Origin of the sequence: Pseudomonas sp. NPDC089401 (genome assembly GCF_044749485.1) — a bacterium.
GTDB lineage: Bacteria > Pseudomonadota > Gammaproteobacteria > Pseudomonadales > Pseudomonadaceae > Aquipseudomonas.
This window is the reverse complement of sequence record NZ_JBIVIA010000008.1, coordinates 1-115,343: the sequence shown is the minus strand read 5'-3', so window position 1 is coordinate 115,343 and position 115,343 is coordinate 1. Positions and strand designations below refer to the sequence as shown.

The 115,343-nt window shown below is 64.4% G+C and carries 96 protein-coding genes, 2 tRNA genes and 1 other RNA gene (1 of these 99 running past the window's edge); 64 read left to right on the top strand and 35 right to left on the bottom strand.

From position 1 onward, the window contains the following. The 5 genes from ACIP21_RS18675 to ACIP21_RS18655 form a co-directional block, all read left to right on the top strand. Positions 1-1,021, top strand: the end of a protein-coding gene (locus tag ACIP21_RS18675) for a TonB-dependent receptor (protein WP_400690454.1). Its footprint begins 1,313 nt before the window's first position; the window shows 1,021 of its 2,334 coding nt (coding positions 1,314-2,334); its start codon lies off the left edge, out of view; it ends in the stop codon at positions 1,019-1,021. Further along, positions 1,021-1,701 (top strand): Fe2+-dependent dioxygenase, encoded by a 681-nt coding sequence (locus ACIP21_RS18670; protein ID WP_400690452.1) that lies wholly within the window; start codon positions 1,021-1,023, stop codon positions 1,699-1,701. Before ACIP21_RS18675 ends, ACIP21_RS18670 begins: the two co-directional genes overlap by 1 nt. 16 nt (positions 1,702-1,717) lie before the next feature. Further along, a complete protein-coding gene (locus ACIP21_RS18665) occupies positions 1,718-2,827 on the top strand; it encodes an ABC transporter substrate-binding protein (protein WP_400690449.1) in 1,110 nt (369 codons plus the stop codon). A gap of 68 nt (positions 2,828-2,895) precedes the next feature. Further along, positions 2,896-3,885 (top strand): FecCD family ABC transporter permease, encoded by a 990-nt coding sequence (locus ACIP21_RS18660; RefSeq protein WP_400690915.1) that lies wholly within the window; start codon positions 2,896-2,898, stop codon positions 3,883-3,885. Beyond that, a complete protein-coding gene (locus ACIP21_RS18655; RefSeq protein WP_400690446.1) occupies positions 3,882-4,640 on the top strand; it encodes an ABC transporter ATP-binding protein in 759 nt (252 codons plus the stop codon). Before ACIP21_RS18660 ends, ACIP21_RS18655 begins: the two co-directional genes overlap by 4 nt. 166 nt (positions 4,641-4,806) lie before the next feature. Here ACIP21_RS18655 and ACIP21_RS18650 read toward each other — a convergent pair whose 3' ends face one another. After that, positions 4,807-5,505, bottom strand: coding sequence for a FadR/GntR family transcriptional regulator (locus tag ACIP21_RS18650; RefSeq protein ID WP_400690443.1), 699 nt, complete (start codon positions 5,503-5,505; stop codon positions 4,807-4,809). Between the two features lie 259 nt (positions 5,506-5,764). On the opposite strand from ACIP21_RS18650, the gene ACIP21_RS18645 reads away from it, so the two are divergent. After that, positions 5,765-7,117, top strand: a complete 1,353-nt coding sequence (locus ACIP21_RS18645; protein WP_400690440.1) for an MFS transporter — start codon at positions 5,765-5,767, stop codon at positions 7,115-7,117. Positions 7,118-7,136: 19 nt separating this feature from the next. Beyond that, positions 7,137-8,492 (top strand): glucarate dehydratase, encoded by a 1,356-nt coding sequence (gene gudD / locus ACIP21_RS18640; protein ID WP_400690437.1) that lies wholly within the window; start codon positions 7,137-7,139, stop codon positions 8,490-8,492. A 109-nt stretch (positions 8,493-8,601) separates the two neighbouring features. On the opposite strand, the gene ACIP21_RS18635 is transcribed toward gudD, so the two are convergent. Then, the gene (locus ACIP21_RS18635; protein WP_400690434.1) at positions 8,602-9,489 is read right to left on the bottom strand and encodes a LysR substrate-binding domain-containing protein; all 888 of its coding nucleotides are present in this window, start codon (positions 9,487-9,489) and stop codon (positions 8,602-8,604) included. Positions 9,490-9,588: 99 nt separating this feature from the next. Between ACIP21_RS18635 and ACIP21_RS18630 the strand changes: the two genes are divergently transcribed. From ACIP21_RS18630 to ACIP21_RS18620, 3 genes are all read left to right on the top strand, one after another. Next, on the top strand, positions 9,589-10,539 hold the full coding sequence (locus ACIP21_RS18630; RefSeq protein WP_400690431.1) for a 2-hydroxyacid dehydrogenase: 951 nt from the start codon (positions 9,589-9,591) through the stop codon (positions 10,537-10,539). A gap of 175 nt (positions 10,540-10,714) precedes the next feature. Next, positions 10,715-12,058: an MFS transporter gene (locus tag ACIP21_RS18625; RefSeq protein WP_400690430.1), complete on the top strand. Its 1,344-nt coding sequence runs from the start codon at positions 10,715-10,717 to the stop codon at positions 12,056-12,058. 170 nt (positions 12,059-12,228) lie between these two features. After that, complete coding sequence (locus ACIP21_RS18620; protein ID WP_400690427.1) at positions 12,229-13,131, top strand: LysR family transcriptional regulator; 903 nt, start codon at positions 12,229-12,231, stop codon at positions 13,129-13,131. Positions 13,132-13,253: 122 nt separating this feature from the next. Here ACIP21_RS18620 and ACIP21_RS18615 read toward each other — a convergent pair whose 3' ends face one another. Together ACIP21_RS18615 and ACIP21_RS18610 are read right to left on the bottom strand one after the other, a co-directional pair. Further along, positions 13,254-13,730, bottom strand: coding sequence for an HPP family protein (locus tag ACIP21_RS18615; protein ID WP_400690425.1), 477 nt, complete (start codon positions 13,728-13,730; stop codon positions 13,254-13,256). Between the two features lie 3 nt (positions 13,731-13,733). Continuing rightward, positions 13,734-14,933 carry an NAD-dependent formate dehydrogenase gene (locus ACIP21_RS18610; protein ID WP_400690422.1) on the bottom strand — a complete coding sequence of 400 codons (1,200 nt, stop codon included), beginning with the start codon at positions 14,931-14,933 and terminating at the stop codon, positions 13,734-13,736. A 546-nt stretch (positions 14,934-15,479) separates the two neighbouring features. Here ACIP21_RS18610 and gabP point away from each other — a divergent pair. The 11 genes from gabP to ACIP21_RS18555 all read left to right on the top strand — a co-directional run bounded on the left by gabP (position 15,480) and on the right by ACIP21_RS18555 (position 34,498). Further along, the gene (gabP, locus tag ACIP21_RS18605; RefSeq protein ID WP_400690419.1) at positions 15,480-16,871 is read left to right on the top strand and encodes a GABA permease; all 1,392 of its coding nucleotides are present in this window, start codon (positions 15,480-15,482) and stop codon (positions 16,869-16,871) included. 142 nt (positions 16,872-17,013) lie between these two features. Continuing rightward, positions 17,014-18,057, top strand: a complete 1,044-nt coding sequence (locus tag ACIP21_RS18600; protein ID WP_400690417.1) for a YhcG family protein — start codon at positions 17,014-17,016, stop codon at positions 18,055-18,057. Positions 18,058-18,203: 146 nt separating this feature from the next. Beyond that, positions 18,204-18,953: an efflux RND transporter periplasmic adaptor subunit gene (locus ACIP21_RS18595; RefSeq protein WP_400690913.1), complete on the top strand. Its 750-nt coding sequence runs from the start codon at positions 18,204-18,206 to the stop codon at positions 18,951-18,953. Then, positions 18,950-20,260 (top strand): efflux RND transporter periplasmic adaptor subunit, encoded by a 1,311-nt coding sequence (locus ACIP21_RS18590; RefSeq protein WP_400690414.1) that lies wholly within the window; start codon positions 18,950-18,952, stop codon positions 20,258-20,260. The genes ACIP21_RS18595 and ACIP21_RS18590 overlap by 4 nt, the downstream gene beginning before the upstream one ends. After that, entirely contained in the window at positions 20,260-22,353 is a 2,094-nt protein-coding gene (locus ACIP21_RS18585; protein ID WP_400690412.1) for an HlyD family efflux transporter periplasmic adaptor subunit, read from the top strand. The genes ACIP21_RS18590 and ACIP21_RS18585 overlap by 1 nt, the downstream gene beginning before the upstream one ends. Before the next feature lie 11 nt (positions 22,354-22,364). After that, complete coding sequence (locus tag ACIP21_RS18580; protein WP_400690409.1) at positions 22,365-23,159, top strand: aspartyl/asparaginyl beta-hydroxylase domain-containing protein; 795 nt, start codon at positions 22,365-22,367, stop codon at positions 23,157-23,159. Further along, a complete protein-coding gene (locus ACIP21_RS18575) occupies positions 23,147-24,130 on the top strand; it encodes a sulfotransferase family protein (RefSeq protein WP_400690407.1) in 984 nt (327 codons plus the stop codon). The genes ACIP21_RS18580 and ACIP21_RS18575 overlap by 13 nt, the downstream gene beginning before the upstream one ends. A gap of 172 nt (positions 24,131-24,302) precedes the next feature. Beyond that, complete coding sequence (locus ACIP21_RS18570; protein ID WP_400690404.1) at positions 24,303-24,773, top strand: GNAT family N-acetyltransferase; 471 nt, start codon at positions 24,303-24,305, stop codon at positions 24,771-24,773. A 57-nt stretch (positions 24,774-24,830) separates the two neighbouring features. Beyond that, positions 24,831-25,421 (top strand): phage tail protein, encoded by a 591-nt coding sequence (locus ACIP21_RS18565; RefSeq protein ID WP_400690402.1) that lies wholly within the window; start codon positions 24,831-24,833, stop codon positions 25,419-25,421. 136 nt (positions 25,422-25,557) lie between these two features. Then, complete coding sequence (locus ACIP21_RS18560; protein WP_400690399.1) at positions 25,558-32,940, top strand: Ig-like domain-containing protein; 7,383 nt, start codon at positions 25,558-25,560, stop codon at positions 32,938-32,940. Between the two features lie 61 nt (positions 32,941-33,001). Then, on the top strand, positions 33,002-34,498 hold the full coding sequence (locus ACIP21_RS18555) for a TolC family protein (protein ID WP_400690397.1): 1,497 nt from the start codon (positions 33,002-33,004) through the stop codon (positions 34,496-34,498). Here ACIP21_RS18555 and cysC read toward each other — a convergent pair. From cysC to ACIP21_RS18505, 10 genes are all read right to left on the bottom strand, one after another. Next, positions 34,482-35,048 carry an adenylyl-sulfate kinase gene (gene cysC / locus ACIP21_RS18550; protein ID WP_400690394.1) on the bottom strand — a complete coding sequence of 189 codons (567 nt, stop codon included), beginning with the start codon at positions 35,046-35,048 and terminating at the stop codon, positions 34,482-34,484. The two genes, ACIP21_RS18555 and cysC, sit on opposite strands and share 17 nt — an antisense overlap. Positions 35,049-35,333: 285 nt before the next feature. Next, complete coding sequence (locus tag ACIP21_RS18545) at positions 35,334-35,597, bottom strand: DUF3077 domain-containing protein (protein WP_400690392.1); 264 nt, start codon at positions 35,595-35,597, stop codon at positions 35,334-35,336. A gap of 29 nt (positions 35,598-35,626) precedes the next feature. Beyond that, complete coding sequence (locus ACIP21_RS18540) at positions 35,627-35,869, bottom strand: hypothetical protein (RefSeq protein ID WP_400690389.1); 243 nt, start codon at positions 35,867-35,869, stop codon at positions 35,627-35,629. A gap of 327 nt (positions 35,870-36,196) precedes the next feature. Next, positions 36,197-36,871, bottom strand: coding sequence for a Fic family protein (locus tag ACIP21_RS18535; RefSeq protein WP_400690386.1), 675 nt, complete (start codon positions 36,869-36,871; stop codon positions 36,197-36,199). Beyond that, entirely contained in the window at positions 36,853-37,716 is an 864-nt protein-coding gene (locus ACIP21_RS18530) for a helix-turn-helix domain-containing protein (protein ID WP_400690384.1), read from the bottom strand. Before ACIP21_RS18530 ends, ACIP21_RS18535 begins: the two co-directional genes overlap by 19 nt. 450 nt (positions 37,717-38,166) lie before the next feature. Continuing rightward, positions 38,167-38,558, bottom strand: a transfer-messenger RNA (tmRNA) gene (gene ssrA / locus ACIP21_RS18525). 102 nt (positions 38,559-38,660) lie between these two features. After that, positions 38,661-38,954 carry a hypothetical protein gene (locus ACIP21_RS18520; protein WP_400690382.1) on the bottom strand — a complete coding sequence of 98 codons (294 nt, stop codon included), beginning with the start codon at positions 38,952-38,954 and terminating at the stop codon, positions 38,661-38,663. A gap of 222 nt (positions 38,955-39,176) precedes the next feature. Continuing rightward, positions 39,177-41,987, bottom strand: a complete 2,811-nt coding sequence (locus ACIP21_RS18515) for an FAD-binding and (Fe-S)-binding domain-containing protein (protein ID WP_400690380.1) — start codon at positions 41,985-41,987, stop codon at positions 39,177-39,179. A 73-nt stretch (positions 41,988-42,060) separates the two neighbouring features. After that, positions 42,061-43,206 carry an FMN-dependent L-lactate dehydrogenase LldD gene (gene lldD / locus ACIP21_RS18510; RefSeq protein WP_400690377.1) on the bottom strand — a complete coding sequence of 382 codons (1,146 nt, stop codon included), beginning with the start codon at positions 43,204-43,206 and terminating at the stop codon, positions 42,061-42,063. A gap of 63 nt (positions 43,207-43,269) precedes the next feature. Continuing rightward, positions 43,270-44,940 carry a lactate permease LctP family transporter gene (locus tag ACIP21_RS18505; protein WP_400690375.1) on the bottom strand — a complete coding sequence of 557 codons (1,671 nt, stop codon included), beginning with the start codon at positions 44,938-44,940 and terminating at the stop codon, positions 43,270-43,272. Between the two features lie 256 nt (positions 44,941-45,196). Between ACIP21_RS18505 and ACIP21_RS18500 the strand changes: the two genes are divergently transcribed. Continuing rightward, positions 45,197-45,964 carry an FCD domain-containing protein gene (locus ACIP21_RS18500; RefSeq protein WP_400690372.1) on the top strand — a complete coding sequence of 256 codons (768 nt, stop codon included), beginning with the start codon at positions 45,197-45,199 and terminating at the stop codon, positions 45,962-45,964. Positions 45,965-46,090: 126 nt separating this feature from the next. Here the strand turns inward: ACIP21_RS18500 and smpB are convergent, their stop codons facing one another. Further along, entirely contained in the window at positions 46,091-46,573 is a 483-nt protein-coding gene (smpB, locus tag ACIP21_RS18495; RefSeq protein WP_003249914.1) for an SsrA-binding protein SmpB, read from the bottom strand. Between the two features lie 163 nt (positions 46,574-46,736). Between smpB and ACIP21_RS18490 the strand changes: the two genes are divergently transcribed. After that, the gene (locus ACIP21_RS18490; RefSeq protein ID WP_400690370.1) at positions 46,737-47,171 is read left to right on the top strand and encodes a type II toxin-antitoxin system RatA family toxin; all 435 of its coding nucleotides are present in this window, start codon (positions 46,737-46,739) and stop codon (positions 47,169-47,171) included. A 60-nt stretch (positions 47,172-47,231) separates the two neighbouring features. Here ACIP21_RS18490 and ACIP21_RS18485 read toward each other — a convergent pair whose 3' ends face one another. Further along, positions 47,232-47,765, bottom strand: a complete 534-nt coding sequence (locus ACIP21_RS18485; protein ID WP_400690368.1) for an outer membrane protein assembly factor BamE — start codon at positions 47,763-47,765, stop codon at positions 47,232-47,234. Between the two features lie 97 nt (positions 47,766-47,862). On the opposite strand from ACIP21_RS18485, the gene fur reads away from it, so the two are divergent. Further along, positions 47,863-48,267 carry a ferric iron uptake transcriptional regulator gene (gene fur / locus ACIP21_RS18480; RefSeq protein ID WP_167070802.1) on the top strand — a complete coding sequence of 135 codons (405 nt, stop codon included), beginning with the start codon at positions 47,863-47,865 and terminating at the stop codon, positions 48,265-48,267. Between the two features lie 205 nt (positions 48,268-48,472). Here the strand turns inward: fur and recN are convergent, their stop codons facing one another. Next, complete coding sequence (gene recN / locus ACIP21_RS18475) at positions 48,473-50,146, bottom strand: DNA repair protein RecN (protein WP_400690365.1); 1,674 nt, start codon at positions 50,144-50,146, stop codon at positions 48,473-48,475. Between the two features lie 191 nt (positions 50,147-50,337). On the opposite strand from recN, the gene grpE reads away from it, so the two are divergent. The 8 genes from grpE (at position 50,338) to ACIP21_RS18435 (ending at position 60,757) form a co-directional block, all read left to right on the top strand. Next, the gene (gene grpE / locus ACIP21_RS18470; RefSeq protein WP_400690362.1) at positions 50,338-50,892 is read left to right on the top strand and encodes a nucleotide exchange factor GrpE; all 555 of its coding nucleotides are present in this window, start codon (positions 50,338-50,340) and stop codon (positions 50,890-50,892) included. 101 nt (positions 50,893-50,993) lie between these two features. Next, on the top strand, positions 50,994-52,919 hold the full coding sequence (dnaK, locus tag ACIP21_RS18465; protein ID WP_400690359.1) for a molecular chaperone DnaK: 1,926 nt from the start codon (positions 50,994-50,996) through the stop codon (positions 52,917-52,919). Between the two features lie 198 nt (positions 52,920-53,117). Next, positions 53,118-54,242 carry a molecular chaperone DnaJ gene (gene dnaJ, locus ACIP21_RS18460; protein WP_261941628.1) on the top strand — a complete coding sequence of 375 codons (1,125 nt, stop codon included), beginning with the start codon at positions 53,118-53,120 and terminating at the stop codon, positions 54,240-54,242. Between the two features lie 13 nt (positions 54,243-54,255). Next, positions 54,256-55,059: a 4-hydroxy-tetrahydrodipicolinate reductase gene (gene dapB / locus ACIP21_RS18455; RefSeq protein WP_400690355.1), complete on the top strand. Its 804-nt coding sequence runs from the start codon at positions 54,256-54,258 to the stop codon at positions 55,057-55,059. Between the two features lie 327 nt (positions 55,060-55,386). Then, a complete protein-coding gene (gene carA / locus ACIP21_RS18450; RefSeq protein WP_400690353.1) occupies positions 55,387-56,523 on the top strand; it encodes a glutamine-hydrolyzing carbamoyl-phosphate synthase small subunit in 1,137 nt (378 codons plus the stop codon). A 106-nt stretch (positions 56,524-56,629) separates the two neighbouring features. Then, a complete protein-coding gene (gene carB / locus ACIP21_RS18445; RefSeq protein WP_400690350.1) occupies positions 56,630-59,851 on the top strand; it encodes a carbamoyl-phosphate synthase large subunit in 3,222 nt (1,073 codons plus the stop codon). Further along, a complete protein-coding gene (greA, locus tag ACIP21_RS18440) occupies positions 59,848-60,330 on the top strand; it encodes a transcription elongation factor GreA (RefSeq protein WP_023629346.1) in 483 nt (160 codons plus the stop codon). The genes carB and greA overlap by 4 nt, the downstream gene beginning before the upstream one ends. Continuing rightward, the gene (locus ACIP21_RS18435; protein WP_103448903.1) at positions 60,308-60,757 is read left to right on the top strand and encodes an MFS transporter; all 450 of its coding nucleotides are present in this window, start codon (positions 60,308-60,310) and stop codon (positions 60,755-60,757) included. Before greA ends, ACIP21_RS18435 begins: the two co-directional genes overlap by 23 nt. Positions 60,758-60,769: 12 nt before the next feature. Here the strand turns inward: ACIP21_RS18435 and yhbY are convergent, their stop codons facing one another. Continuing rightward, complete coding sequence (gene yhbY / locus ACIP21_RS18430; RefSeq protein ID WP_028632629.1) at positions 60,770-61,078, bottom strand: ribosome assembly RNA-binding protein YhbY; 309 nt, start codon at positions 61,076-61,078, stop codon at positions 60,770-60,772. Between the two features lie 102 nt (positions 61,079-61,180). Between yhbY and rlmE the strand changes: the two genes are divergently transcribed. The 16 genes from rlmE to ACIP21_RS18350 all read left to right on the top strand — a co-directional run bounded on the left by rlmE (position 61,181) and on the right by ACIP21_RS18350 (position 77,139). Then, complete coding sequence (gene rlmE / locus ACIP21_RS18425; protein ID WP_400690347.1) at positions 61,181-61,807, top strand: 23S rRNA (uridine(2552)-2'-O)-methyltransferase RlmE; 627 nt, start codon at positions 61,181-61,183, stop codon at positions 61,805-61,807. Positions 61,808-62,008: 201 nt separating this feature from the next. Then, positions 62,009-63,913, top strand: coding sequence for an ATP-dependent zinc metalloprotease FtsH (gene ftsH, locus ACIP21_RS18420; protein ID WP_400690345.1), 1,905 nt, complete (start codon positions 62,009-62,011; stop codon positions 63,911-63,913). A gap of 8 nt (positions 63,914-63,921) precedes the next feature. After that, positions 63,922-64,773, top strand: coding sequence for a dihydropteroate synthase (folP, locus tag ACIP21_RS18415; protein ID WP_400690342.1), 852 nt, complete (start codon positions 63,922-63,924; stop codon positions 64,771-64,773). Positions 64,774-64,789: 16 nt separating this feature from the next. Beyond that, positions 64,790-66,130: a phosphoglucosamine mutase gene (gene glmM, locus ACIP21_RS18410; protein WP_400690340.1), complete on the top strand. Its 1,341-nt coding sequence runs from the start codon at positions 64,790-64,792 to the stop codon at positions 66,128-66,130. Positions 66,131-66,196: 66 nt separating this feature from the next. Further along, entirely contained in the window at positions 66,197-66,952 is a 756-nt protein-coding gene (gene tpiA, locus ACIP21_RS18405; protein WP_400690338.1) for a triose-phosphate isomerase, read from the top strand. 4 nt (positions 66,953-66,956) lie between these two features. Next, positions 66,957-67,352: a preprotein translocase subunit SecG gene (secG, locus tag ACIP21_RS18400; RefSeq protein WP_400690335.1), complete on the top strand. Its 396-nt coding sequence runs from the start codon at positions 66,957-66,959 to the stop codon at positions 67,350-67,352. 20 nt (positions 67,353-67,372) lie between these two features. Beyond that, positions 67,373-67,458 (top strand) — tRNA-Leu (locus tag ACIP21_RS18395). A gap of 100 nt (positions 67,459-67,558) precedes the next feature. After that, positions 67,559-67,635: transfer RNA gene (locus ACIP21_RS18390), tRNA-Met, on the top strand. Positions 67,636-67,765: 130 nt separating this feature from the next. Then, positions 67,766-68,224: a ribosome maturation factor RimP gene (rimP, locus tag ACIP21_RS18385; RefSeq protein WP_033694237.1), complete on the top strand. Its 459-nt coding sequence runs from the start codon at positions 67,766-67,768 to the stop codon at positions 68,222-68,224. A 59-nt stretch (positions 68,225-68,283) separates the two neighbouring features. Then, positions 68,284-69,765, top strand: a complete 1,482-nt coding sequence (nusA, locus tag ACIP21_RS18380) for a transcription termination factor NusA (protein ID WP_400690333.1) — start codon at positions 68,284-68,286, stop codon at positions 69,763-69,765. Positions 69,766-69,792: 27 nt separating this feature from the next. Further along, on the top strand, positions 69,793-72,315 hold the full coding sequence (gene infB / locus ACIP21_RS18375; RefSeq protein ID WP_400690330.1) for a translation initiation factor IF-2: 2,523 nt from the start codon (positions 69,793-69,795) through the stop codon (positions 72,313-72,315). A 116-nt stretch (positions 72,316-72,431) separates the two neighbouring features. Continuing rightward, positions 72,432-72,830, top strand: coding sequence for a 30S ribosome-binding factor RbfA (gene rbfA / locus ACIP21_RS18370; RefSeq protein WP_400690327.1), 399 nt, complete (start codon positions 72,432-72,434; stop codon positions 72,828-72,830). 3 nt (positions 72,831-72,833) lie between these two features. Then, a complete protein-coding gene (gene truB / locus ACIP21_RS18365; RefSeq protein ID WP_400690325.1) occupies positions 72,834-73,751 on the top strand; it encodes a tRNA pseudouridine(55) synthase TruB in 918 nt (305 codons plus the stop codon). A gap of 145 nt (positions 73,752-73,896) precedes the next feature. Continuing rightward, on the top strand, positions 73,897-74,166 hold the full coding sequence (gene rpsO / locus ACIP21_RS18360) for a 30S ribosomal protein S15 (RefSeq protein WP_012274241.1): 270 nt from the start codon (positions 73,897-73,899) through the stop codon (positions 74,164-74,166). Between the two features lie 250 nt (positions 74,167-74,416). Next, positions 74,417-76,522: a polyribonucleotide nucleotidyltransferase gene (pnp, locus tag ACIP21_RS18355; RefSeq protein ID WP_400690322.1), complete on the top strand. Its 2,106-nt coding sequence runs from the start codon at positions 74,417-74,419 to the stop codon at positions 76,520-76,522. 266 nt (positions 76,523-76,788) lie between these two features. Beyond that, a complete protein-coding gene (locus ACIP21_RS18350; RefSeq protein ID WP_400690319.1) occupies positions 76,789-77,139 on the top strand; it encodes a BON domain-containing protein in 351 nt (116 codons plus the stop codon). 77 nt (positions 77,140-77,216) lie between these two features. Here ACIP21_RS18350 and ACIP21_RS18345 read toward each other — a convergent pair whose 3' ends face one another. Then, the gene (locus tag ACIP21_RS18345; RefSeq protein ID WP_400690316.1) at positions 77,217-77,519 is read right to left on the bottom strand and encodes a putative quinol monooxygenase; all 303 of its coding nucleotides are present in this window, start codon (positions 77,517-77,519) and stop codon (positions 77,217-77,219) included. A 60-nt stretch (positions 77,520-77,579) separates the two neighbouring features. Between ACIP21_RS18345 and ACIP21_RS18340 the strand changes: the two genes are divergently transcribed. Next, a complete protein-coding gene (locus tag ACIP21_RS18340) occupies positions 77,580-77,993 on the top strand; it encodes a VOC family protein (protein ID WP_400690314.1) in 414 nt (137 codons plus the stop codon). A 104-nt stretch (positions 77,994-78,097) separates the two neighbouring features. Here ACIP21_RS18340 and ACIP21_RS18335 read toward each other — a convergent pair whose 3' ends face one another. The 13 genes from ACIP21_RS18335 to dksA all read right to left on the bottom strand — a co-directional run bounded on the left by ACIP21_RS18335 (position 78,098) and on the right by dksA (position 96,742). Continuing rightward, positions 78,098-81,034: a DUF748 domain-containing protein gene (locus ACIP21_RS18335; RefSeq protein ID WP_400690311.1), complete on the bottom strand. Its 2,937-nt coding sequence runs from the start codon at positions 81,032-81,034 to the stop codon at positions 78,098-78,100. 78 nt (positions 81,035-81,112) lie between these two features. Next, positions 81,113-81,982 (bottom strand): oxygenase MpaB family protein, encoded by an 870-nt coding sequence (locus ACIP21_RS18330; protein ID WP_400690308.1) that lies wholly within the window; start codon positions 81,980-81,982, stop codon positions 81,113-81,115. 41 nt (positions 81,983-82,023) lie between these two features. Further along, the gene (gene acs, locus ACIP21_RS18325) at positions 82,024-83,958 is read right to left on the bottom strand and encodes an acetate--CoA ligase (protein WP_400690306.1); all 1,935 of its coding nucleotides are present in this window, start codon (positions 83,956-83,958) and stop codon (positions 82,024-82,026) included. Positions 83,959-84,155: 197 nt separating this feature from the next. Continuing rightward, positions 84,156-85,820 (bottom strand): glucose-6-phosphate isomerase, encoded by a 1,665-nt coding sequence (pgi, locus tag ACIP21_RS18320; protein ID WP_400690304.1) that lies wholly within the window; start codon positions 85,818-85,820, stop codon positions 84,156-84,158. A gap of 167 nt (positions 85,821-85,987) precedes the next feature. Continuing rightward, the gene (panC, locus tag ACIP21_RS18315; RefSeq protein WP_400690301.1) at positions 85,988-86,851 is read right to left on the bottom strand and encodes a pantoate--beta-alanine ligase; all 864 of its coding nucleotides are present in this window, start codon (positions 86,849-86,851) and stop codon (positions 85,988-85,990) included. After that, positions 86,848-87,648 carry a 3-methyl-2-oxobutanoate hydroxymethyltransferase gene (gene panB, locus ACIP21_RS18310; RefSeq protein WP_400690298.1) on the bottom strand — a complete coding sequence of 267 codons (801 nt, stop codon included), beginning with the start codon at positions 87,646-87,648 and terminating at the stop codon, positions 86,848-86,850. Before panB ends, panC begins: the two co-directional genes overlap by 4 nt. A 252-nt stretch (positions 87,649-87,900) precedes the next feature. Further along, positions 87,901-88,380, bottom strand: a complete 480-nt coding sequence (gene folK / locus ACIP21_RS18305) for a 2-amino-4-hydroxy-6-hydroxymethyldihydropteridine diphosphokinase (RefSeq protein ID WP_400690296.1) — start codon at positions 88,378-88,380, stop codon at positions 87,901-87,903. Next, positions 88,377-89,768, bottom strand: coding sequence for a polynucleotide adenylyltransferase PcnB (locus tag ACIP21_RS18300; RefSeq protein ID WP_400690293.1), 1,392 nt, complete (start codon positions 89,766-89,768; stop codon positions 88,377-88,379). The genes folK and ACIP21_RS18300 overlap by 4 nt, the downstream gene beginning before the upstream one ends. Positions 89,769-90,532: 764 nt before the next feature. Then, on the bottom strand, positions 90,533-91,981 hold the full coding sequence (locus ACIP21_RS18295; protein WP_400690290.1) for a sigma-54-dependent transcriptional regulator: 1,449 nt from the start codon (positions 91,979-91,981) through the stop codon (positions 90,533-90,535). Between the two features lie 4 nt (positions 91,982-91,985). Then, positions 91,986-94,961 (bottom strand): sensor histidine kinase, encoded by a 2,976-nt coding sequence (locus ACIP21_RS18290; protein ID WP_400690288.1) that lies wholly within the window; start codon positions 94,959-94,961, stop codon positions 91,986-91,988. Further along, positions 94,945-95,121 (bottom strand): hypothetical protein, encoded by a 177-nt coding sequence (locus ACIP21_RS18285; protein ID WP_003250005.1) that lies wholly within the window; start codon positions 95,119-95,121, stop codon positions 94,945-94,947. The genes ACIP21_RS18290 and ACIP21_RS18285 overlap by 17 nt, the downstream gene beginning before the upstream one ends. 223 nt (positions 95,122-95,344) lie before the next feature. After that, complete coding sequence (gene gluQRS / locus ACIP21_RS18280; RefSeq protein WP_400690286.1) at positions 95,345-96,232, bottom strand: tRNA glutamyl-Q(34) synthetase GluQRS; 888 nt, start codon at positions 96,230-96,232, stop codon at positions 95,345-95,347. Between the two features lie 63 nt (positions 96,233-96,295). Beyond that, positions 96,296-96,742: an RNA polymerase-binding protein DksA gene (dksA, locus tag ACIP21_RS18275; protein WP_103448934.1), complete on the bottom strand. Its 447-nt coding sequence runs from the start codon at positions 96,740-96,742 to the stop codon at positions 96,296-96,298. Positions 96,743-96,952: 210 nt separating this feature from the next. Here dksA and ACIP21_RS18270 point away from each other — a divergent pair, with 210 nt between their 5' ends. Both ACIP21_RS18270 and sfsA read left to right on the top strand, forming a co-directional pair. Beyond that, positions 96,953-98,131, top strand: coding sequence for a pyridoxal phosphate-dependent aminotransferase (locus tag ACIP21_RS18270; protein WP_400690284.1), 1,179 nt, complete (start codon positions 96,953-96,955; stop codon positions 98,129-98,131). After that, complete coding sequence (gene sfsA / locus ACIP21_RS18265) at positions 98,128-98,838, top strand: DNA/RNA nuclease SfsA (RefSeq protein WP_400690281.1); 711 nt, start codon at positions 98,128-98,130, stop codon at positions 98,836-98,838. The genes ACIP21_RS18270 and sfsA overlap by 4 nt, the downstream gene beginning before the upstream one ends. Here sfsA and ACIP21_RS18260 read toward each other — a convergent pair. Then, positions 98,828-99,145, bottom strand: coding sequence for a Rieske (2Fe-2S) protein (locus ACIP21_RS18260; protein ID WP_400690278.1), 318 nt, complete (start codon positions 99,143-99,145; stop codon positions 98,828-98,830). The genes sfsA and ACIP21_RS18260 overlap by 11 nt on opposite strands. Before the next feature lie 151 nt (positions 99,146-99,296). Here ACIP21_RS18260 and ACIP21_RS18255 point away from each other — a divergent pair, with 151 nt between their 5' ends. From ACIP21_RS18255 to ACIP21_RS18240, 4 genes are read left to right on the top strand one after another with little or no spacing between them, the layout of a single operon-like run. Continuing rightward, the gene (locus ACIP21_RS18255) at positions 99,297-100,169 is read left to right on the top strand and encodes a hemin ABC transporter substrate-binding protein (RefSeq protein ID WP_400690275.1); all 873 of its coding nucleotides are present in this window, start codon (positions 99,297-99,299) and stop codon (positions 100,167-100,169) included. A gap of 50 nt (positions 100,170-100,219) precedes the next feature. Next, a complete protein-coding gene (locus ACIP21_RS18250) occupies positions 100,220-101,203 on the top strand; it encodes a FecCD family ABC transporter permease (protein ID WP_400690909.1) in 984 nt (327 codons plus the stop codon). Beyond that, positions 101,203-101,970, top strand: coding sequence for a heme ABC transporter ATP-binding protein (locus ACIP21_RS18245; RefSeq protein ID WP_400690273.1), 768 nt, complete (start codon positions 101,203-101,205; stop codon positions 101,968-101,970). The genes ACIP21_RS18250 and ACIP21_RS18245 overlap by 1 nt, the downstream gene beginning before the upstream one ends. A 12-nt stretch (positions 101,971-101,982) precedes the next feature. Then, positions 101,983-102,870, top strand: a complete 888-nt coding sequence (locus ACIP21_RS18240) for a ChaN family lipoprotein (protein ID WP_400690271.1) — start codon at positions 101,983-101,985, stop codon at positions 102,868-102,870. A 175-nt stretch (positions 102,871-103,045) separates the two neighbouring features. Here the strand turns inward: ACIP21_RS18240 and ACIP21_RS18235 are convergent, their stop codons facing one another. Both ACIP21_RS18235 and ACIP21_RS18230 read right to left on the bottom strand, forming a co-directional pair. Next, positions 103,046-103,327 carry a TfoX/Sxy family protein gene (locus ACIP21_RS18235; protein ID WP_400690268.1) on the bottom strand — a complete coding sequence of 94 codons (282 nt, stop codon included), beginning with the start codon at positions 103,325-103,327 and terminating at the stop codon, positions 103,046-103,048. Positions 103,328-103,513: 186 nt separating this feature from the next. Continuing rightward, on the bottom strand, positions 103,514-105,076 hold the full coding sequence (locus ACIP21_RS18230; RefSeq protein WP_400690266.1) for an AAA family ATPase: 1,563 nt from the start codon (positions 105,074-105,076) through the stop codon (positions 103,514-103,516). A 117-nt stretch (positions 105,077-105,193) separates the two neighbouring features. On the opposite strand from ACIP21_RS18230, the gene mrcB reads away from it, so the two are divergent. The 9 genes from mrcB to msrQ all read left to right on the top strand — a co-directional run bounded on the left by mrcB (position 105,194) and on the right by msrQ (position 115,054). Further along, positions 105,194-107,515 (top strand): penicillin-binding protein 1B, encoded by a 2,322-nt coding sequence (mrcB, locus tag ACIP21_RS18225; protein ID WP_400690263.1) that lies wholly within the window; start codon positions 105,194-105,196, stop codon positions 107,513-107,515. 29 nt (positions 107,516-107,544) lie between these two features. Beyond that, the gene (locus ACIP21_RS18220; protein ID WP_400690261.1) at positions 107,545-108,318 is read left to right on the top strand and encodes a tetratricopeptide repeat protein; all 774 of its coding nucleotides are present in this window, start codon (positions 107,545-107,547) and stop codon (positions 108,316-108,318) included. Further along, positions 108,318-108,650, top strand: a complete 333-nt coding sequence (locus ACIP21_RS18215; protein ID WP_400690258.1) for a YqcC family protein — start codon at positions 108,318-108,320, stop codon at positions 108,648-108,650. The genes ACIP21_RS18220 and ACIP21_RS18215 overlap by 1 nt, the downstream gene beginning before the upstream one ends. A 408-nt stretch (positions 108,651-109,058) precedes the next feature. Continuing rightward, positions 109,059-110,783 carry an acetolactate synthase 3 large subunit gene (locus ACIP21_RS18210; RefSeq protein ID WP_400690255.1) on the top strand — a complete coding sequence of 575 codons (1,725 nt, stop codon included), beginning with the start codon at positions 109,059-109,061 and terminating at the stop codon, positions 110,781-110,783. Position 110,784: 1 nt separating this feature from the next. Then, the gene (gene ilvN / locus ACIP21_RS18205; protein WP_003250040.1) at positions 110,785-111,276 is read left to right on the top strand and encodes an acetolactate synthase small subunit; all 492 of its coding nucleotides are present in this window, start codon (positions 110,785-110,787) and stop codon (positions 111,274-111,276) included. A 55-nt stretch (positions 111,277-111,331) separates the two neighbouring features. Next, complete coding sequence (ilvC, locus tag ACIP21_RS18200) at positions 111,332-112,348, top strand: ketol-acid reductoisomerase (protein ID WP_056795202.1); 1,017 nt, start codon at positions 111,332-111,334, stop codon at positions 112,346-112,348. Positions 112,349-112,498: 150 nt separating this feature from the next. After that, positions 112,499-113,350, top strand: coding sequence for a CDP-diacylglycerol--serine O-phosphatidyltransferase (gene pssA, locus ACIP21_RS18195; RefSeq protein ID WP_400690252.1), 852 nt, complete (start codon positions 112,499-112,501; stop codon positions 113,348-113,350). Between the two features lie 79 nt (positions 113,351-113,429). Next, complete coding sequence (msrP, locus tag ACIP21_RS18190; protein WP_400690251.1) at positions 113,430-114,443, top strand: protein-methionine-sulfoxide reductase catalytic subunit MsrP; 1,014 nt, start codon at positions 113,430-113,432, stop codon at positions 114,441-114,443. Further along, complete coding sequence (gene msrQ, locus ACIP21_RS18185) at positions 114,443-115,054, top strand: protein-methionine-sulfoxide reductase heme-binding subunit MsrQ (RefSeq protein WP_400690250.1); 612 nt, start codon at positions 114,443-114,445, stop codon at positions 115,052-115,054. Before msrP ends, msrQ begins: the two co-directional genes overlap by 1 nt. The last annotated feature ends 289 nt before the right edge of the window (positions 115,055-115,343 follow it).

Genomic DNA, 115,343 nt, shown 5'->3' with positions numbered 1-115,343 from the left:
CGACCTGTCCAACCCGTCGCATCACTTCGCCTCCACCCGCAGCGACAAGGGCTACGGCGACCCGCGCAGCGTGGTCAAGGATGCTGCGCTATATGTGTCCGACACCATGACCCTGAGCCCCCAGTGGCAGTTGCTCACCGCGCTGCGCTACGACCACTGGGACGTCGACACCGACCGCTCCAGCGGCAGCACCAGCAGCAGCGACGACGCCTTCGGCGGCCGCCTCGGCCTGGTCTACAAGCCGTTGCCCAACGGCAGCATCTACCTGTCCTACAGCCAGGCGGCGCAGCCGTCGGCAGTCGGCGCCAGCACCAACAACCAGATCTACGGCGCGGCCGGCACCGAGGACTACAAGCCGGCCGTGTCGAAAACCTACGAGCTGGGCACCAAGTGGGAACTGTTCGACGAGCGCCTGAACCTCACCGCCGCGCTGTTCCGCACCGAGCTGGAAGACAGCTGGGAATACACCGAAGGCGAAAGCGCGCCGGTGCGTTCGCTGCCGGCCAAGCGGGTCGACGGCATCGAGCTGGGCCTGCAGGGGCAGCTCACCGATCGCTGGTCGGCCTATGCCGGTTTCGCGGCGATGAAGAGCCGCCAGACCAAGGGCGACAACAAGGGCGAGGAAGCCAAGAACGTTCCCGACCTGACCGCCAACCTGTGGACCACCTACGACCTCACCGACCAGCTCAGCGTCAGCTACGGCGCCGACTACGTGGGCCGGCGCCGCTACAGCGACAACAAGTACGTCGGCGGCCTGAACAACAACAGCAGCTACGCCAATGGCTCGGCGGGGGTCTACACGATCTACACCCGTGACCACGAGAAGGCGCCGTCGTACTGGCTGCACAGCCTGGCCGCGCGCTACAAGGTCGACAGCCAGACCACGGTCAACCTGAACGTGTCCAACCTGTTCAACAAGTTCTACTACAGCCGCGTCGGCGCCTCGCTCGATGGCTTCCAGCTGTACGGCGTCCCGGGCGCCGGGCGCACCCTGACCGCCAGCGTGGACTACACGTTCTGATGCTGGTGGAAATCGACCGGCTGTTCAGTGCCGACGAACTGGATGCCCTGCGCCGGCAGTTGCTGGCGCAACCCTGGGTCGACGGCAAGGCCACCGCCGGCGTGCAGTCGGCCCAGGCCAAGCGCAATCGCCAGCTGGACGAGGACGACCCGGTCGCCCGCCAGCTTGGCGGGCTGATCCTGCAGCGGCTGTCGGACAACCCGCTGTTCATGTCCGCGGCCCTGCCCAAGCGCATCTACCCGCCGCTGTTCAACCGCTATGGCGAAGGCGAGGGCTTCGGCTTTCACGTCGACAACGCCATCCGCGGCATCAAGGGCGTGCGCGAGCGGGTGCGCACCGACCTGTCGGCGACCTTGTTTCTCGCCGACCCGGACACCTACGACGGTGGCGAACTGGTTATTCGCGACACCTTCGGCGAACGCCAGGTGAAGCTGCCGGCCGGCCACCTGGTGCTGTACCCGGGCAGCAGCCTGCACCGGGTCGAGCCGGTGACCCGTGGCGAGCGCCTGGCCGCCTTCTTCTGGATCGAGAGCCTGGTACGCGAAGACAGCCAGCGCAGCCTGCTGCTGGACATGGACGTGGCCATCCAGCGCCTCACCGCCCAAGGGGCCGACCCGGGCTCGCTGCTCGAGTTGACCGGGGTCTACCACAACCTGCTCCGTCGCTGGGGCGACACCTGACCTTAGGAGTTCACGCATGAATCACCGTTACTGGCGGCGGCTGCTGCCGTTGTTGCTGGTGTTGGGCAGTTGCCTGGGCATCGCCCAGCAGGCCAGCGCCGTGGAAGTGACCGACGTGCTCGGGCGCAAGGTCGAGGTCGATCACGCACCGCAGCGCATCGTGCTCGGCGAAGGGCGGCTGTTCTTCGCCCTGGCATTGCTCGACCGCGACAACCCGTTCCAGCGCGTGGTCGGCTGGCAGAACGACATGCGCCTGCTCGACCCGCACACCTACGACGTCTACGCCAAGCTGTACCCGCAGGTGGCCAAGCTGCCGCTGATCGGCCAGGCGTCCGAACAGAGCGTCAGCGCCGAGCAGATCCTGGCGCTGAAGCCGGACCTGGCGATCTTCAGCATCGCCGGCGAAGGCCCGACCCAGCACAGCCCGGTGGCCGACCTGCTGCAGCAGGCCGGGGTGCCGGTGCTGTTCATCGACTTCCGCGTGCACCCGATCCGCAATACCCATGTGAGCATGGAGGCGCTCGGCACCTTGCTCGGGCGTGAGGCGCAGGCCAGGCAATACCTGAGCCTGTACGACCGCCACCTCAAGCACATCACCGACAGCGTCGCCACGCTGAGGCCCAGCGAGCGGCCGAAGGTGTTCCTCGAGCTGCTGGCGGGCGTGTGGCAGGCGCCGGGGCACACCACCGGCAAGAGCGGCCTGGGCAGCGTGGTCGAGGCGGTCGGCGGGCACAACATCGGTGCCGACGTGGTGCCGGGGGCGCTGGGTGATGTCAGTGTCGAGTACGTGCTGCAGGCCGACCCGGACGTCTACATCGCCACCGGCAACCGCGCACCGGGCGTGCTGCTGGGGGCAGGCGTGACGACCGACACCGCGCGCCAGAGCCTGGCGAAGATCACCGCCCGTCCCGAGTTTGCGCCGCTGCGGCCGATCCAGGCCGGTCAGGCCCATGGCCTGTGGCATGACTTCTACAACTCGCCGTTCAACATCCTCGCCGTCGAAGCCATGGCGCGCTGGATCCACCCCGAGCGCTTCAAGGATGTCGACCCGCAAGCGACCATGGGCGAGATCAACCAGATGCTCAAGGTAGGCCTGGACGGCCAGTACTGGGTCGACGCCAAGTGACCGCGCTGGCCCGGGAAGGCGCTGCGCTCGCGGCCTGGCATTACCGCCGCCTGCTCTGGCGGCGGGCGATGCTGGTGGGTGCGCTGGCGTTGCTGCTGTTGCTGTCGGTGCTCGGTGACCTGGCCAGCGGCGCCTCGGGCATGGGCCTGGGGCAACTGCTGCACGGCATCTTCGACCCGGCGACGCTGAGTGCCACCGAGCGGGTGATCATCTGGAACGTGCGCCTGCCGTATTCGCTGATGGCGGTGCTGGTGGGCGCGGCGCTGGCGCTGGCCGGTGCCGAGATGCAGGCGATCCTCGACAACCCGCTGGCCAGCCCCTTCACCCTGGGCGTGTCGTCGTCGGCGGCGCTCGGGGCCTCGCTGGCCATCGCCTACCCGCTGGGGGTCGCCTGGCTGGCGCCGAGTGCCCAGGTGACGGTGATGGCGTTCGTCTTCGCCTGCCTGTCGGTGGTGCTGTTGCAGGCCATGTCGCGCTTGCGTGGGGCGGGGGTGGAAAGCCTGGTTCTGTTCGGCATCGCCCTGGTGTTCAGCTGCAATGCACTGGTCTCGCTGCTGCAGCTGCTGGCCACCGAGGACGTGTTGCAGCAGCTGGTGTTCTGGACCCTCGGCAGCCTGGCCCGGGCCAACTGGCAGAAGCTCGGCATCCTCGCCCTGGTGCTGGGGCTGCTGTTGCCGTTCTCGTTGCGCGCCGCGCCGGCGATGACCTTGCTGCGCATGGGCGAGGACCGCGCACGCAGCTTCGGCGTCGATACCCGGCGCCTGCGTTTCGCCTCGCTGCTGCGCATCAGCCTGCTGTCGGCGACGGCGGTGGCGTTCGTCGGCACCATCGGCTTCGTCGGCCTGGTCGGCCCGCACATCGCCCGCCTGCTGGTGGGCGAGGACCAGCGCTTCCTGCTGCCGGCCAGTGCGCTGGTGGGGGCGTTGATGCTGTCGCTGTCGTCGCTCGCCAGCAAGCTGATCCTGCCCGGGGTGATCGTGCCGGTGGGCATCGTCACCGCGCTGGTGGGAGTGCCGGTGTTCGTTTTGCTGGTGTTCCGCCGGGGGAGAAAGCTGTGAGCCTGTTGATCGAAGACGTTGCGGTGGCCTATGGCGCCCGGCAGATCCTGCACGGGGTGAGCCTGCCGGAGTTGCCGGCCGGCAGCCTGGTGGCGCTGGTCGGGCCCAATGGCGCGGGCAAGTCGACCTTGCTGCGGGCGCTGGCGGGGCTCGAGCGGATGCAGGGCGGCTTGAGCCTGGATGGCCGGGACGTGACCCGGCTGGGCTTTGCCGAGCGTTCGCGGCGGCTGGCCTACATGCCGCAGCAGTTGCCACCCGGCATTGCCCTTGGCGTGCTGGAGAGCATTGTCGCGGCGCTGCGCGTGAGTGGTGTCGATGACCTGCTGGGGACTGCCTTTGATGCGTTGCGTCAGTTGGGCATCGAGGCGTTGGCCGAGCGCTCGCTGGACAGCCTGTCCGGTGGCCAGCGCCAGCTGGTGGCGCTGGCCCAGTTGCTGGCGCGCAATCCGCAGGTGCTGCTGCTCGATGAGCCGACCAGCGCGCTGGACCTGCATTACCAGTTGCGGGTGATGGGCGCGGTGCGCGAGCGGGTGGTGGCGCATCGGTTGCTGGCGGTGGCGGTGCTGCATGACCTCAACCTGGCGGCGAGCCATGCCGATTGGCTGGTGGTGCTGAGTGAGGGCAGGGTGGTGGCGTGCGGGGCGCCGGGGGAGGTGCTCGAACCTGGGTTGCTGGCCGAGGTGTATGGCGTTCAGGCGCGGGTCGAGCGGTGTTCCCAGGGGCGCTTGCAGGTGTTGGTGGATCGGGCCTTGTGATGGCCTGTGCCGGCCTCTTCGCGGGTAAACCCGCTCCCACAGGAATTGCACAGATTTCAGGCACAGTGCAGTTCCTGTGGGAACAACTGTTTTGCTCAAGAATTGAAAAGCTTGCGCGATCCCCTGTGGGAGCGGGTTTACCCGCGAATGGGTCGCGAAGCGGCCCCTAGTCCGGCAATAACCGATCCCGGCTGTTGGACAGGTGCAGGCAGATCGCCGCCCGCGCCGCATCCGGGTCCTGGCGGCGGATGGCATTCAAGATCGCCTCGTGCTCAAGGTTGGCCAGGTAAGCATGCCGCGCCAGGTTGGCCCCGGCACGTTCGGCAAAGGCCATGCGGTTACGCGGTATCAAGCCATTGCCCAGCTGCCCCATCATCTCGCTGAAATACAGGTTGCCCGTGGCCTCGGCAATCAGCAGGTGAAAACGCCGGTCCGCCTCGATGCAGCTGTCGCCGGCCGCCGCCAGGTCCTGATAGTCGTCCAGCGCCTGGCGCATCCGCGCCAGGTGCTGGTCACTGCGGCGCACTGCCGCCAACGCGGCGGCCTGGCCCTCCAGCCCGATCCTCAACTCCAGCAGGTCACGCACGCTGGCGGCATTCTCCGCCCCCACGCGCAGGCCCGCCTGGGCCTGGCGCTCCATCACGAAGGTGCCGATGCCATGACGCGGCTCCACCAGGCCCGAGGCCTGCAACTTCGACAGCGCTTCGCGGACCACGGTGCGGCTGACGCCGTGTTCGCGCACCAGGGTGTTTTCCGAGGGCAGCTTGTCGCCGGGCTTGAAGGTGCCGAGGAGAATCTGCTGGGTCAGGCTCGACACCAGGTCGTGGGCACGGCTGTGGCTGCGTTTGGCGGGTGGTTGTGTCATCGGTCTGTCCTGAGCGGCTTGCTTGTACGACAAGTTAATCGATAAAAATATTTATTGCCCGAATTTTCCCCGCGTCGTTCTAGCCTGTTTAACACATTGCCAGCATGATCGCGTCAAAATTGCTCTTAATGAGCTTGTACTTTGCCTATTGGGCGACATTCGGCATCTTGTCGTACAACCTCGCGACGCATATGCTCGTTCCCACTGTCACGTCACACCTCTTCGACCCGCACAAAAACAATTAGTGGGAGATCCACCAGTGAACGATACCCTCGCTCCGTCTGCCCGGAATGAAGGCGACCCCTTGGCCAGTGCCGTGGCCAAGGTCAAGCGTCACGTCCTGCCGCTGTTCGTCATCATGTTCATCGTCAACTACCTCGACCGCGTCAACATCGGCTTCGTCCGCCCGCACCTGGAAAGCGACCTGGGCATCAGCGCCGCCGCCTATGGCTTCGGCGCGGGGCTGTTCTTCATCGGCTATGCCCTGTTCGAAGTGCCGTCCAACATGCTGTTGCAGAAAGTCGGCGCGCGCCTGTGGCTGACCCGCATCATGTTCACCTGGGGCCTGGTGGCGACGGCCATGGCCTTCGTGCAGACCGAGACCCAGTTCTACGTGCTGCGCTTCCTGCTCGGCGTGGCCGAGGCGGGCTTCTTCCCCGGGGTGATCTACTACTTCACCCGTTGGCTGCCGGGCGCCGAGCGCGGCAAGGCGATCGCCATCTTCCTCAGCGGCTCGGCCTTCGCCTCGCTGATTTCCGGCCCGCTGGCCGGGGCGCTGATGCAGATCCAGGGGCTGGGCCTGCATGGCTGGCAGTGGATGCTGTTCATCGAAGGCATGGCCTCGGTGACCCTGTGCTTCTTCGTCTACTTCTGGCTCGACTCCAAACCCCAGGACGCCAAGTGGCTGAGCCAGGCCGAGCAGGACGCACTGGTGGCCACCATCGACCGCGAGCAGCGTGAGCGCGAAGCGGTCGGCGCGGTGAAGCCGTCGGCCTGGAGCCTGCTCAAGGACCGCCAGATCGTGCTGTTCTGCCTGATCTACTTCTGCATCCAGCTGACCATCTACGCCGCCACCTTCTGGCTGCCGAGCATCATCAAGCGCATGGGCGACCTCAGCGACCTGCAGGTCGGCTTCTTCAACTCGATCCCGTGGCTGATCTCGATCATTGCCATGTACGCTTTCGCCGCCGGCTCCGTGCGCTGGAAGTTCCAGCAGGCCTGGGTGGCCGGTGCGCTGGTGGTGGCCGCCATCGGCATGTTCATGTCGACCACCGGCGGGCCGATCTTCGCCTTCGTCGCGGTGTGCTTCGCCGCCATCGGTTTCAAGTCGGCCTCGTCGCTGTTCTGGCCGATCCCCCAGGGCTACCTGGATGCCCGCATCGCCGCGGCGGTGATCGCGCTGATCAACTCGGTGGGCAACCTCGGCGGCTTCGTCGCGCCCACCACCTTCGGCCTGCTGGAGCAGCAGACCGGGTCGATCCAGGGCGGGCTGTACGGCCTGGCCGTGACCTCGGTGCTGGCCGCCATCGCCATCTTCTTCGTACGCCTTCGCCCAAAGGGCGCTCCTACTGACGACCTCAAGGCCCCTTCGGTCCTGGGTCAGACCCACTGATGACTGTGAGACGACAACCATGAATATGCAGACCAATCCCGCCGTTCATACGCAAACCCCGGTCGTCACAGACCTGCGCGTAATCCCGGTGGCCGGCCATGACAGCATGCTGCTCAACCTCAGTGGCGCCCATGGCCCGTACTTCACCCGCAACGTCGTGGTGCTGCGCGACAGCGCCGGCAACACCGGCCTGGGCGAAGTGCCTGGCGGCGAGAAGATCCGCCAGACCCTGGAAGACGCCCGCAGCCTGGTGGTCGGCCAGCCGATCGGCCACTACCAGCGCGTGCTCAACGCCATGCGCCAGACCTTCGCCAACCGCGACTCCGCCGGCCGCGGCCTGCAGACCTTCGACCTGCGCATCACCGTGCACGCGGTGACCGCCATCGAGTCGGCCATGCTCGACCTGCTCGGCCAACACCTCGACGTGCCGCTGGCGGCCTTGCTCGGCGAAGGCCAGCAGCGCGAGGCGGTGAAAATGCTCGGTTACCTGTTCTACATCGGCGACCGCCAGCAGACCGACCTGGCCTATCGCAACGAGGCCGATGCCGACGACGACTGGTTCCGCCTGCGCCACGAGAAGGCCCTGACCCCGGACGCGGTGGTGCGCCTGGCCGAGGCGGCCAAGCAGCGCTATGGCTTCAGCGACTTCAAGCTCAAGGGCGGCGTGCTGCGCGGTGAAGAGGAGATGGAAGCAGTGACGGCCCTGGCCGAGCGCTTCCCCGAGGCGCGCATCACCCTCGACCCGAACGGCGCCTGGTCACTCAAGGAAGCCATCGCCCTGTGCCGCGACAAGCACGACGTGCTGGCCTATGCCGAAGACCCGTGCGGCGCCGAGAACGGCTACTCGGGCCGCGAGGTGATGGCAGAGTTCCGCCGCGCCACCGGCCTGCCGACCGCCACCAACATGATCGCCACCGACTGGCGGCAGATGGGCCATGCGATCCAGCTGCAATCGGTGGACATCCCCCTGGCCGACCCGCACTTCTGGACGTTGCAGGGCTCGGTACGGGTGGCGCAGATGTGCAATGACTGGGGGCTGACCTGGGGCTCGCACTCGAACAACCACTTCGACATTTCGCTGGCGATGTTCACCCAGGTGGCGGCGGCGGCACCGGGTGAGATCACTGCCATCGATACCCACTGGATCTGGCAGGACGGCCAGCGCCTGACCCGTGAGCCGCTGAAGATCGTCGATGGCCATGTGCGGGTGCCGGCGCGGCCGGGGCTGGGGGTCGAGCTGGATGAAGACCAGCTGGCCAAGGCCCATGAGTGCTACCGCAACATGGGGCTCGGCGCGCGGGATGACAGCGTGGCGATGCAGTTCCTGATTCCCGGGTGGAGCTTCGACAACAAGCGGCCTTGCCTGGTGCGTTAAGGCTGCTGGCCTCTTCGCGGGTAAACCCGCTCCCACAGGTACAGCGTCACCTTCACGGCTGGCGCTGTACCTGTGGGAGCGGGTTTACCCGCGAAAGGGCCGGCACAGTTTATCCCTTCTCGAAAAACGCCCGCGCCATCTCGACGAAGGCCCCCAGCACCGGGTTGGGGTTGTCCCGGCAGAACGCCAGGAAGATCTCCGCCTGCTGCTCCATCCCCGCCAGCGGCCTGAACACCACCTGCTCCAGCCGTAAGGCCTGCGCCGAAGCCGGCACCACCGCGCATCCAAGCCCCACATTGACCAAGCCCAGGATCGAATGCGTCTGTCCCAGCCTGTGCTGATAGCGCGGCTGCACCTCGTGCCGGGCGAACAGGTTGGCGATGCGGTCATGCAGGTAGCGCCCTTCACCGGCGCTGTACATCACGAACGGCTGCTCATGGAAATCGCTTGGCCTGACCCGCTCGCGCGCCGCCAGCGGATGCCCGGCCGGCAGCGCCGCGACGAACGGCTCGCGGTGGATCGGCAGGTATTCCACGCGCGCGCTGGGCAGCACCTGGCGTACCAGGCCAAGGTCGATCAGGCTCGCCTCCAGGTCGTGCACCTGGGTGCTGGAAACGCTTTCGCTGAGCACCAGTTCGATGTCCGGCAAGGTCTGCCCGGCGTGCACCAGCAGGCGCGGGATCATGCTGTAGGCGCCGACTGCGGTGAAGCCCAGGGTCAACCGGCCGGCCTCGCCGTGGGCGATACGCCGCGCCGAATGGCTGGCGGTGTCGGCGATGTGCAGGATGCGCCGGGCATCTTCGAGAAAGCTCTGCCCGGCCAGGGTCAGACGTGCCTGGCGATTGTTGCGTTCCAGCAACAGTACCCCGAGGGAATGCTCCAGCAGCTGAATCTGCCGGCTCAGCGGCGGCTGGGTCATGTGCAGGCGTTGGGCGGCGCGGCCGAAATGCAGCTCTTCGGCGACGGCGACGAAGCAGCGCAACTGGTGCAGCTCCATGATTCAATTCCTGAATTATTCGATCCAGCATCTATATTAGACCTGTATCAAATGCCGGCCTAGCATCGAGTCATGTCTTCGAACTGCCGGATGCCCACGATGAACAACGACGCCATCGACGTGCTGCTGACCCAGCCCGTCCCCGAGGCCATCGATGCCCAGCTACAGAGCGCCTACCAGGTGCATCGCCTGTACCAGCACGGCAACCCGCAAGCGCTGCTCGACGAAGTCGGCCCGCGTATACGCGGGGTGGTTACCGGCGGTGCCAAGGGCCTGTCCAACGCGCTGATGGACCAGCTGCCGAACCTCGAAATCATCGCCATCAGCGGCATCGGCACCGATGCGGTGGACCTGCGCCATGCGGCCAGCCGCAACATCCAGGTCAGCACCACGCCGGGCGTGCTCACCGCCGATGTCGCCGACCTGGCCATGGGCCTGATCATCAGCACCTTGCGCCGCCTGGGCGAAGGCGAGCGGCTGGTGCGTGACGGGCTGTGGGGCACGGTCAACCTGCCGCTGGCGCGCAAGGTCAGTGGTATCGAACTGGGCATCGTCGGGCTGGGTGAAGTCGGCAAGGCCATCGCCCGGCGCGCCGCGGCATTCGACATGGGCATCGCCTACAACGGGCGGCGCGAGCAGCCGCAAAGCGGCTACCGCTATGAGCCCGATCTGCTCGCGCTGGCGCGTTCGGTGGACGTGCTGGTGGTGGCCGCGTCCGCCGATGGCGGGCAGGTGCTGGTGACGCGCGAGGTGCTCGATGCGCTGGGGCCGCAGGGCTACCTGGTCAATGTGGCGCGCGGCAAGCTGGTCGATGAAGCGGCGTTGGTCGAGGCGTTGCGTGAACAGCGCATCGCCGGGGCCGGGCTGGATGTGTTCGTCGATGAACCGAACGTGCCGCCGGCCATGCGTGACCTGAACCAGGTGAGCCTGCAGCCGCATCGCGGCAGTGCCACGTTGCAGACCCGGCTGGAGATGGGGCGCATGGTGCTGGACAACCTTCAAGCCTGTTTTCGCGGTGAGGTGCTGCCGAACCGGGTGATTCACCTCTAGGGCCTCTTCGCGGGTAAACCCGCTCCCACAGGGGCATCGCCGGTGCTGAAACTGTAGAGAACCTTGTGGGAGCGGCTTTAGCCGCGAAGAGGCCGGCACAGGCAATCCAAGGCCCAAGGGCCACACCTTCTCTGTACAAGAACAATCGCTTCCAACGAGAAGCAAGAGGGTCCACATGAACAGCAAATCCGCCGTCGCCATTCCCCAGGCCATGGCCGGGACCGGCCGTCACCGCTTCCGGGTCCTGGCGCTGATCTTCGTCATCACGGTGATCAACTTCGCCGACCGTTCCACCCTGTCGATCACCGGCACCGAGGTGCTCAAGAGCCTCAGCCTCGATCCGGTGATGCTCGGCATGATCTTCTCCGCGTTCGCCTGGGCCTACGCCCTGGGCCAGGTGCCGGGCGGCATCCTGCTCGACCGCTTCGGCGCCCGCCGGGTGTATGGGGTGAGCCTGATTCTCTGGTCACTGTTCACCCTGCTGCAGGGCACGGTGGGCTGGATGGGCCTGGCCGGCGTGTCGGCGGCGGTGGCGCTGTTCTCCATGCGCTTCATGCTCGGCCTGGTGGAGTCGCCGGCGTTCCCGGCCAACTCGCGCATCGTCAGCTGCTGGTTCCCGACCAGCGAGCGCGGCACCGCTTCGGCGCTGTTCAACTCGGCGCAGTACATGGCGGTGGTGGTGTTCGCCCCGCTGATGGCGTGGATGACCCACAGCCTGAGCTGGGAGCAGGTGTTCATCTGGATGGGCGTGCTGGGCCTGGCGTTGAGCGTGGTGTGGTTCCGCCTGTATCACGAGCCGCACAGCGCGCCGGGGCTGAGCCGCGAGGAACTCGACTACATGCGAGAAGGTGGCGCGTTGGTCGACCTGGAACGGGAACGCAAGACCGCCACCAGCAAGCCGACCCGTGCCGAAGTCCTGCAGCTGTTCACCAGCCGCAACCTGTGGGCGGTGTACCTGGGCCAGTACTGCATCACTGCGCTCACCTACTTCTTCATCACCTGGTTCCCGATCTACCTGATCAAGGGCCGCGGCATGAGCATCATGGAGGCCGGCTGGGTCGCCGCGCTGCCGGCCATCTGCGGCTTCAGTGGCGGGGTGCTCGGCGGCTTCGTCTCCGACTACCTGATCCGCCGCGGCGTGCATCCGTCCAAGGCGCGCAAGACCCCGTTCATCATCGGCATGGCACTGTCCACCAGCCTGGTCCTGGCCAACTATGTGGATGGCAACGCCGCGGTGATCGCCCTGATGACCCTGGCCTTCTTCGGCAAGGGCCTTGCGGCGGTGGGCTGGGCGGTGCTGTCGGACGTGGCGCCGAAGAAGATGGTCGGGCTGTGTGGTGGCGTGTTCAACGGCATCGGCAACACCGCCGGCATCGTCACCCCGCTGGTGATCGGTTACGTGGTGGCGAGCACCGGCTCGTTCCACAACGCCCTCTGGTTCGTGGCCGCCCATGGCGTGCTGGGGATCTTCGCTTACCTGTTGCTGGCCACGCGCTTCGAGCGCACTGGGCAGGCGTAGGCAGACGCCTGAGCAACAGAGGCCCCGGGTAACCGGGGCTTTTTTGTCTGCGTCACAACATCGTCGGCTGCCGGTTGAGCATCGGCAAGCGGTGCGGTGATACTGCGGCAAAGACAATACGATCAGGCCCACGGATGCGCCGTAGTGGCCTGGCAGGAGCCCTTGCTGCCATGTTCATTCGCCAGCTCAACTACCTGGTCGCCCTGGCCCGGGAAAAGCACTTCGGCCGTGCCGCCCAGGCCTGCCATGTTTCGCAGCCGGCGTTGTCCGGTGCCATTCGCAGCATCGAGGAAGAGCTCGGCATCGTCATCGTTCAGCGCGGTCGGCGTTTCGAGGGTTTCACCCAGGATGGCGAGCGGGTGCTGGCCTGGGCCAGGCGGGTGCTGGCCGACTGTGAAGGCTTGCGCCAGGACGCCCGCGCCGACGAAGGCGACCCGGTGGGTACCTTGCGCCTGGGGGTGATTCCGGCGGCCTTGCCCCTGGCGCCGCTGCTGACCCAGCGCTGCCTGGCGCGTTTTCCGCGCATGCGCCATGAAATCCAGACCCTGTCCGCCCAGGAGATCCAGCGCAAGCTCGATGCCTTCGAACTGGACCTGGGGCTCAGCTACCTGGACGACGCGCCGCTGGCGGCCTGCTCGGTGCGCACGGTGTTCCGTGAGCGCTATGTGCTGGTGGCGGCCGGGGAGGGCAGTTTCGACGTTGACGGGCCGGAGAGCTGGGAAGCGGCGGCGCGCCTGCCGCTGTGTTTGCTGGCGGCGAAGATGCAGTGCCGGCAGGGGATCGATGCGATGTTCCAGCGCCAGGGGTTGGCGGTGGAGCCGCGGGTGGAGACCGATTCGTTGACGGCGCTGTGTGCCCATGTGCGGCATGCGGGGTTGTTCAGCATCTTGCCGCACAGCGTGCTGTGCCAGACGGACGGGCCGTTGGCGGCGCGGGTGCTGGTGCCGGAGCTGAGCCGCGAGATGGGCTTGCTGGTGCGTGACGAAGCAGTGCGCAGCCCGTTGCTGGCGGCGGCGTTGGGGGAGCTGGAGAGCCTGGATCTGCAGGGATGGGCGGATCGCGTTCTGCCTTGAGAGATGTACGGGCTGTGCCGGCCCATTCGCGGGTGAACCCGCTCCCACAGGGATCGCACAAGTTTTGAGGTGTGTGCAGTACCTGTGGGAGCGGGTTTACCCGCGAAGACGCCAGTACAGGTTTACCGAGGCCTGGAAGCCCAGCGCCAAGCCTGGCTGATCACCAGGAGCACCAGCACTCCAGCCAAGGTCGGCATCACCAGGAAATCCCACCCCGGCTGCGCCAGGAAGATGATCACCGGGTTGCTCCCCGCCGGTGGGTGCACGGTGTCGGTGGCCAGCATCAGCATCAATGCCAGGGCACCGGCCAGGGCCATGAAGTACCACTCCGAGCCGCCGTAATGCAGCACCAGCAACCCTACCGTGGTCGACAGCAGGTGCCCGCCGACCAGGTTGCGTGGCCGCGAGAACGGGCCATCTGGAAAGCCGAACAGCAGCACGCAGGAGGCACCGAACGACCCCATCACCCAGGCGTTGCCGCTGAAGTGGGCGAGGGCGCCGAGCGCACCGAGGCCTGCGAGCGAGCCGAGGCCGGCCAGCAGGATCACTGCTGGACGGCGTCGGATCAGACTACTGCTGGCGGTTGTCGAGGCCGTCATGGCTCAACGCTTGAAGCGCGCGGCTTCTTCCGAGCCGCCGGTGGCGTTGCCGGCACTGTAGGAGTGCGCACCGACCCCGGCCAGGCGGCCACCCTGGACGATCAGGTACTCGTCGCGGATCGGCCGGTTTTCGAAGTAGCACTCGAGGATTTCCCGGGTGCCGGCGGCATAGCGCGCCTGGGCCGACAGGGTGGTGCCGGAGATGTGCGGGGTCATGCCGTGGTGCGGCATGTGCCGCCACGGGTGGTCGGCCGGGGCCGGCTGCGGGAACCACACGTCGCCGGCATAACCGGCCAGCTGGCCGCTTTCCAGCGCCCCGGCGATGGCGTTGCGGTCGCACAGCTTGCCGCGCGCGGTGTTGATCAGGTAGGCGCCACGCTTGAAGTATTTCAGCGTGTCGGCATTGATCATGTGTTCGGTTTCCGGGTGCAGCGGGCAGTTCAAGGTGACCACGTCGCAGACCTTGGCCAGGCTTTCCAGGGTGCTGTGGTAGGTCAGGTTGAGCTCGCGCTCGACGCTTTCCGGCAGGCGGTGGCGGTCCATGTAGTGCAGCTTGACGTCGAACGGCTTGAGCAGGCGCAGCACGCGCAGGCCGATGCGCCCGGCGGCCACGGTGCCGACGTTCATGCCTTCTAGGTCGTAGGCGCGGGCCACGCAGTCGGCGATGTTCCAGCCGCCCTTGACCACCCAGTTGTAGGACGGGATGTAGTTGCGCACCAGGCCGAGGATCATCATCAGCACATGCTCGGCCACGCTGTGGCTGTTGCAGTAGGTGACTTCGGCGACGGTGATGCCGCGTTCCATGGCGGCTTGCAGGTCGGTGTGGTCCGAGCCGATGCCGGCGGTGACGATCATCTTCAGCTTGGGGGCCTTGGCGATGCGTTCGGCGGTCATGTAGGCCGGCCAGAACGGCTGCGAGATGATGATCTCGGCATCCTGCAGCTCGCGGTCCAGCACGCTGTCGGCGCCGTCCTTGCTGGAGGTCACCACCAGCTGGTGGCCGTTGCTCTCCAGGTATTTGCGCAGGCCCAGTTCGCCACCCACGCTGCCCAGCAGCTGGCCGGGCTGGAAGTCGATCGCCTTGGGTGTCGGCAGGGTCTGGCCGTCCGGGTAGCGCTCCAGCACCGGCAGGTCGTCGCGGGCGTAGCTTTGCGGGTAACCGGTAACCGGGTCGTCGTAGAGCACACAGACAATCTTGGCCATCTTTTTCTCCTTGGGTTTGGCTGGCGGCGCAGGGTGGCCGCTGGCGCCGATGGTTCACCAGGAGGGGAAAGGCGGGCCAATCGTTTGATCGGATGGCGAGATAGGTGAGAGTTATCAAGCTGTGTTCGCCTGTACCGGCCCCTTCGCGGCTAAAGCCGCTCCCACGGATCGCACAGATTTCAAATAGTGTGCAGGACCTGTGGGAGCGGCTTCAGCCGCGAAAGGGCCGGGCCTGGCAACACACATCCAGATGAAAAACAAAAGCTCCAAATGGCCGGGTGACGCGATCGGGCATGCCATTCGCGACATCTGGCGTTTATGGAAATGCCCTGTCGTGATCGAACAGTTCCGAGGCGTTCTCGTGTAATTTCCCGCTGCCCCGCAGGGCTTAAATGAACCCCGAACCGCACGGCACCTTGCGCTGTGATGCGCGCCAAAGATCAACAAAAACGCGCCAGCAACCTGTCGACTTATTGATTTGAAAGGAGATATTTTCGCCTACGCCTGCCCGTCCATCCTTGTGTCAGCAAAAAGAGAACAACATCAATGAACACCGTGGGATCTGATGGCAACCTTGCACAAGGTTTCAAGCCACGTCATGTAACGATGCTGTCCATCGCCGGCATCATCGGCGCAGGACTTTTCGTCGGTTCAGGCCACGCCATCGCGGCGGCGGGCCCTGCGACCATAATTTCTTACTTCGTGGCCGGAACCTTGGTGGTGCTGGTCATGCGCATGCTCGGCGAAATGGCCGTGGCGCACCCGGACACCGGATCGTTCTCCACCTACGCCGACCAGGCCATCGGCCGCTGGGCCGGCTACACCATCGGCTGGCTGTACTGGTGGTTCTGGGTGCTGGTGATCCCGATCGAGGCGCTGGCGGCGGGGCATGTGCTCAACGCCTGGTTCCCCGATGTCCCCAGCTGGATCTTCGCCCTGGCCTCGGTGCTGTTGCTGGCCGGTACCAACCTGTTCAGCGTGGCCAAGTACGGCGAGTTCGAGTTCTGGTTCGCCATTCTCAAGGTCACCGCGATCCTCGGCTTCATCGGCCTGGGCTTTGCTGCACTGATGGGCTGGCTGCCCAACCGCGAGGTCAGCGGCCTCAGCGGGCTGATCGCCGAGCACGGCGGCTTCGCGCCCAACGGCTGGTCGGCAGTGATCGGCGCGTTCATCACGGTGATGTTCAGCTTCATCGGCACGGAAGCGGTGACCATCGCCGCCTCCGAGTCCAGCGACCCGTCGCGCAACATCGCCAAGGCCACCCGCTCGGTGATCTGGCGCATCAGCACCTTCTACATCCTGTCGATCTTCGTGATCATCTCGGTGGTGCCGTGGAACGATCCGCAACTGGCGGTGGTGGGTTCGTACCAGCGCGCGCTGGAAATCATGAACGTCCCCAACGCGGCGTTCATGGTCGACCTGGTGGTGCTGGTGGCGGTGACCAGCTGCATGAACTCGTCGATCTACATTGCCTCGCGGATGATGTATTCGCTGGCCAAGCGCGGCGATGCCCCGGCCATGCTCAAGAACACCTCCAAGGTCGGCGTGCCGCGTGCGGCGGTGTTCGGCAGCACCCTGATCGGCGCGGCCATCGCCATCCTCAACTACTTCGCGCCCAAGGGGGTGTTCGAGTTCCTGCTGGCCAGCTCCGGCGCCATCGCGCTGCTGGTGTACATGGTCATCGCCATCTCCCAGCTGCGCATGCGTCGCCGCCTGGAGCGCGAAAATACTGAGCTGAAGTTCCGCATGTGGCTGTTCCCGTACCTGACCTGGGCGGTGATCATCTTCATCGCCGGCGCGCTGGCGGTGATGATGTACACGCCCGAACACCGGGCGGAAGTGAGTTCGACCCTGGGCCTGGCGATCGTGATTTCCTTCCTGGGGATCGTGACCTCGCGGGGCCATGCGCAAACGGTGGGGGCGCGGTCGATGGGGTGATTCAGTTCACCTTGCGGTAAGGCAAAGGGCACCTGTGGATGGGTGCCCTTTGTTTTTTGAAACACTTGAACCCTGTGGCTGGGGCCGGGCGTTGGCTTGCCGGGAGTAGACTTCCTGCCGAAAGCAAACAGGGAGTCGAGGCATGAGCGCGAAACAACAAGACCTGAACGCGCCAGCAGCTCCTCCAGCGGTGAATGATGACCGTTTCGAGGAAGTGCTGGCATTGATTCAGGGGGCCCGGCAGCGGGCGGTGCAGGCGGTCAACAGCCAGTTGATCGAGCTGTACTGGCAGGTGGGGGCTTATATCAGTCGCAAGTTGGAGGCGTCCGAATGGGGCGATTCGGTGGTCAGCCAGCTGGCTGCGCACCTTGCCCAGAAACAGCCTGGTTTGCGAGGGTTTACCAGGCCCAACCTGTTTCGGATGCGCCAGTTTTATGAGGCATATCGCGACGATCCAATTGTCTCACCACTGGTGAGACAATTACCGTGGACGCTCAATCACACCATACTGAGCCAATGCAAACGCGCGGAAGAACGCGAATTCTACGTGCGCATGGTGATACAGGAAAAATGGTCAAAGCGCGAATTGGAGCGCCAGCTGAAGGCGGCTCTGTTCGAGCGTAGCGTTTCACAGCCAGCCAAGGTTTCAGAGGCTCTGAAACAGACTCACCCAGCAGCGATGGACGTTTTCCGAGACGTTTACATGCTTGAGTTTCTCGGTCTGCCTGGCGGGCATGCCGAAGCGGACCTGCATGGCGCGTTGATGGACCGCCTGAAGGAGTTCCTGATCGAATTGGGCCGGGACTTCTGCTTCGTCGGTTCGCAATACCCCCTGCAGGTCGGCGGCCGCGACTTCGCACTGGACCTGCTGTTCTTCCATCGCGGCCTCAACTGCCTGGTGGCGATCGAGCTCAAGGTCGGTCGCTTCGAGCCGGAGTACCTGGGCAAGCTCGATTTCTACCTCGAGGCCCTGGACCGCAACGAGCGCAAGTCCCATGAAAACCCGGCCATCGGTGTGTTGCTGTGCGCCAGCAAGGATGACGAAGTGGTCGAATATGCGCTCAACCGCAGTTTGTCTCCGGCGTTGATAGCGGAGTACCAGACACGTCTACCGGACAAGGCACTTCTACAGGCCAAACTGCAGGAATTCTATGCCTTGGGGGCACACGCGCAGCGCGACGAGTGAGCACTGCCGGCAGGCAATTCCGGCTGCCGTGATGTTCATCGCCATGATATATCCGTGCCATCACTTTTCTCGTACACTCCGGCCACAGTGCTCGCAAGGGAGTGTGCAACATGTGTCGTGGGATTCGACTGGCTCTGACCTTGAGTATGTTGCACCTGCCGCTGGCCTGGGCCAGTGAGGCCCCGGGCGACCCGTTGCTGGGCACCTCCGCCACCGCCAGCGAGGCGGGCGCCGGGCACAATGCCCGGGGCGTGTTGCGGGCCCGCGACCAGGCCGTGCTGGCCAGCGAGCTGGCCGGGCGCATCGTCGAGATGCCCTACGCCGACGGCGAAGATTTCAAGAAAGGCAGCACCCTGGCCCGTTTCGACTGCTCGGCCTACCAGGCCCAGCTCAACGCCGCCCAGGCCGCCGTGCGCGCCGCCCGCGAAGAACTCAACCACAACCGCCAACTGGCCGCGCTGAAATCGGTGGGCCAGTTCGAAGTGTCGCTGGCCGACGCCAAGCAGGCCCAGGCCCAGGCCGAAGCCCAGGTGTACCAGGTGCAGGTCAAACGCTGCGTGGTCACCGCTCCGTTCGATGGCCGGGTGGTGCAGCGCCGTGCCCAGCCCCATGAAAGCGTGGCCAACGGCGCGCCGTTGATGGAGGTGGTGGACAACCGCTCGCTGGAGATCCAGCTGCTGGTGCCATCGCGCTGGCTGGCGCGGCTCAAGCCGGGGCAGGCCTTCCAGTTCACCCCCGACGAAACCGGCCAGCCGCTGGGGGCCAAGGTCAAGCGGGTAGGCGCGCGTATCGATGAAGGCAGCCAGACCTTGCTGCTGATCGGCGAGCTGCCGGAAGACGCCCGCGGCTTGCTGGCAGGCATGAGCGGCACCGCCAGCTTCCCGGAACAGCCATGACCGCCGTCGCCAGTGGCGCGGCGGAACGGGCCTTCGCGCTGTTCCTCGGCCTGGAGCGCCAGGCCCGCCAGGCTGGCAGCACCGAGCAACTGGCCTTTGCCATGGTCAACGACGGCCAGGTGCTGTTCGGCTTTCGTCATGCGGCCTTGCTGATTGCCGGCAAGGTGCGGGCGTTGACCGGGATCAGCGTGGTCGAGGCCAACGCGCCGTTCGTGGCCTTTGTCGAGCGAGCGGCCGGCAAGCTTCAGGCGGCGGGCATCGCAGGGCCGGTCAAGGTGAGCCAGCTCGACGCCCAGGCGCTCGCCGACTGGCAGGCGCTGTCCGCCGGGCAGGCATTCTGGTTGCCGTTGCTCGACCGCCAGGGCAGTGCCTTCGGTGGCCTGTGGCTGGCCCGCGAGCACGCTTTCAATGCCTCCGAGCAAGCCTTGCTGGCGCAGTTGGGCGAAGCCTACGCCCACGCCTGGCAGGCCTTGGACCCGGTGCGCCCCTGGCGTCTACGCTGGCCTCGCAAGCGTCTGCTGGCGGTGCTCGGCATGGCCTTGCTGGTGCTGCTGGTGCCGGTGCGCCAGTCGGTGCTGGCGCCGGCCGAAGTGGTGCCGCGTGGCGGCTGGGTGGTGGCGGCGCCGTTGGACGGGGTGGTCGCCGAATTCCTGGTCAAGCCCAACCAGACGGTGGCGGCCGGCGAGCTGCTGGTACGCTTCGACGCCACCACGCTCAAGGCCCAGGCCGATGTTGCCGAGCGCGCCCTGGGCGTGGCCGAGGCCGAGCACAAAGCCAGCACCCAGCGCGCCTTTTCCGATGCCGAGTCCAGCGCGCGCCTCGATTTGCTGGCGGCGCGCGTGGAGCAGAAGCGCGCCGAACTCGAGTATGCCCGGCAGTTGCTGGCGCGCAGCGAGATCCGCGCCGAGCGCGCGGGCATCGCGGTGTTCGCCGACGCCGAGCGCTGGACCGGCAAGCCGGTGCAGACCGGCGAGCGCCTGATGCAACTGGCCGACCCGGCCCAGGCCGAGCTGCGCATGGAGTTGCCGGTGGGCGATGCCATCGCCTTGCAGACAGGGGCCGAAGTGGCGCTGTTTCTCGACAGCGACCCGCTGCATCGGCACCAGGCCACGCTGGAGCGCGCCGCCTACGAGGCCCAGGCCACCGCCGCCGGGCAACTGGCCTACCGCCTGGATGCGGCCTTCAGCGACACGCCGCCACGCATCGGCCTGCGCGGTACGGCCAAGCTGTACGGCGAACGCGCGCCACTGGCCTACTACCTGCTGCGCAAGCCACTGGCAGCGCTGCGTCAAGGGTTGGGCCTGTAATGCTGCCGGCGCTGCGGGCGGACCTGCAGCTGTCGCCAGCGGCGGCTGCCTTGGACGGCGCGCCGCAATGGACCTTGGCCGACCCGTTGCGGGGCCGTTACTTCAAGCTCGGCGCCGCCGCCGTGCGCCTGCTGCGCCACTGGTCGCTGGGGGAACCGCGACAGGTGCTCGATGCCGCCAACGCCGAACCCGGGGCGCCGCTGGATGGCGAGGCCCTGCAGGACCTGCTGACGTTTCTTGGCCACCACGATCTGCTGACGGCGCAGGACCCTCGCCAGCGCCAGAGCTACGCCGACAAGGCGGCCTCCATCCGCCAGAGCCTGTGGAAAAAAGCCCTGCACCAGTACCTGTTCTTCCGCATTCCGCTGTGGCGCCCGGACGCCTTTCTCAACCGCACCTGGCCCACCCTCGAACGCCATGGCGGCTGGCTGCTGCGCATCGGCCTGCCGCTGCTGCTGGTGCTCGGCCTGTTCCTGGTGCTGCGCGACTGGTCACGCTTCATCGCCACGTTTCCTCACCTGTTCAGTTTCGCCGGCATGCTCGCCTTCGGCCTGGCCTTGGGCTTTGCCAAGCTGTGCCACGAGTTCGGCCATGCCTACATGGCCAAGCGCGCCGGCTGCCGGGTGCAGAGCATGGGCCTGGCGTTCATGGTGCTGCTGCCGATGTTCTACACCGATGTCAGTGACGCCTGGCGGGTCAGCGACCGGCGTTCGCGCCTGCTGATCGATGCCGGTGGCGTGTTCGCCGAGCTGGTGCTGGCGGTGCTGGCGCTGCTGGCCTGGTCCTTGTTGCCCGACGGGCCATTGCGCACCGCTGCCTTCATGCTGGCCAGCGCCACCTGGATCACCACCTTGCTGGTCAACCTCAACCCGTTCATGCGCTTTGACGGCTACTTCCTGGTCAGCGACCTGTGGAGCGTCGAAAACCTCCAGCAACGGGCCTTCGCCCTGTGCCGCTGGCGCCTGCGCGAGGCGCTGTTCGGCTACGGCCAACCCATGCCGGAACCCTGGCCGCCGGCCCTGCGCCGGCGCCTGCTGGTGTGGGGCTATGGCGCGTGGATCTGGCGCGCGGTGCTGTTCTTCGGCATCGCCCTGGCGGTGTATCACCTGTTCTTCAAGGTACTGGGGATCTTCCTGATGCTGGTGGAGCTGGTGTGGTTCATCGGCCTGCCGGTATACAAGGAGCTGCAGCACTGGTGGCAGCAGCGTGCCCAGGCGCGGCCCGGCAAGGCGCTGCGTGTCGCTGCCGGCCTGGCCTTGCTGCTGGCCCTGCTGGTGGTACCGTGGCGCGGCGCGGTGGAGGTGCCGACGATGCTCGAGGCATCGCGGGTCAGTGCCTTGCATGCGCCCGTGGCGGCGCGCCTGAAAAGCCTGCAGGTGCACGATGGCCAGGCGGTCGCCCAGGGCCAGTTGCTGCTGGAGCTGGAGTCGCCGGACCTGGACTCGCGCCAGGCCATCGTGCGCCGGGAAATCGAGATACTGCAGCTGCTGCTGCGCCGTCAGTCCGGGCGCAGCGCCACCGCCAGCGATGCCGGGGTGATCGAGCAGCAGCTGGCCGAGGCGGTGGCCGAATACCGCGGCCTGGCCGCCCGGCGCGAGCGCTTGCTGCTGCGCGCCCCCCGCACTGGCGTGCTGCGTGACCTGCCGGCCGAGCTGGCGCCAGGGCAGTGGCTGAACACGGCGCAGACGCTGGCCCGGGTGGTGGAGCCGGGTGTGCGCCTGCGCGGCTACCTGGCCGAGGCCGACCTGTGGCGGGTGGCGGCCGGCAGCGAAGGCCGCTTCATCGCCGACGACCCGGCCCGCCGCGCGTTGCCGGTGCGCCTGGAGCAGGTGGATGCCAACGGTGTGGCCTACCTCGATCTGCAGGCACTGGCCTCTGACCGCCACGGGCCGATTGCCGTGCGCCGGGATGCCCAGCAACGCGCCGAGCCCTTGCAGGCGCAATATGGCGTGCAACTGACGGTCCTGGGCGATGCTGGCGACGTGCTGCAGCCGCAGCGTGGCGTGGTGGTGCTGGAGGGCGCCCGCGAGTCGCTGCTCGGCGCGGCCTGGCGCCGGCTGGCCGCGTTGGGCGTGCGCGAGAGTGGTTTCTAGGGGGAGCAAGCATGTCCGAACTTCCGCGTTGTGCCCGCCTGGCGTTGCCCGTCGACCTGGCCGCGCTGTTGCAAGCCTTGCAGCGCGTGGCGGGCGATGCCTGGCAGGCGCACTTCAACAGCGCCTACCACCAGGGTGACTGGAGTGGCGTGGCGCTGGTCAGTGCCGAGGACGCCGTGGTACCGCTCGCGCCTGGCCAAGGTCCGCCAACGCTGCAGGCTTGGTGGCAGGGCGAAACGGCCTGGCAGGCCGTGCTGGCGCCGTTTCGTACGACGCTGCGCGCCGCGCGCCTGCTGCGCCTGGGGGAGGGCGCACGGATCCACGAGCACCGCGATCCGGACCTGGGCCGCCCCGGGGGCTGTGTACGCCTGCATCTGCCGCTGCTGAGCCCGCCGGGCGTTGAGTTTCTGGTCGATGGCCTGCAGGTACCCATGCAGCCCGGAGAATGCTGGTTCCTCGATCTGTCGCGGCCGCACCGGGTCAGCAACCCAGGGCCTGGCGAACGTATTCACCTGGTGCTCGATTGCCTGCCCGATGCCTGGCTGCGGGCCCTGATCGAACAGGGGCGGGCGCAGACTCCAGCCTTGCAGCCGGGCCGGGCAGGGCGGGCGTTCGAACAGTTCCGTCAGCGGGTAACGCAGGATCCGGCCCTGGCAGCGCGCCTGCAGGCGCTGACCGATCCGCGTGCCTTCGTGGCCGAAGCCGTTACCCTGGGCGCCGCCCTGGGCCTGGCCTTTACCGATGCCGAAGTGCATGGCGCGATGCGCCAGGGCAAACAGGCCTGGAGCGATCAATGGCGAGTCTGAACACCTCGGGCGATTTCCAGGGCTGGCTGCCGATCCGCCTGTGGCGCCGCGACGGTGAGTGGCGCCTGGACTGGTGCTGGTTCGGCGCGGCACACCTGGCCCGGCCGTTCTTCCGTGACGATGTCGACCAGGCCCTGCGCCTGCCCTTCAACCAGGCCCTGCGCCGCGACACCGACCTCCAGGCCCTGCTCGACTGGCAGGCCCGCAGCCCGGGCCTGGCACCCACGGCATTGCTGTTCCACGCCTCGCGCTGTGGCTCGACCTTGATCGCCCAATTGCTGGCGAGCCAGGCGCGCAACATCGTGCTGTCCGAGCCGCCACCGCTGGACAACCTGCTGCGTGCGCCCTTGCAGGACCCGCAGGCCAAGGCCTGGCAGGCCGATGCCGTGCACGCGCTGCTCTCGGCCTACGGCCAGCAGCGCCACGGCGCCGAGCGGCAGCTGATGGTCAAGCTCGATGCCTGGAACGTGTTCGAGGCGCCCTTGCTGGCCGAGCTTTACCCTCGGGTTCCGCGCATTTTCCTCTACCGTGACCCGCTGGAAATCGTCGTCTCGCAACTGCGCCAGGCCGGCATGCATCGGGTCCCGGGCCTGCTCGGGCCCTCGGCGCTGGATACCGTGCTGGCGGCTGACGAGGCCATGGACACCGTGCAGTACACCTGCCGCCTGATCGGGGAGATTCTCAAGGCAGGCCTGGTGTTGTGCCGCGAGCATGGCGGCATCGCCGTCAACTACAGCGAGTTGCCCGATGCCCTGTGGGGGCGCCTGGCCACCGTATTGGGCGTGACACCCGGCGATGCCCCGGCATTGCGTGACGTGGCCGCGTTCGATGCCAAGCAACCGGCCATGACCTTCAGTTGCGACAGCCAGCGCAAGCGCCATGAAGCCAGCGATGCCGTGCGTGACGGTGTGCTCCAATGGGCACTGGAACCCTATAAAGCCTTGGAATCCATACGCTTGCGAAACGCCTGAGAGGTGGTGTCAAAACACCTCGAACAGGCGTTTCAGAAAAGATTGAAATTTCCTGCGGCAGTGGTGGCGATATGCCTTGTTGTACGACTACGCTCAACGCCATCGTGTAGAACAATCCACTTGGATGTGCGCCCCTCACCATGGGGTAACTACAGCAGGGAAGTGTGAGCGAATGTCGACCCCCGAGGTGCTTCTTCGTCCCGTCGTGGACGCCGACCAGGCGTTCCTGCGTGCCTTGTACGGCACCACCCGGGCTGCCGAAATGTCCATGACGCAGTGGGCGCCGGCGCTGGTCGAGACCTTTCTCGACCAGCAATGCCAGGCCCAGCACAGCCAGTATCAGGCGCACTTTCCCGACGCCTGCTTTTCCATCATCGAAACCGCCAGCGAGCGCATCGGCCGTGCCTACCTGCACTGGTCCGACAATCACCTGCACATCATCGACATGGCCTTGCTGCCGGCCTGGCAAGGCCAGGGCATCGGCACCCGGCTGCTGCGCCAGTGGCTGGCGCAGGCCGACCGACAGGGCCTGAGCGCCGAGTTGCACGTGACCGCCCACAACCCCGCCTTGCGCCTGTACAAGCGCAGCGGCTTCGAAGTGGTCGACGACAAAGGCCTGTACCTGAAGATGCACCGTTACTGAACTCATTTTTCGCAGGCCATCCGGCCTGCCCGGCAGGTAGTCAAAGGAGAGCAGCAAATGAGTGAACCATACCTCGGTGAGATCAAGATGTTCGCGGGCAACTTCGCCCCACGTGGCTGGGCCTTCTGCCAGGGGCAGATCTTGAGCATTGCGCAGAACTCCGCGCTGTTCGCCATTCTGGGCGTCACCTATGGCGGTAATGGCACCACCACGTTCGCCCTGCCGGATCTGCGCGGCCGCGCGCCGGTCGGCCAGGGCACCGGCCCGGGCCTGCCGACCGTGGAACTGGGGCAGGCGGCCGGCAACAACCAGGTCACGCTGCTGCAATCGAACGTGCCCATGCAAGCGGTCATGGTGCCGGCCCAGACCGTTGCGGTGTCGATCCCGGCGGTGGAAGGCAGCGCCAATGCGCCGGGGCCTTCGACTGCAAGCGTTCTCGCCCAGTCGTTCGACAAGTCGGGAAGCGGTGCGGCACCGGATATCTATTCCACCGATCAGGCCACTACCAGCCTGAAGCCGTTCAACGTCACCGTGCCCCAGGCCACGTTCAACGTCGGCGGCAGTTCCCAGCCGTTTTCCGTGCAGAACCCATACCTGGGCACCAACTTCATCATTGCCCTGGAGGGCATCTTCCCTAGCCGCAACTGAGGCCAGGGCCAGCTGGAGCAGTTCATCGCGGGGGGCAAGTCGGCTCCCCGCGGTGCGTTCAGGACTTACGACAAGGACGCGCCGCCGCCAGGCGCAGTTGCAGGATCAACCAGCCCCGGGGCTGAACGAGGTCGACATGGCGTTCTGGAAACGAGACAAGAACAACGTGAAGCCCAGCGTTTCCGTTAGCCGACCCAGCCTGATCCAGGCCCTGGAACCGCGGATGATGTTCGACGCCTCGGTGGCCGTTGTCGCCGACCAGGCGGCCCAGGCGGCAGAAGCGGCGGCGGCTGCCACCGCCACCGGCAAGGACAGCGCCACGGCCAGCGACAGCGCCGGCACCCAGGACAGCGCCAGCCACGACAGCGCGCAGGATGTCGCACCGGCCACGGCGCCGGCGACCACGGCCTCGGGCAGCCACGAAGTGGTGTTCATCGATTCCGCCGTCAGCGACTACCAGAAGCTCATCGCCGGCCTCCCGGCAGGCGTCGAGGTGGTGGTGCTGGAGAACGGTAAGGACGGCTTCAAGCAGATCGCCGATTACCTGGAGGGCCGCAATGACGTGACCTCCATCGATATCATCAGCCACGGTGACAGCGGCTACGTGTACCTGGCCGGCAATGCCATCTGGGCCAACCAGCTGGCCAGCCACGCCGCCGACCTGGCGCGCATCGGCGCCAGCCTGGCGGAGGGCGGCGACATCCGCTTCTTCGCCTGCAGCACCGGGGCCGGCAGCGACGGGCAGTTGTTCGTCGACGAAGTGGCGCGGCTCAGCGGCGCCGACGTCGGCGCTTCCTCGGATGCCACCGGCAACCGGGCGGGCGAGGACTGGGACCTGGAGACCGTGTCCGGCCTGGTCGCCAGCGGCACGGGCGTGCAGCGCGGTGACCTGTCGGGGTTCAACACCTCGCTGGCGACCATCACCGTCACCGACAGCGATGCCTCCTCGGTGTCGGTCAATGGCCTGGTGTCGCTCGCCGAGGCGATCCAGGCCGCCAACACCGACAGCTCGGTGGACGGCTCGGCCGCCGGCAGCGGCAGCGACGTCATCGTCTTCCACCAGTCGCTCAAGGGCCAGACCATCTACTGGTCGACGTCCGCGGCGCTGCTGGTCACCAGCGACATCACCATCAATGGCGACGTGGATGGCGACGGCCAGGGCGACATCATCCTCAGCGGCGACGTCAACCGCAACGGCAGCCGTGATGCTACCGAGTCTTCGGGGCTGCAGAGCAACCCGGGCGGTGTGCTGACTGTGAAGAACCTCGATTTCCGCTTCTTTTCCAGCAACGTGACCGGGGGGGCGATCCGCGCCAACGGCGGTTCGATCACCATCGAGGACTCGAACTTCCAGAACAACTCCGGCACGGTGATCAACTCCGGTACGGCTACCGGCTCCGCGGTGACCGTACGCAACACCACCATCCACGACAACGACGCCAGCATCGTCGGCGCCACGGGCATGTCGTCGCTGGTGCGCCTGGTCGGAGCCAACAATCATCTCCTGGAGAACGTCGCGATCTACAACAACACCGGGACGCTAAGTTTTACCTCGACGGTGGCGGGGGGCTCGGTCATCGTGGTGGGCAACACCGGTGGCACGGTGCGCATCATCAACAGCACCATCGCCAACAACACCTTCACCGCCAACGCCGGTACCATCAACTCGGCCGGCCTGGGCTGGGCAGTCGGCCAGGCCGGCACGGTGACCGTGCAGAACAGTATCCTCACCGGCAATACCGTCAATGGCGCTGCGGCCGATGCCGCCACCAACGGCGGCACCGGGAGCGGTTTCACCAGCATCACCAACCTGATCGGCACCACGGTCAATTTCGTCAACGCCGCTGGCGGCGATTATCGGCTGGCCGCCACCGCCACCAATGCCATCGACCAGGGCACCAGCTCGGGCGCCCCCGCTACCGACCTGCGCGGCTTCGATCGCCCGCGCGGCGGGGGTGTGGACATCGGTGCCTACGAGGTGCTGTACGTGGCCCCGCCGGTGGTCGACCTGGACACCGGCACCGGTGGCAACGACAGCAGCGTCAACTTCAGCGGCACGCCGGTGGCGATCGTGCCGAACATCTCGCTCACCCAGACCGACGGCGATACCCAGGTCAGCGGCGCCACCCTGAGCCTGGGCGGTGTGCTCAACGGCGCCAACGAAACCCTGTCGCTGAGCGCCGCGCAGATCGCCACGGCGGCCACCTACGGCATCACCGTGAGCGGTTCGGGCAGCACTGTCCTGACCCTCAGCGGTGTCGCCACCCTGGCCCAGTACCGGGCGATCCTTGCCTCGGTGGCCTATGGCAACAGCGCCAGTGCCTACACCACCGGCACCCGCAGCGTGACCGTCAGCGTCAACGACGACATGGGCAGCACCAGCCGTACCGCGTCGGTGGTGGTACTGCCACAGAACAGCGTGCCGGTGATCGCCAACCTCAACGGCGACAGCGTCGCCTACACCCAGGGCAGCGGCGCGGTGCTGATCGACGCGGGCGGCAACGCCACCATCACCGACAGTGACTCGGCCGACTTCGCCGGGGGCAACCTGACGGCTTCGGTCAGCGCCAATGGCGTTGGCAGCGAAGACGTGCTGGGCATCCGCAACCAGGGCACCGGCGCCGGGCAGATCAGCGTCAGTGGCAGCACGGTCAGTTATGGCGGCGTGGCCATCGGCACCGTGGCCGGTGGCAGCGGCGGCGCCAACCTGGTGGTGACCTTCAACGCCAACGCCACGGCAGCGGCGGTGCAGGCGCTGGTGCGCAACCTCACCTACGACAATGGCAACGCCGGCAATGGCATCGGCCAGGCTACCCGCGCGGTCGCGGTCACCGTCAACGATGGCGACGGTGGTACTTCCAGTGCGGCCACGGTGACGGTGAGCGTCCGCGAGACGGTGCCGCCGACCGCCACCATCAGCCTCAGCGACAGCGCGCTGAAGATCGGCGAAACCAGCCTGGTGACCATCACCTTCAGCGAGCCGGTGACCGGCTTCGACAATACCGACCTGACCATCAGCAACGGCACCCTGAGCGCCGTCACCAGCGCCGACGGTGGCAAGACCTGGACCGCCACCTTCACCCCCACCAGCAGTATCACGGCCGCCAGCAACGTGATCAGCCTCAACAATGCCGGTGTCACCGACCTGGCGGGCAACGCCGGCAGCGGGGTCACCCAGTCGTTCAACTACAGCATCGACACCCAGCGCCCGACCGCGACCATCGTCGTTGCCGACACCTTCTTGCGGGTTGGTGAAACCAGCCTGGTGACCTTCACCTTCAGCGAGGCGGTGATGGGGTTCACGGCTGCCGACCTGACCATCGCCAACGGCACCTTGAGCGGGCTGGCCAGCGCTGACGGCGGCATCACCTGGACCGCCACCTTCACGCCCACCAGCAACCTCACCGACACCACCAACCTGATCACCCTGGACAACAGCGGGGTGAGCGACCTGGCCGGCAACGCCGGCAGCGGTACCACCAGCTCCAACAACTACGCCATCGATACCCAGCGCCCGACCGCCACCATCGTGGTTGCCGACAGTGCCTTGAGCATCGGTGAAACCAGCCTGGTGACCATCACCTTCAGCGAAGCGGTCAGCGGCTTCAGCAACGCCGACCTGACCATCGCCAACGGCACCCTGAGCGCGGTGAGCAGCAGCGATGGCGGCATCACCTGGACCGCCACCTTCACCCCCACCAGCAACATCACCGACGCCAGCAACCTGATCACCCTGGACAACAGCGGTGTGACCGACCAGGCCGGCAACGCCGGCAGCGGCACCACCGATTCCAACAACTACGCCATCGACACCCAGCGCCCGACCGCCACCATCGTGGTCGCCAACAGCAGCCTGGCCATTGGTCAAACCAGCCTGGTGACCATCACCTTCAGCGAGGCGGTGACCGGTTTCAGCACTGCCGACCTGACCATTGCCAACGGCACCCTGAGCGCGGTGAGCAGCAGCGATGGCGGCATCACCTGGACCGCCACCCTGACCCCGACCAGCGGCATCACCGACACCAGCAACGTGATCACCCTCGACAACAGCGGCGTGACCGACCAGGCCGGCAACGCCGGCAGCGGCACGACCCTATCGAACAACTACGTGATCGACTCGCAGCGCCCCACCGCGACCCTGGTGCTGGCCGACAGCGTGGTGCGTGCCGGCCAGACCACCCAGCTGACCATCACCTTCAGCGAAGCGGTGACCGGCTTCACCCTGGCCGACCTGAACGCCCAGAACGGCATCCTGAGCAGCCTTTCGAGCAGCGACGGCGGCATCACCTGGACGGCCACCTTCACCCCGACCCTCGGCGTTCAGGACGCCACCAACGTCATCACCCTGGCCAACACCGGCATCGCCGACCTGGCCGGCAACAGTGGCGTCGGCACCACCCAGTCGGCCAACTATGGGGTCGATACCCTGGTGCCGACGGCCACCATCGTGGTCGCCGACACGGCGCTGGCGGTGGGCGAAACCAGCATCGTGACCATCACCTTCAGCGAGGCGGTCAGCGGCTTCGACCTGAGTGACCTGAGCGTGGCCAACGGCAGCCTGAGCGGGCTGGCGAGCGCCGATGGCGGCATCACCTGGACGGCCCTGCTCACCCCGACCGGCAACCTTCAGGACGCCAGCAACGTCATCACCCTCGACAACACCGGGGTGGTGGGCAGTGCCAGCGGCAACACTGGCGTCGGCACCACCGTGTCGAACAACTACGCCATCGACACCCAGCGCCCCACTGCTACCATCGTGGTGGCCGACAGCAGCCTGGCGATCGGTGAAACCAGCCTGGTGACCATCACCTTCAGCGAGGCGGTGACCGGCTTCAGCTATGCCGACCTGTCCATTGCCAACGGAACCCTGAGCGGGCTGGCGAGCGTCGACGGTGGCATCACCTGGACTGCCACCCTGACCCCGACCAGTGGCATCACCGACACCAGCAACTTCATCGTGCTCGACACCAGCAGCGTGATCGACCAGGCCGGCAACGCCGGCAGCGGCATCACCCTCTCCAACAACTATGCGATCGACTCGCAACGCCCCACCGCAACCCTGGTGCTGGCCGACAGCGTGGTGCGCGCCGGCCAGACCACCCAGCTGACCATCACCTTCAGCGAAGCGGTGACCGGCTTCACCCTGGCCGACCTGAGCGCCGAGAACGGCACGTTGAGCAACCTGTCGAGCAGCGATGGCGGCATCACCTGGACGGCCACCTTCACCCCGAGCGCCAGCATTCAGGACGCCACCAACGTCATCACCCTGGCCAATACCGGCATCGCCGACCTGGCCGGCAACAGCGGCCTCGGTACCACCCAGTCGGCCAACTACGGGGTCAGCACCCTGGTGCCGACGGCCACCGTGGTGGTCGCCGACACTGCGTTGGCGGTGGGCGAAACCAGCCTGGTGACCATTACCTTCAGCGAGGCGGTCAGTGGCTTCGACCTGGCTGACCTGAGCGTGGCCAACGGCAGCCTGAGCGGGTTGGCGAGCGCCGACGGTGGCATCACCTGGACCGCAACGCTGACCCCAGGCAGCAACATCGAGGACACCAGCAACCTGATCAGCCTGAACAACGCCGGCGTGGTCGGCGTGGTGTCGGGCAACGCCGGCACCGGCACCACCGACTCCAACAACTACGCCATCGATACCCTGCCGCCCAGCGTGAGCAGCGTCGGTGTGCCGGTCGGCGGGGTGACCTACAACGCCGGCGATGCCCTGGTGTTCGTGGTCAACGCCAGCGAGGCAGTGGCGATCAACGGCGCACCGCGGCTGGCGCTGGACGTGGGCGGGCGCACGGTGTTCGCCGAACTGATCGCAGGTGCCGGCACGCCGACCCTGGTGTTCCAGTACATCGTCCAGGCCGGCGACAACGACAGCGACGGCATCAGCGTGACCGGCCTTGCGGCCAACTGCGCGACCCTGAGCGATGCCCAGGGCAATGCCATGAACCTGACCTTGAATGGCATCGCCGATACCAGCCAGGTACTGGTCGACACCCAGGCGCCCACGGTGCTCGGTATCGTCAGCGTCGACCCGTCGCCAAGCAATGCCCAGAGCGTGCGCTTCACCGTGACCTTCAGCGAACGGGTCAACGGCGTGGACCTGACCGACTTCAGCCTGGTGAGCACCGGCACGGCGGCAGGTGTGATCAGTGGCATGCGCCTGCTTGGCAATGGCGTGTACGAGGTCACCATCAGCGGCGTGACCGGCAACGGCACCTTGGGCCTGAACCTCAACGCCAGCGGCACTGGGATCAGCGACGTAGCCGGCAATCTGCTCAGTGGCGGCCTCACCGGTGCGGTGTACAGCATCGATCACGATGCGCCGACGGTCGGCAGCGTCAGCGTGCCGGTCGGAGTGGCCTACAACGCCGGTGACACCCTGACCTACGTGGTCAACACCAGCGAAGCGGTGATCGTCGACGGCGTGCCCAAGCTGGCGCTGGACATTGGCGGGCGCACGGTGTTCGCCGATTTCGTTGCGGGCTCCGGCACCCCGACGCTGGTGTTCCAGTACCGTATCCAGGCCGGCGACAACGACGCCGATGGCGTCCAGGTGCTGGGCCTGACGGCCAATGGTGCGAGCTTGCACGATGCCGCCGGCAATGCCTTGAACCCGGGCCTCAACGCCGTTGGCGACAGCAGCACGGTGATCGTCGATACCCAACTGCCGGTCGTCGAGGCGATCACCCCGTCAGCGGTCACCGGCAGCGGCAACCAGAGCTTCACCGTGACCTTCAGCGAGGCAGTGCGCGGTGTCGACCTCGGCGATTTCCAACTGGTGGGCACGGGCAACGCCAGCGGTACCTTGCAGTCGCTGGTGCAAGTCGACAGCCGTACCTGGCAGGTGAATGTCGTCGGGGTGGCCGGCAGCGGCAGCCTGGCGCTGGCCTTGAAAAGCACGGGTACCGGCATCAGCGATGCGGCTGGCAACACGCTGGAAGGGGGCTTCACCGGCCAGGGCCTGGCCTTGCAGTCCAGCGATGGCGACCCGCAGTTCCGCGCCTACCCGGCGCCGCCAGCGGGCCTGTCCGGCCAGCCGACAACAGTGCAGGTGGCGAGCGCGCCACCGTTCAGCGCGTACCAGTCGCCACTGCTGCCGCCACCGCTGTTCGACATGCCGAGCCCCGGCGGCGGGCTGCCGCCATTGGGCAGCATCTTCATTCGCGACGGCGCACTGGCGCCCAGTTACCTGGCCCAGGTGTTCGCCGGGCAGCAGGGCGGCTTTGGCCTGGGCAATGGTTCCGCAGCCGGGTTCCTCGGTTTTGGTGGCGGCGATGCCAACGTGTTCGGTGCCAGCAGCCTTTCCAACGTGTTCGACAAGACGCTGCCGGAGGACGGTGGCCAATACGAAATGAGCGGCGGCAAGCCGTTCCGCCAGGGCGGCGAGAAACTGACCGGCGCGCCGACTCTTGGCCAGCAGTTGCAGGCCTTCAGGGAGGGCGAGCAGCGCCAGGTCAGGGACCTGGCGCTGGCCCTGGGGCAGATCGTGGCACCCGTGCCCGAGGCATGAGCCGGAGCAGGGCCAATCACTACATGACCGACACCAGAAGGTCGTACCAAGGGGCGGTGGGATGAGCAGAGCATCAAGGATTTTTGCGATCAGCGTGTTGGCACTGGCGGTGACCGGTTGCGCGGTCAAGACCCAGCCGATCGACCGCAGCGTCAGCGAACAGCGCGCACGGGCCGACCTGGCCAGCATGTTCAAGGGCCAGGAGGCGCTGCACGGGCCATTGACCCTGCACCAGGCCATGGCCCGGGCGGTGAAGTACAACCTGGAGGCGCGCCTGAAGGTGATGGAGGAAGCCCTGGCCCAGCGCCAGGTCGACCTGGCCACCTTCGACATGCTGCCGCGCATGGCCATGTCCGCCGGCTACGCCGGGCGCAGCAACGTCAGCGCCGCCAGCAGCCGCAGCGTGCTGACCAACACCCAGTCGCTGGAACCGTCGACCTCCCAGGACCGCGACCGCGATGTCGCCGACCTGACCATGGTGTGGAACGTGCTGGACTTCGGTGTCAGCTATGTCAGCGCCAAGCAGCAGGGCGACCAGCGCCTGATCGTCCAGGAACGCCGACGCAAGGTGGTGCAGACCATCATCCAGGACGTGCGCTCGGCCTACTGGCGCGCGGTGGCCGCCGAACGCCTGCTCAAGCAGATCGACACCCTGATGGCCCGCGTCGACCAGGCCCGCGGCAACAGCCAGCGCATGGGCGAGCAACGCCTCGGCGACCAGATCGACACGCTCAACTACCAGCGCTCGCTGATCGAGGCCACCCGCCAGCTGGAAGAGCAGCGCCGCGCCCTGTCGCTGGCCAAGACCGAGCTTGGCGCGCTGATCAACCTGCCGCCGGGCACCGAGCTGAGCCTGGCCAGCAACGACGACTACAGCGTGCCGGAACTCAAGGTCGGCCTCGACAGCCTGGAGCAGCAGGCCCTGGCCTCGCGCCCGGAGCTGCGCGAGCAGGACTACCAGGCCCGCATCAGCGCCGCCGAAGTGCGCAAGGCGATGTTGCGCATGCTGCCGGGGCTGGAGTTCTCCGCGGGCGGGCACTACGACAGCAACAGTTTCCTGACCAACCAGAGCTGGGCCGACTACGGCGTGAAAGTGACCTGGAACCTGTTCAACGTGCTCTCGGGGCCTGCCTCGATCGACGTGGCGAAGGCCGGCGAGCAGGTGGTCGAGGCGCGGCGCCAGGCGATGTCGATGGCCATTCTGGCGCAGTTGTACGTGGCCAACGCCAACTACAGCGAGGCGCGGCGCCAGTTCACCACCAGCCAGCAATTGGTGGCGCTGGACCAGCAGATCGTCGAGCAACTGCGCAACCGCCACCAGGCCCAGGGCATTGGCGAGCTTGAGTTGATCCAGGGGGAATTGAACGCCCTGCAGGCCGACCTGCGACGCGACTTGGCCTACGCCGAACTGCGCAACAGCTACGGGCAGGTGTTCGCCAGTGCCGGGCTCGACCCGCTGCCGAGTACCTTGCCGTCCAGTGAGCTGGGGGATATTGCCCAGGCGTTGAGCAACAGCGAGGCGCGCTGGCAGCGGGGGGATATCACGCCGGGGTCTTGAGGCGGATGACCTGCTGCAGGGCGTACGCCAGCAGCAGGTCCAGCGAGGCCTGTAGCGAGGTGGTGGCGGTATTCACTACCAGGTCGGGTTGCTCCGGCGCCTCGTAGGGCGCATCGATGCCGGTGAACGCCTTCAGCTCGCCGGCCCGCGCCCGACGGTACAGCCCCTTGGGGTCGCGGGCTTCGCAGGTGGCCAGGTCGGCTTTGACATGGATTTCGTGGAAGGCGCCCTTGCAGGCCCGGCGCGCGGCTGCGCGGTCGGCGCGGTAGGGCGAGATCAGCGCGGCGATGCAGATCAGCCCGGCGTCGGCGAACAGCGCTGCGACCTCGCCGGTGCGGCGGATGTTTTCGTGGCGGTCGGCGGGGGAGAAGCCCAGGTCGGCGTTCAGGCCGCTGCGCAGGGTGTCGCCATCCAGCACGTAGCAGGCATGGCCGCGTTGCCCGAGGCGGGTTGCCAGGGCTTGGGCCAGGGAGGATTTGCCGGAGCCGGAGAGGCCGGTGAGCCAGATGACTGCGCCGTGTTGTTGCTGTTCGCATCCTGCGTTGTGCACGTCGGACTCTCCGGGCTGAAAGGGCGAGTTTAGTGCGGGTTGGTCAGGCTTTCGAGTGCTTGACCGTAGCTGTGATGTACAACTTCAAAAGCGGTTGCGATCCCCGTGACAACGCGGACATTGTAGGAGCGGCCTTGTGTCGCGAAAGGGCTGCGCAGCAGCCCCGGCAATTGTGAGTCAGACTCAAGATCCTGGGGCCGCGCTGCGGCCCTTTCGCGACACAAGGCCGCTCCTACAAAGGTTCAGTTCTATGCGCGACAGCGCAAGCACGGGGGGCGTTTGTCTTCAGTGCGTCATGCCCATTTCGGCATCATCCAGCAGGGCCTTGGCCAAGGCACTCAAGTAGTACGAGGCCCAGACCAACTGGGGATTCTCGTCCAACAGGCCAGAGAGCGTCAGGTCCCGAACATAGCCCATCAGTTCCGATGCTTGTTCCCGAGCGTACTGGCACGGGATGCCAGGCTCGATACAGAACAGGGGTTGGGTCTGGTGTTCACCTTGGAAGAACCTGGTTTTGCCGACCGTGGTTTTCGTCTCGTCTTTGGTCATTGTTCAATCTCCCTGAAATCGCTCATGCCTCAGTGCAACGTGCGTGGATCCTTTGGCATCTGCAGTTGGATCAATGCGTGTTCAAGCAAGGTCCGTAGCGCTTCCATCTCATGCACCGAGGTCATCATCAGGATGGATGCTGGGGATTTGGGCTGCAGCAGCAAGGCCTGGTGGGCGACGGTGGCGGCACAGAGTGCGTAGTCTGTGGCTTGGATGAGGGTGTCTTCGAGGGAAGAAGAGAGGAGGGGTGGGTCGGGGACGATCTTTTTCATACAGGCACCATATGTTGAGTGCCACCCATCCGTTTCCACACATTTGGGCGACAGCTGTACACGGGGTGGAAATCCAGGCATATGGCAAACCCGGTAGGCCCGAAGGCCTCCCGCGTACAGCTGTCATGACGACAGTCACCATAATTTGTTCCCGGGTTTCCACACCCGGTCGCTGAACCATCAGCGACATGGACAGCCTAGAGGGCTGGGTTTCCAGGAACAATCAGACGCGTGTCGACAGGGGGTGTAGGATATTTCCCGAGGAAGCGTATCGCTAGCGCTGTCTTGTAGGAAGTTTCTTAAGATCGTGCGGGATTTGGTGAGGCCCTATAAGGCTCGGTCGCCTGAGGCGCATCGCTCGGCCCTTAGTGCCTGGCCGGCTGGGGTCAGGCGATAGCGTTGCTTGCTGCTATTGGCTTTGTCTGGAATGGTCATCTCAACCACTCCAAGCGCCAGCAGAGGGGCCAAAACCTGCTCACGGAACTTGCTGCGGTTGCTGCGCCCCACGAAGGTCATCAGCTCGGGCGTGGCGTGGTCGCCTGTCATTCGGCACAACAATGTAATTTGCTCGTGCTGCAGGAACAGGTGTGTCTTGGGATGTTGCTCTTGGGCTACCGACTCAAGCCCAACTTGGTCCCTACTTAGTCCCGACTTGGTCCCTACTTGGTCCCTGCTTGGTCCCGAAAGAGGCCCTTTTTCAACGTTGCGCTGAATCACAACTTTGAACTGGTTACTCTGCCGGTCGTCTTCCAGCGTGATCATTGGCCAGGCGTCGATCGCGCGTGGGATGCCGGTGCCTAAACCACGGTAGGGCAAGATATGCACCGCATGAGAGGTGAGCGTCGGATTGCGACGGTTGGACAGGCCGAAGCGAATTTTCTCGGTATCGAGCACGTCAGGCAGATGTCCGGGGCTGATGAGTTCGATGCGGTCGGAGAAGATCATGATCCGAATGGAAGCGCTGACAAAATAGTCACGGTGGATCAAGGCATTGACCAGCAACTCTTCAAACACCTCCTCGGGAACTTCCAACTGGCCGAGAGTATTGAAGCCCTGCTGACGCTGTACATGACGCAAGTTGCGCTTAATAAGGCTAAGCTGCGCCGGTACTGCTCCAGCAAGTTGCCGTCAATGTCCTCGCTGTCTAGGTAGTGGCGGTCATGCAGCACCGTGCCTGGAAACGCCACAGCCTTGATATCGAATGCAGGGCACAAACGTTGTGGTGCCTGGCCGAACAGCAGCAAACCGGCCAAATTGGGTGTGTCGCCGCTGGCAAGGGCAAGATTTTCAAGAATGCGGGCCGTATCCAGCCCTGTCTGCTCGGGGCTTTGCCGAAAGCGTCTCTGGAAGTAGTCGCCAAGTGCCTTGGCGTCGATATCTGCCACGCTGCTGCCCACGACCGGTACCGCATCTGCGTACACCAGCCCAGTCTGCTGGAACAAGCGCTGCAGCTCCTCACGCGCCGTAACTCGACGCTTGTCGGCGCCACTCTTCACCCAGATGCGGCCATGATTATCGACGTAGGGCTTATTCAGCCCCTGTTCGACGGATACCACCATGACCAGCCCGTGTTCGGTCTGAAAGTTGTTGGACAGTGGATTGATCGCCGGGCGGACATTCTGCGATGCCGCATTAGAAAGTAACTGATTGAGCCGTGCTACGTCGGCGCCACTCAAACCACTACCCACGCCGGAGTCGTCCACGCCAATCAGCAGATAGCCACCGGATGTATTGGCGAACGCCACCAATTCGGCTGCCAACGCATCGATATTGCTGAAATCGCGCTTGAACTGGTGGCGACTGTCCTCGCCACGTGCAAGGATCTGATGGAGCTCGGCGAAGGTCATTAAGCGGCCTCTAGGTATCGCTGTGAGAGGTTTGTATCGCTACTGCATTATTCCTCATAGAGGAAGATGCTGGCCAATCCAGCAATTGTCTTGCTCAACTTTCCCAAAACTGCCTCAGCCCGCGTAGAAGAAGGCTTGTCCTGTGAACACGGGCAAAGCCCATGCCATGCAGCGAGTTGACATCGCGTGGGCAGCAACCTGGGCAGCCTAGCGGGTTGGGCTTTCAGAAGCCTATGCACTCGCTATCGTCGTGACACCTCAAGATGGGTCGCCCATCGAGACTAGAGCGCTGGGGAAACGGCCGCAACGAAAACGGGGGCTGAGGAACAATTTGGGAAATGGACTACAAGAAAGGTACTGAATCTGAATTTTCGGTGTGCAGGGAGGAGGGGCCTCAAGGAATCCCAGGCACAAAAAAAGACGCCCGAGGGCGTCTTCTTTCTTGGAATTTGGTGGAGCCGGGGGGATTTGAACCCCCGTCCGCCAGTACTCCGCTGTCGGTACTACATGCGTAGCCGTGTCTACTGATTTAATCCGCAGCCGCCCGACGGGCAGGGTGCTTTGGATGAGTTGGGTAAGTTTTAGTCGCTTTGCCCCCAACGTGCTACACGACGATCCTGTTCTGTATGACAATCATTTCGGGTTTACAGGCATCCCCTGATGATTGCTGGAGCCGAAGCTACCAGGAGAGCGGGCTCAGCTGCTTACGCAGCGAGAGCGTAGCCCTCGTAGTTTTCGTCATTGGCAACTATAGAAAGTTGCAACAGTGGATTTACGAGTTCTGTTACCAACTCGGCATGCACCTAGAGTTTCGCTACCGGCGTCGAATCCTGATCGGCCCCACACTAGCTCTACGCTAACGCACCTTACGGCACGTAGGGTGGAGTATACGCCATTGTGCGGGCGGCGTCGACAGGCGGTCTGGCCGCCCGCACCAGCGCGGCTCAGGCGCCGCTGCCGCCAGCGGAACCGCTGCCTTTCTCGGTTTTTTCCAGGCGTTCGAGGACCTTGCTGGTGATGGCGATGCATTCCTTGGTGTCGCCCTTGGCCTGGGCGGCCTTGGCTTGGTCGACGTGCTCGGTGATGGCTTTGTCCAGGCCTTCGGAGGTGGCGCCGGCGGTGGCCATGCTGTCGTCGATCTTCTGCAGGTTGAGCGTGCAGAGGTCTTCGGCGGCGAACACCGGGGAGGCCAGGAGGGTGGCGGCCGCGAATAGGGCAGAGAGCGCTGTGCCTTTCATGGGTGTCTCCTTTTGAGGCCTCTGGAAGGGTGGGCCTGTAAGGTGGACTGTGGGGGGTGGTGGGGGTTCCATCGGGTTTATCGAGGCGTCGATCCGCCGCGAACACGGGCGAAGCCCGTGCCATGCACCGCGTTGGATTCTTCGCGGGTAAACCCGCTCCCACAGGGGGCGCGCGCGCCAGCTTGGGGAAATTGGCATGCTGGGCGCGGCCCTGTGGACAGGTCAGATGCTGCGCGGGCGAGTCACACGGTCCACCAGGTAAACCAGCCCGTGGTAGTCAATGCCACTGTGGCTGGACAGCCCGATCTCGCAGGTGCGGCTGGTGGAAATCCCTTCGCTGCAGTACTGCACGGCGTCCTTCAGGCTGCGCAGCGAATGGGCATTGAGCTCCGGCGTGGTGAAGCCCTTGTCGCCGGCGAAGCCGCAGCAGTGAATGCCTTCCGGCACCACCACCTGCTTGCTGCACCGCCGCGCCAGGTCGATCAGCGCCTGGCTTTCGCCCAGGTGCTGGGTGCTGCAGGTGACGTGCACGGCCACCGGTTGCTCCTGCGGGGTGAATTCCAGCTTGTCGACCAGGTGGGTGCGGATGAAGCGCACCGGGTCGTACAGGTCGAGCCGGGTTTCGCCCAGGTCCTGTACCAGGCGCAGGGTGCAGGGGCTGGTGTCGCAGTAGATCGGGTCGAGGCCGCCGCGGCTGGCGTGGAGCAGGGCGTTGATCAACTCCTGGCGCTTGTGTTCGGCCTGTTCGGGGTAGCCTTTGGAGGCGAACGGCTGGCCGCAGCAGAGGCTGTCGGCGTTGTCGGGGAATACCACCTGGTAGCCGGCCTTTTCCAGCAGGGCGCGGGTCTTGTCGAGCAGCGAACTTTGCTCGCGGTCGGCATAGGCCGGGCCCATTACCCGTGAGACGCAGGCGGCGAGGTAGACCACCCGTGGCCGCGCATCATTGCTCGCCGGGCCGAAGGCCACGCTGCGCAGGGGCTGGGGCATGGCCGGGGTCCAGTGCGGCAGTCGGCCTTTGCTGGCCTTGCTCAACGATGCGCTCAGCCGCGCCAGGCGCGGGGCTCCGAGCAGTTTGCGGGCGGTATTGGCGGCGGTCAGGGTCAGGCGCGCGCCACCCAGGGCCGTGTGGAAGTTTTCGGACAGCCAATTGGCGGTTTTCGGGTGCTCGGCGGCCTGGCTGCGCAGCTTTTTCACCAGCTCGCCGGTGTTGATGCCCACCGGGCAGCGCTGGGCGCACAGGCCGGTGGCGGCGCAGGTGTCGAGGCCCTGGTACTGGTAGGTCTGCAGCAGTTCGCGGGTATCGATGCCGGCACGTGTCTTGGCCTGGATGTCACGCCACATGACGATCCGCTGGCGAGGGCTGAGGGTCAGACCCTTGGACGGGCACACCGGTTCGCAGAAGCCGCATTCGATGCACTTGTCGACGATTTCGTCGGCGGCAGGCAGCGGCTTGAGGTTTTTCAGGTGGATGTCGGGATCGTCGCTGAGCACCACGTCGGGGTTGAGGATGCCGTTGGGGTCGAGCAGGCGCTTGAGCTTCCACATCAACTGGTAGGCGTCATGGCCCCACTCCAGTTCGACGAACGGCGCCATGTTGCGCCCGGTGCCGTGCTCGGCCTTGAGCGAGCCGCCGAACTCCACGGCCACCAACTGCGCCACGTCGTCCATGAAGGCCTGGTAGCGGGCGACTTCCGCCGCGCTGTTGAAGCCCTGGGTGAAGACGAAGTGCAGGTTGCCCTCCAGCGCGTGGCCGAAGATGATCGCCTCGTCGTAGCGGTGCTTGTCGAACAGCTGGAGCAGGCGGTTGACGCCCTCGGCCAGTTGCTCGACGGGAAAGGTCACGTCCTCGATGATCACCGTGGTGCCGGTCTGGCGCACGGCGCCGACGGCGGGAAAGGTGTCCTTGCGGATCTTCCACAGCTGGTTGTAGACGGCCGGGTCTTCGCTGAAGTCGACTTTCTGCTCCAGCGGGTAGTCGTCGATCGAGGCCATGACCTGTTGCAGCTGTTCGTGCAGCAGGCTCTGGCTGGCGGCGCGGGACTCGATCAGCAGGGCGCAGGCGTGGTCCGACAGGCCCTTGACCCACGCCGGCATGCCCGGCATGTCCTGCACCGAGCGCAGGCTGCGGCGGTCGAGCAATTCGACGGCGGATACCGGTTGGCGCTTGAGTACGGTCACCGCGCGGCAGCAGCTCTCGACGCTGGGGAACACCAGCAGCGCGCTGGCCTTGTGCGGGTGGTCGGGCACGGTGTCGTAGGTGACGGCGCTGATGAAGCCCAGGGTGCCCTCGGAACCGACCAGCAGGTGCTGGAGGATATCCAGTGGCTGGTCGTAGTCCACCAGCGCGTTGAGTGACAGGCCGGTGGTGTTCTTCAGTCGGTATTTGTGCCGGATGCGCTCGGCCAGTTCGGTGTTGGCGCGGGTTTCACGGCCCAGGCGAGCGAGGGATTCGAGCAGCTCGGCGTGGGAGGTTTCGAAGGCGGCGACGCTGGCCGGGTCTTCGCTGTCCAGGCGGGTGCCGTCGGCCAGCACCAGGCGCAGGCCGGCGAGGGTGTGGTAGGTGTTCTGCGCGGTGCCGCAGCACATGCCGCTGGCGTTGTTGGCGACGATGCCGCCGATCTTGCAGGCGTTGATCGACGCCGGGTCCGGGCCGATCTTGCGGCCGTAGGGCGCCAGCCAGGCGTTGGCCTGGGCGCCGATGACACCGGGTTGCAGGCGGATCTGCTCGCCCTGGCCGCGGATCTCCCGGCCATTCCAGTTATCGCCGAGCACGATCAGCACCGAGTCGCTGATGGCCTGGCCGGACAGGCTGGTGCCGGCGGCGCGGAAGGTGACCGGTACGCGCTCGCGCTGGGCCAGGTGGATCAGCCCGACCACTTCGTCCTCGGACTCGACGCGCACCACCAGCTTGGGGATCAGCCGGTAGAAGCTGGCATCGGTGCCGAAGGCCAGGGTGGAGGTCGGGTCGTCGAAACGGCGTTCGGCGGGTATCAGGCGCTCGGCATCACGCAGGAACGCGGCGGGCAGGCTCATGCAATCTCCTCGCGGGGCCACGGCGTCTGCGCGCCGCGTGCCCCGGGTCATTCAGGCGGTACGGTGGGGGCGTTCAGGCGCCCAGTTCGCGGACCAGCGAGTCGCGGCTGATTTCGCTGATCGACTTGGCGCCGGTCAGCACCATGGCCACGCGCATTTCTTTCTCGAACAGCTCGAGCAGGTTCTTCACCCCGGCCTGGCCATGCACGGCCAGGGCCCAGAGGAAGGCGCGGCCGATCAGCACGGTGTCGGCGCCCAGGGCGATCATGCGCACCACGTCGAGGCCGCTGCGGATGCCGGAGTCGGCGAGGATCTTCAGGTCGCCCTTGACCGCGTCGGCAATCGCCGGCAGGGCGCGGGCGCTGGACAGCACGCCGTCGAGCTGGCGGCCGCCGTGGTTGGACACGACGATGCCGTCGGCGCCGAAGCGCACCGCGTCACGGGCGTCGTCGGCGTCGAGGATGCCCTTGATGATCATCGGGCCGTCCCAGAACTCGCGGATCCACTCCAGGTCCTTCCACGAGATCGACGGGTCGAAGTTGTTGCCCAGCCAGCCGATGTAGTCGGCCAGGCCCGTGGGGTTGCCCCGGTAGGTCGAAATGTTGCCCAGATCGTGTGGGCGGCCCATCACGCCCACGTCCCAGGCCCACTCGGGGTGGGTCATGGCCTGCAGCACGCGGCGCAGCGGGCCGTTGGCGCCGCTCATGCCGGAGTGGGCATCGCGGTAGCGGGCGCCGGGCACCGGCATGTCGACGGTGAACACCAGGGTTTTCACGCCAGCGGCCCTGGCCCGCTCCAGGGCGTTGCGCATGAAGCCGCGGTCTTTGAGCACGTAGAGCTGGAACCACATCGGCCGGTCGATGGCCGGGGCCACTTCTTCGATCGGGCACACCGAGACGGTGGACATGGTGAAGGGGATGCCATGGGCTGCGGCGGCACGGGCGGCCTGCACTTCGCCACGGCGGGCGTACATGCCGGTGAGGCCGACCGGGGCCAGGGCCACGGGCATGCTCAGGGTCTCGTCGAACAGCTGGGTCTGCAGGCTCAGCTCGGACATGTTGTTGAGCACGCGCTGGCGCAGGGCGATGCTGGCAAGGTCCGAGACGTTGTGGCGCAGGGTGTGCTCGGCGTAGGCGCCGCCGTCGGCGTAGTGGAAGAGGAAGGGAGGCAGCTTGCGTTGGGCCGCGGCGCGATAGTCGGTGGAGGCGGAAATGATCATGGATTCTCGCAACGTGGGTTGAAGGATATGCCGGGCGCGCCAGGGCGCCCGGCCCCTTTCACTTTAGTGTTGAACCAGCATGCCGGTCAGCCAGTAGGCCTGGATCAGGGTGATCAGGCCGACGATGGTGGCGAAGAACAGGCTGTGCTTGACGGTGAAGCGGAACAGGTCGGATTCCTTGCCGACCAGGCCGGTGGCGGCGCAGGCCACGGCGATCGACTGTGGCGAAATCATCTTGCCGGTCACGCCGCCGCTGGTGTTGGCCGCCACCAGCAGGGTGTCGTTGACCCCGATCTGGTGCGCGGTGGTGGCCTGCAGCGAGCTGAACAGGGCGTTGGACGAGGTGTCGGAGCCGGTCAGGAACACCCCCAGCCAGCCGAGGAACGGCGAGAAGAACGGGAACGCGGCGCCGGTGCCGGCCAGTACCAGGGCCATGGTCGAGGACATGCCCGAGTAGTTGGTGACGAAGGCGAAGGCCAGCACCATGCCGATCGACAGGATCGGCCAGCGCAGCTCCCAGAAGGTTTCCTTGAAAGTGGTCAGACCAGTTTTGAGGTTGATCTTCAGCACGGCCATGGAGATCAGTGCGGAGAGGAAGATCGCGGTGCCGGTGGCGGAGATCGGGTCGAGCTTGAACACGGCCGGCATGGCGGTCGGTGCGGTGACGATCGGCGCGGTCTTGATCACCAGCTGGTCGAGGTGCGGGATGGCGAAGTTGAACACGAAGTCGTACATCGCGCCGCCGGGGGCGAAGGCTGCCTTGAACGGCTTGAGGGTCCAGATCGTGACCAGCACGGTGAGGATCAGGAACGGCGACCAGGCCTTGAAGATCTCGCCGAAGCTGTACGGTGTTGGCTGGCTGCCGCCTGGCTGTACCACTGCGGCGCCGACGCTGCCCTTGGCCTGGGCGAACGAGCGCTTGGGCTGCCAGACCTTCAGGAACAGGGTCAGGCAGATCAGGCTGGCCAGGGCCGAGGTGATGTCCGGCAGCTCGGGGCCGATGAAGTTCGAGGTGAAGTACTGGGTCACGGCGAAGCTCAGGCCGGCAACCAGGGCGGCTGGCCAGGTTTCCTTGACGCCGCGCAGGCCATCCATCATGAACACCAGCCAGAACGGCACGAACAGCGACAGCAATGGCAGCTGGCGGCCGGTCATGGCGCCGATGTGGAAGGCGTCGATGCCGGTCACTTGCCCGGCGACGATGATCGGGATGCCCAGGGCGCCGAAGGCCACCGGTGCGGTGTTGGCGATCAGGCACAGGCCGGCGGCGTACAGCGGGTTGAACCCGAGGCCGACCAGCAGGGCAGCGGTGATGGCCACCGGCGCGCCGAAGCCGGCCGCGCCTTCGAGGAAGGCGCCGAAGCAGAAGCCGATCAGCAGCACCTGCAGGCGCTGGTCGTCGGTGATCGACAGCACCGAGCTGCGGATCACTTCGAACTGGCCGCTCTTGACCGTGAGTTTGTACAGGAACACCGCGGCAACGATGATCCAGGCAATCGGCCAGAGGCCGTAGAGGAAGCCGTAGCCGGCCGCCGCCAGGGCCATGTCGACAGGCATCTGGAAGGCGAAGATCGCCACCAGGATCGACAGGGCCAGGGTGATGCTGCCAGCGACGTGGCCTTTGAGGCGGAACACGGCCAGGGCGAGGAAGAAGAAGACGATGGGGATGACCGCCGCCAGTGCGGACAGGCCGAGACTACCAAGTGGGCTGTAGAGTTGTTGCCAGGTTTGCATATGGGGTGGCCCCTAATTGTTGTTGGTCAGGCACTGGCATTGGATAATTGGTAAGACCAATTTACAATGACTGGTCGCTAGGTTAAGAGCGCTGTCGTGGGTGTGTCAATTTGTCCCGCGCAAAACTTTGGTCGCGTGTCGATGAACGGGCGCCTGACGCCCTGGGAAATTCATTGGCTGATACGTGCTGGCGCGGCGCGGATCGGCGAGAATAGGCGCCCCGGCGATTCAGGCCGGGGTTTGTGGAGAGCATGTGATGGTTTTTGATCAGGTCCGCCAACGGCGCCTGTCCGACGACATCGTCGATCGGTTGGAAGGGATGATTCTCGAAGGTACGTTGACCTCCGGGCAGCGGCTGCCGGCCGAGCGCACCCTGGCCGAACAGTTCGGCGTGTCGCGCCCGTCACTGCGCGAGGCGATTCAGAAGCTGGTGGCCAAGGGGCTGCTGGTGAGCCGTCAGGGTGGCGGCAACTATGTGGCCGAATCGCTGGGCTCGACCTTCAGCGACCCGTTGCTGCAGTTGCTCGAGCACAGTGCCGAGGCGCAGCGCGATCTGCTGGAATTCCGTCACACCCTGGAGGCGTCATGCGCCTACTATGCGGCCCAGCGTGCCACCGAGCCGGATCGCGCGCGGCTCAAGGCGGCGTTCGATACCTTGCAGGACTGCTATGCCCGGGTCGACGAAGTGACGCGGGCGGAGGAGGGCGCGGCCGATGCGCGCTTCCACCTGGCGATTGCCGAGGCCAGCCATAACGCGGTGTTGCTGCATACCATCCGCGGGTTGTTCGATCTGCTCAAGCGCAACGTGGTGACCAACATCGGTGGCATGTACCAGCAGCGCAGCGAGACCCGGGACATGCTGATCAGCCAGCACCGGGAGCTGTACCTGGCGATCGTCGAGGGCAGGGCGGAGGACGCGCGGGAGGTGTCCAGCCGGCACATTCTGTATGTGCAGGAAGTGCTGGAAGAGGCGCAGGACGAGGCCCAGCGGGTGGCGCGGGCGGAGCGGCGCAGCGGGCGCTGAAAGCGGTGTTGGTTTCTTCGCGGGTGAACCCGCTCCCACAGGTAGTGCACAGATTTCAGATTCTGTGCACTACCTGTGGGAGCGGGTTCACCCGCGAAAGGGCCGGAACAGGCTAAAGAAGGAGGGTTACTCTTCCTTGCCCTTGTTCCGCACCGCACGCTGCAGCTCGCGGTTGGAGTCGCGTTCGCGCATGGTGTCGCGCTTGTCGAACTCCTTCTTGCCCTTGCCGAGTGCGATTTCGCACTTGATCAGGTGCTTGCTCCAGTACAGCGCCAGGGCCACGCAGGTGTAGCCCTTCTGCGCCACGGCGGCTTCCACGCGCTCGAGCTCGCGCTTGTTCAGCAGCAGCTTGCGGGTGCGCGTGGGGTCGGCGATGACGTGGGTGCTGGCGGTGGTCAGCGGGGTGATGTGGCTGCCGAACAGCCAGGCTTCGCCATCCTTGAGCAGCACGTAGCTGTCGGTCAGGTGCGCCTTGCCGGCCCGCAGGCTCTTTACTTCCCAACCGGACAGGACCAGCCCGGCCTCGAACTTGTGTTCGATGAAGTAATCGTGTCGCGCCTTTTTGTTTTGCGCGATGGTCCCGGTCGGATGTTTCTTTTGTTTAGCCATAGGGGCGGCATTATAGGCAAGTCATCGCGCGGTCGGCTATGGGATTTCGGTGTGCTTGAGCCACTGCAATGAATACCGGACAATACAAGGCCTGTCATACGCACAGAACCTGTTTTCGGCACGCTGTGAAGCGCCGCCACCCAGCCTTGGAAGTGACGCCTGGATGACTACCCATATTCAACGCTCCGCCCTGCTGCCGTACCCTGCCCAGGCGCTCTACGATCTGGTCAACGATGTGGCCAGCTACCCTGAATTCCTGCCTTGGTGCTCGGCCTCGACGGTGATCGAGAGCAGTGATACGCACATGCGTGCAAAGCTGGAAGTCGCCAAGGGCGGCATGAGCCAGCAGTTCGTGACCCGCAATGTGCTGGTGCCGGGGCAGTCCATCGAGATGAACCTGGAGGAGGGGCCGTTTACCCAGCTGCATGGCGTGTGGGTGTTCAAGCCATTGGGAGAAAAGGCCTGCAAGATCAGCCTCGACCTGACCTTCGACTATGCCGGTGCAATCGTGCGCGCGACCTTGGGGCCGTTGTTCAACCAGGCGGCCAATACCCTGGTGGATGCGTTCTGCCAGCGTGCCAAGCAGCTCAATGGCTAGATGAGCAGCCTGACATGAAAAAGCCCGGACCATGGTCCGGGCTTTTCTTTGCGCCTGCAGTTACTGCGGCGAGGTGTCCAGCGGTGCCGGGGTAGGCACTGGCGTGGTCTCGATGGTGTCGATCTCGCGCTGGATGGTGTCTTCCACCGAGCCTGGCTTGGCCGGCTTTTCTTCGGCTTGCGGCTTGGCTTGTTCAGGCTGGGCGCCCGGGCTGACCGTGGTATCGCTGCTGCCGCCTAGGATTTCCTGGTCGCGGCTCACGCCTGGCATGAAGTCGCCGGACAGGTTGACCAGTTGGTCGCTGTCGTTGAAGAACACGCTCATGCGCTCCTGCTGGCGTTGGCCGCCACCGGGCTGCAGGCTGTACAGGTAATCCCACCGGTTGGTGTTGAAGGTATCCTGAATCAGCGGGTTACCCATGATAAACCTTACTTGCCGGCGGGTCATTCCGGGGCGCAATTGGTCTATCATGTCTTGCGTGACGACATTGCCCTGCTGGATGTCGATTTTGTAAACCCCGGGAAACGAGCAACCGGCGAGTGCGAGCAGTCCCGCGAAGGCGAGGCTGTTTAGCAAGAGCTTGGTGTTTTGCATCGGTGGGCGACTTCCACTATCTTGGCTGGACAACGTAAACACCGATCATACCCGTATTAAGAGAAGCTGCGAAGCAGCATCGGCGAGAAAGCTGACCATGGTTGAAAATAGCGAATTGCGCAAAGCCGGCCTCAAGGTGACCCTGCCTCGAGTCAAGATCCTTCAGATGCTCGATTCCACCGAGCAACGTCACATGAGCGCGGAAGATGTCTACAAGGCGCTGATGGAGGCTGGCGAGGACGTCGGTCTGGCAACCGTCTATCGCGTACTGACCCAGTTCGAAGCGGCTGGCCTGGTGGTACGTCACAACTTCGACGGCGGCCACGCGGTGTTCGAGCTGGCTGACGGCGGTCACCACGACCATATGGTCAACGTGGAGAACGGCGAAGTCATCGAGTTCATGGATGCTGAAATCGAGCGCCGTCAGAAAGAAATCGTGGCCGAGCATGGCTACGAGCTGGTGGACCATAACCTGGTCCTCTATGTGCGTAAGAAAAAGTAACGATTTAGCTCGTTATGAACGACAAAGGCGACCTTCGGGTCGCCTTTGTGCTTTCAAGAAGGGAATCAAAGCTGTGGTGGCTTTACTGGCCTCTTCGTGGGCAAGCCCGCTCCCACAGGTGGATCAATAGGCCTGAGGCCTCCACGATCCTGTGGGAGCGGCGGTGCGGCGACCCGACTTGCCCGCGAAGAGGTTGACGGAGATATCAGGCCTTGCCGGAAACCACCATCTTGCGCGCATGCGCCAGGGATTCCTTGGTCAGGTCGATGCCGCCGAGCATCCGCGCCACTTCCTCGACGCGCTCGCGTTTGCCCAGGCTGGCCACCGCGGTATGGGTGGTGTCGCTGTTGCGCACCTTGTGCACGAACAGGTGATGATGCCCCTGTGCCGCCACCTGTGGCAGGTGGGTCACGGTCAGTACCTGGCCGCGTTCACCCAGGCGACGCAGCAGTTGCCCAACAATCTCTGCAGTCGGGCCGCCGATGCCCACGTCGACTTCGTCGAACACCAGGGTCGGAATGCGCGACGTCTGCGCCGTGATTACCTGGATCGCCAGGCTGATCCGCGAGAGTTCGCCCCCGGAGGCCACCTTGGCCAGGCCTTTGAGTGGCTGGCCGGGGTTGGCGCTGACCAGCAGTTCGACCTGCTCCAGGCCGTGGGGGGACAGGTCGTTGCCTTCATTGGGCTTGAGTTCGATGCAGAACCGCCCGCCCGGCATGCCCAGGCGCTGGATTTCCACTTCCACGGCACTCGCCAGCTGCTGCGCGGCCTGCTGGCGCAGGGCGCTGAGCTCGATGGCCTTCTCTTTATAGTGCTGGGCAAACGCCGCCAGCTCCTCGCCCAGGCGTTCGATCGACTCGTCGCTGGCGTTGAGCGTTTCCAGCTCCTCCATCAATTGCTGCTGCAGGTGGGGCAGCTCGGTAGGGTGCACGCGGTGCTTGCGCGCCAGGGTATAGATGGTGTCGAGGCGCTCTTCCAGTGCCTGGAGGCGCATCGGGTCGGCGTCGAAGTTGTCGAGGAAGCGGTTGAGTTCGCCCATGGCCTCTTCCACCTGGATCTGCGCGGTGGCAATCATGTTCGCGGCTTCGCCCAGTGCTTTCGGGGCATTGGTTGCCGCGCCCAGGCGGTTGAGGCTGGAGGTGAGCGCGCTGAGCACGTTGCCCGAGTCGCTTTCGCTGCACTGGTCGATGACCTGGCGGCAGATGCCGAACAGGGCCTCGGCACTGGTCAGGTTCTTGTGCTCCTGCTCCAGGTGCTCCAGTTCATGCTCGCCAAGGCCGAGGTTGTCCAGCTCTTCGAGCTGGTAGCTGAGCAGCTGGTGGCGCGCCCGCTGCTCGTCACCGGAGTTGGCCAGACGATCGCGCTCCAGGCGGGTCTGGTTCCAGCGCTTGGCGGCAAGCTGTACCTGGCGGGCCAGGTCGATGGCGCCGGCGTATTCGTCCACCAGGCGGCGGTGGGTGTCGGTTTTCAGCAGCGACTGGTGTTCATGCTGGCTGTGGATGTCGATCAGCAGCTCGCCCAGCGCCTTGAGGTCGCCAAGCGGGCAGGGTGTGCCATTGATGTAGCCGCGGCTGCGGCCCTCGGCGGTGATCACCCGGCGCAGGATGCACGGGCCGTCGTCGCTGAGATCGCGCTCGGCCAGCCAGGCGTGGGCTTCGGGGATGTCCACCAGGTCGAAGGTGGCGAGGATGTCTGCCTTGTCGGTGCCCGGACGCACCACGCCGCTGTCGGCACGGTCGCCCAGGGCCAGGCCGAGGGCGTCGAGCATGATCGACTTGCCGGCCCCGGTCTCGCCGGTGATGACGGACATGCCGCGGGCGATTTCGAGGTCGAGGTGTTCGACGATGGCGTAGTTGTGAATGGACAGGTGCACCAGCATTGGGGCGGCTCCCGAAGTTCGTGTCTGGTTATTTATACAGTACTTTTTTCGGGCCTGCCAATGTCCCTCGGCGGATTTTCTCGCCGCCCGGAAAACCGCCTTGCCCCTTGAAGCTGGTTTTTCCGGCCCCATATAGCCGGCAGACACGGCGAGCTTTGCTCGTAGAACAGAAATTGCCCAGGAGAGAACCCATGGCTGACGAACAGCTGAACGAGAAAGACCTTAATGCCGAAGAGGCCGCTGCGGTGGATACCGGCGCCCGCGTTCTGGAGCTCGAGGAGCAGCTGGCCGCGGCCAAGGATCAGTCCCTGCGTGTTGCTGCCGAAGCGCAGAACAGCATTCGCCGCGCCGAACAGGAAGTCGACAAGGCCCGCAAGTTTGCCCTCGAGAAGTTCTCGGGCGACCTGCTGCCGGTGATCGACAGCCTGGAAATGGCCCTGACCCACCTCAATCCCGAGGATGAGCAGGTCAAGAAATCCCGTGAAGGCCTCGAGCTGACCTTGAAGATGTTCCAGGACACCCTCAAGCGCTACAACCTCGAAGCCATCGACCCGCACGGCCAGCCGTTCAACCCTGAGCACCACCAGGCCATGGCCATGCAGGAAAGCGCTGACGCCGAACCGAACAGCGTGTTGAACGTGTTCCAGAAAGGCTACCTGCTCAACGGCCGTCTGCTGCGTCCCGCCATGGTGGTGGTGAGCAAGGCGCCGGCCGCCCCGCAACCTTCTATCGACGAGAAGGCTTGAAATCTGTCGGGGCATCCCCATCTAGGTGTCAAGCGATCAAGTATTACCGCAGTTGGCCAAAGTAGCCGCTGCCGCCAAATTCAAGTTTCGGGAGAGTAAACATGGGCAAAATCATCGGTATCGACCTGGGGACCACCAACTCGTGCGTCTCCATTCTGGAAAACGGTAACGTCAAGGTCATCGAAAACGCCGAAGGCGCGCGTACCACCCCTTCGATCGTGGCCTACGCCAACGACGGCGAAATCCTGGTTGGCCAGTCGGCCAAGCGCCAGGCCGTCACCAACCCGCACAACACCCTGTTCGCGGTGAAGCGCCTGATCGGTCGCCGCTTCGAAGAAGAAGTCGTGCAGAAAGACATCAAGCTGGTGCCGTACAAGATCGTCAAGGCCGGTAACGGCGACGCCTGGGTACAGGCCAGCGGCAAGGACATGGCGCCGCCACAGATCAGCGCCGAAGTCCTGAAGAAAATGAAGAAGACCGCCGAAGACTACCTCGGCGAGCCTGTCACCGAAGCGGTCATCACCGTTCCGGCCTACTTCAACGACAGCCAGCGCCAGGCTACCAAGGATGCCGGTCGCATCGCCGGTCTGGACGTCAAGCGCATCATCAACGAACCGACCGCTGCCGCACTGGCGTACGGCATGGACAAGGCCAAGGGCGACCACACCGTCATCGTTTATGACCTCGGTGGTGGTACCTTCGACGTTTCGGTCATCGAAATCGCCGAAGTCGACGGTGAGCACCAGTTCGAAGTACTGGCTACCAACGGCGACACCTTCCTGGGTGGCGAAGACTTCGACATGCGTCTGATCGACTACCTCGTGGACGAGTTCAAGAAAGAGTCCGGCATGGACCTGAAGAACGACCCACTGGCCCTGCAGCGCCTGAAAGAAGCCGCTGAAAAGGCCAAGATCGAGCTGTCCTCGGCCCAGTCGACCGACGTCAACCTGCCGTACATCACTGCAGACGCTACCGGTCCCAAGCACCTGAACGTGAAGATCTCCCGCGCCAAGCTGGAGTCGCTGGTCGAAGACCTGGTCAACCGTACCATCGAGCCTTGCCGCATCGCCCTGAAAGACGCCGGCATCGACGCCAGCAAGATCGACGACGTGATCCTGGTCGGTGGCCAGACCCGTATGCCGATGGTGCAGAAAGCCGTTGCCGACTTCTTCGGCAAGGAAGCCCGCAAGGACGTCAACCCGGACGAAGCCGTGGCCATGGGTGCTGCCATCCAGGGCGCCGTACTGGCTGGTGACGTGAAGGACGTGCTGCTGCTGGACGTCAGCCCGCTGACCCTGGGTATCGAAACCATGGGTGGCGTGATGACTGCGCTGATCGAGAAGAACACCACCATCCCGACCAAGAAGTCGCAGGTGTTCTCGACTGCCGACGACAACCAGGGCGCGGTGACCATCCACGTGCTGCAAGGTGAGCGCAAGCAGGCTTCGCAGAACAAGTCGCTGGGCAAGTTCGACCTGTCCGAGATCCCGCCAGCGCCACGTGGCGTGCCGCAGATCGAAGTGACCTTCGACATCGACGCCAACGGCATCCTGCACGTCGGCGCGAAAGACAAGGCCACCGGCAAGGCTCAGTCGATCGTGATCAAGGCCAACTCCGGCCTGTCCGACGAAGAGATCGAAAAAATGGTGCGTGACGCCGAGGCCAACGCCGAGGAAGACCGCAAGTTCGAAGAGCTGGCCACTGCCCGTAACCAGGGTGACGCGCTGGTTCACTCGACCCGCAAGATGGTCGCTGACGCTGGTGACAAGGTCACTGCCGAAGAGAAAACCGCCATCGAAGCAGCCGTGGTTGCCCTGGAAGCCGCTGTCAAAGGCGACGACAAGGCTGCCATCGACGCCAAGGTCGAGGAACTGTCCAAGGTTTCGGCCCCGGTTGCCCAGAAGATGTACGCCGAGCAGTCGGCCGAACAGCCTCAGGGTGGCGCGCAGCAGGCCGAGCCGGAAGCCAAGCACGACGACGTGGTTGACGCCGAGTTCGAAGAAGTGAAAGGCGACGACAAGAAGTAATCGTTGCATGCTGTCGACCCGTTCACCGGCTTAGGCTGGTGAACTGGTAGGATGTCGCCGCGCGGGGGCTTGCTCCCGCGTTGGCGTATCTGGAATTCGAGATTTTTTTACAGCATTTGCCCGCGCCATTGGTGGTCTGCAGGCAGGTGCTGATGGCGCGGCGCAGATGCCAGACGCCCAACAAGGTGCAAATGACCTATGTCCAAGCGTGATTATTATGAGGTCCTGGGTGTCGAGCGCGGCGCCAGCGAAGCTGACCTCAAGAAGGCCTACCGCCGTCTGGCGATGAAGTACCACCCGGACCGCAACCCGGGCGACAAGGAGTCGGAAGACAAGTTCAAGGAGGCCAACGAGGCCTACGAAGTGCTGTCTGATGCCAGCAAGCGCGCGGCGTTCGACCAGTATGGCCACGCCGGCGTCGACCCTAGCATGGGTGGCGGTGGTGCCGGTTTCGGCGGTGCCAACTTCTCCGACATCTTCGGCGACGTGTTCAGCGATTTCTTCGGTGGCGGTCGCGGCGGTGGTCGTGGCGGTGCCCAGCGTGGCAGCGACCTGCGCTACACCCTGGAACTGAACCTGGAAGAAGCGGTGCGTGGCACCACGGTCAGCATTCGCGTGCCGACCCTGGTCAATTGCAAGCCGTGCGACGGCTCCGGGGCCAAGAAGGGCTCCACGCCTTCCACCTGCCCGACCTGTGGCGGTATCGGCCAGGTGCGCATGCAGCAGGGCTTCTTCTCGGTGCAGCAGACCTGCCCGCGCTGCCATGGCCAGGGCAAGATCATCACCGACCCGTGCACCTCGTGCCATGGCGAAGGTCGTGTCGAGGAATACAAGACCCTGTCGGTCAAGGTGCCGGCCGGTGTCGACACCGGCGACCGCATCCGTCTCTCCGGCGAAGGCGAGGCGGGTACCCACGGCGGCCCGACCGGCGACCTGTACGTGGTGATCAACGTGCGCGAGCACGAGATCTTCCAGCGCGACGGCAAGCACCTGTATTGCGAAGTGCCGATCAGCTATACCGATGCCGCCCTGGGTGGTGAGCTGGAAGTGCCGACCCTCGACGGTCGTGTGAAGCTGAAGATTCCGGAAGGCACCCAGACCGGCAAGCAGTTCCGCCTGCGCGGCAAGGGCGTCGCTCCGGTGCGTGGCGGTGGTGCCGGCGACCTGCTGTGCCGGGTTGCGGTGGAAACCCCGGTCAACCTGAGCCGCCGCCAGCGCGAACTGCTCGAAGAACTGCGCAGTTCGCTGGAGGGCGACAGCTCCCACTCGCCCAAGGCCAGTGGCTGGTTCGATGGCGTGAAGCGCTTCTTCGGCGATCTCTGATAAGGAAACGGCTATGCGACGTATTGCAGTGATGGGCGCGGCAGGGCGGATGGGCAAGACCCTGATCGAAGCCGTGCAGCAAACCCCGGGTGCCGGGCTGACGGCGGCGATCGATCGCCCGGACAGCTCGCTGGTGGGTGCCGATGCCGGTGAACTGGCGGCCCTTGGTCGGATCGGCGTGCTGCTGTCCGATGACCTGGCCAAGGTCGCCGACGAGTTCGACGTGCTGATCGACTTCACTCACCCGTCGGTGACTTTGAAGAACCTTGCCTTCTGCCGTAAGCACGGCAAGGCGATGATCATCGGTACCACGGGTTTCTCCGTGGAAGAGAAGCAGTTGCTGGCCGAGGCGGGCAAGGACATTCCAATCGTGTTCGCCGCCAACTTCAGCGTCGGCGTCAACCTCAGCCTCAAGCTGCTGGACATGGCGGCGCGGGTGCTGGGCGATGATGTCGACATCGAGATCATCGAGGCGCACCACCGGCACAAGGTCGACGCGCCTTCGGGTACCGCGCTGCGCATGGGTGAAGTGGTCGCCAATGCGCTGGGGCGTGACCTGCAGGAAGTGGCGGTTTATGGCCGTGAAGGCCAGACCGGCGCGCGTGATCGCCAGACCATCGGTTTCGCCACCGTGCGTGCTGGCGATGTGGTGGGTGATCACACTGTGCTGTTCGCCGCTGAGGGCGAGCGCCTGGAGATCACCCACAAGGCCTCCAGCCGCATGACCTTCGCCAAGGGCGCCGTGCGTGCGGCGCTGTGGCTGGATGGGCGTGAGCCGGGCCTGTACGACATGCAGGATGTGCTCGAGCTGCGCTGACCTGTTCGATCGGTGCTGGCTTCTTCGCGGGTAAACCCGCTCCCACAGGAGTTATGCAGGGCTCAGGCTTTGCACGGTCCCTGTGGGAGCGGGTTTACCCGCGAAGAAGCCAGCACCGATGTCAGTCTGTCGCAATCATGTGTTTTGGAGGCACATATTCGGTAGACCCAAAACGCACTTTTCTGTAAGCTACAGCTTTAGTGTGTCCACTAAAAGCGCGCAGCGAATTGAATTCAGCACATGAAAGCGGGGTGACGTGTCCATACGTCACTCCGCTTTTTTGCAACCTGCGATCGCCCTTTCATGCTTGATTAACGGGAGGTCTTCTTGACAAAGCCAGCCATACTCGCCCTTGCCGACGGCAGTATTTTCCGCGGTGAAGCCATCGGTGCCGACGGTCAGACCGTTGGTGAGGTGGTATTCAACACCGCTATGACCGGCTACCAGGAAATCCTTACAGACCCTTCCTACTCGCAGCAAATCGTTACCCTGACCTACCCGCACATCGGCAACACCGGCACCACGCCGGAAGACGCCGAGTCGAACCGCGTCTGGTCCGCTGGCCTGGTCATCCGTGACCTGCCGCTGCTGGCCAGCAACTGGCGTAACACCCAGTCGCTGCCTGAGTACCTGAAGGCCAACAACGTCGTCGCCATCGCCGGCATCGACACCCGTCGCCTGACCCGCATCCTGCGTGAAAAGGGCGCCCAGAACGGCTGCATCCTCGCCGGTGACGACATCACCGAAGAGCAGGCCATCGCCGCCGCTCGCGCCTTCCCGGGCCTCAAGGGCATGGACCTGGCCAAGGTCGTCTCCACCAAGGAACGCTACGAGTGGCGCTCCAGCGTGTGGGAACTGAAGACCGACAGCCACCCGACCATCGAGGCTGCCGACCTGCCGTACCACGTGGTCGCCTTCGACTACGGCGTCAAGCTGAACATCCTGCGCATGCTGGTCGCCCGCGGCTGCCGCGTGACCGTGGTGCCTGCCCAGACCCCGGCCAGCGAAGTGCTGGCACTCAATCCCGATGGCGTGTTCCTGTCCAACGGCCCTGGTGATCCGGAGCCATGCGACTACGCGATCCAGGCGATCAAGGAAATCCTCGAGACCGAGATCCCGGTCTTCGGCATCTGCCTCGGCCACCAGCTGCTGGCCCTGGCCTCCGGCGCTAAGACCGTGAAGATGGGCCACGGCCACCACGGTGCCAACCACCCGGTCCAGGACCTGGATACCGGCGTGGTCATGATCACCAGCCAGAACCACGGTTTCGCGGTTGACGAAGCCACCCTGCCGGGCAACGTCCGCGCTATCCACAAGTCGCTGTTCGACGGCACCCTGCAGGGTATCGAGCGCACCGACAAGAGCGCGTTCAGCTTCCAGGGCCACCCTGAAGCGAGCCCAGGCCCGACCGACGTCGCGCCACTGTTCGATCGTTTCATCGATGCCATGGCCAAGCGCCGCTGAGCATCCTGCATCAAGGCCCCGGGGCGGCTCGCGCCGCGCCCGGAAGCGCCTGACCCAGATTGTTCAAGACGGCTTGCCGACTGACCCGCGGATTTGAGTGACAACCATGCCAAAACGTACAGACATCAAAAGCATCCTGATTCTCGGCGCTGGCCCGATCGTGATCGGCCAGGCCTGCGAATTCGACTATTCCGGCGCCCAGGCCTGCAAGGCCCTGCGCGAGGAAGGTTTCCGCGTCATCCTGGTGAACTCCAACCCGGCCACCATCATGACCGACCCGGCCATGGCCGACGCCACCTATATCGAACCGATCAAGTGGCAGTCGGTGGCCAAGATCATCGAGAAAGAGCGTCCCGACGCCGTGCTGCCGACCATGGGCGGCCAGACCGCCCTGAACTGCGCCCTGGACCTGGAGCGCCACGGCGTTCTGGAGAAGTTCGGCGTGGAGATGATCGGTGCCAACGCCGACACCATCGACAAGGCCGAAGACCGTTCGCGCTTCGACAAGGCGATGAAGGACATCGGCCTCGAGTGCCCGCGTTCCGGTATTGCCCACAGCATGGAAGAGGCCAATGCGGTCCTCGAGAAGCTCGGCTTCCCATGCATCATCCGTCCGTCGTTCACCATGGGCGGCACTGGCGGCGGCATCGCCTACAACCGTGAAGAATTCGAAGAAATCTGCACCCGTGGCCTGGACCTGTCGCCGACCAAGGAACTGCTGATCGACGAATCGCTGATCGGCTGGAAGGAATACGAGATGGAGGTGGTCCGCGACAAGAAGGACAACTGCATCATCGTCTGCTCCATCGAGAACTTCGACCCGATGGGCGTGCACACCGGTGACTCGATCACCGTGGCTCCAGCACAAACGCTGACCGACAAGGAATACCAGATCATGCGCAACGCCTCGCTGGCGGTGCTGCGTGAAATCGGTGTCGAGACCGGCGGTTCCAACGTGCAGTTCGGTATCTGCCCGAACACCGGCCGCATGGTCGTGATCGAGATGAACCCGCGTGTTTCCCGTTCTTCGGCCCTGGCCTCCAAGGCCACCGGCTTCCCGATCGCCAAGATCGCTGCCAAGCTGGCCATCGGCTACACCCTCGACGAACTGCAGAACGACATCACCGGCGGCCGCACCCCTGCGTCCTTCGAGCCGTCGATCGACTACGTCGTCACCAAGCTGCCACGCTTCGCCTTCGAGAAATTCCCGAAAGCCGATGCCCGCCTGACCACCCAGATGAAATCCGTGGGTGAAGTCATGGCCATCGGCCGTACCTTCCAGGAATCCCTGCAGAAAGCCCTGCGCGGCCTGGAAGTCGGTGCCTGCGGCCTCGACCCGAAAGTCGACCTGGCCAGCCCGGAAGCCGCCAGCATCCTCAAGCGCGAACTGACCGTGCCGGGCGCCGAGCGTATCTGGTACGTGGCCGACGCGATGCGCTCGGGCATGACCTGCGAGGAAATCTTCGCGCTGACCGGCATCGACATGTGGTTCCTGGTGCAGATGGAAGACCTGATCAAGGAAGAAGAGAAGGTCAAGACCCTGGCTCTGTCGGCCATCGACAAGGCGATGATGCTGCGTCTGAAGCGCAAGGGTTTCTCCGACCAGCGCCTGGCCGTGCTGCTCGGCATCACCGACAAGAACCTGCGCCGTCACCGCCACAAGCTGGAAGTGTTCCCGGTGTACAAGCGCGTCGACACCTGCGCCGCCGAGTTCGCCACCGACACCGCCTACCTGTACTCGACCTACGAGGAAGAGTGCGAGGCCAACCCGTCGACCCGCGACAAGATCATGATCCTGGGTGGCGGCCCGAACCGTATCGGCCAAGGTATCGAGTTCGACTACTGCTGCGTGCACGCAGCCCTCGCGCTGCGTGAAGACGGTTACGAGACCATCATGGTCAACTGCAACCCGGAAACCGTTTCCACCGACTACGACACCTCGGACCGCCTGTACTTCGAGCCGCTGACCCTGGAAGACGTGCTGGAAGTCTGCCGCGTCGAGAAGCCGAAGGGCGTCATCGTCCACTACGGCGGCCAGACCCCGCTGAAACTGGCTCGCGCCCTGGAAGAAGCCGGCGTACCGATCATCGGTACCAGCCCGGACGCCATCGACCGTGCCGAAGACCGCGAGCGCTTCCAGCAGATGGTTCAGCGCCTGAACCTGCTGCAGCCGCCAAACGCCACCGTGCGCAGCGAAGAAGAAGCCATCCGCGCTGCCGGCAGCATCGGCTACCCGCTGGTCGTGCGCCCATCCTACGTGCTGGGTGGCCGCGCCATGGAGATCGTCTACGAGCTGGACGAGCTCAAGCGCTACCTGCGTGAAGCCGTGCAGGTGTCCAACGACAGCCCGGTACTGCTCGACCACTTCCTCAACTGCGCCATCGAGATGGACGTGGATGCGGTCTGCGACGGCACCGACGTGGTGATCGGCGCGATCATGCAGCACATCGAGCAGGCCGGTGTTCACTCCGGTGACTCCGCATGCTCGCTGCCACCTTACTCGCTGAGCCAGGAAGTGCAGGACGAAGTCCGCGTCCAGGTCAAGAAAATGGCCCTGGAGCTGGGTGTTGTCGGCCTGATGAACGTGCAGTTGGCCCTGCAGGGCGACAAGATCTACGTGATCGAAGTCAACCCGCGCGCCTCGCGTACCGTGCCGTTCGTGTCCAAGTGCATCGGCACTTCGCTGGCCATGATCGCGGCCCGTGTGATGGCCGGTAAAACCCTGAAGGAACTGGGCTTCACCCAGGAAATCATCCCGAATTTCTACAGCGTCAAGGAAGCCGTCTTCCCGTTCGCCAAGTTCCCAGGGGTTGACCCGATCCTCGGCCCTGAGATGAAATCGACCGGTGAAGTCATGGGTGTCGGTGACAGCTTCGGTGAAGCCTTCGCCAAGGCCCAGATGGGTGCCAGCGAAGTCCTGCCGACCGGCGGTACCGCGTTCATCAGCGTGCGTGACGACGACAAGCCGCAAGTGGCTGGCGTGGCCCGCGACCTGATCGCCCTGGGCTTCGAAGTGGTTGCAACTGCCGGCACCGCCAAGGTCATCGAAGCGGCTGGCCTGAAGGTGCGCCGCGTGAACAAGGTGACCGAAGGCCGTCCGCACGTGGTCGACATGATCAAGAACGACGAAGTGTCGCTGATCATCAACACCACCGAAGGCCGCCAGTCGATCGCCGATTCCTACTCGATTCGTCGCAATGCGCTGCAGCACAAGATCTACTGCACCACTACCATTGCGGCCGGTGAAGCCATCTGCGAAGCGCTGAAATTCGGGCCTGAGAAGACCGTTCGTCGCTTGCAGGATCTGCATGCAGGACTCAAAGCATGAGCATTACCAAATACCCGATGACCGTCCAGGGCGCTCGCGCCCTGGAAGAAGAGCACCTGTTCCTGAGCAAGACCGAGCGCCCGCGCCTCAGCCAGGCGATCGGTGAAGCCCGCGAACTGGGCGACCTCAAGGAAAACGCCGAATACCATGCTGCCCGCGAAGAGCAGGGCATGGTCGAGGCGCGCATCCGCGATATCGAAGGCCGCCTGCAGAACTCGGTGGTGATCGACGTCACCACCATCGCCCACACCGGCAAGGTGATTTTCGGCACCACCGTGGTGCTGGCCAACACCGAAACCGATGACGAGGTGACCTACCAGATCGTCGGCGAAGATGAAGCTGACGTGAAACAAGGCAAGCTTTCGAGCAGCGCACCGATCGCCCGTGCCATCATTGGCAAGGAAGAAGGTGACACCGTGGTGGTGAAGACACCAAGCGGTACGGTCGAGTACGAGATTGTCGAAGTCAAACACATCTGACCGGCGCCTGCGGGCGCCATCCCTCGAGGGGATCCTCTGGCAGCTGGCCCAGGTTTTCTGGGTCGGAGGCCTGTGGGTGTTCCATGTGGGGCTGGTGCCGGCGCTCAAGGTCAGTGGCCTGGCACCCTTGCTGGTGCAGGACATCGCCGGGCAGATCGACCGCTGGTTGATCGGCGTGGCGTTGCTTGGCTTGTTGACCCAGCTGGCGGTGCTGGCGAGGGTGGACGGCCTGGCGGCCTGGTGGCGGCAGTTTCGCGGGCAGATGCTGTTGTTGGGCTTTGCGGCCTGCGTGGGGTACTACACCTTGCGCTACGGCATCTCGGTCGGCGAGCGCTGGCAGATGTTCTGCTTCCTGGTACTGGGCTTCTCCGGCATCGTGCTGGTGGCCCAGCCGGTCCCGGTCAGGGCGCGCCAGGCGCGCCACTGAACGGAGCCACCGTTACTTGTAACGGTGGATGTTGGACAGCTGCTTGTTCGGCTGTGGGTTCTTGCGATAGATCAGCGCCTTCTTGCCGATGGTCTGCACCAGCTCGGCACGGCCGGCCTTGCACAGCGCGGCAATGGTTTCGGCGCGTTCTTCGCGATCTTCCGAGCGAATTTCGACCTTGATCAGCTCATGGTCGACCAGTGCGCGCTCCAATTCGGCGACGACGCCCTCATTCAAGCCGTTGCCAGCAACGATCAGGACCGGCTTCAGGTCATGACCAATGGACTTGTATTGCTTTTTCTGCTCGTTATTGAGCGGCATAATCTGACCCTTTCCGTCTGATTCTGTAAAATTGACCGGCATTTTACCCGAGGGCCACCGGCTCCGCCCAGTCAATCACGACGCATATCATCGAGGTGCCCCGTGGTACAACGTTCCAAAAGCAGCGCAAACTGGCTGCGTGAACACTTCAACGACCCTTTTGTGAAACAGGCACAGAAGGATGGCTACCGCTCGCGAGCGAGCTACAAACTGCTGGAGATCCAGGAAAAGGACCGCCTGATCCGCCCCGGCATGAGCGTGATCGACCTCGGCGCCGCGCCTGGAGGCTGGTCGCAGGTCACCAGTCGTCTGATTGGTGGCCAGGGCCGCCTGATCGCCTCCGACATCCTGGAAATGGACTCGATCCCGGACGTGACCTTCATCCAGGGTGACTTCACCCAGGACGAAGTGCTGCAACAGATCCTCGAGGCGGTCGGCGATTCGCACGTAGACCTTGTGATTTCCGACATGGCCCCCAATATGAGTGGTACGCCTGAGGTGGACATGCCTCGTGCCATGTTCCTTTGTGAGTTGGCCCTGGATCTGGCGACCCGCGTGCTCAAGCCGGGCGGGGACTTCCTGATCAAGATTTTCCAGGGCGAAGGTTTCGACATGTACCTCAAGGACGTGCGCAGCAAGTTCGACAAGGTGCAGATGCGCAAGCCTTCGTCGTCGCGGGACCGCTCTCGCGAACAGTACCTGCTGGGCAAGGGTTTCAAAGGGGCATGAGGCGTATTGCGGGGAGGCCGATAGTTATTTCCAATCGGCCGCCCCGTCTGGATCGTCCGAACTTCGTGTAGTCTAGCTTTCACAAAGGGTTACAGACGGTGCCTGCGGATGCGTAGGTAATGTAGTAAGTTAGGGCGATGAATATCATGCGAGGCACGGCTGCGTCGTGCGCCGGCCTCAGAGGGTAGCGAATTGAACGACATGGCAAAGAATCTGATCCTGTGGTTGATCATCGCAGCCGTCCTGGTGACGGTGATGAACAACTTCTCCAGCCCTAACGAGCCGCAGACCCTCAACTATTCCGACTTCATCCAGCAGGTCAAGGATGGCAAGGTCGAGCGTGTGACCGTCGACGGCTACATCATCACCGGCAAGCGCGCCGACGGTGACAACTTCAAGACCGTGCGCCCGGCCATCACCGACAATGGCCTGATCGGCGACCTGGTCGACAACCACGTGGTCGTCGAAGGCAAGCAGCCCGAGCAGCAGAGCATCTGGACCCAGCTGCTGGTGGCGAGCTTCCCGATCCTGGTGATCATCGCCGTGTTCATGTTCTTCATGCGTCAGATGCAGGGCGGTGCCGGCGGCAAAGGCGGGCCGATGAGCTTCGGCAAGAGCAAGGCACGCCTGCTCTCCGAAGACCAGGTCAAGACCACCCTGGCCGACGTTGCCGGTTGCGACGAGGCCAAGGAGGAGGTCGGCGAGCTGGTCGAGTTCCTGCGTGATCCGGGCAAGTTCCAGCGCCTGGGTGGCCGCATCCCGCGTGGCGTGCTGATGGTCGGCCCGCCCGGTACCGGCAAGACCCTGCTGGCCAAGGCCATCGCCGGCGAAGCCAAGGTGCCGTTCTTCACCATTTCCGGTTCGGACTTCGTCGAAATGTTCGTCGGTGTCGGTGCCAGCCGTGTTCGTGACATGTTCGAACAGGCCAAGAAACACGCGCCGTGCATCATCTTCATCGACGAGATCGACGCCGTGGGTCGCCATCGTGGCGCCGGCATGGGTGGCGGTCACGACGAGCGTGAGCAGACCCTCAACCAGTTGCTGGTGGAGATGGACGGCTTCGAAATGAACGATGGCATCATCGTCATCGCTGCCACCAACCGTCCGGACGTGCTCGACCCGGCGCTGCTGCGTCCCGGTCGCTTCGACCGCCAGGTGGTGGTCGGCCTGCCGGACATCCGCGGCCGCGAGCAGATCCTCAAGGTGCACATGCGCAAGGTGCCGGTCGGCGACAACGTCAACCCGGCAGTCATTGCCCGTGGTACCCCGGGCTTCTCCGGCGCCGACCTGGCCAACCTGGTCAACGAGGCTTCGCTGTTCGCTGCGCGTTCCAACAAGCGCCTGGTCGAGATGAAAGAGTTCGAACTGGCCAAGGACAAGATCATGATGGGCGCCGAGCGCAAGACCATGGTCATGTCCGAGAAGGAAAAGAAGAACACTGCCTATCACGAGGCTGGCCACGCCATCGTCGGTCGTCTGGTGCCCGAGCATGACCCGGTCTACAAGGTCTCGATCATTCCGCGCGGTCGTGCGCTGGGCGTGACCATGTTCCTCCCGGAAGAAGACCGCTACAGCCTGTCCAAGCGTGCGTTGATCAGCCAGATCTGCTCGCTGTACGGCGGCCGTATCGCCGAAGAAATGACCCTGGGCTTCGATGGCGTGACCACCGGTGCCTCCAACGACATCATGCGAGCCAGCCAGATCGCCCGCAACATGGTCACCAAGTGGGGCTTGTCGGAAAAACTCGGCCCGCTGATGTATGCGGAAGAGGAGGGCGAGGTGTTCCTCGGTCGCAGCGCCGGCAGCCAGCACGCCAGTGTGTCCGGCGAGACGGCCAAGCTGATCGACTCCGAAGTGCGCAGCATCATCGACCAGTGCTATGCCACTGCCAAGCAGTTGCTGATCGACAACCGCGACAAGCTCGAGGCGATGACCGAAGCGCTGATGAAGTACGAGACCATCGATGCCGATCAGATCGACGACATCATGGCCGGTCGTACCCCGCGCGAACCGCGCGACTGGGACGATGACAAGGATTCGGGCACCCCTACAGCCCAGGATGATCGCCCGGAATCGCCGATCGGCGGCCCGGCAGCTCAACACTAAGGGCAACTATGAGCTCAGTGCAGTACCCGACCCGGTTGCCTTGCGGCAACCGGGTTCTTGACCTTTCCCGTACCCATGTCATGGGTATTCTCAATATCACTCCGGACTCGTTTTCCGACGGCGGGCGCTTCAGTCAGCGCGACGAGGCGTTGCGACATGCCGAGGCGATGATTGCTGCCGGCGCCACCTTGATCGATATCGGTGGCGAGTCGACCCGGCCCGGGGCCCGTGCGGTTTCGGTCACCGAAGAAATCGAGCGCGTGGCGCCGATGGTCGAGGCGATCAACAGCCGCTTCGACGTGGTCATCTCGGTGGATACTTCCACGCCTGCGGTGATCCGTGAGTCGGCTCGGCTCGGTGCCGGCCTGATCAACGATGTGCGTGCGCTGGAGCGCGATGGCGCGCTCGACGCGGCGGCGGACACCGGCTTGCCGGTGTGCCTGATGCACATGCGCGGGGAGCCGGGGAACATGCAGGACGACCCGCATTACGAGGATGTGACCGTCGACGTAACGCGCTATCTTGAACAGCGGATGGCCGCCTGTGCGGCAGTCGGCATCCCCGCCGAGCGAATCATTCTTGATCCGGGCTTTGGTTTCGCCAAGACCCTGGCGCACAACCTGAGCCTGTTCAAGCACATGGAGGCGCTCTACCGCCTGGGGCGGCCACTGTTGGTGGGCGTTTCGCGCAAGAGCATGATCGGCCTGACGCTGGATCGCCCGGTCGGCGAGCGACTGTACGGCAGCCTGGCGCTGGCGGCCCTGGCAATGACCAAGGGTGCCAGCATTCTGCGCGTCCATGACGTGGCCGAGACGGTCGATGTGGTGCGCATGATTGCCGCGGTACAGAACGCCGAATAAGAGCATTGGAGTCCCTATGAGCAGAAAATACTTTGGCACCGACGGCATTCGTGGCCGCGTCGGCGAATACCCGATCACCCCGGACTTCATGCTCAAGCTGGGTTGGGCCGCAGGCATGGCCTTCCGCAAGCAGGGCAAGTGCCAGGTGCTGGTCGGCAAGGACACGCGGATTTCCGGCTACATGTTCGAATCTGCGCTCGAGGCCGGCTTGTCGGCAGCGGGGGCCGATGTGTTGCTGCTCGGCCCGATGCCGACGCCGGCCATCGCTTACCTGACCCGTACCTTCCATGCCGAGGCAGGGATCGTCATCAGTGCCTCGCACAACCCGCACGACGACAACGGTATCAAGTTCTTCTCCGGGCAAGGCACCAAGCTGCCGGACGAAGTCGAGTTGATGATCGAGGAACTGCTCGACCAGCCGATGACCGTTGTCGAGTCGAGCAAGCTGGGCAAGGTTTCCCGCATCAATGACGCGGCCGGCCGCTACATCGAGTTCTGCAAGAGCAGCGTGCCGAGCAGCACCAGCTTCGAAGGCCTCAAGCTGGTGGTCGACTGTGCCCATGGCGCTACCTACAAGGTCGCGCCGAGCGTCTTCCGCGAGCTGGGTGCGGACGTGACCGTGCTGCACGCGCAACCCGACGGTCTCAACATCAACGAAAGCTGTGGCTCGACCCATATCGAGTCGCTGCAGGCTGCCGTGCTGGTCGGGCATGCCGACCTGGGCATCGCCTTCGACGGCGATGGCGACCGTGTGCTGATGGTCGACCATACCGGTACCATCGTCGACGGTGACGAACTGTTGTTCATCATCGCCCGTGACCTGCAGGATCGAGGCAAGTTGCAAGGCGGCGTGGTCGGCACGCTGATGAGCAACCTGGGCCTGGAGCTGGCGTTGCAGGACCTGGACATCCCGTTCGTGCGGGCCAAGGTTGGCGACCGTTACGTCATGGCGGAACTGCTGGAGCGTGACTGGCAGGTGGGGGGTGAAAACTCCGGGCACGTGGTCTGCGGCAATCACACCACCACCGGTGATGCGATCATCGCCGCGTTGCAGGTGCTGATGGCGCTCAAGCGCCGTGGCGAGACCCTGGCGCAGGCCCGCCAGGCCCTGCGCAAGTGCCCCCAGGTACTGATCAATGTGCGCTTTGGCGCGAGCCAGGTCGACCCGCTGGAGCATCCAGAGGTCAAGGCCGCCAGCGCCAAGGTCACCGAGGCCATGGCGGGCCGTGGGCGTGTGCTGCTGCGCAAGTCCGGGACCGAGCCGCTGGTGCGGGTAATGGTCGAAGGTGATGACGAGAACCAGGTGCGGACCCACGCCGAAGCCCTGGCCAAGCTGGTCACGGAAGTTTGTGCCTGAAATGGGCTTGCCAGCGCAGATCGGGTTGGGTAAGATCTGCGCCCACTTTGACCGACGAGGTAAAGCATGCGTCGCCCCATGGTAGCTGGTAACTGGAAGATGCACGGTACCCGCGCCAGCGTCGCTGAGCTGATCCAGGGCCTGGGCAATATGCCCGTGGCAAACGGTGTCGAAGTCGTGGTGTTCCCGCCGACGTTGTTCATCAATCAAGTTGTTGATGGGCTGCAGGGCAAGGGCATCACTGTTGGAGCACAGAATTCCGCAGTAAAGCCCGAACAGGGTGCGCTGACCGGTGAAGTTGCACCGAGTCAGTTGGTTGAAGCAGGTTGCAAGTGGGTCCTGATCGGCCACTCCGAGCGTCGCCAGATCATCGGCGAAAGTGAAGAAGTGCTGAAAGAGAAGTTTGCAGCCGCTCAACTTAGTGGTTTAATGCCGGTGCTCTGCGTAGGGGAAACTCTCGAGGAGCGCGAGGCGGGCAAGACCCTTGAAGTTGTCGGGGGTCAACTAAGCAGTATCATCGACGCGTTCGGTGTTAAGGCTTTCGCCCAGGCAGTTATCGCCTATGAGCCGGTTTGGGCCATTGGCACAGGTTTGACGGCTTCGCCTCAACAAGCTCAGGATGTGCATGCAGCCATCCGCCAGCAGTTGGCGGCCGAGGACGCCGAAGTTGCCGCAAGCGTGCAGCTTCTCTACGGCGGCAGCGTGAAGGCGGCCAATGCGGCCGAACTGTTCGGCATGCCGGATATCGATGGGGGGCTCATTGGTGGAGCGTCCCTGAACGCAGACGAATTCGGTGCAATTTGTCGCGCCGCAGGAAACTGAACAAATGCTGGAAACAGTTATCGTTGTTTTTCATCTGTTGGCAGCGCTGTCGCTTGTAGTGCTGGTTCTGCTTCAACAGGGTAAAGGTGCGGAAGCAGGTGCATCTTTCGGCGCGGGTGCTTCTAATACCGTGTTCGGGAGCCAAGGCTCTGCAACGTTTCTGAGTAAATTAACTGCAATACTCGCTGCCACTTTCTTTTTGACAGCACTTGGGTTAGGATACTTCGCGAAGCAACAAGCTCACCAGCTTAGCCAAGCAGGTCTTCCAGATCCAGCAGTGCTAGAAGTGAAAGAGCAGCCAAAGCCGGCAGTTAATGATGATGTACCGGTGCTCCAGGAGCAGAAGAGCGACACCGCCCCTCAAGGTGATGTTCCTCCTTCGACCGAAGAGCAGAAGTAACGGGTTTCAAATGTAGTATTGCCGAGGTGGTGGAATTGGTAGACACGCAACCTTGAGGTGGTTGTGCCCATAGGGTGTAGGGGTTCGAGTCCCCTTCTCGGTACCAATTGAAGCTTGAGAGCCCGCTTTAGCGGGCTTTCTTGCAGGTGAAGGTTTGGGTTTGACCCTCAAGCGGGTTAAGTCTTATACTTTCGCCCCAGCTTTGTCGCGGGGTGGAGCAGCTTGGTAGCTCGTCGGGCTCATAACCCGAAGGTCGTTGGTTCAAATCCAGCCCCCGCAACCAGCTTCAGCAGAGCCCCTTTTCAGGGGCTTTTTGCTAGCCGAACAGTTTTCGGCGTCGTTGTCCAACGGCGCTTTCAGGGATGGGCGCTTCGCCCATTTTTTATTTGCACAGCATGCACGAGGGGGTTCAGGTGTCGAGCAAGCTAGAACAGTTGCAGGCCTTGTTGGCCCCGGTGGTCGAGGGTCTGGGCTATCAATGCTGGGGGATCGAGTACGTTTCCCAGGGTAAGCATTCGGTACTGCGCATCTATATCGACAAGGAAGACGGGATCCTGGTGGACGACTGCGAAGCGGTCAGCCGTCAGGCCAGCGCGATCCTCGATGTGGAAGATCCGATCAGCAGCGAATACACCCTTGAGGTCTCTTCTCCTGGCATGGATCGCCCACTGTTCACTCTGGAACAGTTTGCCTCGCATGCCGGCGAACAAGTGAAGATCAAGCTGCGTTCACCCTTCGAGGGTCGTCGTAACTTCCAGGGCCTTCTCCGCGGTGTGGAGGAGCAGGATGTGGTGGTCCAGGTGGACAACCAGGAGTTCCTGCTGCCGATCGATTCGATCGACAAGGCCAATATTATTCCCAGTTTTGACTGAGACGTGCCGGGCCCGGCGGACTTTCCGGGCCCAATGGCTTGCGCAAGGCGAGGCGTACGATGAGCAAAGAAGTACTGCTGGTTGTTGAATCGGTATCCAACGAAAAAGGTGTACCGCCCGGCGTCATTTTCGAAGCGCTGGAAGTGGCCCTGGCTACTGCAACCAAGAAACGTTTTGAGGACGAAGTCGACCTGCGTGTGGAAATCAATCGCCACACCGGGAGCTATGAGACTTTCCGTCGCTGGACCGTGGTCGACGAAAACGACCTGGACGACCCAGCGATCGAAACCTGGCTGGACAAGATCAAGGACACCCACCCGGAAGCCAAGATCGGGGACGTGATCGAAGAAAAGATCGAGTCCATCGAGTTCGGCCGTATCGCCGCCCAGACCGCCAAGCAGGTCATCGTGCAGAAGGTCCGCGAGGCCGAACGCGCCCAGGTGGTCGACGCCTACCGCGAGCGGCTCAACGAGATCATCTCCGGTACCGTCAAGAAGGTCACCCGCGACAACGTCATCGTCGACCTGGGCAACAATGCCGAGGCGCTGCTGGCCCGCGAAGACATCATTCCACGTGAGACCTTCCGGGTCGGCGTGCGCCTGCGCGCGCTGCTCAAGGAAATCCGCACCGAGAACCGCGGCCCTCAGCTGATCCTGTCGCGCACCGCGCCGCAGATGCTGATCGAGCTGTTCCGCATCGAAGTGCCGGAAATCGCCGAAGGCCTCATCGAAGTCATGGCCGCCTCCCGTGATCCGGGGTCGCGTGCCAAGATCGCCGTCCGCTCCAAGGACAAGCGCATCGACCCGCAAGGTGCCTGCATCGGCATGCGCGGTTCGCGCGTCCAGGCCGTATCCGGCGAGCTGGGTGGTGAGCGTGTGGATATCGTCCTGTGGGACGATAACCCGGCGCAGTTCGTCATCAACGCCATGTCGCCGGCTGAAGTCGCGGCGATCATCGTTGATGAAGATGCCCATGCCATGGACATCGCCGTTGCCGAGGACAACCTGGCCCAGGCCATTGGCCGTGGCGGTCAGAACGTTCGCCTGGCCAGTCAGCTGACCGGCTGGACCCTGAACGTGATGACCGAGAAGGACATCCAGGCCAAGCAACAGGCCGAGACCGGTGACATCCTGCGCAATTTCATCGATGAACTGGAAGTCGACGAGGAGCTGGCCCAAGTGCTGGTCGACGAAGGCTTCACCAGCCTCGAAGAAATTGCCTACGTACCGTTGGAAGAAATGCTCAACATCGATGGCTTTGACGAAGATATCGTCAATGAGCTCCGCGCTCGAGCCAAGGACCGTTTGTTGACCAAGGCCATCGCTACCGAAGAAAAACTGGCAGACGCCCATCCGGCCGAAGACCTGCTCTCCCTCGAGGGCATGGACAAGGACCTGGCGGCGGAACTGGCGGTGCGCGGCGTGGTTAACCGCGAAGACCTGGCCGAGCAGTCGATTGACGACCTGCTCGACATCGACGGCATCGACGAAGAGCGTGCCGGCAAGTTGATCATGGCCGCCCGAGCCCACTGGTTCGAGTAATTAGGCGCGGCCTGAGGAGAGAAGTGCATGACGCAAGTCACGGTGAAAGAACTGGCCCAAGAGGTCGAGGCACCGGTAGAGCGCCTGCTGCAGCAGATGCGTGAGGCAGGTCTGCCGCACACCGACGCCGGTCAGGTAGTGACCGACAATGAGAAGCAGACCCTGCTGACTCATTTGAAGAGCAGCCACAAGAGCAAGGCGGAAGAGCCGCGCAAGATTACCTTGCAGCGCAAGACCACCAGCACCCTGCGTGTCGCCGGTAGCAAGAGCATCAGCGTAGAAGTACGCAAGAAGAAAGTTTTCGTTCAGCGCAGCCCGGAAGAAATCCAGGCTGAGCAGAAGCGTGAGCAGGAAGAGCGCCGCGCGGCAGAAAACGCCGCCCGCGACAAGGTCGATGCCGAAGTTCGCCAGCGCAACGAAGAGCAGGCGCGCCGTCAGGCCGCCGAAGCACCGGCCGCTGCGCCAGTTGCCAAGGCCGAGCCGGCGCCTGCCGCTGCTCCGGCGCCGGTAGTCGCCGACGCCCCGGCGTCCGAAGACGCCGCTGCCCGTGCCGCCGAGCGCAAGAAGGACGAGACCCGTCGCAACGAGAGCCGCACCCGTGATGACGACCGTCGTCGTGGCGAAGCACCGCGTGTGTCGATCAAGGTCAAGGTCAAGGAGAAGGAAAAAGCGCCTACTCCTCGCGCCGCGCCGCGTACCACCGACGAAGAGAGCGATGGCGCTCGTCGTGGCCGTGGTGGCAAGAGCAAGCTGAAGAAGCGCAACCAGCACGGCTTCCAGAACCCGACCGGCCCCGTCATCCGTGACGTGACCATCGGCGAGACCATCACCGTCTCGGAACTGGCCAACCAGATGTCCGTCAAGGGCGCCGAAGTGGTCAAGTTCATGTTCAAGATGGGCACCCCGGTCACCATCAACCAGGTGCTCGACCAGGAAACCGCTCAGCTGATCGCCGAAGAGCTGGGCCACAAGGTCACCCTGGTCAGCGACACTGCCCTGGAAGATTCCCTGGCCGAATCGCTGAAGTTCGAAGGCCAGACCGAGTCGCGTGCGCCAGTGGTTACCGTCATGGGTCACGTTGACCATGGCAAGACCTCGCTGCTCGACTACATCCGTCGTGCCAAGGTGGCCGCTGGCGAAGCCGGTGGTATCACCCAGCACATCGGTGCCTACCACGTGGAAACCGACCGCGGCATGGTCACCTTCCTCGATACCCCGGGCCACGCTGCGTTTACCCAGATGCGTGCCCGTGGTGCCAAGGCGACCGACATCGTCATCCTGGTGGTGGCGGCGGACGACGGCGTGATGCCGCAGACCCGCGAAGCCGTTCAGCATGCCAAGGCAGCTGGCGTTCCGCTGGTCGTTGCAGTGAACAAGATCGACAAGCCAGGTGCTGACCTCGATCGTATCCGCAACGAGCTGTCCGTCGAAGGCGTGACCTCCGAGGAATGGGGTGGCGACACGCCGTTCGTCAAGGTTTCCGCGAAGGCGGGTACTGGCGTCGACGAGCTGCTCGAAGCCGTCCTGCTGCAGGCCGAGATCCTCGAACTCAAGGCTACCCCGACCGCTCCTGGTCGTGGTGTCGTGGTCGAGTCGCGCCTGGACAAGGGCCGCGGCCCGGTGGCAACCATCCTGGTTCAGGACGGTACCCTGCGTCAGGGCGACATGGTCCTGTGCGGTTCCAACTATGGCCGCGTGCGCGCCATGCTCGACGAGAACGGCAAGCCTGTGAAGGAAGCCGGCCCGTCGATCCCGGTCGAGATCCTCGGCCTGGACGGTACCCCGGAAGCCGGTGACGAGCTGTCCGTGGTCGCCGACGAGAAGAAGGCCCGTGAAGTTGCCCTGTTCCGTCAAGGCAAGTACCGCGAGGTCAAGCTGGCCCGTGCTCACGCCGGCAAGCTGGAAAACATCTTCGAGACCATGGGTCAGGAAGAGAAGAAGACCCTCAACATCGTCCTCAAGACCGACGTGCGCGGTTCCCTGGAAGCACTGCAGGGTTCCCTCGGCGGCCTGGGCAACGACGAAGTTCAGGTACGCGTCATCGGTGGCGGCGTCGGTGGTATCACCGAAAGCGATGCCAACCTGGCGCTGGCTTCGAATGCAGTACTGTTCGGCTTCAACGTGCGTGCCGATGCCGGCGCGCGCAAGATCGTCGAGCAGGAAGGTCTGGATATGCGTTACTACAACGTGATCTACGACATCATCGAAGACGTCAAGAAAGCCCTGACCGGCATGCTCGGCAGCGATGTTCGCGAGAACATCCTGGGTGTCGCCGAAGTGCGTGACGTGTTCCGTTCGCCGAAGTTCGGCGCCATCGCTGGCTGTATGGTCATCGAGGGTACCGTGTTCCGCAACCGTCCGATCCGCGTACTGCGCGACGACGTCGTGATCTTCGAAGGCGAGCTGGAATCGCTGCGTCGCTTCAAGGACGACGCCTCGGAAGTGCGTTCGGGCATGGAGTGCGGTATTGGCGTCAAGAGCTACAACGACGTCAAGGTCGGCGACAAGATCGAAGTCTTCGAGAAAGTCCAGGTTGCTCGTACCCTTTAAGGGTGAGCAGGGCGCCAGCCCCCGCCCCAGGGCGGTGGGCAGCGCCTCGGTAGGTAGCGCCCGGTCAGGCATCAGCCTGACCGGGCGTTTGCCGCTTTAAGTTACAGGTAGCAAGAATGGCCAAAGAATACAGCCGTACCCAACGTATCGGCGATCAGATGCAGCGCGAGCTGTCGGAGCTGATCCGCCGTGAAGTCAAAGACCCACGCGTCGGCCTGGTGACCATCACCGCCGTCGACGTCAGCCGCGACCTCGGCCACGCCAAGGTGTTCATCACCGTGATGGGTGAAGAAACCCCGGACGCGGTGCAGCAGTCGCTCAAGGCCCTGAACAACGCCGCCAGCTTCCTGCGCCTGCACCTGGGCCGCTCGATGCAATTGCGCAGCGTGCCGCAACTGCACTTCCACTTCGACGAAAGCGTCAGCCGTGGTGTCCACCTGTCGGCACTGATCGAGCGCGCGGTTGCCGAAGACCGTCAGCACCAGGATGCCGACAAGCCGGACACCGAGGAGTAAGCGGTGGCCCAGGTCAAACGTATCCGCCGCAATGTCAGCGGCATCATCCTGCTCGACAAGCCGCTGGGGTTCACCTCCAACGCGGCGTTGCAGAAAGTCCGCTGGCTGCTCAATGCCGAGAAGGCCGGCCACACTGGCAGCCTCGATCCGCTGGCCACCGGCGTGTTGCCGCTGTGCTTCGGCGAAGCGACCAAGTTTTCGCAGTACCTGCTCGATTCCGACAAGGGCTACGAAACGGTCATGCAGATGGGGCAGACTACCAGCACCGGTGATGCCGAAGGCGAAGTCCTGCTGAGCCGTGAGGTGACCGTCGGTCGCGCCGATCTCGAAGCCGTGCTGCCACGTTTTCGGGGCCCGATCAGCCAGATACCGCCGATGTACTCGGCGCTCAAGCGCGATGGCCAGCCATTGTACAAACTGGCGCGTGCAGGAGAGGTAGTGGAGCGCGAGGCGCGTTCTGTTACTATTGGCCGCCTGGAGTTGCTCGAGTGCGAAGGCACCCGTGCACGGCTATCGGTCGGTTGCAGCAAAGGCACCTATATCCGCACCCTGGTGGAGGATATCGGCGAGGCCCTGGGCTGCGGCGCCTATGTCGCCGAGCTGCGCAGGACCCAGGCCGGGCCCTTCGCGCTGGCACAGACGGTCACCCTCGAGGAACTCGAGCAGGCCCATGCCGACGGCGGCAACGAAGCGCTCGATCGCTTCCTGATGCCGTCCGACAGCGGGCTGCAGGACTGGCCACTGGTGTGCCTCTCCGAGCACAGCGCTTTCTACTGGCTGCATGGCCAGGCAGTGCGTGCGCCGGAAGCACCGCAGTTCGGCATGGTCCGGGTACAGGATCACAACGGTCGCTTCATCGGGATCGGTGAAGTGAGCGAAGACGGGCGCATTGCGCCGCGTCGACTGATTCGGTCGGAATGACCGAAACCGTGGGTCAGGCTTGTGCTGAAACCTGCGGATACAAGGGTGGCTGTCAGTAGGCACGGTCACACCTTTTTTATTAATACGGGGATTTGTCCCTGGCCTATTGGACCCGTTCGCGGGTTCCGTTATCTGGAGAAGCCAAATGGCCCTCAGCGTTGAAGAAAAAGCTCAAATCGTTACCGACTTCCAGCAAGCTGCTGGTGACACTGGTAGCCCGGAAGTTCAGGTTGCTCTGCTGACCGCGAACATCAACAAGCTGCAAGGCCACTTCAAGGCCAACGGCAAAGACCACCACTCCCGTCGTGGCCTGATCCGTATGGTCAACCAGCGTCGTAAGCTGCTGGACTACCTGAAGGGCAAAGACACCACTCGTTACAGCGCCCTGATCGGTCGCCTGGGCCTGCGTCGCTAATAGCGGCCTGGTCAGTGGTGTGCATGGCGTGTCGCAAGCTTCGGCTATGCTGCTTCGCAGCATCGCCGTCGGGCACGCCACGCGTATCTCCGAGGTTGGCAGCCTGGCAATACTGAGCGGTTTTTTCCGCTTGGTGCCAGGCTCCCAGCCTCGTGTTGTATCTGGACGGTCAACGGGGCCGACTCCCTGTTCTGCCCAAGAATTCGCAAGAAACCAGTTCCCCCAGAGCCACTGAAAAAGGTAGGAAACCGTGAACCCGGTAATCAAGAAATTCCAGTTCGGTCAATCGACCGTAACGCTCGAAACGGGCCGCATCGCCCGTCAGGCAACCGGCGCCGTGCTGGTGACCGTCGACAACGACGTCACCGTGCTGGTGACCGTGGTCGGCGCCAAGCAGGCCGATCCAGGCAAGGGCTTCTTCCCCCTGTCGGTCCACTACCAGGAAAAGACCTACGCTGCCGGCAAGATCCCAGGTGGCTTCTTCAAGCGTGAAGGCCGTCCTTCCGAGAAAGAGACCCTGACCTCGCGCCTGATCGACCGTCCGATCCGTCCGCTGTTCCCTGAAGGCTTCATGAACGAAGTCCAGGTCGTCTGCACCGTGGTTTCCACCAGCAAGAAGACCGACCCGGACATCGCTGCGATGATCGGTACCTCGGCTGCCCTGGCGATCTCCGGCATTCCGTTCGAAGGCCCGATCGGCGCTGCCCGCGTTGCCTTCCACGAAAGCACTGGCTACCTGCTGAACCCGACTTACGAGCAACTGGCTGCCTCGAGCCTGGACATGGTCGTTGCCGGTACTTCCGACGCCGTGCTGATGGTCGAATCGGAAGCCCAGGAGCTGACCGAAGACCAGATGCTGGGCGCCGTGCTGTTCGCCCACGACGAATTCCAGGCGGTCATCCAGGCTGTCAAGGAACTGGCTGCCGAAGCCGGCAAGCCGACCTGGGACTGGAAACCGGCCGTTGCCAACACCGAGCTGTTCAACGCCATCCGCGCCGAGTTCGGCGAAGCCGTTTCCCAGGGCTACACCATCACCGTCAAGGCCGACCGCTACGCGCGCCTGGGCGAGCTGCGCGATCAGGCGATCGCCAAGTTCTCCGGTGAAGAAGGCCAACCATCGGCCGGCGAAGTCAAAGAGATCTTCGGCGAAATCGAATACCGCACCGTTCGCGAAAACATCGTCAACGGCAAGCCACGTATCGACGGCCGCGACACCAAGACCGTGCGCCCGCTGAACATCGAAGTCGGCGTGCTGCCGAAGACCCACGGTTCGGCCCTGTTCACCCGTGGCGAAACCCAGGCCCTGGTCGTCGCGACCCTGGGTACTGCCCGTGACGCCCAGCTGCTGGACACCCTCGAAGGCGAGAAGAAAGACCCCTTCATGCTGCACTACAACTTCCCACCGTTCTCGGTCGGCGAGTGTGGTCGCATGGGCGGTGCTGGCCGTCGTGAAATCGGCCACGGCCGTCTGGCCCGTCGTTCGGTCCAGGCCATGCTGCCGGCCGCCGACGTGTTCCCGTACACCATCCGCGTGGTCTCGGAAATCACCGAATCCAACGGTTCCAGCTCCATGGCTTCGGTCTGCGGTGCTTCCCTGGCCCTGATGGACGCCGGTGTACCGATGAAGGCACCAGTGGCCGGTATCGCCATGGGCCTGGTCAAGGAAGGCGAGAAGTTCGCCATCCTGACCGACATCCTGGGTGACGAAGACCACCTGGGCGACATGGACTTCAAGGTAGCCGGTACCGCCAAAGGTGTCACCGCGCTGCAGATGGACATCAAGATCAACGGCATCACCGAAGAGATCATGGAAATCGCCCTGGGCCAAGCCCTGGAAGCGCGCCTGAACATCCTCGGCCAGATGAACCAGATCATTGGTGCGTCGCGTACCGAACTGTCGGCCAACGCCCCGACCATGATCGCGATGAAGATCGACACCGACAAGATCCGTGACGTGATCGGCAAGGGCGGCGCCACCATCCGCGCCATCTGCGAAGAAACCAAGGCTTCGATCGACATCGAAGACGACGGCTCGATCAAGATCTTCGGCGAAACCAAGGAAGCGGCAGAGGCTGCCAAGCAGCGCATCCTGGGTATCACCGCCGAGGCCGAGATCGGCAAGATCTACGTCGGCAAGGTCGAGCGCATCGTCGACTTCGGCGCCTTCGTCAACATCCTGCCTGGCAAGGACGGCCTGGTGCACATCTCGATGCTGAGCGATGCTCGCGTCGAGAAAGTCACCGACGTACTGAAAGAAGGCCAGGAAGTGGAAGTTCTGGTACTGGACGTGGACAACCGCGGCCGTATCAAGCTGTCGATCAAGGACGTCGCCGCGGCCAAGGCCTCGGGCGTCTAAGCGACTGCCACGCAACAGGAAAAGGGCCCTAAGCAGGGCCCTTTTTTTATGCCTGCTACGGAACCTTTTGCACACTTGCATCTTGCATGCAGGTTTACCGTGCAGATTGCAAAATGCACGAAGGCGGCAGCCATGCTGTTTTTGTAAGCTGTTGATTTATAAGGAATTATTTTGAAGTGCGAAGCTGGCACGGCAGATGCAACTACCTTCATACCTGCCGCCAGGACCTACGGCGCAGACCTTTGAAAAAAACAGGAGTGACCCACATGAAGAAGTTCGCCATTGCTGCCGCTACTGCTACCGCTCTGACCCTGACCATGGCTAACGCGGCATTCGCCCAGCAAACCACCCAAGCCCCGATGACGGTGGCGGCCGGTGAGGTGACCAAAGCCAAGGAAGCGACCTCGGATACCTGGATCACTACCAAGGTCAAATCGGACCTGCTGACCGAAAAAGGCATCCCAGGCAGCGACATCAAGGTCGAGACCAACAAAGGTGTCGTCTCCCTGTCCTCGACCACTGCGGTAACCGAATCGCAGAAAGAAATGGCCGTCAACATCACCAAGAAGATCAAAGGCGTGAAGGCTGTCTCCGCTGACGGTCTCAAAGCCGAATAAGGAATGTCCCGTCGGCCAAACGGACTTGGCCACCTTCAACGAAAGCCCCGGCCCGAGCCGGGGCTTTTCATGTGCGCTCAAAATACCGGGTTACGGGCGATCACGTCGCTCTCGAAGCAGTCCTGCTCGAGGATCAGCGGCTCGACCAGCGGCCGGCTGTCACGGAAGTGGGCTGTCTGGGTGTGCGCTTCGTATGCATCATCGTCGCGGTAGATTTCGTACAGGTAGATAACATCCGGATCGCTGCGGTCCTGGGATACATCGAACACCAGGCAGCCGGGCTCGGTGGCTACGGAGGCGGCGGCGTTGAGCTTGATGGCGGTGAGGAATTCTGGCGCGCAACCGGGTTTGACGCGGGTCTTGATGAACAGGCTATACACAGGTCGCTCCTTTTGTTTTAAATTCACTTGTGAATTGTATACAAAAACGGAGTCGAACCAATGTCCGAATTACCTGCCCGCCCTGGCCGCCTGAACGGCCTGCGCCATATCGCCCTGCTGGTGCCCAACCTGGAGGAGTGCGAACGCTTTTACGTCGACGTGATGGGCATGGAAGTGCTGAACCGCGCCAACGAAGACCTGGTGTACCTGACCTGTGGTAACGACAACCTGTCGCTGGGGCGTGGGGTCGGGGCGGCCAATGGGCTGCAGACGCTGGACCATTACGGATTCATCGTCGACAGCGTCGAGGAGCTGGAGGCCTGGTACCAGTATTTCAAGGCGCGCGGGGTTACGCTGCTCGACCGGCCATTCAATCATGGTGACGGGGCGCGCAGCTTCCATTTGCTGGACCCGGCGGGGAACAAGGTGCAGCCGCTGTATCACCCGGCGGTGTCGGGGCAACGCCTCGCTTAAGCCTGTACCGGCCTCTTCGCGGCTAAAGCCGCTCCCACAGGGTTCTCATGCGCAACCTGTGGGAGCGGCTTTAGCCGCGAAGAGGCCAGGCCTGCAAACCGAAGTCACTCGGCATCCAGATGCATCGGGGTGATCACCCGCCCATCGCTCTGGGCCTGCCCCAGCGTGGTGTCGATGAAGTACACCCGGTCATCTTCCAGCTTGCCCTTGTCGACCAGGTAATCCTTGATGCTGCTGGCCCGCTCCTGGCCCAGGGTACGCAACAGCGGCGCGCTCTCGGCCCAGGACTTGATCACCGCCTCACGCAGCTTGCCGCTGCGCTCGTCGCGGCCAAGCTGCTCCCATTCGGCCGGCGGCTGTTGCTTCAGGCGGGTGCGGTAGATGCCTTCGAGCATCGCCGGCTTGTCGCTGTCGTCGACCACCAGCATCGAGGCATTGGCCGGGACCTTGTCACCGCGCCGTTGCAGGATCTTGTACCAGGTCGCCTGATATTCACGTTCCAGGCGCTGCTGGGCGATCAACGGGCCGTCACTGCTCTGCGCGGCGGTACCCTCGATCTCCAGGCGCAGCTCCGGGCGTTCCTTGAGCGCCGCGGCGAGCTTGTCCAGGGCCGATTGGGCATCACCGCCCAGCTCGCTGGAGCCCGGGGCGAAGGCGACGCTGCCGAGGTCTTCCGAGCCGCCGCCGGCAATCAGCCCGCCGATGAACTTGAACGGTGCCTGAGCGGCCCGCAGCACCAGGTTGCGCAGGGTCTGCCAGACGATCGGCATCACGCTGAACTGCGGGTTGTTGAGGTCGCCGGACACCGGCAGCTCGATGGAAATCCGGCCTTCGGTGTCCTTGAGCAGGGCCACCGCCAGGCGGATCGGCAGGTCGACGGCATCCGGGCTGTCGACTTTCTCACCCAGTTGCAATTGCTCGACCAGCACCTTGTTTTCAGCTTTCAGCTGGCCGTTGGTGATCAGGTAATGCAGGTCGAGGTTGAGCCGGCCCTTGCGGATGCGGTAACCGGCGAACTTGCCGGAGTAGGGCGTCAGCGTGGTCAGCTCGACGCGCTTGAAGCTGGTGGCAATGTCGAGGCTGGCCAGCGGGTTGAACGGGTTCAACGCGCCCTTGATAGTGACCGGCGCATAGCGGTCGACCTTGCCCTTGACGTCGACCTTGGCCGGTGCCGGCTTGCGGTTGTCGATGGTGCCGATCTGGCCATTGAGCTGCTGGACGGCGGTGGCGAAGTTGGGCGTCAGGGTCAGGTCGGCGAAGTTGGCCGAGCCGTCGTTGATGTCGATCCGGCCGATGCGGATGCCCAGCGGCTTGCCGGCGGGGGTGCTGCTCTTTTTTTCCGGGGCCGAAGCGGCGCCACCGGCCGGTTGCGGAATCAGCAGGTCATCGACGTTGGTGGTGCGGTCTTCGTTGATGATGAAGCGCGCGTACGGTTGCAGCAGGGTGACCTTGTCGATCGACAGGGCATCGCCATGGACATAGGACAGCCCGTCCACGTTCACCTGCTGCCACTTCACGAAGTCGCGGTTCTTGATGGTGTCGAGGGTGTGCAGCTGGTTGACCTGGGCCTTGCCGGTGACGCTGAAGGCCAGTGGCTCGACCTGCTTGAGGTCGACCTTGAGGTCGCTGGCCAGCATGCCGCTGCGCAGTTCCAGGCGGATGAACGGGCTGAGGTAGGCCTGGGCCAGGCGCAGGTCGATGTCGCGCGTGCTGACCTCGAGTTTGGCGGTGATCGGCGCCAGGTTGACGACGCCGGCGGCCTGCAGCTTGCCCTGCTTGCCGATGCCGGTGTCGAGCTTGAGGGTGAAAGGCGACTGGTTGAGGCTGTCGAAACCTTGCAGGTCCAGGTTCAGTGGGCCGACGTCCAGCGCCACGGGTTCTTGCTGGCTGCGATCGGCCAGGTGCACCTGGTAATTGCGCAGTTGAACGTCCTTGAGCAGCACCTGCCAGGGTTTGCCGGGGGCCTTGGCGGCCTTCTCCTCAGGTGTCGGTTCGGCGGCCGCCGGCTCGGCCTTCTGCTGGGTTGTTGCCTTGGCCGGCTGCTCGGCGAACAGCTTCTGCCAGTCGAGCTGGCCGTCTTTTTCCAGGGCGGCCCAGGTCTCCAGTTTTTCGCTGCGTATCTTGCCCACGGTGACCAGTTGCCTGGCCAGGTCGATGGAGGTTTCACTCACTTCCAGGCTTGCCAGGCGCGCCAGTGGCCGGCCATCCGGTGCCTTGATGTTGAACGGCGCAACCTTGATCGAGGTGTTGTCCAGCAGCAGCTCGGTTTGCTTGGACAGGTTGAGCGTGTAATGGGTATCGAGGCTGAGCATGCCGTCTTCCAGCACCAGCGGCAGGGCATCGCGTACATAGGGCCAGAACAGCTTCATCTTGCCGTCGGTAACCTTCAGCGTTCCTTGCGAGGCGACGGGGGCGAGGCTCAGCGTACCGTTCCAGTCGATGCGCCCGCCGTTGGGGCCGAGCGCCACCAGGGTCATGTCGGCGTTGTCGTCGGGCAGGGTGCTGAGGTTCTTCAGCTCCAGGTTCATGTCGTCGTAGAGGAACTCGATCGGCTCGCTCGGGCGCAGGTCCTGGAAATGCAGGTAACCGCCGTTGAGCTTGATGCTGCCGATGCGCAGCGGGAAGGGTTTGCCCGCCGGCTCGTCGGGCTTGGGTTCGCTGGGTGGGAGCTTGAACAGTTGGGTCAGGTTGAGCGTGCCGTCCTTGGCGAACAGCACCTCGTTGCGCGGCTTGTCGAGCACCACGGCTTGCAGGTGCAGGGCGCCGCTCCACAGGCTATCGAGCGCCAGGTTGGCATACAGGCGTTCGAAGCCGAGCTGTTCCTTGCCGGGTTCACCCAGCTGCAGGCCCCAGAGGGTCAGCTCGAGGCTGAACGGGTTGAGCTCGATGCGCTGCAGGTGCGCCGGCACGGTGCTGTACTGGGCCAGTTGCTGGTTGGCGATTCGCAGGGCGACACCCGGGAGAATGAGGAAGCCGAGCAAGCTGTAGAGGGCCACCAGGGCGAGCAAGGCGCCGAGGGCGCGAGTCAATCCTTTGTACATGTGTCGCTTCGTCTGTCTAAGCAGGAATGCTTGGAGTATGGCACGTTAAATCGGTTCCGCCGGGGCGACCATTTGCCCTCAGTCAATGCCCATGCGGCGTCTGGCCCGGTGCGCCGAACCATCGCGCATGGCCCATCGCAGCAGTGGCGCGGTGCTCTTCAGGCCAAGGCGCACCAGCTGCCGTTGCAGCGGCCCCTGCTGCAGGCCGAGCTGGGCCTGCGCCCAGTCCGGCAGCAGGTCGATGCCGGCCTTGAGCATCAGCTTGCCGACCGGTTCGGCGAGCCGGCTGGGGGCCGGCGCGGCGAGCAGGACGCCGACCACTTCCAGGCTGCGCGCGCTGCATTGCAGTTGGGCGCGCATGCGTTGCAGATAGGCCTCGACCTGTTGGCAGGAGCGCGGAACGTCCCGGGCCCCCAAGCGTTCTGCGATCAGGGCGATTTCGGCGTAGTAGGCGTCCTGGTCGGCAACGCTCATCTGCGGGTTGCGGTAGCGCTGGTGGGCGGCCAGGAAGCTGCTGACTTCGGCCACGTGCACCCAGGTCAGCAGGTCGGGATCGCTGGCGGCATACGGGCGGCCATCGGGCGCGGTGCCGGTCACCTGCAGGTGGATGGTGCGCACTTTCTCGAGCAGCCATTCGGCGTCGCGGGACGAGCCGAAGGTGGTGCCGGAAATGAACTGGCTGGTACGACGCAGGCGGCCGAGCAGGTCTTCGCGAAAGTTGGAGTGGTCCCATACCCCGGCCAGGGCCAGTGGGTGCAGCAGTTGCAACAGCAACGCGCCGATGCCGCCGACCAGCATGCTCGGAAAGTCGCCGTGCACCCGCCAGCTGATGCTGTGCGGGCCGAACAGGCCGGGGTCGCCCTTGGGCGATTCCAGGTCGAGCTGGCCGAGGGCCAGCCCGGTGAGGCTCATGACCTGGGTTTCGATGCGGCGACGTAGGGCTTCCATGGCGTCCTGCGATTGAGGGCGGCCATGGGGCGTGGCCGCCGTTACTGATTGAGGCGTTGGTCGATCAGGCCCTGAACCACACTCGGGTCGGCCAGGGTCGAGGTATCGCCCAGGTTGTCCAGCTCGTTGCAGGCGATCTTGCGCAGTATACGCCGCATGATCTTGCCCGAGCGGGTCTTGGGCAAGGCCGGGGCCCACTGGATCAGCTCGGGTTTGGCGAAGCTGCCGATCTCCTTGCTGACCAGCGCCAGCAGTTCGGCCTTCAGCCCATCGTCGGGCGTCACGCCGTTCATGGGCGTGACGAAGGCATACACGCCCTGGCCCTTGAGGTCGTGCGGGTAGCCGACCACAGCCGCTTCGGCGACGCTGTCGTGCAGCACCAGCGCGCTTTCCACTTCGGCGGTGCCGATGCGGTGGCCGGAGACATTGATCACGTCGTCGACGCGGCCGGTGATCCAGTAATCGCCATCGGCATCGCGGCGCGCGCCGTCACCGGTGAAGTAGTAACCGGGCATCGGTTTGAAATAGGTGTCGATCATGCGCTGGTGGTCGCCATGGACACTGCGGATCTGCCCTGGCCAGCTGGCCTTGATCGCCAGCAGGCCAGCGCCCGGGCCCTCGATCACCTTGCCCTTTTCGTCCAGCAGCACCGGCTGCACGCCGAACATCGGCTGGGTGGCGCAGCCGGGCTTGAGCCGCTGGGTGCCAGGCAGCGGGGTGAGCATGATGCCGCCGGTCTCGGTCTGCCACCAGGTATCGACGATGGGGCAGCGCTTCTGCCCGACCTGCTCGAAATACCACTCCCAGGCCTCGGGGTTGATCGGCTCGCCGACGCTGCCGAGCAGGCGCAGGCTCTTGCGCGAGGTGTTCTGCAGGGGGCCGGCACCTTCACGCATGAGTGCGCGCAGGGCGGTCGGGGCGGTGTAGAAGATGTTCACCTGGTGCTTGTCGACCACCTGCCAGAAGCGCGAGGTGTCCGGGTAGTTGGGCACGCCCTCGAACATCAGCGAAATCGCGCCGTTGGCCAGCGGGCCATAGACGATGTAGCTGTGGCCGGTGACCCAGCCGACGTCCGCGGTACACCAGAACACCTCGCCGTCGCGGTAGTCGAACACCACCTTGAAGGTCATCGCCGCCTGCAGCAGGTAGCCGCCGGTGGTGTGCAGCACGCCCTTGGGCTTGCCGGTGCTTCCGGAGGTGTAGAGGATGAACAGGGGCGCTTCGGCGTCCATGGGTTCGGGCGGGCAATCGTCGGCGGCCTGCTCGGTCGCTTCGTGATACCAGAGGTCGCGGCCCTCGCTCCAGGTAACCTCTCCGCCGGTGCGGTATACCACGAACACGCTGCTGACGTCCGGGCAGCTGGCCAGGGCCTTGTCGACGTTGTGCTTGAGCGGGATGCGCTTGCCACCGCGCACCCCTTCATCTGCCGTGATCAGCGTGCGGCAGTCGGCATCGAGGATGCGGTCGCGCAGGGCGTCCGGGGAAAAACCGCCGAACACCACCGAATGGATGGCACCGATGCGCGTGCAGGCGAGCATGGCGTAGGCCGCCTCCGGGATCATCGGCATGTAGATGCACACCCGGTCACCTTTCTTCACCCCGCGCGCTTTCAGGGCGTTGGCCAGGCGGCAGACCTGGCGGTGCAGTTCGCGGTAGCTGATGGCCTTGGCGTCGTTGGGGTCGTCGCCTTCCCAGAGCAGGGCGGTCTGCTCGCCACGCTCGGCCAGGTGGCGGTCGATGCAGTTGTAGCTGACGTTCAGCTGGGCGCCGTCGAACCAGCGTGCGCTGCCGGTCTTCAGGTCGCATTGCTGCACGCTCGACCAGGGCTTGATCCAGTCCAGGCGCTTGGCCTGTTCGGCCCAGAAGGTGTCGGGGTCGTCGACCGACTGGCGGTAGAGGCGGCGATAGTCGTCGGCGTCGAGGGCGGCGGACTGGCTGACGGCCAGGGCCTGGGGAAACTGCTTGAGATCGAACATGGCGGGTGGTCCTGCTCTTGTGAGGGGCGAGGGACAGCAGCGGCTATTCGATGGACAGTGTAGCTGGGGGGAGTGTTCCGCCTGTGCCGGCCTCTTCGCGGGTAAACCCGCTCCTACAGGGACCGCACAGACTTCAAGCCTCGTGCGTTACCTGTGGGAGCGGGCTTGCCCGCGAAGATCCCAGTGAATGCTTTACATCATCCGCGGTGACGGCCGCGGAAGTAGTTGATCAGGCCTTGGGTGGAGCCATCCTCGGCGCTGTCTTCCAGGCTGCCGACCAGGCGCTGGTAGACGCCCTTGCCCAGCTCCTTGCCCAGCTCCACGCCCCATTGGTCGAAGGCGTTGATGCCCCAGATCACGCTCTGCACGAATACCTTGTGCTCGTACATCGCCACCAGCGCGCCCAGGCGGCGCGGGCTGATGCGCTCGACCACCAGGGTGTTGCTCGGGCGGTTGCCCGGGATCACCTTGTGCGGCGCGAGCTTCTCGATGTCGGCTTCGTTCAGGCCCTTCTGGCGCAGTTCGGCCTCGGCTTCCGCGCGGGTCTTGCCGAGCATCAGCGCCTGGCTCTGCGACAGGCAGTTGGCGTACAGCCACTGGTGATGGTCGGCGACCGGGTTGAAGCTCACCACCGGCACGATGAAGTCGGCCGGAATCAGCTGGGTGCCCTGGTGCAGCAGCTGGTGATAGGCGTGCTGGCCGTTGCAGCCGACGCCACCCCAGATCACCGGGCCGGTATCGATCTTCACCGGGGTGCCGTCCTGCAGCACGCTCTTGCCGTTGGACTCCATGTCCAGCTGCTGCAGGTGCTTGGTGATGTTGCGCAGGTAGTGATCGTACGGCAGGATCGCGTGGCTGCTGGCGCCCCAGAAGTTGCCGTACCACACGCCCAGCAGGGCCAGCAGCACCGGCATGTTCTTGTCGAATGGCGCGGTCTGGAAGTGCTGGTCCATGGTGTAGGCACCGGACAGCAGCTCCTTGAAGTTGGCGGTGCCGATGGCCAGGGCAATCGGCAGGCCGATGGCCGACCACAGCGAGTAGCGCCCGCCGACCCAGTCCCACATCGGGAAGATGTTCTCTTCACGGATGCCGAAGGCCACGGCGGCTGCCTTGTTGCTCGACACCGCGATGAAGTGGCGGTACAGCTCGGCTTCCGAGCCGCCCTGGGCCAGGTACCAGGTGCGCGCGGCCATGGCGTTCTTCAGGGTCTCGAGGGTGTTGAACGATTTCGACGAGACGATGAACAGGGTGGTTTCGGCGCGCAGGTTGGCCGCCAGCTCGTGGAACTCGCTGCCGTCGATGTTCGCCAGGTAGTGGCAACGCACACCGCGCTGGGCGTAAGGCAGCAGGGCTTCGGAGACCAGCTCGGGGCCAAGGAACGAGCCACCGATGCCGATGTTGACCACGTCGGTGATCGGCTTTTCGCTGTAGCCGCGCCACAGGCCGTCATGGATGCGACCGACTAGCTCGGTGATCTGGTTGAGCACCTTGTGCACTTCCGGCATCACGTTGACGCCATTGACGCTCAACTTGTCGCCTACCGGGCGGCGCAGGGCGGTGTGCAACACCGGGCGGCCTTCCGAGGCGTTGATGATCTCGCCGTCGAACATCGACTTGATCGCGTCCTGCAGGCCGACCTGTTCGGCCAGGTTCACCAGCAGGTTGCGGGTTTCGTCGGTGATCAGGTTTTTCGAGTAGTCGAGAAACAGCCCGCAGCTGCTCAGGGAGAACTGTTCGAAGCGCTTGGCGTCGGCGGCAAAGGCTTCGCGCATGCTGAAGCCTTGCATGGCGTCGCGGTGCTCTTGCAGGGCTTGCCAGGCGGGCAGGGCCGTAACATCGTGGGGGGTGCGGTAATACGCCATTGCGCGGAGTTCCTTGCGGTAGCGCAGCGATGAAGGCTGCGTGATGTGCCTTGGACCGGGCAGTCATTGCTGGGTTCAGGCTGGCCACCATTATAGGCAAAGGCCGCGTGCAGGGAATGGGTAGGGCGAGGGGATTTTGAAGGGGCTGCAACGCAGCCCCCCGGCCGTTACGCGGTCTTCTCGTCCAGATGCAGATAGAGGTTGTCGATCAGGCGAGTGTTACCCAGGTAGGCCGCCACCAGCACGACCAGATCGCGATCTCCGAACGCCGCCGGTCGCAGGTTCACGGCATGGCGCACTTCCAGGTAATCCGGGCGCAGGCCGGCTGCGATCAACGCTGCCTTGCCTTCCTCGATCAGGCTCGCGAAGTCCACCTGGCCACGCGCGATGGCGTTACCGATCTGCTGCAAGGTGCGATACACCACCGGCGCCGTGGCGCGTTGCTCCGGCGTCAGGTAGCCATTGCGCGACGAAAGCGCCAGACCATCCTCGGCGCGTACGGTAGGCTCGCCGATGATCTGGATCGGCATGTTGAGGTCGCGCACCATGGCACGGATCACCGCCAGTTGCTGGTAGTCCTTTTCGCCAAACACCGCCAGGTCGGGCTGGACCATGTTGAACAGCTTGCTGACCACCGTCGCCACGCCCTCGAAATGACCGGGACGGCTGGCGCCGCACAGGCCCTCGGACAGGCTGGGCACGCTGACGCGGGTCTGCACGCTCATGCCATCGGGGTACATTTCGTCGACGGTCGGCGCGAACAGCAGGTGGCAACCGGCGTCGAGCAGGCGCTGCTGGTCGGCGGCCAGGGTCCGCGGATACTTGTCGAGGTCTTCGTTGGCGCCGAATTGCAGCGGGTTGACGAAGATGCTGGCGACCACGAAATCGGCGCGCTGGGCAGCCTTGGTCACCAGCGCGGCATGGCCGCTGTGCAGGTTGCCCATGGTCGGCACGAAGGCGATGCGCTTGCCTTCGCCGCGTGCACGGGCGACGGCGGCGCGCAGTTCGCGGACGGTCTTGACTGTGTTCATGCGCTGAATCCGTGTTCAATGCCGGGGAAGCTGACGTCCTTGACCGCCTTGACGTAGGCGACCAGGGCGCTCTGGATGTCCGGCTGGCCGGCCATGAAATTCTTCACGAACTTCGGTACCCGGCCGCTCAGCGACAGGCCAAGCATGTCGTGCAGCACCAGTACCTGGCCGTCGGTGGCGCTACCGGCGCCGATGCCGATCACCGGAATGCCCACCGCCTGGGTGATTTCCGCGGCCAGCTCGCTGGGCACGCATTCGAGCAGCAGCATGGCCGCGCCGGCCTGCTCCAGGGCGATGGCGTCGGCGCGCATCTGCCGCGCCTGGGCCTCCTGGCGGCCCTGGACCTTGTAGCCGCCGAGCACGTTGACGGTCTGCGGGGTCAGGCCCATGTGCGCGCACACCGGCACGCCACGTTCTGCCAGCAGGCGGATGGTCTCGGCCAGCCAGGCGGCGCCTTCGAGCTTGATCATGTGGGCGCCGGCCTGCATCAGCGTGGCGCAGTTGGCGAAGGCCTGCTCGGGCGTGGCATGGGCCATGAACGGCAGGTCGGCGAGAATCAGCGCGCCGTCGTTGCCGCGTTTGACGCAGGCGGTGTGGTAGGCCATCTCGGCGGTGCTGACGGGCAGGGTGCTGTCATGGCCCTGCAGGACCATCCCCAGGGAGTCGCCCACCAGCAACACGTCGACGCCGGCCTGGCTGGCGGCCTTGGCGAAGGTTGCGTCGTAGCAGGTCAGCATGGTGATCTTTTCACCCTTGGCCTTGAGGCCGTGCAGGGTGGTCAGGGTTACTTCAGGCATGTAGGAAAATCCTCGTTCAGGCGCTGTGAAAAACGACTGCAGAACAACGCGTGTAGTCATCTTCCGGAGCGGCACATCATCGCGCGTGATGTTCGGGCACAGGTCCGTCCGGGCCTAAATACGGGTGTGCGGCACTTTGGTGCCACACGGGACGCCTATAGTCGTGAGCGAGGTGGGTGAAGTCAATGACCCTGTTACCGCATTGTTACTAACAGGGTGTTACTGGCGTTACCGCCCGCTGGAACGCCCGGATTACAGGCGTTCCAGGCCGACGAACGGGCAGGCTTCGAGCAGTTGGGCGAGGGCGCGGCCGTCGGCCAGGTGGAAGTCGTCCGCCACCAGCTCGGCCAGGGGGTACAGCACGAAGGGGCGGGCGTGCATGTGGTAGTGCGGCACTTGCAGGCGCGGCACGTCGATGACCTGGTCGCCGAACAGCAGGATATCCAGGTCCAGGGTGCGCGGGCCCCAGCGCTCGCTGCGCACGCGGCCCTGGTCGTTCTCGATGGCCTGCAGCGCGTCGAGCAGGTCCAGCGGCGCCAGGGTGGTGTCGAGCGCCGCCACCGCATTGGTGTAGCGCGGCTGGCCAGGCAGCAGCGAATCACTGGTGTACAGCGCCGAAGCGCCCGCCAGGCGGCACTGGGCAATCTGGTCGAGCGCCTGCAAGGCGCTGCGCAGTTGTGCTGCGGGGGCGTCCAGATTGCTGCCCAGGCCAATGAAGGCGCGCGTGGTCACTCGAACGCCTCGTCACCGCCGCTGCGTTTGCGCTTGCCACCGCTGCGCTTGCGTTTGCGCGGGCCGGCACCGCTGCCTTCGTCACGGCTGCCGAGTTCACGGATCATCTCCCGGCGTTCGCTGTCGTTGGCGTCCTGGTAATCGGTCCACCACTGGCCGAGGTCGTCGGTTTCCTCGCCGGCGCTTTCACGCAGCAGCAGGAAATCGTAACCGGCACGGAAACGCGGGTTGTCCAGCAGCAGGTCGGCACGTTTGCCGCTGCGCCGTGGCAGGCGTTCCTGCATGTCCCAGATTTCGCGGATCGGCAGGGTGAAACGCTTCGGAATGGCGATGCGCGCGCATTGCTCGGCGATCAGGTCGTGGGCCGCGCCATTCATGGCCGGGATCGGTGGTACACCCTGGTTCTGCAGGTGCAGCACGCGCCCAGGCAGGGCCGGCCAGAGCAGGGCGGCGAACAGGAAGGCCGGGGTCACCGGCTTGCCCTGCTTGACGCGCAGGTCGGTGTTGTTCAGCGCCTGGCTGATCAGCGTGTGGGTGTAGGTCGGGCGCTCGTCCAGGGCGTGGGCACTGGCAGGGAACAGCGGCTCGAACAACTCCAGGTCGACCAGCATCTCGAAGGCCATGGCACCCTGGCCAGAGAGGAACAGCTTGAGGCATTCCTCGAACAGGCGCGCCGGCGGGATCTCGCGCAGCATCGGCGCCAGCTTGCGGATCGGCTGGAAGGTGTGCTTCTCGATGCCGAAGTCCAGCTTGGCGGCGAAACGCACCGCGCGCAGCATGCGCACCGGGTCTTCCTGGTAGCGGTGGGTCGGGTCGCCGATCAGCCGCAGCAGGCGATTGCGCACGTCGTGCACGCCATTGGCGTAATCGAGGATGCGCTCGCTGACCGGGTCGTAGTACAGGGCATTGATGGTGAAGTCGCGGCGCTGCGCGTCTTCTTCCAGGGTGCCGTATACGTTGTCACGCAGGATGCGGCCACTGGCATTGTGCGACGAGCGGTGGGTATCACCCTGGTCATCTTCCGAGTGGTGTGCGCGGAAGGTGGCGACCTCGATGATGTCACGGCCGAAATGCACGTGGACCAGCTTGAAGCGCCGGCCAATGATGCGTGCGTTGCGGAACTCGGCACGGACCTGCTCGGGCGTGGCACTGGTGGCGACGTCGAAGTCCTTGGGCGTGATGCCCAGCATCAGGTCGCGGACGCAGCCACCGACCAGGTATGCCTGGTAGCCCGCACTCTGCAGGCGCTCGACGATGTTCACCGCGTGGCGGCTGAACTGGTGGCGCTGCAGCGAGTGTTGGCTCTTGTTGATCACCTCAGGCGTGGTGCGCCGGTGGTGCTGGCCCGGTACGGGAGGGCGGAAAGACTGGAACAGCTTCTTCAGCATGGGATGCACTGTTTGAAGGAATGTTCGGCCAAGAATAGGAGAATGGCCGCATGATGGGCGGGGATTCTAGCATTTACTCAGGGAATGGTGTAGGCGTTGGCAGGACTGGCTGCTGGAAGGGGAGAAACGACAAGGGGAGCCTAAGCTCCCCAAGAAGTCGTTGCGTGCTCTTATTGTTTTTTTGCTGGGCTTCTTGTTTTTGTTGAGTGCCCTGTCCACAAATCTCGAAGCTTGTGGACGACCCCTAATCCAGGGGTTAAGAGCAAACGGATTGCTTTGGCCGCTGATGTCACGTTGATCAATCGATCCAACCAGTTCAGGCGCTGCTTTTAAGTGCAGTTTTTGTTGTTCTCTGCCTGGTCGTGGGGCAAGCCCCAAACACGCATCCTCTCCAAAAGAATCAGTTAGCTGCGCCTCCGCCGTCTTGTTTTTATTGTGCGTGAGCCGTTTCGTCTTGTTCTTATTCTGAGTTGCAGTGCTTGTTATTGTTCTTGTACCAAATATATAGCAGGTGCCGTGCCAACTTTTCGAAACCCAATGAAATCAAGGGTTTGAGAGTTTTTTGCGGTTGGCGGTGGGCTGAAAATGTAGATTTTTCGTTACCGTACGCCTCGGGGACTGTTACGGCAGAAAGGTTGGGTAACAGATTTGTGCGGAAGCTGATGTGTTACCGGGTGTTCGCCTTGAGGTGTTCAGCGCCTGGGAGATCGAGCGCCGCGCGGGCGGCGCTCGGTCTCACAGGCGACAAAAATACCGCAGCGAACTCAATTATCGCTGGTCGCATTGCTCTTGCGCCGCGGGATGCCCAGACGCTGGCGCCGTTCCCACAGGCACTTGCGGCTGACGCCGAGCTTGCGTGCCAGCTCGGTCTCGGTCATGTGGTCCTGATGCTCGAGCACGAAGTGCTGGAAGTAGTCCTCCAGCGACAGGTCCTCGGTCGGCTCGTGGCTGGCGTTGTTGGCACTGGCACTGGCGGCCAGGGCGCTGTCGAGGATGTCGTCTTCTTCAAGGTCGCTCAGCTCGATGTCGATGCCCAGCATGTCGGCGGAGATTTCCGCGCTCTCGCTAAGGATTACCGCGCGCTCCACGGCGTTCTCCAGCTCACGCACGTTACCCGGCCAGCTGTAGTGACGAATGGCCTGCTCGGCCTCGGCCGAGAAGTGCAGGTCGTCGCGGCCGATGCGGGCGCTCTGGCGGGCGAGGAAGGCCTTGGCGATTTCGTTGACGTCACTGCCGCGTTCGCGCAGGGCGGGCAGCTTCAGGGCGATCACGTGCAGGCGGTAATAAAGGTCTTCACGGAACTGCCCGGCCTTGGCCAGGTTCTTCAGGTCGCGGTGGGTCGCGGCAATCAGGCGCACGTCGACCTTTTGCGATTGCACCGAGCCGACCCGGCGGATCTCGCCTTCCTGCAGCACGCGCAGTAGGCGGGCCTGGGCCTCGAGCGGCAGTTCCCCGATTTCGTCGAGGAACAGCGTGCCGCCGTCGGCGGCTTCCACCAGGCCGGCACGACCAGCGCTGGCGCCGGTGAACGCGCCTTTCTCGTGGCCGAACAGTTCCGATTCGATCAGGGTTTCCGGAATGGCCGCGCAGTTCACCGAAATCATCGGCGCCTTGGCCCGGCGCGACAGGTTGTGCAGGGCGCGGGCGACCAGTTCCTTGCCGGTACCGGATTCGCCCTGGATCAGCACGTTGGAGTCGGTGGGCGCGACCTTGCGGATCTTGCTGTACATGTCCTGCATCGGCGGGCACGAGCCGATGATGCCGATTTCGCCGTTGGCGGCGGCGCTGCCTTTGTCGGCAGTTGCGGCCTTGCCGTTGCTGCGCGGTTCGGCGGCCGGGGCTGGCGCGGCTGCCGGGGCGTTCTGCCGGTCCCGCAGGATACGTGCCACGGCCTGGAGCATTTCGTCGTGGTCGAAGGGCTTGGCGATGTAGTCCACCGCGCCCATTTTCATCGAGTCCACCGCCGAGCGCAGGCTGGCGTAGCTGGTCATGATCAGCACCGGGGTGCCCTGGCCGAGCTTGATCAGTTCGGTACCCGGGGCGCCCGGCAGGCGCAGGTCGCTGACGATCAGGTCGAAGGTGGCAATGCTGAAGCGTTCCTGGGCTTCCTGCACCGAGCCGGCTTCGCTGACCTGGTACTGGTTCCGCTCGAGCAGGCGACGCAAGGCCGAGCGGATGATGGTTTCGTCTTCGACGATCAGAATGTGCGGCATTGATTCAATTCTCTCGACGGTCTCGAATTTCAGGGGACGTCGCTACGACATGCCGGGGCAGGGTCACGCGGATCCGGGTGCCACGTTGCCGTTCGATGTCGGCCGGGCTGTCGATGGTGATTTGCCCATAATGCTCTTCCACGATGGAATAGACCAGAGCGAGCCCCAGTCCGGTTCCCTCGCCCGGGTCCTTGGTGGTGAAGAAGGGTTCGAACAGGCGGTCCATGATGTTTTTCGGGATCCCGCTGCCCTCGTCCTCGACGATCAGGTCGACCATGTGCTCGCTGACTTCGCTGCGCACCCGCACGGCGCTGCCGGGCTTGGATGCATCGCGGGCGTTGGAGAGCAGGTTGATCAGCACCTGGGCCAGGCGCTGCGGGTCCCCTTCGACCCAGTGATCCGGGTCGCAGAGGTTGAAGAACTGCACTTCGAAGTTGCGCCGGTTCAACGCCAGCAGGCCGATGGCGTCCTGCGCCACTTCGGCCAGGCACACCGGCTCCTCGCTGTTCTGGTGGCTGCCGCCGGCGTGGGCGAAGCTCATCAACGACTGGACGATGCGCGACACGCGCTTGGTCTGTTCGAGGATCTGGCTCGACAGTTCGATGATCTCGCCGTCGCCTTCGCGTTCTTCGCGCAGGTTCTGCGCCAGGCAGGCGATGCCGGTGATCGGGTTGCCGATCTCGTGGGCCACGCCGGCGGCGAGGCGGCCGATGCTGGCCAGCCGCTCGGAGTGCACCAGCTTGTCTTCCAGGGCCTGGGTTTCGGTGAGGTCCTCGACCAGCAGGACCAGGCCGCTGTTGCCCGGTGCCAGTGGTTCGTCGATGGCCGCCTTGTGCAGGTTCAACCAGCGCGGCTGGCCGTCCAGCGCCAGGCGCTGCTTGTGCAGGTGCTCGTCGGGCACGTTGATGAAGCCCTGCAGCAGCCCGCGCCAGGGTTCGCCGATGGTCACCAGGCGTGAACCGACCACGTGCTTGGCGGCGATGCCGGTCAGCTCTTCCATGGCCTTGTTCCACATCAGGATCTCCTGGTCCTTGGCCAGCGAGCAGACGCCCATGGGCAGCTCCTGCAGGGTCTGGCGATGGTAGCGGCGCAGGGCATCGAGCTCGGCGGCAAGGCCGGTCAGGCGCGAGTGGTAGTCTTCCAGGCGGCTTTCGATGAAGTGGATGTCCTCGGTGACGTAGTTCTCGTTACCGGACTTGTACGGCAGGAAGGTTTCGACCATGTCCTGGGCCACGCTCGGCCCCATCAGGCCCGAAAGGTTGGCCTCGATGCGGTCGCGCAGGCGGCGCAAGGCGTAGGGACGACGCTCGTCGAACGGCAGGTAGAGGTCGCGCAGGGCCTGCTCGACTTCCTTCTGCGCGGCCTTGGCGCCCAGGGGCTTGGCCAGTTGCGTGGCGAACTCCTGGGGCGAGGCGGCGTGCAGCTCGCGGCGCTGAGGGCGGCGCACGTTGTCCACGGCGCAGGCTTCGGCGGCGCTGACCTCCTCGCTGCTGGCGTTGGTGAACAGCGAGATCAGGGTGAACAGCAGGACGTTGGCCGCCAGCGAGGCGATCGCCGCCATGTGCCAGCTGGTGTCGTCGAGCACATAGATCATGTCCAGCAGCGGGATGTAGAAGCCCTGCAGGTTGCCCAGCAGCGGCAGCAGCATGGTCACCAGCCACACCAGGGTGCCGGCCAGCAGGCCGGCGATGAAGCCGCGGCGGTTGGCGGTCGGCCAGTACAGCACCGACAACACCCCTGGCAGGAACTGCAGGGTCGCGACGAAGGCGACGATGCCCAGGTTGGCCAGGCTCTGGTGATTGTTCTGGGTCAGGTAGAACATGAAGCCGGCGGTGATGATGGCGACGATCAGCGCCCGGCGCGTCCATTTCAGCCAGCGGTAGATGTTGCCCTCGGCCGGCGGCTGGTACAGCGGCAGCACCAGGTGGTTGAGGGCCATGCCGGACAACGCCAGGGTAGTGACGATGATCAGCCCGCTGGCGGAGGCAAGCCCGCCGACGTAGGCCAGCAGTGTCAGCGCCTGGCTGTTGGCGGCGATGCCGAGCCCGAGGGTGAAGTACTCGGGGTTGGTGCTGGCGCCCAGGCGCAGGCCGGCCCACAGCACCAGCGGCACGGCCAGGCTCATCAGCAGCAGGAACAACGGCAGGCCCCAGCTGGCGCTGACCAGCGAGCGCGGGTTGAGGTTCTCGGTGAAGGCCATGTGGTACATGTGCGGCATGACGATCGCCGAGGCGAAGAACACCAGCAGCAGGGTGCGCCAGGGGCCTTCCTGCAGCGGCGTGTGCAGCGCCGCCAGGGCGGTCTGGTTCTGCAGCAGCCACACTTCCAGCTCGTGGGGGCCGCCGAATACGCCGTACAGCGCGTAGAGGCCGATGCCGCCCAGGGCCAGCAGCTTGATCACCGACTCGAAGGCAATGGCGAACACCAGGCCTTCGTGCTTCTCGCGGGTGGCGATATGGCGCGAGCCGAAGAAGATGGTGAACAGGATGATCAGGGTGCAGAAGGCGAACGCCACCCGCGCCTTCACCGGTTCGCCGGTGAGGATGCTGATCGAGTCGGCCACTGCCTGGATCTGCAGGGCCAGCAGCGGCAGCACGCCGATCAGCATGATGATGGTGGTCAGCGCGCCGGCCCAGGTGCTGCGAAAGCGGAACGCCAGCAGGTCGGCCAGCGACGACAGCTGGTAGGTGCGGGTGATCTTCAGGATCGGATACAGCAGCACCGGGGCCAGCAGGAAGGCGCCGGACACCCCCAGGTAGCAGGCGAGGAAGCCGTAGCCGTACTGGTAGGCCAGCCCCACCGAGCCATAGAAGGCCCAGGCGCTGGCATAGACGCCCAGCGACAGGGTGTAGGTCAGCGGGTGGCGGATGACGGCGCGCGGGATCAGCCCGCGTTCGCTGATCCAGGCCACGCCGAACAGCACCATCAGGTACCCGGCGCTGATCAGGATCATCTGGGTCAGGCTAAAGCTCATCGGCATCTCGTTGGCTCTGCAGGATGAAGGTGACGACGATCAGGATCAGCCAGAGCAGGTAGGGTCGGTACCAGGCTCCGGTCGGCTCGATCCACCAGTCCATGATGGCCGGGGAGAACAGGTAGATCCCCACGACCAGAAGCAGGACCAAACGATAGATGTACATGCTGGCCTCGATGGTTGGGCGCTGCGGGCTTGGACTTATTATTGGCGCAAATGGCGGGGGGGATGCTAGCGGGAATCGGTGGGGTTCGCCAAGGGTTTGAATTTGCTGGGCTTTTGAATTTGAGAGGTGGTTTCCTGTGGGGCCCTTTCGCGGGTAAAACAGGAACCCTGCAATCCGCGGTCCCTGTGGGAGCGGGTTTACCCGCGAAAGGGCCGATCCTGTTTCAGCGCAGGTCAGCCTCGGGCACCGTAGCCCGTTGCGCAATATTCTCTGGCCGCCACTGCGTGCGCGCCACCGCCAGCACCTCGGCCGGCGTCGCCAGCAGCAACTGCGGGTCGGTTTCCTGCCCCAAGGCCCGCAACGCGCGCAGCAACAGCGGCGTCGCATGCTCCGCCTGCAAGGGCGGCGAACGGTACGACTTGCCCAGCTTGTGCCCGTCCGGCTGCACGATCAGCGGGATATGCAGGTAGCGCGGTTGGGAAAAGCCCAGCAATTCCTGCAGGTACAGCTGGCGCGGGGTGTTGTCGAGCAGGTCGGCGCCGCGCACGATGTCGGTGATGCCTTGCCAGGCATCGTCCAGCACCACGGCCAGTTGATAGGCATACAGCCCGTCCCGGCGCTGGATCACGAAGTCCCCCACCTCACGCCCCAGGTGCTGCTGGAATTCCCCTTGAACCCGGTCAGTGAAGCGGTAGATCAGCTCCGGCACCCGCAGGCGGATCGCCGCGCCTTCGCGGGCATGCCCGGCATTACGACAAAAGCCTGGGTAGATGCCGTCGTAGCCTTCGAGCTGTTTGCGCGAGCAGGTGCAGGCGTAGGCCAGGCCCATGCTGAACAGGCGCTCGACCACGGCGGCATAGGCGTCGTGGCGCTGGCTCTGGAACACCACCTCGCCATCCCACTCCAGCCCGTATCGTTCCAGGGTTTGCAGGATCGCGTCGCGAGCGCCGGGCATTTCCCGCGGCGGGTCGGTGTCTTCCATGCGCAGCAACCAGCGGCCATCGACGGCGCGGGCATCGAGCCAGGAGGCGAGGGCAGCGACCAGCGAGCCGAAGTGCAGGAAACCGCTGGGGGTGGGGGCGAAGCGTCCGATGTAGCGGGAGTCTTTCATGGCGTTGCCGGGCATAAAAATGAAACGGGGCGCAAGAAGCGCCCCGTTCGGATGGAAGAAGAGTCAGCCTTTGCCGACGGTCTTTTCCTTTTTCTCCGAGATTTCCTTGCAGTCGAAGCACAGGTCGGCGGTAGGGCGGGCTTCCAGACGGCGCAGACCGATCTCGATGCCGCAGGAATCGCACCAGCCGTAATCCTGGTCCTGGATCTTCTGCAGGGTCTTGTCGATCTTCTTGATCAGCTTGCGCTCGCGGTCGCGGTTGCGCAGCTCGAGGGCGAATTCTTCTTCCTGGCTGGCACGGTCGGCCGGGTCGGGGAAGTTGGCTGCTTCGTCCTTCATATGGTCGACGGTACGGTCCACACTGACCATCAGCTCGCCTTTCCAGGCATTCAGAAGCTTGGTGAAGTGTTTGCGCATGGGCTCACCCATGTACTCTTCGCCCTTGGTCTCTTTATAGGGCTCGACACCGTACATGGTCTGACCGGTTTTTTGCTTTTCTACGGTGGACATGAATAGACCGCCTCTCACTCATCTGATCCAATGCGCAGGATGCTCCATCTCCGGCACCCGCCGGCCCTGCGACTGCGAGCCGCCGAACTTACCAGATAGATCGGGGGTGCGCTACCCCGCCCGATCCTAGGTGTTGACAGCGGTGCGCCGCGCACGTTCGATGCCGTGCGCAGGTAGAATCAACAGTCTAGACGCTATTGAGAGAAGGTCATGGCCCACCCCTACAGCGCGCGCAGCCGCGCCATCGAACCCTTCCATGTCATGGCGCTGCTGGCGCGGGCCAACGAGCTGCAGGCTGCCGGGCACGACGTGATCCACCTGGAGATCGGCGAGCCGGACTTCACCACCGCAGCGCCCATCGTCGCTGCCGGCCAGGCCGCGCTGGCCGCCGGGCACACCCGTTACACCGCCGCCCGTGGCCTGCCGGCGCTGCGTGAAGCCATCGCCGGTTTCTATGGCCAACGCTACGGCCTGACGGTCGACCCTGAGCGCATCCTCATCACCCCCGGCGGCTCGGGCGCGCTGCTGCTGGCCAGCAGCCTGCTGGTCGACCCGGGCAAGCACTGGTTGCTGGCCGACCCAGGGTACCCCTGCAACCGCCACTTCCTGCGCCTGGTCGAAGGCGGCGCGCAGCTGGTGCCGGTGGGGCCGGAGGTCAACTACCAGCTGACCGCCGACCTGGTCGAGCGCTACTGGGACAAGGACACCGTCGGCGCACTGGTCGCCTCGCCGGCCAACCCGACCGGTACCGTGCTGGGGCGTGACGAGCTGGCCAGCCTGGCGCAGGCCACCCATGAGCGCCACGGTCACCTGGTGGTGGACGAGATCTACCACGGCCTGACCTACGGCATGGACGCGCCCAGCGTGCTGGAGGTGGATGACTCGGCGTTCGTCCTGAATAGTTTTTCCAAGTATTTCGGCATGACCGGCTGGCGGCTCGGCTGGCTGGTGGCACCACCCAATGCGGTGGCCGACCTGGAGAAGCTGGCGCAGAACCTCTACATCAGCGCCCCGAGCATGGCCCAGCACGCCGCACTGGCGTGCTTCCAGCCAGAAACCCTGGCGATTTTCGAGGAACGCCGCGGCGAATTCGCCCGCCGCCGCGACTACCTGCTGCCGGCCCTGCGCGAGCTGGGCTTCGGCATTGCCGTGGAGCCCCAGGGCGCGTTCTACCTGTACGCCGACATCAGCGCCTTTGGCGGCGATGCCTTCGCCTTCTGCCGGTACTTCCTGGAAACCGAGCACCTGGCGTTCACCCCGGGCCTGGACTTCGGCCGCCACCTGGCGGGCCACCACGTGCGCTTCGCCTACACCCAGAGCCTGCCGCGCCTGGAAGAGGCAGTGCAGCGGATTGCCCGCGGGCTGCGCAGCTGGCAGGGGCAACGATGATCTTTCCGGTACTCGAACAGGGGCGCCTGCTGCGCCGCTACAAGCGTTTCCTGGCCGACATCGAACTGGCCAATGGCGAACAGCTGACCATTCACTGCCCCAACACCGGCTCCATGCTCAATTGCATGCGCGAAGGCGGGCAGGTCTGGTTCAGCCGCTCCAACGACCCCAAGCGCAAGCTGCCTGGCACCTGGGAGATCAGCGAAACGCCCCAGGGGCGCCTGGCCTGCATCAACACCGGGCGGGCCAATGCATTGGTCGAAGAGGCGCTGCGTGCCGGAGTGATCGGTGAACTGGCCGGTTTCACCGCGCTCAAGCGCGAAGTGGCCTACGGCGAGGAAGGCAGCCGGGTGGACTTTCGCCTGGAGTTCGCTGACGGGCCGGCCTATGTCGAGGTCAAGAGCGTGACCCTGGGGTACCCGGACACCGCCGTGGCAGCCTTCCCCGATGCCGTGACCCAGCGCGGCGCCAAGCACCTGCGAGAACTGGCGACCCTGGCTCGGCAAGGTATCCGGGCGGTGCAACTGTACTGTGTGAACCTCACCGGCATCGAGGCCGTGCGCCCCGCCGAGGAGATCGACCCCGTCTACGCCAAGGCCCTGCGCGCCGCCGTGGCGGACGGGGTGGAGGTGCTGGCCTATGCGGTGCGCCTGGATGCTGCGCATATCGTGATCGACCGCCCGCTGCCGGTGCTGCTCAACCCTTGAGCCAGATGCCCTGGCAGTCTTCCAGGCAGTCCAGGGCCTCCAGTACCTCGCCCTCGCACGGGCCGGCCACGCATTCGCCACTGTCGATCAGGAACAGCGCGCCATGATGGGCGCAGTGGATCAGGCTGGCGCTGTCGTCGAGAAAGGCGTCCTCCGCCCAGTTCAGCGGGATGCCGCGGTGCGGGCAGCGGTTGCGGTACAGGTACACCTGGCCTTGGCGACGCACGCCGAACAGGGCGATGCCGTCTACGCTGAAGGCGCGGCTCTGGCCCTCGGCCAGGGCGTTTGAAGCACAAAGCAAATGCATGGCAGGGACGACTCGTGAAACAAAGTGATGGCTTGACGCACCAATGCGAATAATTATCAAATTGCCCGCATTCGCTGCGCCGGCCGCCCATGGTGCGCAGTTCCGCCGCCCGCCACAAGGCGCGCGGTCGCCTTCAGAAGGAAATCCCACGATGCGCCGTCCCGCTGCCTGGCTTGCCCTGTGCACAGCCCTCGTTGCCTCCGCCCCGGCCCTGGCCGCCGACCTGCCACAACGTTGGGTCAGTGCCGGTGGGGCGCTGAGCGAATGGATCAGTGCCCTGGGCGGCGAGCCGCGCCTGGTCGGCGTCGACACCACCAGTCAACATCCCGAGTCGCTGAAGACGTTGCCGAGCATCGGCTACCAGCGGCAGCTGTCGGCCGAGGGCATCCTCAGCCTGCGCCCGGATGTGCTGGTGGGTACCGAGGAAATGGGCCCACCGCCGGTGCTGGCGCAGATCCGCAAGGCCGGGGTGCGGGTCGAGCTGTTTTCCAGCCAGGCCGAGCTGGCGGCGGTGGATGAAAACCTCAAGCACCTGGGCAGCCTGCTCGGTGCCGAGGACAAGGCCGCGCAGTTGGCGGCGGGCTATCGCCAGCAGCTTGAAGCGCTGCAGGCGCAGGTCAAGCAGGCCCAGGCCACGCACCAGGCACCGGGCGTGCTGCTGCTGGTCGGCCATGCCGGCGCCAAGCCGCTGATCGCCGGGCAGGGCACTGCCGGTGACTGGGTGCTGCGCCAGGCCGGGGCACGCAACCTGGCCGAACACCAGGGGTACAAGAACTTCTCCAACGAGGCGCTGGCGGCGCTGGACCCGGATGTGCTGGTGTTCTCCGATCGCGCCTTGACCGGCGAACAGGCCTTGCAGGCGCTGCTCAAGGAAAACCCGGCCCTGGCGGCCTCACGCGCGGTGCGTGACAAGCGCCTGGTCGCCCTCGACCCGACCCTGCTGGTCGGCGGCCTCGGCCCGCGCCTGCCGGCAACCTTGCAGCAGCTGGCGACGGCCTTCTACCCGGCAAGCACCGTTAAATGAAGCAACGGATCCAGCCGCGTACCTTGTTCACCAGCCTGACCTTGCTCTGCCTGTTGGCGATCTGGCTGTCGCTGGCCCTGGGGCCGGTCAGCCTGCCGTTGTTCGATACCTTGCGCGCCGGCCTGCGCCTGCTCGGGCTGCCCATCGCCGGCGACGGGCTGGAGCAGGCCGAGATGATCCTCGGGCAGATCCGCTTGCCGCGCACGCTGCTCGGCCTGGCCGTGGGAGCGGTGCTGGCGTTGTCCGGCGTGGCCATGCAGGGCCTGTTCCGCAACCCGCTTGCCGACCCGGGCCTGGTGGGGGTCGCCGCCGGCGCGGCGATGGGCGCGGCGGTGGCCATCGTCGGCGGCAGTTGGCTCGGCGGCCTGCCGGATGCGCTGGCGCCTTACCTGTTGTCGCTGTGCGCCTTCATCGGCGGGCTGGGGGTGACCGCGCTGGTCTATCGCCTGGGGCGGCGCGACGGCCAGACCAACGTTGCCACGATGCTGCTGGCCGGCGTGGCAATGACCGCGCTGGGCGGCGCTGCCGTGGGGCTGTTTTCCTACCTGGCCGACGATGCCACCCTGCGCACGCTGACCTTCTGGAACCTGGGCAGCCTCAATGGTGCCAGCTACGAGCGGCTGTGGCCGTTGCTGCTGATTGCCGCCGGTGTGGCGGTGTGGCTGCCTCGCCGTGCCCAGGCATTGAACGCCTTGCTGCTGGGCGAGTCGGAGGCGCGCCACCTGGGTGTCGATGTGGAACGGCTCAAGCGCGAGCTGGTGTTGTGCACGGCGCTGGGCGTCGGCGCGGCAGTGGCAGCGGCCGGGCTGATCGGCTTCATCGGCCTGGTGGTGCCGCACCTGGTGCGCCTGCTGGCGGGGCCCGATCACCGGGTGGTATTGCCTGCCTCGTTGCTCGCCGGGGGTGTGCTCATGCTCCTGGCCGATCTCGCCGCGCGGCTGCTGCTGGCGCCTGCCGAACTGCCGATCGGCATCGTTACCGCCTTTATCGGCGCGCCGTTTTTCCTGGTCTTGCTGATACGAGGGCGCAGCTGATGTTGCAAGTCGAAGGCCTGCACCTGCGCCGCGGTGACAATGACGTGCTGCAGGACATCCACCTGCAGTTGAACCCGGGGCAGGTCGTGGGTGTGCTTGGCCCCAACGGGGCCGGCAAGAGCAGCCTGTTGGGCGTGCTCTGTGGCGAGCTGACGCCGCAACGCGGCCAGGTGCGGCTGCAGGGGCGGGCGCTGGCCGACTGGGCCGGGCCGGAACGCGCCAGGCGCCTGGCGGTGCTGCCCCAGGCGTCTACCCTGGGGTTCTCGTTCCGGGTCGAGGAAGTGGTGGCCATGGGGCGCATGCCCCATGGCACCGGGCAGCAGCGCGACGCGCAGATCGTCGAGGCGGCATTGCGCGCGGCGGATGCCTGGCATCTGGTCGCGCGCAGCTACCTGGCGTTGTCCGGCGGCGAGCGCCAGCGCGTGCACCTGGCCCGCGTGCTGGCCCAGCTCTGGCCCGGCGAACAGGGCACCACGCTGCTGCTCGACGAGCCGACCTCGGCGCTCGACCCGTTGCACCAGCACACCACCCTGCAAGCCGTGCGCAGTTTCGCCGACCGTGGCGCCGCGGTGCTGGTGATCCTGCATGACCTGAACCTGGCGGCGCGCTACTGTGACCGCATCCTGCTGCTCGAACGTGGCCGCAGCCATGCCCAGGCCACGCCAGAGGAAGTGCTCACGCCGGCCGCACTCAAGGCTGTTTTCGGTATCGACGTGCTGGTGCAACCCCACCCGGAACGGGGGCACCCGCTGATCATCACTCGCTAGGAGGCTCTGCCCATGCGTCATCCACTACCGACCGGCGCGCTGTTGTGCCTGTTGCTGGCGCTGGGCGGTTGCCAGGCCAGCCTGCCGCCGTTGCCAGCCTGGCAGTCCAGCGAAGGGCGGGATGATGCCGAGCTTGGGCAGATCCGTGACCTGGCCAGTGCCGAGGTGATCAGCCCGGCGCAATTGGTCCAGCGCCTGGCGGGTGCGCCACGGGTGCTGGTTGGCGAGAAGCACGACAACCCCGACCACCACGCCCTGCAATTGTGGCTGATGCGCGCCTTGCAGGCCCGCAGGGCCCAGGGCAGCCTGCTGCTGGAAATGCTCCAGCCCGAGCAGCAGGCACGGGTCGATGCCCTCGCCGGGCAGGCACGATTGCCCGAGGACCTGCCCAAGGCGCTGGCCTGGGAGGATGGCTGGGACTGGCAGTTGTATGGGCCGATCGTGCGTGAGGCGTTGCAGCGCCACGTGCCGCTGCTGGCCGCCAACCTGTCGCCCGCTGAAATGCGCCAGGCCTACCGACAGCCGACGCCGTTGTCGGGCACGCAGTCGAATGCGCCCGCCGTGCAGGCGGCACTGCTCGAACAGGTGAAGCAGGGGCATTGCGGCCTGCTCCCGGAAAGCCAGCTGCCGGCGATGCTTGCGGTTCAGCAACAGCGCGACCGACGCATCGCCGAACGTCTGCTGGCCGCGCCGCAGCCGGCCTTGCTGCTGGCCGGGGCGTACCATGCCCGCAAGGACCTGGGCGTGCCGTTGCATCTGATCGACCTGGGGGCGCAGGGGGCGAGCAAAGTACTGCTGCTGGCCGAGGTCGGTGAGCAGGTCGAGCCCGGGATGGCCGACTATGTCTGGTACACGGCGGCGATGCCGGAGCAGGATTACTGCGCGCAATTGCGCATGTAGTTTTCAACAGGCAAAAAAAAGACCCGGCAAAGTGCCGGGTCAATAACCGTGATTAGCCTGATGAGGAGATAATCTGAGAGTCCGAACCAGGGAGCTCTTAGCTTATCCAACCAGTCTCGCGACCAGTTGTGATAATCATAACGATTCTCATTTCGGCGTCAATCCCCCAGGTGCATTAATTTCCATTTTTTTTCTGCGCAGGGCTTTTGGCATCGAGTTGCTGGTTGAGCGCTTCCTTGCGTTCGGCCGGCAGGTCGTTCCAGTGCATGTCCAGCAGGGCGCCCTCGATGGCGTACAGCAACACCTTCGAGGCCCGGAACCCTCGTGTCTTCACGGCCTGGTAGGCACCCACCGCGCCCAGCCGGCGCAGGTCCGATGCACTGTGGATACCGGCCGCATGCAACCACTGCGCGGAGGTCTTGCCAAGATTCTTCAGATGCTGCAATTCATCGTTCATCGAGCCTCCTTGCGATGGCTGAACGGGTCGTGGGGATAAATCGCGAGCAGGGGCAGAGAGGAGTGTAGCGGGGGTTCGGGATTGCGCGGCCTTTTGCCACCGGGGGCGACGAGCTGCCCGCTCCCACAAGGTTCTCTGTGGCAGCGGGCTTGCCCGCGAAGGGGCCGGTAAAAGGCTACGGTCGAGTTACAGCCCTGGCAGACGCTGGCGAATCTGCTCGATCACCTGGTTCATGCTGCCAGCATCCTGGGTATCGACGCCGGTGCTTTGCGCCAGTTCATCGGCACCCAGGGGCTCACGGCTGGCCTGCTGAGCCTTGACCACTTCCAGAGTGGCGTCCGATGGGTCGTCGTTCTCGGCCTGGCGCTGTTCCAGCCAGCTGGCGATCACCGCATCTGGGGCGTGGCAGTCGAGGATCAGGAACGGCACGCCGGTCTCGCTGGCCACGGCCGCCGCCGCCTGGCGCTGTTCGGCCTTGAGGTAGGTGGCGTCGAGCACGACCGGGAAGCCGGCGCGCAGGATGGTTGCGGCCAGGGCGTGCAGGCGCTGGTAGGTCGCGGTGCTGGCGTCCTGGTCGTAGATGCCGCTGGCCAGTTGGCCTGCCGCCTGCGGCTGCTGCTCGCCGAACAGGCGCTTGCGCTCTACGTCCGAACGCACGCGCACGGCGCCCAGGGCCTCGACCAGGCGCATGGCCACGTGGCTCTTGCCCACGGCCGAGACGCCGTGGGTGATGGCCAGCAGGCGCGAAGGGATGGCGCTGTAGCTCTCGGCCAGGTTGGCGTAGTTGCGGTAGGTTCGCAGGGTGGTGGCACGCTGCACGCCATCGGCGTTGGCCGGCATGCTGAACAGGGCGACCTTGGCCCGCACCAGGGCGCGGTAGGCCTTGTAGAAGTTCAGCAGTTCGAGGCCGGCGTAGTCGCCGGTCAGTTCCAGGTACTGGCTGACGAAACGCCGGGCCAGGCACTTCAGGCCACGGTCTTCCAGGTCCATGGCCAGGAAGCCGACGTCGGCGTAGACGTCGGTAAGGCGGAACGGTTCGTTGAACTCGATGCAGTCGAAGATCACCACCTTGCCGTCGATCAGCGTGGCGTTGCCCAGGTGGATGTCACCGTGGCACTCGCGGATGAAACCTTCGGCCTTGCGCGCGTCCAGCAAGCCGTGCAGGCGCTTGAAGCTGTCCTGGGCCCACGCCTGCAGGTTGTCCAGTTGCTGCAGGTCGGCCTTGTCGCTGAGGAACGGGCGAATCTGCTCGAAGTTCTGCTCCACCGGCGCCATGACGCTGTCCGGAGTGCCCAGCGGGTGCTCGACCGGCACTTTCGGCGCCTGCAGGTGGAATTCGGCAATCTGCCGGGCCATCTGGTCGATGTGTCCTGCATTGAGCTCGCCATTGGCCTGCAGGGTGCTGAGCATCTGGTTCTGGGGGAACTGGCGCATCTTCAGCACGTACTCGATCGCTTCGCCGTCACCGCCGATCTGCGGGGCTTCGGCGCTGCCGGTGATCGGCAGCACGTCCAGGTACAGGCCTTCGGTCAGGCGCTGGTTCAGGCGCAATTCTTCGTTACAGAAATGCTGGCGCTGGTCCAGGCCGGTGAAATCGAGGAAGCCGAAGTTCATCGGCTTCTTGACCTTGTAGGCGTACTCGCCGGTGAGCAGGACCCAGGAGATGTGCGTCTCGATGAGCTGGAACCTGTCCACGGGATGAGGGTACAGGGCAGGGTTCTGCAACGCGTTGATCAGGGCTTGGCTCACGGGAAATCCTTCCGGCGCTAGGGAATTCGAAAGCGCCATTATGGTCAATGGTGCCGCCCCTGCCTACCGCCAGAGGGCGCCTGCCTACCCTTTATAAAGTGCGTATAATCCGCCGCCATGACTCGAACCCGAAATTCCCGCACCCCTCAGAAACGCCCGACCGGCCGCTCGCGCGCCTGGCTGGGCTGGGCCTTGAAGCTCAGCCTGGTCGGCCTGGTGATCGTCGCCGGCTTCGCGGTTTACCTCGATGCCATCGTCCAGGAGAAGTTCTCCGGCAAGCGCTGGACCATCCCGGCCAAGGTGTATGCCCGGCCGCTGGAGCTGTTCAGTGGGCAGAAACTGAGCAAGAACGACTTCCTCACCGAACTCGATGCCCTGGGCTATCGCCGTGAAAGTGCGGCCAACGGGCCGGGCGCGGCGGCGGTCAACGGCAACACCGTCGACCTCAATACCCGCGGCTTCCAGTTCTACGAGGGCATGGAGCCGGCGCAGTTCGTGCGCGTGCGCTTCTCCGGCGACTTCGTCGCGGACCTGGCCGGTGCCAACGGCAAGAAGCTCGACGTGGTGCGCCTCGAACCGCTGATGATTGGCGGCATCTACCCGAAAAACCTCGAAGACCGCATCCTGATCAAGATCGACCAGGTGCCGCCGTACCTGCTGGAAACCCTGGTGGCCACCGAGGACCGCGATTTCTACCATCACTTCGGCGTGTCGCCCAAGTCCATCGCCCGGGCCATGTACGTCAACACCTCGTCCGGCTCGATGCGCCAGGGCGGCAGTACCTTGACCCAGCAGCTGGTGAAGAACTTCTACCTGACCAGCGAACGCAGCCTCAGCCGCAAGCTGACCGAAGCGATGATGGCCTTGCTGCTGGAAATGCACTACGACAAGCGCGAAATCCTCGAGGCCTACCTCAACGAGGTGTTCATCGGCCAGGATGGCCAGCGCGCGGTACACGGTTTCGGCCTGGCCAGCCAGTTCTTCTTCAGCCAGCCGCTGTCGGAGCTCAAGCTGCACCAGATCGCCTTGCTGGTAGGCATGGTCAAGGGCCCGTCCTACTACAACCCGCGTCGCTATCCCGAGCGCGCCCTGGCCCGCCGCAACCTGGTCCTCGACCTGGTGGCCGAGCAGGGCGTGGCGACCCAGGCCGAAGTCGACGCGGCGAAGAAGATGCCACTGGGCGTGACCAAGCGCGGCAGCCTGGCCGACAGCTCGTTCCCGGCCTTCCTCGACCTGGTCAAGCGCCAGCTGCGCCAGGACTACCGCGACGAGGACTTGACCGAAGAGGGCCTGCGCATCTTCACCAGTTTCGACCCGATCCTGCAGATGAAGGCCGAAACCTCCATGGCCGAGACCTTCAAGCGCCTGGCTGGGCGCAAAGGTGCCGACGAGGTGGAATCGGCAATGGTCGTGACCAACCCGGAAACCGGCGAGGTGCAGGCCCTGATCGGCAGCCGCCAGTCCGGCTTTGCCGGCTTCAACCGCGCCATCGACGCGGTGCGGCCGATTGGCTCGCTGGTCAAGCCGGCGGTCTACCTGACCGCGCTGGAGCAGCCGAGCAAGTACACCCTGACCACCTGGGTGCAGGACGAGCCGTTCTCGGTCAAGGGCGCTGACGGCCAGGTCTGGCGTCCGCAGAACTACGACCGGCGTCCGCACGGCACCATCTACCTGTACCAGGGCCTGGCCAACTCGCTGAACCTGTCGACCGCCAAGCTCGGCCTGGAAGTGGGCGTGCCGAACGTCATCAAGACCATCGGCCGGCTCGGCGTCAACGTCGACTGGCCTGCCTTCCCGGCGATGCTGCTCGGCGCTGGCGGGATGTCGCCGATGCAGGTCGCGACCATGTACCAGACCATCGCCAACGGCGGCTTCAACACGCCCATGCGCGGCATCCGCAGCGTACTCACCGCCGAAGGCGAGCCGCTCAAGCGCTACCCGTTCCAGATCCAGCAGACCTTCGACCCGGGTTCGATCTACCTGGTGCAGAACGCCATGCAGCGGGTGATGCGCGAAGGTACCGGGCGCTCGGTCTACAACGTGCTACCCAGTTCGTTGACCCTGGCGGGCAAGACCGGCACCAGCAACGACTCGCGCGACAGCTGGTTCTCCGGCTTCAGCCAGGACCTGCTGGCCGTGGTGTGGATGGGGCGTGACGACAACGGCAAGACGCCGTTCACCGGTGCCACCGGTGCCCTGCAGGTATGGACCAGCTTCATGAAGAAAGCCGACCCGCTGCCGCTGGACATGCCGCAGCCGGACAACGTCGTGCAGGCCTGGATCGACCCTTACAGCGGCAAAGGTTCCGACAGCAGCTGTCCGGGTGCCGTGCAGATGCCGTATATTCGCGGCAGCGAACCGCCTGCCGGAGCAACCTGCGGTGGCGAGCAGAATCCGGCAGAATCGGTCATGGACTGGGTCAAGGGCTGGATGAACTGAGCCCTGAGCAGCATTGATGAGGTGTGAATTTGAATAAGTGGCTGTTTCCTGCCGTGACGGCGCTGGTGGTGCTCCAGGGCTGCTCCAGCGTCCAGCGCGGCAACATTCCGGTGGTGGACTCGAGCACCCGGGTATCCAACAGTGAGCGCGTCCAGGCCAACCGTTCGGCGGCGGGCATGGGCAACGGCACCTCGCAGGCACAGTCGCTGCCCGAGGATTCCGGCGTGACCGTGATGATTCCGCAAGGCGCGGGTGCCAGCGGCATCCAGACCTTCCCGGCGAACAACGGCGCGGCACCGATCAGCACCGGCCCGATCACCCCGGGCCCGGTCAGTTCGGCACCGATGACCACCAACCCCAACCCGATCGCCGACGAACCGTTCGATATCGCCTCGATGAACAGCGCGCCAGCTGCCACCAGCGCACCGACCGGCATTCCACGCAGCGGTGCAGCGGGTGGCCTGTCGGCCGACGAGCAGCTCGACGGGCCGGTGCTGGCGCTGTTGACCACCGCCCAGTCGCAGCAGGGCAGCGGTGACTTCAATGGCGCCGCCTCCAGCCTGGAGCGTGCCCAGCGAATCGCGCCGCGTGAGCCGCAGGTGCTGTTCCGTCTGGCCCAGGTGCGCCTGTCGCAAGGCGACGCCGCCCAGGCCGAGCAGCTGGCGCGCCGCGCGCTGACCTACGCCAACGGCCGTCCAGACCTGCAGGCCGAGTTGTGGAACACCATCGCCCAGGCCCGCGAGAAGCAGGGTGACAGCGCAGGTGCCGCACTGGCACGGCAGAAAGCGCGGGTCAGCTCCTGATGGTCGAGCAACGTATCCTCGATATCGCCGACCACCTGCTGCTCATCGAGCGTGAGCTGCAGGTGCAGGGCTGGTGGGACGCCGAGCCGCCGAGCGACGAAGCGCTGGCCAGCACGGTGCCGTTCGCGGTCGATACCCTGAGCTTCGAGCAGTGGTTGCAGTGGATCTTCCTGCCACGCATGAAGATCATCATCGAGCTCGGCCAGCCGTTGCCGAATGCCTCGAGCATCTTGGTGATGGCAGAAACCGTGTTTACCGATCGGCCGGAGCAAAGTCGCGAGCTGCGCCGACTGTTGGCAGCTTTCGATCGATTGATCGCTCCTTCCGCCTGATTTCTTCAGTTTTTCCGTCAAGGGCCGCAGATTGTGGCCCTTTTTTGTGGAAATCTTATTTTTTCTGCTGCTGACTCGGTTTTTAGTGGTGGATCGAATTCATCTTCGGGAAAATTTGGCAATAATTTTTCTTGACTTGTCGGCGCCAAATCACAAGAATCCAGATTCCGCTGTAGAGGGACTGCCAGAAGCAGACCCGCTAGGCAGATCATGAGGCGCACACCCGCGCCGACCTGTTACACCCCGCAACGCGTTACCTCGCGCTGGGTGGGAAAACCCCGCAACACTCTGGGGTGCTCCCAATACTTGCTCAGTCAGTGCTGACGTTCGCTCATGCTCTGCTTGGCAGTAAACCTATTAAGACCCGTCCTGTGAGGGCGGTATTCTGGCGTTTTAGAGGTGAACAACGTGGAGCTTTTATCTGGCGCTGAGATGGTCGTCCGCTTCTTGCGTGACGAAGGCGTTAAGCACATCTACGGGTACCCTGGTGGTGCTCTCCTGCATGTTTACGACGCACTGTTCAAAGAACCGGAAGTGGAACACATCCTGGTTCGTCACGAGCAGGCGGCAACCCATATGGCGGACGGCTACGCCCGCGCCACCGGCAAGGCCGGTGTGGTGCTGGTGACCTCCGGCCCGGGCGCGACCAATGCCATCACCGGCATCGCCACCGCCTACATGGACTCGATCCCGATGGTCATCCTGTCCGGCCAGGTGCCTAGCACCATGGTGGGTACCGATGCCTTCCAGGAAACCGACATGATCGGTATCTCGCGGCCGATCGTGAAGCACAGCTTCATGATCAAGAACCCGACCGAGATCCCTGAAGTACTCAAGAAAGCCTTCTACCTGGCGCAATCCGGTCGCCCAGGCCCGGTCGTGGTCGACATTCCAAAAGATATGACCAACCCGGCCGAGAAGTTCGAGTACGTCTACCCGAAAAAGGTCAAGCTGCGCTCCTACAGCCCGGCTGTGCGTGGTCACTCCGGCCAGATCCGCAAGGCTGCCGAGATGCTCCTGGCCGCCAAGCGCCCGATCGTCTACGCCGGTGGCGGCGTGATCCTCGGCGGTGGCTCCGAAGCCCTGACCGAAATCGCCAAGTCGCTGAACCTGCCGGTCACCAACACCCTGATGGGCCTGGGTGGCTTCCCGGGTACCGACCGCCAGTTCCTCGGCATGCTCGGCATGCACGGCAGCTTCACCGCCAACATGGCCATGCACAACGCCGACGTGATCTTTGCCGTCGGTGCGCGTTTCGACGACCGCGTGGTCAACGGCCCGGCCAAGTTCTGCCCGAATGCCAAGATCATCCACGTCGACATCGACCCGGCGTCGATCTCGAAGATGATCAAGGCCGACGTGCCGATCGTCGGCCCGGTCGACAGCGTGCTCGGCGAAATGCTCGGCATCCTCAAGGAAATCGGCGAGCAGCCTGACAAGGTGGCGCTGGATGCCTGGTGGAAGCAGATCGACGAATGGCGTGGCAATGGCGAACTGTTCCCTTACGACAAGGGCGACGGCAACGTCATCAAGCCGCAGAAAGTCATCGAGACCCTGTGCGAAGTGACCAATGGCGATGCCTTCGTCACCTCCGACGTCGGTCAGCACCAGATGTTCGCGGCGCAGTACTACCGCTTCAACAAGCCGAACCGCTGGATCAACTCCGGTGGCCTGGGCACCATGGGCTTCGGCTTCCCGGCGGCGATGGGCGTCAAGCTCAACTTCCCGGACCAGGACGTGGCCTGCGTGACCGGCGAAGGCAGCATCCAGATGAACATCCAGGAGCTGTCCACCTGCATGCAGTACGGCCTGCCGGTGAAGATCGTCAACCTGAACAACGGTGTGCTGGGCATGGTCCGCCAGTGGCAGGACATGGCCTACAACGGTCGTCACTCGCACTCGTACGTCGAATCGCTGCCTGACTTCATCAAGCTGGCCGAGGCCTATGGCCATGTGGGCATCCGCATCACCAGCCTGAAGGACCTCAAGCCGAAGCTGGAGGAAGCGTTTGCGATGAAGGATCGCCTGGTGTTCATCGACATCGCGGTCGACCGCAGCGAGCACGTCTATCCGATGCAGATCAAGGATGGCTCGATGCGTGACATGTGGCTGAGCAAGACGGAGCGTACCTGATATGCGGCACATCATCTCCCTGCTGCTGGAAAACGAACCGGGTGCTCTGTCCCGTGTGGTCGGCCTGTTTTCCCAGCGCAACTACAACATTGAAAGCCTGACCGTGGCGCCGACCGAAGACCCGACCCTGTCGCGTCTGACGCTGACCACCGTTGGCCATGACGAAGTGATCGAACAGATCACCAAGAACCTGAACAAGCTGGTCGAAGTGGTGAAACTCGTCGACCTGTCGGAGAGCGCTCACATCGAGCGTGAACTGATGCTGGTCAAGGTCAAGGCCACCGGTGCCCAGCGCGCCGAGATCAAGCGCACCACGGACATCTTCCGTGGCCAGATCGTCGACGTGACCGCCAGCGTGTACACCGTGCAGCTGAGCGGCACCAGCGACAAACTGGACAGCTTCATCCAGGCGATCGGCACCGCATCGATTCTCGAAACCGTGCGCAGCGGCGTTACCGGCATTGCCCGTGGCGACAAAGTGCTCAGCATCTAAATTCAAAAATTAGCGATGGCTCCGCAGGGGCCGAGATATAACCAGGGGTATTTTCATGAAAGTTTTCTACGATAAAGACTGCGACCTTTCCATCATCCAGGGCAAGAAAGTCGCCATCATCGGTTATGGCTCCCAAGGCCACGCCCAGGCGTGCAACCTGAAGGACTCCGGTGTAGACGTTACCGTCGGTCTGCGTAAAGGTTCGGCTACCGTTGCCAAGGCTGAAGCCCACGGCCTGAAAGTGGCCGACGTGGCCACCGCCGTCGCAGCCGCCGACCTGGTCATGATCCTGACCCCGGACGAGTTCCAGGGCGCACTGTACAAGAACGAAATCGAGCCGAACATCAAGAAGGGCGCTACCCTGGCCTTCTCCCACGGCTTCTCGATCCACTACAACCAGGTGGTTCCACGTGCCGACCTGGACGTGATCATGATCGCGCCGAAGGCCCCGGGCCACACCGTTCGCTCCGAGTTCGTCAAGGGCGGCGGCATCCCTGACCTGATCGCCATCTACCAGGACGCTTCGGGCAACGCCAAGAACGTCGCCCTGTCCTACGCCGCTGGCGTTGGTGGCGGCCGTACCGGCATCATCGAAACCACCTTCAAGGACGAGACCGAAACCGACCTGTTCGGTGAGCAGGCCGTTCTGTGCGGCGGTACCGTCGAGCTGGTCAAAGCCGGTTTCGAAACCCTGGTCGAAGCTGGCTACGCGCCAGAAATGGCCTACTTCGAGTGCCTGCACGAGCTGAAGCTGATCGTTGACCTCATGTACGAAGGCGGTATCGCCAACATGAACTACTCGATCTCCAACAACGCCGAGTACGGTGAGTACGTCACCGGTCCGGAAGTCATCAACGAAGAATCCCGCAAGGCCATGCGCAACGCTCTGAAGCGCATCCAGGACGGCGAGTACGCGAAGATGTTCATCTCCGAAGGCGCTACCAACTACCCATCGATGACCGCCAAGCGTCGCAACAACGCTTCCCACGGCATCGAGATCATTGGCGAGCAGCTGCGCTCGATGATGCCTTGGATCTCGGCGAACAAGATCGTCGACAAAGCCAAGAACTAAGTAGCATCGCAACATGAAAAACGCGGCTTCGGCCGCGTTTTTTCGTTCTGGCGGCGTGCTTCTGGTATAAAGCAGACCAGTGGCCCGCCGTCAGAACCTGTTTCGCGGGCCCGTGTCGAACATATTCCACCCTGTTGCAAGGTACCCTCCATGAGCGAACGTCCCGAAGAGCCGAACAAGGCCTCCGACGCCGAAAGCCTGCTACCTGTCGATGAGCATGTCGAAGAAGGGCATGACGCCGAAGGCCGCAAGGTGCGCCACCGCGGCATCTACCTGTTGCCCAACCTGTTCACCACCGCCAACCTGTTTGCCGGCTTCTATTCCATCATCAACTCGATGAGCGCGCAGAGCGCCCTGAGTGCCGGTGACCCGCGCGAGGCGAGCAAGTACTTCGCCTTTGCCGCCATCGCCATCTTCGTCGCCATGGTGCTCGATGGCCTGGATGGCCGGGTGGCGCGCATGACCAACACCCAGAGCGCCTTCGGTGCCGAATACGACTCGCTGTCGGACATGGTCGCCTTTGGTGTGGCCCCGGCCTTGCTGGCCTTCGGCTGGGCACTGGGGGACATGGGCAAGGTCGGCTGGATGGTCGCCTTCATTTATGTAGCCGGTGCGGCACTGCGCCTGGCGCGCTTCAACACCCAGGTCGGCACTGCCGACAAGCGCTACTTCATCGGCCTGGCCAGCCCGGCAGCCGCGGGCGTGGTGGCCGGTACCGTGTGGGCGTTCAGCGACTACGGCATCCAGGGCTCCAAGCTGTCGTTCCTGGTGGCGCTGCTGGTGGCGGCCGCGGGCATGCTGATGGTCAGCAACATCAAGTACAACAGCTTCAAGGAGCTGGACCTCAAGGGCCGCGTCCCCTTCGTGGCGATCCTGGCGGTGGTGCTGGTGTTCGCCGTGGTGTTCAGCGACCCGCCGCGCATCCTGCTGCTGATCTTCCTCGCCTATGCGGCCTCGGGCCCGATCCAGTTCCTGCTGCGGGCACGTCGGCGCAAAGCGTGAAAATCGCTTAACGCTGGAATAACCCTCCGGCTCCATAGTCTTACTGGTACATCCGTTTTCCAGTGCTATGGAGCCGTCCATGCTCATCAAGCTTCCCAGGTCATCCGACTGCAAGGCAGCGGAGATCACCCCCGAAAGTATCTACCTTTCCCGTCGGACCCTGCTGGGTGGCTCGCTGGCCGGCCTGGCCCTGGGCGCGTTGCCAGGCCGCGTGGGCGCGGCTGAGGTTTCGCGTTACGCCGATGTGGCCCCGGGCGCCGCGCCAGGTTGGTTCAGCGACAAGCTCGCTGCCACCCAGTGGCAGGCGGTGACGGTCAAGGACGAGGCGATCACGCCGTTCAAGGACGCTACCCACTACAACAACTTCTATGAGTTCGGGCCCGACAAGGGCGACCCGGCGGCCAATGGCGACAGCCTGAAGACCGAGCCGTGGTCGGTGGTGATCGATGGCGAGGTGGGCAAGCCGGGGCGCTATGCGCTGGAAGACTTCGTCAAGCCCTACCAGCTCGAGGAGCGTATCTACCGGCTGCGCTGTGTCGAGGCCTGGTCGATGGTCATCCCTTGGCTGGGCTTTCCCCTGGCGCAGATACTCAAGCAGGTCGAGCCGACGTCGAAGGCGCGCTACGTGCGTTTCGAGACCTTGAAGGACCCGCAGCACATGCCGGGGCAGCGTTCGGGGTTCGCCCTGATCGGCTGGCCTTATAGAGAAGGGTTGCGCCTGGACGAGGCGATGCACCCCTTGGCCATCCTGGCGGTTGGCATGTATGGGCGAGAGTTGCCCAACCAGAACGGCGCGCCGCTGCGGTTGGTCGTACCGTGGAAGTACGGCTTCAAGAGCATCAAGTCGATCGTGCGCATCAGCCTGGTGGCCGAGCAGCCCGGCACCACCTGGGAAGGCCTGGCGCCTACCGAGTATGGCTTCTACGCCAACGTCAATCCGAACGTCGACCATCCGCGTTGGAGCCAGGCGCGCGAGCGGCGCTTGCCCAGTGGGTTGTTCAGTCCGAATGTGCGGGAGACGCAGATGTTCAATGGCTACGCTGATGAGGTGGCGTCTCTGTATACCGGTCTCGATCTGCGGAAGAACTATTGATGCGCTATCCCTGGTTTCGGCTTGCCATCTTTATAGTGGGGTGTCTGTTTCCCGCGTGGTGGCTGTATGAAGCGGCGATGAACCTGCTGGGGCCGGACCCTGGGAAGATCATCATGGATCGGCTCGGGCTTGGGGCGCTGACCTTTCTGCTGGTGACCCTGGGCATGACGCCGCTGCAGAAGCTGACGGGGTGGTCGGGCTGGATCGTGGTCCGGCGGCAGCTGGGGTTGTGGGTGTTTGCCTATATCGTGTTGCACATTCTGGCTTACCTGTTCTTCATTCTCGGGCTGGACTGGGGGCAACTGGCGGTGGAGTTGCGCAAACGGCCCTACATTATTGTGGGTGCGCTCGGGTTTCTCGGGTTGCTGGTGCTGGCGATCACCTCGAACCGGTATAGCCAGCGGCGGCTTGGGGTGCGATGGAAGAAGCTGCACAAGCTGGTTTACGTCGTGCTTGGCTTGGGGTTGCTGCATTTCCTTTGGATCGTGCGCTCGGATCTGCGGGAATGGGCTATCTATGCCGTTATTGGTGCTGCGTTGATGTTGTTGCGGGTACCTGCGGTTGCGCGGGTGTTGCCCCGGTTGGCCAGGAGGCAGGGTAGGGCGGTTTGAGGGGGCGGGGGGCCTGTCTTTGTATCGGGTTGGTTTTGAGAGGTGTTCGCCTCAACCCTTTTGGCGCCTGTGAGATCGAGCGCCGCCCGCGCGGCGCTTCGCGGGTAAACCCGCTCCCACATTTGTTGCAACGTGCCGAACCTGCCAGGCCATGGTTGCCTGCCTTGGCGCAAGTCTTGAGCCATGTGGGGCGCCATCAATGCCCACCGCGATATCCAGTCATGCCAACAAGGCTGACAACCATGCCCTCACAGACATGGCCACGTTGCAACAAATGTGGGAGCGGGTT

Bases quoted from the DNA above. Each gene is read 5' to 3' on its own strand.
- ACIP21_RS18670 (WP_400690452.1), top strand. From the start codon at position 1,021: ATGCTGGTGGAAATCGACCGGCTGTTCAGTGCCGACGAACTGGATGCC.
- ACIP21_RS18665 (WP_400690449.1), top strand. From the start codon at position 1,718: ATGAATCACCGTTACTGGCGGCGGCTGCTGCCGTTGTTGCTGGTGTTG.
- ACIP21_RS18660 (WP_400690915.1), top strand. From the start codon at position 2,896: ATGCTGGTGGGTGCGCTGGCGTTGCTGCTGTTGCTGTCGGTGCTCGGT.
- ACIP21_RS18650 (WP_400690443.1), bottom strand. From the start codon at position 5,505: ATGACACAACCACCCGCCAAACGCAGCCACAGCCGTGCCCACGACCTG.
- gudD (WP_400690437.1), top strand. From the start codon at position 7,137: ATGAATATGCAGACCAATCCCGCCGTTCATACGCAAACCCCGGTCGTC.
- ACIP21_RS18635 (WP_400690434.1), bottom strand. From the start codon at position 9,489: ATGGAGCTGCACCAGTTGCGCTGCTTCGTCGCCGTCGCCGAAGAGCTG.
- ACIP21_RS18630 (WP_400690431.1), top strand. From the start codon at position 9,589: ATGAACAACGACGCCATCGACGTGCTGCTGACCCAGCCCGTCCCCGAG.
- ACIP21_RS18625 (WP_400690430.1), top strand. From the start codon at position 10,715: ATGAACAGCAAATCCGCCGTCGCCATTCCCCAGGCCATGGCCGGGACC.
- ACIP21_RS18620 (WP_400690427.1), top strand. From the start codon at position 12,229: ATGTTCATTCGCCAGCTCAACTACCTGGTCGCCCTGGCCCGGGAAAAG.
- ACIP21_RS18615 (WP_400690425.1), bottom strand. From the start codon at position 13,730: ATGACGGCCTCGACAACCGCCAGCAGTAGTCTGATCCGACGCCGTCCA.
- ACIP21_RS18610 (WP_400690422.1), bottom strand. From the start codon at position 14,933: ATGGCCAAGATTGTCTGTGTGCTCTACGACGACCCGGTTACCGGTTAC.
- gabP (WP_400690419.1), top strand. From the start codon at position 15,480: ATGAACACCGTGGGATCTGATGGCAACCTTGCACAAGGTTTCAAGCCA.
- ACIP21_RS18600 (WP_400690417.1), top strand. From the start codon at position 17,014: ATGAGCGCGAAACAACAAGACCTGAACGCGCCAGCAGCTCCTCCAGCG.
- ACIP21_RS18595 (WP_400690913.1), top strand. From the start codon at position 18,204: ATGTTGCACCTGCCGCTGGCCTGGGCCAGTGAGGCCCCGGGCGACCCG.
- ACIP21_RS18590 (WP_400690414.1), top strand. From the start codon at position 18,950: ATGACCGCCGTCGCCAGTGGCGCGGCGGAACGGGCCTTCGCGCTGTTC.
- ACIP21_RS18585 (WP_400690412.1), top strand. From the start codon at position 20,260: ATGCTGCCGGCGCTGCGGGCGGACCTGCAGCTGTCGCCAGCGGCGGCT.
- ACIP21_RS18580 (WP_400690409.1), top strand. From the start codon at position 22,365: ATGTCCGAACTTCCGCGTTGTGCCCGCCTGGCGTTGCCCGTCGACCTG.
- ACIP21_RS18575 (WP_400690407.1), top strand. From the start codon at position 23,147: ATGGCGAGTCTGAACACCTCGGGCGATTTCCAGGGCTGGCTGCCGATC.
- ACIP21_RS18570 (WP_400690404.1), top strand. From the start codon at position 24,303: ATGTCGACCCCCGAGGTGCTTCTTCGTCCCGTCGTGGACGCCGACCAG.
- ACIP21_RS18565 (WP_400690402.1), top strand. From the start codon at position 24,831: ATGAGTGAACCATACCTCGGTGAGATCAAGATGTTCGCGGGCAACTTC.
- ACIP21_RS18560 (WP_400690399.1), top strand. From the start codon at position 25,558: ATGGCGTTCTGGAAACGAGACAAGAACAACGTGAAGCCCAGCGTTTCC.
- ACIP21_RS18555 (WP_400690397.1), top strand. From the start codon at position 33,002: ATGAGCAGAGCATCAAGGATTTTTGCGATCAGCGTGTTGGCACTGGCG.
- ACIP21_RS18545 (WP_400690392.1), bottom strand. From the start codon at position 35,597: ATGACCAAAGACGAGACGAAAACCACGGTCGGCAAAACCAGGTTCTTC.
- ACIP21_RS18540 (WP_400690389.1), bottom strand. From the start codon at position 35,869: ATGAAAAAGATCGTCCCCGACCCACCCCTCCTCTCTTCTTCCCTCGAA.
- ACIP21_RS18530 (WP_400690384.1), bottom strand. From the start codon at position 37,716: ATGACCTTCGCCGAGCTCCATCAGATCCTTGCACGTGGCGAGGACAGT.
- ACIP21_RS18520 (WP_400690382.1), bottom strand. From the start codon at position 38,954: ATGAAAGGCACAGCGCTCTCTGCCCTATTCGCGGCCGCCACCCTCCTG.
- ACIP21_RS18515 (WP_400690380.1), bottom strand. From the start codon at position 41,987: ATGAGCCTGCCCGCCGCGTTCCTGCGTGATGCCGAGCGCCTGATACCC.
- lldD (WP_400690377.1), bottom strand. From the start codon at position 43,206: ATGATCATTTCCGCCTCCACCGACTATCGCGCCGCGGCCCAACGCAAG.
- ACIP21_RS18505 (WP_400690375.1), bottom strand. From the start codon at position 44,940: ATGCAAACCTGGCAACAACTCTACAGCCCACTTGGTAGTCTCGGCCTG.
- ACIP21_RS18500 (WP_400690372.1), top strand. From the start codon at position 45,197: ATGGTTTTTGATCAGGTCCGCCAACGGCGCCTGTCCGACGACATCGTC.
- smpB (WP_003249914.1), bottom strand. From the start codon at position 46,573: ATGGCTAAACAAAAGAAACATCCGACCGGGACCATCGCGCAAAACAAA.
- ACIP21_RS18490 (WP_400690370.1), top strand. From the start codon at position 46,737: ATGACTACCCATATTCAACGCTCCGCCCTGCTGCCGTACCCTGCCCAG.
- ACIP21_RS18485 (WP_400690368.1), bottom strand. From the start codon at position 47,765: ATGCAAAACACCAAGCTCTTGCTAAACAGCCTCGCCTTCGCGGGACTG.
- fur (WP_167070802.1), top strand. From the start codon at position 47,863: ATGGTTGAAAATAGCGAATTGCGCAAAGCCGGCCTCAAGGTGACCCTG.
- recN (WP_400690365.1), bottom strand. From the start codon at position 50,146: ATGCTGGTGCACCTGTCCATTCACAACTACGCCATCGTCGAACACCTC.
- grpE (WP_400690362.1), top strand. From the start codon at position 50,338: ATGGCTGACGAACAGCTGAACGAGAAAGACCTTAATGCCGAAGAGGCC.
- dnaK (WP_400690359.1), top strand. From the start codon at position 50,994: ATGGGCAAAATCATCGGTATCGACCTGGGGACCACCAACTCGTGCGTC.
- dnaJ (WP_261941628.1), top strand. From the start codon at position 53,118: ATGTCCAAGCGTGATTATTATGAGGTCCTGGGTGTCGAGCGCGGCGCC.
- dapB (WP_400690355.1), top strand. From the start codon at position 54,256: ATGCGACGTATTGCAGTGATGGGCGCGGCAGGGCGGATGGGCAAGACC.
- carB (WP_400690350.1), top strand. From the start codon at position 56,630: ATGCCAAAACGTACAGACATCAAAAGCATCCTGATTCTCGGCGCTGGC.
- greA (WP_023629346.1), top strand. From the start codon at position 59,848: ATGAGCATTACCAAATACCCGATGACCGTCCAGGGCGCTCGCGCCCTG.
- yhbY (WP_028632629.1), bottom strand. From the start codon at position 61,078: ATGCCGCTCAATAACGAGCAGAAAAAGCAATACAAGTCCATTGGTCAT.
- ftsH (WP_400690345.1), top strand. From the start codon at position 62,009: ATGGCAAAGAATCTGATCCTGTGGTTGATCATCGCAGCCGTCCTGGTG.
- folP (WP_400690342.1), top strand. From the start codon at position 63,922: ATGAGCTCAGTGCAGTACCCGACCCGGTTGCCTTGCGGCAACCGGGTT.
- glmM (WP_400690340.1), top strand. From the start codon at position 64,790: ATGAGCAGAAAATACTTTGGCACCGACGGCATTCGTGGCCGCGTCGGC.
- tpiA (WP_400690338.1), top strand. From the start codon at position 66,197: ATGCGTCGCCCCATGGTAGCTGGTAACTGGAAGATGCACGGTACCCGC.
- secG (WP_400690335.1), top strand. From the start codon at position 66,957: ATGCTGGAAACAGTTATCGTTGTTTTTCATCTGTTGGCAGCGCTGTCG.
- nusA (WP_400690333.1), top strand. From the start codon at position 68,284: ATGAGCAAAGAAGTACTGCTGGTTGTTGAATCGGTATCCAACGAAAAA.
- infB (WP_400690330.1), top strand. From the start codon at position 69,793: ATGACGCAAGTCACGGTGAAAGAACTGGCCCAAGAGGTCGAGGCACCG.
- rbfA (WP_400690327.1), top strand. From the start codon at position 72,432: ATGGCCAAAGAATACAGCCGTACCCAACGTATCGGCGATCAGATGCAG.
- rpsO (WP_012274241.1), top strand. From the start codon at position 73,897: ATGGCCCTCAGCGTTGAAGAAAAAGCTCAAATCGTTACCGACTTCCAG.
- ACIP21_RS18350 (WP_400690319.1), top strand. From the start codon at position 76,789: ATGAAGAAGTTCGCCATTGCTGCCGCTACTGCTACCGCTCTGACCCTG.
- ACIP21_RS18340 (WP_400690314.1), top strand. From the start codon at position 77,580: ATGTCCGAATTACCTGCCCGCCCTGGCCGCCTGAACGGCCTGCGCCAT.
- ACIP21_RS18335 (WP_400690311.1), bottom strand. From the start codon at position 81,034: ATGTACAAAGGATTGACTCGCGCCCTCGGCGCCTTGCTCGCCCTGGTG.
- ACIP21_RS18330 (WP_400690308.1), bottom strand. From the start codon at position 81,982: ATGGAAGCCCTACGTCGCCGCATCGAAACCCAGGTCATGAGCCTCACC.
- acs (WP_400690306.1), bottom strand. From the start codon at position 83,958: ATGTTCGATCTCAAGCAGTTTCCCCAGGCCCTGGCCGTCAGCCAGTCC.
- pgi (WP_400690304.1), bottom strand. From the start codon at position 85,820: ATGGCGTATTACCGCACCCCCCACGATGTTACGGCCCTGCCCGCCTGG.
- panC (WP_400690301.1), bottom strand. From the start codon at position 86,851: ATGAACACAGTCAAGACCGTCCGCGAACTGCGCGCCGCCGTCGCCCGT.
- panB (WP_400690298.1), bottom strand. From the start codon at position 87,648: ATGCCTGAAGTAACCCTGACCACCCTGCACGGCCTCAAGGCCAAGGGT.
- ACIP21_RS18300 (WP_400690293.1), bottom strand. From the start codon at position 89,768: ATGCTGAAGAAGCTGTTCCAGTCTTTCCGCCCTCCCGTACCGGGCCAG.
- ACIP21_RS18295 (WP_400690290.1), bottom strand. From the start codon at position 91,981: ATGCCGCACATTCTGATCGTCGAAGACGAAACCATCATCCGCTCGGCC.
- ACIP21_RS18290 (WP_400690288.1), bottom strand. From the start codon at position 94,961: ATGCCGATGAGCTTTAGCCTGACCCAGATGATCCTGATCAGCGCCGGG.
- ACIP21_RS18285 (WP_003250005.1), bottom strand. From the start codon at position 95,121: ATGTACATCTATCGTTTGGTCCTGCTTCTGGTCGTGGGGATCTACCTG.
- gluQRS (WP_400690286.1), bottom strand. From the start codon at position 96,232: ATGAAAGACTCCCGCTACATCGGACGCTTCGCCCCCACCCCCAGCGGT.
- dksA (WP_103448934.1), bottom strand. From the start codon at position 96,742: ATGTCCACCGTAGAAAAGCAAAAAACCGGTCAGACCATGTACGGTGTC.
- ACIP21_RS18270 (WP_400690284.1), top strand. From the start codon at position 96,953: ATGGCCCACCCCTACAGCGCGCGCAGCCGCGCCATCGAACCCTTCCAT.
- sfsA (WP_400690281.1), top strand. From the start codon at position 98,128: ATGATCTTTCCGGTACTCGAACAGGGGCGCCTGCTGCGCCGCTACAAG.
- ACIP21_RS18260 (WP_400690278.1), bottom strand. From the start codon at position 99,145: ATGCATTTGCTTTGTGCTTCAAACGCCCTGGCCGAGGGCCAGAGCCGC.
- ACIP21_RS18255 (WP_400690275.1), top strand. From the start codon at position 99,297: ATGCGCCGTCCCGCTGCCTGGCTTGCCCTGTGCACAGCCCTCGTTGCC.
- ACIP21_RS18245 (WP_400690273.1), top strand. From the start codon at position 101,203: ATGTTGCAAGTCGAAGGCCTGCACCTGCGCCGCGGTGACAATGACGTG.
- ACIP21_RS18240 (WP_400690271.1), top strand. From the start codon at position 101,983: ATGCGTCATCCACTACCGACCGGCGCGCTGTTGTGCCTGTTGCTGGCG.
- ACIP21_RS18235 (WP_400690268.1), bottom strand. From the start codon at position 103,327: ATGAACGATGAATTGCAGCATCTGAAGAATCTTGGCAAGACCTCCGCG.
- mrcB (WP_400690263.1), top strand. From the start codon at position 105,194: ATGACTCGAACCCGAAATTCCCGCACCCCTCAGAAACGCCCGACCGGC.
- ACIP21_RS18215 (WP_400690258.1), top strand. From the start codon at position 108,318: ATGGTCGAGCAACGTATCCTCGATATCGCCGACCACCTGCTGCTCATC.
- ilvN (WP_003250040.1), top strand. From the start codon at position 110,785: ATGCGGCACATCATCTCCCTGCTGCTGGAAAACGAACCGGGTGCTCTG.
- ilvC (WP_056795202.1), top strand. From the start codon at position 111,332: ATGAAAGTTTTCTACGATAAAGACTGCGACCTTTCCATCATCCAGGGC.
- pssA (WP_400690252.1), top strand. From the start codon at position 112,499: ATGAGCGAACGTCCCGAAGAGCCGAACAAGGCCTCCGACGCCGAAAGC.
- msrP (WP_400690251.1), top strand. From the start codon at position 113,430: ATGCTCATCAAGCTTCCCAGGTCATCCGACTGCAAGGCAGCGGAGATC.
- msrQ (WP_400690250.1), top strand. From the start codon at position 114,443: ATGCGCTATCCCTGGTTTCGGCTTGCCATCTTTATAGTGGGGTGTCTG.